The sequence below is a fragment of the Persicimonas caeni genome, from assembly GCF_006517175.1.
Lineage (GTDB): Bacteria > Myxococcota_A > Bradymonadia > Bradymonadales > Bradymonadaceae > Persicimonas > Persicimonas caeni.
Map to the genome: position 1 here is coordinate 5,816,824 of NZ_CP041186.1, position 115,343 is coordinate 5,932,166.

94 protein-coding genes and 1 tRNA gene (2 of these 95 only partly in view) are annotated in these 115,343 nt (G+C 63.4%); 48 read left to right on the plus strand and 47 right to left on the minus strand.

The window, feature by feature from the left end; translation table 11 throughout:
* Positions 1–453, minus strand: partial view of a pentapeptide repeat-containing protein gene (locus tag FIV42_RS21470; protein WP_168210845.1) — the 5' portion only. It extends 177 nt beyond the left edge of the window; 453 of the gene's 630 nt are visible here — the first part of the coding sequence; its start codon is at positions 451–453; its stop codon lies off the left edge, out of view.
* 239 nt (positions 454–692) lie between these two features.
* Here FIV42_RS21470 and FIV42_RS21475 point away from each other — a divergent pair, with 239 nt between their 5' ends.
* The 6 genes from FIV42_RS21475 to FIV42_RS21500 all read left to right on the plus strand — a co-directional run bounded on the left by FIV42_RS21475 (position 693) and on the right by FIV42_RS21500 (position 6,455).
* Complete coding sequence (locus FIV42_RS21475) at positions 693–1,508, plus strand: hypothetical protein (RefSeq protein ID WP_141199684.1); 816 nt, start codon at positions 693–695, stop codon at positions 1,506–1,508.
* A gap of 202 nt (positions 1,509–1,710) precedes the next feature.
* The gene (gene secG / locus FIV42_RS21480; RefSeq protein WP_141199685.1) at positions 1,711–2,205 is read left to right on the plus strand and encodes a preprotein translocase subunit SecG; all 495 of its coding nucleotides are present in this window, start codon (positions 1,711–1,713) and stop codon (positions 2,203–2,205) included.
* Positions 2,206–2,472: 267 nt separating this feature from the next.
* Entirely contained in the window at positions 2,473–3,315 is an 843-nt protein-coding gene (locus FIV42_RS21485) for a 2,3,4,5-tetrahydropyridine-2,6-dicarboxylate N-succinyltransferase (RefSeq protein ID WP_141199686.1), read from the plus strand.
* Positions 3,312–4,478 (plus strand): pyridoxal phosphate-dependent aminotransferase, encoded by a 1,167-nt coding sequence (locus FIV42_RS21490; protein ID WP_141199687.1) that lies wholly within the window; start codon positions 3,312–3,314, stop codon positions 4,476–4,478. The genes FIV42_RS21485 and FIV42_RS21490 overlap by 4 nt, the downstream gene beginning before the upstream one ends.
* The gene (locus FIV42_RS21495; protein ID WP_141199688.1) at positions 4,471–5,457 is read left to right on the plus strand and encodes a hypothetical protein; all 987 of its coding nucleotides are present in this window, start codon (positions 4,471–4,473) and stop codon (positions 5,455–5,457) included. Before FIV42_RS21490 ends, FIV42_RS21495 begins: the two co-directional genes overlap by 8 nt.
* Positions 5,458–5,462: 5 nt before the next feature.
* Positions 5,463–6,455, plus strand: coding sequence for a PrsW family intramembrane metalloprotease (locus FIV42_RS21500; RefSeq protein ID WP_141199689.1), 993 nt, complete (start codon positions 5,463–5,465; stop codon positions 6,453–6,455).
* 38 nt (positions 6,456–6,493) lie between these two features.
* Here the strand turns inward: FIV42_RS21500 and FIV42_RS21505 are convergent, their stop codons facing one another.
* Entirely contained in the window at positions 6,494–7,606 is a 1,113-nt protein-coding gene (locus FIV42_RS21505) for an SO2930 family diheme c-type cytochrome (protein WP_141199690.1), read from the minus strand.
* 7 nt (positions 7,607–7,613) lie between these two features.
* Positions 7,614–8,987, minus strand: coding sequence for a parallel beta-helix domain-containing protein (locus tag FIV42_RS21510; protein WP_141199691.1), 1,374 nt, complete (start codon positions 8,985–8,987; stop codon positions 7,614–7,616).
* Positions 8,988–10,986: 1,999 nt separating this feature from the next.
* Between FIV42_RS21510 and FIV42_RS21515 the strand changes: the two genes are divergently transcribed.
* The 3 genes from FIV42_RS21515 to FIV42_RS21525 all read left to right on the plus strand — a co-directional run bounded on the left by FIV42_RS21515 (position 10,987) and on the right by FIV42_RS21525 (position 13,403).
* Positions 10,987–11,958: a pseudouridine synthase gene (locus FIV42_RS21515; RefSeq protein WP_168210846.1), complete on the plus strand. Its 972-nt coding sequence runs from the start codon at positions 10,987–10,989 to the stop codon at positions 11,956–11,958.
* Between the two features lie 165 nt (positions 11,959–12,123).
* A complete protein-coding gene (yaaA, locus tag FIV42_RS21520; RefSeq protein ID WP_141199693.1) occupies positions 12,124–12,903 on the plus strand; it encodes a peroxide stress protein YaaA in 780 nt (259 codons plus the stop codon).
* A gap of 41 nt (positions 12,904–12,944) precedes the next feature.
* Entirely contained in the window at positions 12,945–13,403 is a 459-nt protein-coding gene (locus FIV42_RS21525; RefSeq protein ID WP_141199694.1) for a hypothetical protein, read from the plus strand.
* A 15-nt stretch (positions 13,404–13,418) separates the two neighbouring features.
* On the opposite strand, the gene FIV42_RS21530 is transcribed toward FIV42_RS21525, so the two are convergent.
* On the minus strand, positions 13,419–13,910 hold the full coding sequence (locus FIV42_RS21530; protein WP_168210847.1) for a SixA phosphatase family protein: 492 nt from the start codon (positions 13,908–13,910) through the stop codon (positions 13,419–13,421).
* Positions 13,911–13,972: 62 nt separating this feature from the next.
* On the opposite strand from FIV42_RS21530, the gene FIV42_RS21535 reads away from it, so the two are divergent.
* A complete protein-coding gene (locus FIV42_RS21535) occupies positions 13,973–14,524 on the plus strand; it encodes a GNAT family N-acetyltransferase (RefSeq protein WP_141199696.1) in 552 nt (183 codons plus the stop codon).
* Here FIV42_RS21535 and FIV42_RS21540 read toward each other — a convergent pair.
* Together FIV42_RS21540 and FIV42_RS21545 are read right to left on the minus strand one after the other, a co-directional pair.
* Complete coding sequence (locus FIV42_RS21540) at positions 14,511–15,644, minus strand: metallophosphoesterase family protein (RefSeq protein ID WP_141199697.1); 1,134 nt, start codon at positions 15,642–15,644, stop codon at positions 14,511–14,513. The two genes, FIV42_RS21535 and FIV42_RS21540, sit on opposite strands and share 14 nt — an antisense overlap.
* Complete coding sequence (locus FIV42_RS21545) at positions 15,644–16,819, minus strand: hypothetical protein (protein ID WP_141199698.1); 1,176 nt, start codon at positions 16,817–16,819, stop codon at positions 15,644–15,646. Before FIV42_RS21545 ends, FIV42_RS21540 begins: the two co-directional genes overlap by 1 nt.
* Before the next feature lie 265 nt (positions 16,820–17,084).
* Between FIV42_RS21545 and FIV42_RS21550 the strand changes: the two genes are divergently transcribed.
* From FIV42_RS21550 to FIV42_RS30765, 4 genes are all read left to right on the plus strand, one after another.
* Positions 17,085–18,320, plus strand: coding sequence for a purple acid phosphatase family protein (locus tag FIV42_RS21550; protein WP_141199699.1), 1,236 nt, complete (start codon positions 17,085–17,087; stop codon positions 18,318–18,320).
* Between the two features lie 455 nt (positions 18,321–18,775).
* Positions 18,776–20,182, plus strand: a complete 1,407-nt coding sequence (locus FIV42_RS21555) for a wax ester/triacylglycerol synthase family O-acyltransferase (RefSeq protein WP_141199700.1) — start codon at positions 18,776–18,778, stop codon at positions 20,180–20,182.
* A gap of 665 nt (positions 20,183–20,847) precedes the next feature.
* Positions 20,848–21,795, plus strand: coding sequence for a group II intron reverse transcriptase/maturase (gene ltrA / locus FIV42_RS21560; protein ID WP_222615285.1), 948 nt, complete (start codon positions 20,848–20,850; stop codon positions 21,793–21,795).
* Between the two features lie 13 nt (positions 21,796–21,808).
* Positions 21,809–22,105, plus strand: coding sequence for a group II intron maturase-specific domain-containing protein (locus FIV42_RS30765; protein ID WP_168210955.1), 297 nt, complete (start codon positions 21,809–21,811; stop codon positions 22,103–22,105).
* 130 nt (positions 22,106–22,235) lie between these two features.
* On the opposite strand, the gene FIV42_RS21565 is transcribed toward FIV42_RS30765, so the two are convergent.
* Entirely contained in the window at positions 22,236–22,604 is a 369-nt protein-coding gene (locus tag FIV42_RS21565) for a phage holin family protein (RefSeq protein WP_141199701.1), read from the minus strand.
* Positions 22,605–22,765: 161 nt separating this feature from the next.
* On the opposite strand from FIV42_RS21565, the gene FIV42_RS21570 reads away from it, so the two are divergent.
* Entirely contained in the window at positions 22,766–23,404 is a 639-nt protein-coding gene (locus FIV42_RS21570) for a hypothetical protein (RefSeq protein ID WP_141199702.1), read from the plus strand.
* A 390-nt stretch (positions 23,405–23,794) separates the two neighbouring features.
* Here FIV42_RS21570 and FIV42_RS31455 read toward each other — a convergent pair whose 3' ends face one another.
* Positions 23,795–24,775, minus strand: a complete 981-nt coding sequence (locus tag FIV42_RS31455) for a pirin family protein (RefSeq protein WP_141201377.1) — start codon at positions 24,773–24,775, stop codon at positions 23,795–23,797.
* Positions 24,776–25,738: 963 nt separating this feature from the next.
* On the opposite strand from FIV42_RS31455, the gene FIV42_RS21580 reads away from it, so the two are divergent.
* Both FIV42_RS21580 and FIV42_RS21585 read left to right on the plus strand, forming a co-directional pair.
* A complete protein-coding gene (locus FIV42_RS21580; protein WP_141199703.1) occupies positions 25,739–28,447 on the plus strand; it encodes a phospholipase C/P1 nuclease family protein in 2,709 nt (902 codons plus the stop codon).
* Positions 28,444–29,679, plus strand: coding sequence for a hypothetical protein (locus tag FIV42_RS21585; RefSeq protein ID WP_141199704.1), 1,236 nt, complete (start codon positions 28,444–28,446; stop codon positions 29,677–29,679). The genes FIV42_RS21580 and FIV42_RS21585 overlap by 4 nt, the downstream gene beginning before the upstream one ends.
* A gap of 1,525 nt (positions 29,680–31,204) precedes the next feature.
* Here FIV42_RS21585 and FIV42_RS21590 read toward each other — a convergent pair.
* The gene (locus FIV42_RS21590; RefSeq protein WP_141199705.1) at positions 31,205–31,981 is read right to left on the minus strand and encodes a hypothetical protein; all 777 of its coding nucleotides are present in this window, start codon (positions 31,979–31,981) and stop codon (positions 31,205–31,207) included.
* Between the two features lie 182 nt (positions 31,982–32,163).
* Between FIV42_RS21590 and FIV42_RS21595 the strand changes: the two genes are divergently transcribed.
* The gene (locus tag FIV42_RS21595; RefSeq protein WP_141199706.1) at positions 32,164–32,394 is read left to right on the plus strand and encodes a hypothetical protein; all 231 of its coding nucleotides are present in this window, start codon (positions 32,164–32,166) and stop codon (positions 32,392–32,394) included.
* Between the two features lie 381 nt (positions 32,395–32,775).
* Here FIV42_RS21595 and FIV42_RS21600 read toward each other — a convergent pair whose 3' ends face one another.
* The 3 genes from FIV42_RS21600 to FIV42_RS21610 form a co-directional block, all read right to left on the minus strand.
* Complete coding sequence (locus FIV42_RS21600) at positions 32,776–33,705, minus strand: hypothetical protein (RefSeq protein ID WP_141199707.1); 930 nt, start codon at positions 33,703–33,705, stop codon at positions 32,776–32,778.
* A 776-nt stretch (positions 33,706–34,481) separates the two neighbouring features.
* Positions 34,482–34,940: a hypothetical protein gene (locus tag FIV42_RS21605; protein WP_141199708.1), complete on the minus strand. Its 459-nt coding sequence runs from the start codon at positions 34,938–34,940 to the stop codon at positions 34,482–34,484.
* A gap of 445 nt (positions 34,941–35,385) precedes the next feature.
* A tRNA-Ala gene (locus FIV42_RS21610) sits at positions 35,386–35,458 on the minus strand.
* Between the two features lie 240 nt (positions 35,459–35,698).
* On the opposite strand from FIV42_RS21610, the gene FIV42_RS30305 reads away from it, so the two are divergent.
* A complete protein-coding gene (locus FIV42_RS30305; RefSeq protein ID WP_168210848.1) occupies positions 35,699–36,649 on the plus strand; it encodes a tetratricopeptide repeat protein in 951 nt (316 codons plus the stop codon).
* A 57-nt stretch (positions 36,650–36,706) separates the two neighbouring features.
* The gene (locus tag FIV42_RS21620; protein ID WP_141199709.1) at positions 36,707–38,161 is read left to right on the plus strand and encodes an RCC1 domain-containing protein; all 1,455 of its coding nucleotides are present in this window, start codon (positions 36,707–36,709) and stop codon (positions 38,159–38,161) included.
* Positions 38,162–38,237: 76 nt separating this feature from the next.
* Here FIV42_RS21620 and FIV42_RS21625 read toward each other — a convergent pair whose 3' ends face one another.
* Positions 38,238–39,284, minus strand: a complete 1,047-nt coding sequence (locus FIV42_RS21625; protein WP_222615287.1) for a Leu/Phe/Val dehydrogenase — start codon at positions 39,282–39,284, stop codon at positions 38,238–38,240.
* Positions 39,285–39,706: 422 nt separating this feature from the next.
* On the opposite strand from FIV42_RS21625, the gene FIV42_RS21630 reads away from it, so the two are divergent.
* Together FIV42_RS21630 and FIV42_RS21635 are read left to right on the plus strand one after the other, a co-directional pair.
* The gene (locus FIV42_RS21630) at positions 39,707–41,383 is read left to right on the plus strand and encodes an SUMF1/EgtB/PvdO family nonheme iron enzyme (protein WP_141199711.1); all 1,677 of its coding nucleotides are present in this window, start codon (positions 39,707–39,709) and stop codon (positions 41,381–41,383) included.
* 544 nt (positions 41,384–41,927) lie between these two features.
* Positions 41,928–44,516, plus strand: coding sequence for a bifunctional aspartate kinase/diaminopimelate decarboxylase (locus FIV42_RS21635; protein WP_141199712.1), 2,589 nt, complete (start codon positions 41,928–41,930; stop codon positions 44,514–44,516).
* Positions 44,517–44,527: 11 nt separating this feature from the next.
* Here the strand turns inward: FIV42_RS21635 and FIV42_RS21640 are convergent, their stop codons facing one another.
* The 3 genes from FIV42_RS21640 to FIV42_RS21650 all read right to left on the minus strand — a co-directional run bounded on the left by FIV42_RS21640 (position 44,528) and on the right by FIV42_RS21650 (position 48,569).
* Positions 44,528–45,592, minus strand: a complete 1,065-nt coding sequence (locus tag FIV42_RS21640) for a cytochrome d ubiquinol oxidase subunit II (RefSeq protein ID WP_141199713.1) — start codon at positions 45,590–45,592, stop codon at positions 44,528–44,530.
* On the minus strand, positions 45,589–46,920 hold the full coding sequence (locus tag FIV42_RS21645; RefSeq protein WP_141199714.1) for a cytochrome ubiquinol oxidase subunit I: 1,332 nt from the start codon (positions 46,918–46,920) through the stop codon (positions 45,589–45,591). Before FIV42_RS21645 ends, FIV42_RS21640 begins: the two co-directional genes overlap by 4 nt.
* 146 nt (positions 46,921–47,066) lie before the next feature.
* Positions 47,067–48,569, minus strand: a complete 1,503-nt coding sequence (locus FIV42_RS21650; RefSeq protein WP_141199715.1) for a hypothetical protein — start codon at positions 48,567–48,569, stop codon at positions 47,067–47,069.
* 109 nt (positions 48,570–48,678) lie between these two features.
* Between FIV42_RS21650 and FIV42_RS21655 the strand changes: the two genes are divergently transcribed.
* From FIV42_RS21655 to FIV42_RS21665, 3 genes are all read left to right on the plus strand, one after another.
* Positions 48,679–49,380 carry a succinate dehydrogenase cytochrome b subunit gene (locus tag FIV42_RS21655; protein WP_168210849.1) on the plus strand — a complete coding sequence of 234 codons (702 nt, stop codon included), beginning with the start codon at positions 48,679–48,681 and terminating at the stop codon, positions 49,378–49,380.
* A gap of 29 nt (positions 49,381–49,409) precedes the next feature.
* A complete protein-coding gene (locus FIV42_RS21660) occupies positions 49,410–51,362 on the plus strand; it encodes a fumarate reductase/succinate dehydrogenase flavoprotein subunit (RefSeq protein WP_141199717.1) in 1,953 nt (650 codons plus the stop codon).
* Positions 51,363–51,432: 70 nt separating this feature from the next.
* Positions 51,433–52,200, plus strand: a complete 768-nt coding sequence (locus FIV42_RS21665) for a succinate dehydrogenase/fumarate reductase iron-sulfur subunit (RefSeq protein WP_141201379.1) — start codon at positions 51,433–51,435, stop codon at positions 52,198–52,200.
* Between the two features lie 79 nt (positions 52,201–52,279).
* Here FIV42_RS21665 and FIV42_RS30310 read toward each other — a convergent pair whose 3' ends face one another.
* On the minus strand, positions 52,280–53,620 hold the full coding sequence (locus tag FIV42_RS30310) for a hypothetical protein (RefSeq protein ID WP_168210850.1): 1,341 nt from the start codon (positions 53,618–53,620) through the stop codon (positions 52,280–52,282).
* A gap of 340 nt (positions 53,621–53,960) precedes the next feature.
* Here FIV42_RS30310 and FIV42_RS21675 point away from each other — a divergent pair, with 340 nt between their 5' ends.
* Positions 53,961–54,443, plus strand: a complete 483-nt coding sequence (locus tag FIV42_RS21675; protein WP_141199718.1) for a hypothetical protein — start codon at positions 53,961–53,963, stop codon at positions 54,441–54,443.
* Between the two features lie 131 nt (positions 54,444–54,574).
* On the opposite strand, the gene FIV42_RS21680 is transcribed toward FIV42_RS21675, so the two are convergent.
* Positions 54,575–56,455: a hypothetical protein gene (locus tag FIV42_RS21680; RefSeq protein ID WP_141199719.1), complete on the minus strand. Its 1,881-nt coding sequence runs from the start codon at positions 56,453–56,455 to the stop codon at positions 54,575–54,577.
* A 201-nt stretch (positions 56,456–56,656) separates the two neighbouring features.
* On the opposite strand from FIV42_RS21680, the gene FIV42_RS21685 reads away from it, so the two are divergent.
* Entirely contained in the window at positions 56,657–57,112 is a 456-nt protein-coding gene (locus FIV42_RS21685; protein WP_141199720.1) for a DUF2267 domain-containing protein, read from the plus strand.
* Positions 57,113–57,138: 26 nt separating this feature from the next.
* Here FIV42_RS21685 and FIV42_RS21690 read toward each other — a convergent pair whose 3' ends face one another.
* The 7 genes from FIV42_RS21690 to fumC all read right to left on the minus strand — a co-directional run bounded on the left by FIV42_RS21690 (position 57,139) and on the right by fumC (position 65,028).
* Positions 57,139–58,833, minus strand: coding sequence for a DUF3943 domain-containing protein (locus FIV42_RS21690; RefSeq protein WP_168210851.1), 1,695 nt, complete (start codon positions 58,831–58,833; stop codon positions 57,139–57,141).
* A gap of 78 nt (positions 58,834–58,911) precedes the next feature.
* On the minus strand, positions 58,912–59,976 hold the full coding sequence (locus FIV42_RS21695; protein WP_141199722.1) for a mevalonate kinase family protein: 1,065 nt from the start codon (positions 59,974–59,976) through the stop codon (positions 58,912–58,914).
* Positions 59,977–59,980: 4 nt separating this feature from the next.
* Positions 59,981–60,970, minus strand: coding sequence for a diphosphomevalonate decarboxylase (gene mvaD / locus FIV42_RS21700; protein ID WP_141199723.1), 990 nt, complete (start codon positions 60,968–60,970; stop codon positions 59,981–59,983).
* A gap of 120 nt (positions 60,971–61,090) precedes the next feature.
* The gene (gene mvk / locus FIV42_RS21705; RefSeq protein ID WP_141199724.1) at positions 61,091–62,026 is read right to left on the minus strand and encodes a mevalonate kinase; all 936 of its coding nucleotides are present in this window, start codon (positions 62,024–62,026) and stop codon (positions 61,091–61,093) included.
* 4 nt (positions 62,027–62,030) lie between these two features.
* Positions 62,031–62,624 carry a macro domain-containing protein gene (locus FIV42_RS21710; protein WP_141199725.1) on the minus strand — a complete coding sequence of 198 codons (594 nt, stop codon included), beginning with the start codon at positions 62,622–62,624 and terminating at the stop codon, positions 62,031–62,033.
* A gap of 67 nt (positions 62,625–62,691) precedes the next feature.
* A complete protein-coding gene (gene aat, locus FIV42_RS21715) occupies positions 62,692–63,285 on the minus strand; it encodes a leucyl/phenylalanyl-tRNA--protein transferase (RefSeq protein WP_141199726.1) in 594 nt (197 codons plus the stop codon).
* Positions 63,286–63,633: 348 nt separating this feature from the next.
* Entirely contained in the window at positions 63,634–65,028 is a 1,395-nt protein-coding gene (fumC, locus tag FIV42_RS21720; protein WP_141199727.1) for a class II fumarate hydratase, read from the minus strand.
* A gap of 273 nt (positions 65,029–65,301) precedes the next feature.
* Here fumC and FIV42_RS21725 point away from each other — a divergent pair, with 273 nt between their 5' ends.
* Together FIV42_RS21725 and FIV42_RS21730 are read left to right on the plus strand one after the other, a co-directional pair.
* Positions 65,302–65,841 (plus strand): DUF4870 domain-containing protein, encoded by a 540-nt coding sequence (locus tag FIV42_RS21725; protein ID WP_141199728.1) that lies wholly within the window; start codon positions 65,302–65,304, stop codon positions 65,839–65,841.
* Between the two features lie 138 nt (positions 65,842–65,979).
* Entirely contained in the window at positions 65,980–66,597 is a 618-nt protein-coding gene (locus tag FIV42_RS21730; RefSeq protein ID WP_141199729.1) for an endonuclease III domain-containing protein, read from the plus strand.
* 114 nt (positions 66,598–66,711) lie between these two features.
* On the opposite strand, the gene clpA is transcribed toward FIV42_RS21730, so the two are convergent.
* The gene (gene clpA, locus FIV42_RS21735) at positions 66,712–69,060 is read right to left on the minus strand and encodes an ATP-dependent Clp protease ATP-binding subunit ClpA (protein WP_141199730.1); all 2,349 of its coding nucleotides are present in this window, start codon (positions 69,058–69,060) and stop codon (positions 66,712–66,714) included.
* A 138-nt stretch (positions 69,061–69,198) separates the two neighbouring features.
* The gene (gene clpS, locus FIV42_RS21740; protein WP_141199731.1) at positions 69,199–69,513 is read right to left on the minus strand and encodes an ATP-dependent Clp protease adapter ClpS; all 315 of its coding nucleotides are present in this window, start codon (positions 69,511–69,513) and stop codon (positions 69,199–69,201) included.
* Positions 69,514–70,098: 585 nt separating this feature from the next.
* On the opposite strand from clpS, the gene pdxH reads away from it, so the two are divergent.
* Together pdxH and FIV42_RS21750 are read left to right on the plus strand one after the other, a co-directional pair.
* Positions 70,099–70,698 carry a pyridoxamine 5'-phosphate oxidase gene (gene pdxH, locus FIV42_RS21745; protein ID WP_187027610.1) on the plus strand — a complete coding sequence of 200 codons (600 nt, stop codon included), beginning with the start codon at positions 70,099–70,101 and terminating at the stop codon, positions 70,696–70,698.
* A 132-nt stretch (positions 70,699–70,830) separates the two neighbouring features.
* On the plus strand, positions 70,831–72,093 hold the full coding sequence (locus tag FIV42_RS21750) for a thiolase C-terminal domain-containing protein (protein WP_141199733.1): 1,263 nt from the start codon (positions 70,831–70,833) through the stop codon (positions 72,091–72,093).
* A gap of 84 nt (positions 72,094–72,177) precedes the next feature.
* On the opposite strand, the gene FIV42_RS21755 is transcribed toward FIV42_RS21750, so the two are convergent.
* Positions 72,178–72,963, minus strand: coding sequence for a phosphocholine cytidylyltransferase family protein (locus tag FIV42_RS21755; protein ID WP_141199734.1), 786 nt, complete (start codon positions 72,961–72,963; stop codon positions 72,178–72,180).
* A gap of 193 nt (positions 72,964–73,156) precedes the next feature.
* Between FIV42_RS21755 and FIV42_RS21760 the strand changes: the two genes are divergently transcribed.
* The 6 genes from FIV42_RS21760 to FIV42_RS21785 all read left to right on the plus strand — a co-directional run bounded on the left by FIV42_RS21760 (position 73,157) and on the right by FIV42_RS21785 (position 81,179).
* Positions 73,157–73,804, plus strand: a complete 648-nt coding sequence (locus FIV42_RS21760) for a hypothetical protein (RefSeq protein ID WP_141199735.1) — start codon at positions 73,157–73,159, stop codon at positions 73,802–73,804.
* 215 nt (positions 73,805–74,019) lie between these two features.
* Positions 74,020–75,429, plus strand: a complete 1,410-nt coding sequence (locus tag FIV42_RS21765) for a response regulator (protein WP_141199736.1) — start codon at positions 74,020–74,022, stop codon at positions 75,427–75,429.
* Positions 75,430–75,534: 105 nt separating this feature from the next.
* A complete protein-coding gene (locus tag FIV42_RS21770; protein WP_141199737.1) occupies positions 75,535–78,255 on the plus strand; it encodes a S8 family serine peptidase in 2,721 nt (906 codons plus the stop codon).
* 173 nt (positions 78,256–78,428) lie between these two features.
* Positions 78,429–78,785 carry a hypothetical protein gene (locus FIV42_RS21775; protein WP_174769519.1) on the plus strand — a complete coding sequence of 119 codons (357 nt, stop codon included), beginning with the start codon at positions 78,429–78,431 and terminating at the stop codon, positions 78,783–78,785.
* Positions 78,786–78,828: 43 nt separating this feature from the next.
* The gene (locus tag FIV42_RS21780; RefSeq protein ID WP_141199738.1) at positions 78,829–79,314 is read left to right on the plus strand and encodes a hypothetical protein; all 486 of its coding nucleotides are present in this window, start codon (positions 78,829–78,831) and stop codon (positions 79,312–79,314) included.
* 47 nt (positions 79,315–79,361) lie between these two features.
* Positions 79,362–81,179, plus strand: a complete 1,818-nt coding sequence (locus FIV42_RS21785) for a TldD/PmbA family protein (protein ID WP_141199739.1) — start codon at positions 79,362–79,364, stop codon at positions 81,177–81,179.
* A gap of 310 nt (positions 81,180–81,489) precedes the next feature.
* Here the strand turns inward: FIV42_RS21785 and FIV42_RS21790 are convergent, their stop codons facing one another.
* On the minus strand, positions 81,490–81,867 hold the full coding sequence (locus FIV42_RS21790) for a cupredoxin domain-containing protein (protein WP_141199740.1): 378 nt from the start codon (positions 81,865–81,867) through the stop codon (positions 81,490–81,492).
* Positions 81,868–82,075: 208 nt separating this feature from the next.
* On the opposite strand from FIV42_RS21790, the gene FIV42_RS21795 reads away from it, so the two are divergent.
* Positions 82,076–84,979, plus strand: a complete 2,904-nt coding sequence (locus FIV42_RS21795) for a bifunctional serine/threonine-protein kinase/formylglycine-generating enzyme family protein (protein ID WP_168210852.1) — start codon at positions 82,076–82,078, stop codon at positions 84,977–84,979.
* Positions 84,980–85,280: 301 nt separating this feature from the next.
* Here FIV42_RS21795 and FIV42_RS21800 read toward each other — a convergent pair whose 3' ends face one another.
* The 3 genes from FIV42_RS21800 to FIV42_RS21810 all read right to left on the minus strand — a co-directional run bounded on the left by FIV42_RS21800 (position 85,281) and on the right by FIV42_RS21810 (position 88,446).
* A complete protein-coding gene (locus FIV42_RS21800) occupies positions 85,281–86,837 on the minus strand; it encodes a YifB family Mg chelatase-like AAA ATPase (protein ID WP_141199742.1) in 1,557 nt (518 codons plus the stop codon).
* A 213-nt stretch (positions 86,838–87,050) separates the two neighbouring features.
* Positions 87,051–87,860 (minus strand): transporter, encoded by an 810-nt coding sequence (locus FIV42_RS21805; protein WP_141199743.1) that lies wholly within the window; start codon positions 87,858–87,860, stop codon positions 87,051–87,053.
* 103 nt (positions 87,861–87,963) lie between these two features.
* Complete coding sequence (locus FIV42_RS21810) at positions 87,964–88,446, minus strand: Lrp/AsnC family transcriptional regulator (RefSeq protein ID WP_141199744.1); 483 nt, start codon at positions 88,444–88,446, stop codon at positions 87,964–87,966.
* Between the two features lie 135 nt (positions 88,447–88,581).
* On the opposite strand from FIV42_RS21810, the gene FIV42_RS21815 reads away from it, so the two are divergent.
* A complete protein-coding gene (locus FIV42_RS21815; protein WP_141199745.1) occupies positions 88,582–89,757 on the plus strand; it encodes a trans-sulfuration enzyme family protein in 1,176 nt (391 codons plus the stop codon).
* Between the two features lie 2 nt (positions 89,758–89,759).
* On the opposite strand, the gene FIV42_RS21820 is transcribed toward FIV42_RS21815, so the two are convergent.
* Positions 89,760–90,653: a universal stress protein gene (locus tag FIV42_RS21820; RefSeq protein ID WP_141199746.1), complete on the minus strand. Its 894-nt coding sequence runs from the start codon at positions 90,651–90,653 to the stop codon at positions 89,760–89,762.
* Positions 90,654–90,829: 176 nt separating this feature from the next.
* Here FIV42_RS21820 and FIV42_RS21825 point away from each other — a divergent pair, with 176 nt between their 5' ends.
* A complete protein-coding gene (locus tag FIV42_RS21825; RefSeq protein WP_141199747.1) occupies positions 90,830–91,507 on the plus strand; it encodes a hypothetical protein in 678 nt (225 codons plus the stop codon).
* A 1-nt stretch (position 91,508) separates the two neighbouring features.
* Here FIV42_RS21825 and FIV42_RS21830 read toward each other — a convergent pair whose 3' ends face one another.
* Complete coding sequence (locus FIV42_RS21830) at positions 91,509–92,816, minus strand: HD domain-containing protein (protein WP_168210853.1); 1,308 nt, start codon at positions 92,814–92,816, stop codon at positions 91,509–91,511.
* A 103-nt stretch (positions 92,817–92,919) separates the two neighbouring features.
* Complete coding sequence (locus tag FIV42_RS21835) at positions 92,920–93,180, minus strand: ComEA family DNA-binding protein (protein WP_141199749.1); 261 nt, start codon at positions 93,178–93,180, stop codon at positions 92,920–92,922.
* A gap of 166 nt (positions 93,181–93,346) precedes the next feature.
* Here FIV42_RS21835 and murA point away from each other — a divergent pair, with 166 nt between their 5' ends.
* On the plus strand, positions 93,347–94,633 hold the full coding sequence (gene murA, locus FIV42_RS21840; protein ID WP_141199750.1) for a UDP-N-acetylglucosamine 1-carboxyvinyltransferase: 1,287 nt from the start codon (positions 93,347–93,349) through the stop codon (positions 94,631–94,633).
* A gap of 192 nt (positions 94,634–94,825) precedes the next feature.
* Here murA and lipB read toward each other — a convergent pair whose 3' ends face one another.
* The 3 genes from lipB to FIV42_RS21855 all read right to left on the minus strand — a co-directional run bounded on the left by lipB (position 94,826) and on the right by FIV42_RS21855 (position 98,011).
* The gene (gene lipB / locus FIV42_RS21845; RefSeq protein ID WP_141199751.1) at positions 94,826–95,551 is read right to left on the minus strand and encodes a lipoyl(octanoyl) transferase LipB; all 726 of its coding nucleotides are present in this window, start codon (positions 95,549–95,551) and stop codon (positions 94,826–94,828) included.
* A complete protein-coding gene (locus FIV42_RS21850; RefSeq protein WP_141199752.1) occupies positions 95,548–97,101 on the minus strand; it encodes an HTH domain-containing protein in 1,554 nt (517 codons plus the stop codon). The genes lipB and FIV42_RS21850 overlap by 4 nt, the downstream gene beginning before the upstream one ends.
* Positions 97,102–97,720: 619 nt before the next feature.
* The gene (locus FIV42_RS21855) at positions 97,721–98,011 is read right to left on the minus strand and encodes a type B 50S ribosomal protein L31 (protein ID WP_141199753.1); all 291 of its coding nucleotides are present in this window, start codon (positions 98,009–98,011) and stop codon (positions 97,721–97,723) included.
* A gap of 201 nt (positions 98,012–98,212) precedes the next feature.
* Here FIV42_RS21855 and FIV42_RS21860 point away from each other — a divergent pair, with 201 nt between their 5' ends.
* The 3 genes from FIV42_RS21860 (at position 98,213) to FIV42_RS21870 (ending at position 101,389) form a co-directional block, all read left to right on the plus strand.
* Entirely contained in the window at positions 98,213–99,175 is a 963-nt protein-coding gene (locus tag FIV42_RS21860; RefSeq protein ID WP_168210854.1) for an HAD family hydrolase, read from the plus strand.
* Between the two features lie 82 nt (positions 99,176–99,257).
* Positions 99,258–100,220 (plus strand): hypothetical protein, encoded by a 963-nt coding sequence (locus FIV42_RS21865; protein WP_141199755.1) that lies wholly within the window; start codon positions 99,258–99,260, stop codon positions 100,218–100,220.
* Between the two features lie 170 nt (positions 100,221–100,390).
* A complete protein-coding gene (locus FIV42_RS21870) occupies positions 100,391–101,389 on the plus strand; it encodes an L-threonylcarbamoyladenylate synthase (RefSeq protein WP_141199756.1) in 999 nt (332 codons plus the stop codon).
* Here the strand turns inward: FIV42_RS21870 and FIV42_RS21875 are convergent.
* The gene (locus FIV42_RS21875) at positions 101,370–102,590 is read right to left on the minus strand and encodes a ferritin-like domain-containing protein (protein WP_222615290.1); all 1,221 of its coding nucleotides are present in this window, start codon (positions 102,588–102,590) and stop codon (positions 101,370–101,372) included. The genes FIV42_RS21870 and FIV42_RS21875 overlap by 20 nt on opposite strands.
* Positions 102,591–102,608: 18 nt before the next feature.
* Complete coding sequence (locus FIV42_RS21880; RefSeq protein WP_141199757.1) at positions 102,609–103,097, minus strand: 2Fe-2S iron-sulfur cluster-binding protein; 489 nt, start codon at positions 103,095–103,097, stop codon at positions 102,609–102,611.
* Positions 103,098–103,298: 201 nt separating this feature from the next.
* Here FIV42_RS21880 and FIV42_RS21885 point away from each other — a divergent pair, with 201 nt between their 5' ends.
* Together FIV42_RS21885 and FIV42_RS21890 are read left to right on the plus strand one after the other, a co-directional pair.
* Positions 103,299–103,964 (plus strand): TetR/AcrR family transcriptional regulator, encoded by a 666-nt coding sequence (locus FIV42_RS21885; protein WP_141199758.1) that lies wholly within the window; start codon positions 103,299–103,301, stop codon positions 103,962–103,964.
* A gap of 139 nt (positions 103,965–104,103) precedes the next feature.
* A complete protein-coding gene (locus FIV42_RS21890; RefSeq protein WP_222615291.1) occupies positions 104,104–105,360 on the plus strand; it encodes an acyl-CoA desaturase in 1,257 nt (418 codons plus the stop codon).
* A 6-nt stretch (positions 105,361–105,366) separates the two neighbouring features.
* Here the strand turns inward: FIV42_RS21890 and FIV42_RS21895 are convergent, their stop codons facing one another.
* The 4 genes from FIV42_RS21895 to FIV42_RS21910 all read right to left on the minus strand — a co-directional run bounded on the left by FIV42_RS21895 (position 105,367) and on the right by FIV42_RS21910 (position 108,842).
* Complete coding sequence (locus FIV42_RS21895; RefSeq protein WP_141199759.1) at positions 105,367–106,290, minus strand: TIGR01777 family oxidoreductase; 924 nt, start codon at positions 106,288–106,290, stop codon at positions 105,367–105,369.
* A 12-nt stretch (positions 106,291–106,302) separates the two neighbouring features.
* Positions 106,303–107,112: a hypothetical protein gene (locus FIV42_RS21900; RefSeq protein ID WP_141199760.1), complete on the minus strand. Its 810-nt coding sequence runs from the start codon at positions 107,110–107,112 to the stop codon at positions 106,303–106,305.
* A gap of 24 nt (positions 107,113–107,136) precedes the next feature.
* Positions 107,137–108,093, minus strand: coding sequence for a MerR family transcriptional regulator (locus FIV42_RS21905; RefSeq protein ID WP_141199761.1), 957 nt, complete (start codon positions 108,091–108,093; stop codon positions 107,137–107,139).
* A 176-nt stretch (positions 108,094–108,269) separates the two neighbouring features.
* Positions 108,270–108,842 carry an RNA polymerase sigma factor gene (locus FIV42_RS21910; RefSeq protein ID WP_141199762.1) on the minus strand — a complete coding sequence of 191 codons (573 nt, stop codon included), beginning with the start codon at positions 108,840–108,842 and terminating at the stop codon, positions 108,270–108,272.
* Positions 108,843–109,060: 218 nt separating this feature from the next.
* On the opposite strand from FIV42_RS21910, the gene FIV42_RS21915 reads away from it, so the two are divergent.
* Positions 109,061–110,023: a glutathione S-transferase family protein gene (locus tag FIV42_RS21915; protein ID WP_141199763.1), complete on the plus strand. Its 963-nt coding sequence runs from the start codon at positions 109,061–109,063 to the stop codon at positions 110,021–110,023.
* A gap of 7 nt (positions 110,024–110,030) precedes the next feature.
* On the opposite strand, the gene FIV42_RS21920 is transcribed toward FIV42_RS21915, so the two are convergent.
* Positions 110,031–110,825, minus strand: a complete 795-nt coding sequence (locus FIV42_RS21920; RefSeq protein WP_141199764.1) for an SAM hydrolase/SAM-dependent halogenase family protein — start codon at positions 110,823–110,825, stop codon at positions 110,031–110,033.
* Between the two features lie 182 nt (positions 110,826–111,007).
* Here FIV42_RS21920 and FIV42_RS21925 point away from each other — a divergent pair, with 182 nt between their 5' ends.
* Positions 111,008–113,095 carry a hypothetical protein gene (locus tag FIV42_RS21925; protein WP_141199765.1) on the plus strand — a complete coding sequence of 696 codons (2,088 nt, stop codon included), beginning with the start codon at positions 111,008–111,010 and terminating at the stop codon, positions 113,093–113,095.
* A gap of 96 nt (positions 113,096–113,191) precedes the next feature.
* Here the strand turns inward: FIV42_RS21925 and FIV42_RS21930 are convergent, their stop codons facing one another.
* Both FIV42_RS21930 and FIV42_RS21935 read right to left on the minus strand, forming a co-directional pair.
* Entirely contained in the window at positions 113,192–114,667 is a 1,476-nt protein-coding gene (locus FIV42_RS21930) for a deoxyribodipyrimidine photo-lyase (protein ID WP_141199766.1), read from the minus strand.
* A gap of 345 nt (positions 114,668–115,012) precedes the next feature.
* Positions 115,013–115,343: the 3' portion of an endonuclease domain-containing protein gene (locus tag FIV42_RS21935; protein WP_168210855.1), read on the minus strand. The gene runs 50 nt beyond the window's last position; the window shows 331 of its 381 coding nt (coding positions 51–381); its start codon lies off the right edge, out of view — the gene reads right to left on this strand; the stop codon is at positions 115,013–115,015.

A 115,343-nucleotide genomic window follows, 5' to 3' on the forward strand; every position in this document is an offset into this window, starting at 1 on the left:
GCTCCAGTGGCCTCCCTTGAAGGTCATGCGCTCGAAGAAGAAGTCGCTGCCCGACAGATTCTTGAGCGTGCAGTCGTTGAGCTGCGAGTCGGTCCACTCTGGCATCTCGAAGCTGCAGTCTTCGAACTCGCACCGGCTCAAGGTGCACGCGTCGATGGCAAAGCCGTTGCCCTTGGCGCCCTCGAAGTGGCAGTTCAGCAGCGTGCAGCTGTGCATGTAGACGCCGTCGAGGGGGCACTCGTCGAAGCGGCACTCCGTGAGTGTGCACTCTTCGAAGGCTACGTTCGACAGGTCGATGCCCGTGAAGTCGAAGCCGGAGAGTTCGACGCCAGAAAAAGAGGCCATCTCCAAAGACGGCAACTCTCCGTGCTCCTCCTCGTGCTGCTGGACGGCGCGGTGGAATTTCTTGACGTTTCCCTTACGGACCAAATTGGTCAGTGCTTTCGAAGACATGGGCTCGCTGTTCCTCAGGTGTGAGACTCGGAAGTGATACGCCGGTGGCATTTTGCGGGTCGGGTACAATTATCATACAATCGCCGACGTACAACAGCGACACGGATTAGCGTATATGACGACCTCTCGTCCAGCCGTGAATCGTTGGCGTTGCTGATTCGTGTCCGTGTCCCGCTCAAGGTAAGCACGATCGGCGCGAAGGTGAATTGGCAGATGTGGAACTTTTCGAGTTGCTCCGAATGACGAATCGAACCCTCCAGAACAGCTTGGCGGCTCTTGTGGCGCTCGTAGGGTGTGTGATCGGCACGAGCGCCTTCGCGCAGGAGTCCGAGGCGGCTTACGCTCGCTACTACGGCGACGGGCTTCGTCATTACGCCGAGGGCAACTTTTCCGCGGCCGTCGAGAATCTGTTTCGAGCCTACGCGGTCGAGCCCGAGGCGAGCACGATGGGGCTGATCGTGGCGTCGTACGACAAGATGGGCTTTTGCGACGCTGCCCTGCGCCAGATCGACGTGCACCGGCTCGTTCACCCCGACACCAAGATTCCGACGCTGCAACGCTGCAAGTCGACGGGCACCGTGACGCTTGCCTGCGAGGGCCCGGAGGCCGCAGTCATCGTCGATCGTCAGTTCGAGGTCGCTTGCGGCCAAGAGGTGACCCTGCCGGTGGGCGAGCACCGCTTGTCGGCCGAGCGCAGCGACGGGCCCAAGAGAGTCGACGTCGAGAAGGGCCGGGCCAAAGAGATCGCCCTGAAGTTTTCGCCGGCGCCCACACGTTGGAAGGCGGCGGTCAACAGCCCGAGCGTCTCGAAACTGTCCGATGGCAGCGCCAAGGTCGCTCGCCTGGAGCGGGCTGGACTCGGCTATACCGTGTTCCTGTCCAACGATGGCTTGTACCGCGTCTACATTCATCCCAGCGCCGGTGACGCCGGTCATGTGTTCTCGCTGCCGATGCGTCCCGACGTGCTTCGGCTGTGCGATTCGGGCGAGCAATTCGACCGCAACGCAAGCGAGTGCGTGCCCATAAGCGGCATGCAGATCCAAAAGATGGAATGACTTCGACGGTTGATGTGCTCTGTAGCTGATGGATGGCACGCACGAGGGTTGCTCCGTCGACGGGGTTGCATCGAGGGTGCCAGTACGCTATAGACATGCGTCTTGCGCCGTCGCCCTGCGCGGGCGCCGGTACCTAACACGTTTAAATTGATCACTGCGGGCCGTCTGTCGGTTCGCGTTACGAGAAGATACAAGCGGACTCATGGAAACCGTTCTTATCGTCATTCACGTCGTCTGTTCGTTCCTCTTGGTCGTCGCCATCCTCTTGCAATCGGGCAAGGGCGGCGGTCTGGCCGCAGGCTTTGGCGGCGCGGGCGCCGGCACGCAGGTATTCGGTGGCGCAGGCGCCGGTGGCTTTTTGAGCAAGGCCACCATCGGTCTGGCCGCGATCTTCATGTCGACCAGCTTGGCGCTGGCCTACATTTCCAGCCAGCCGCGCTCGGCGATGTCGCTCGAGGGCGGCGCCGCGACCGGCAACCAGGAAGAAAAGATCATCGACCAGGGCGGCGCCGGCGGTAACGGCGCTGCTGCTCCGGCTGCAGATGAGGCCGGACAAGACGAAGCTGGACAGGACGAAGCCGCGCCGATCATGGCCCCCACCGGCGATGCTCCGGCTGAGGGCGGCGACGAAGCAGCTGCTCCGGCCGAAGAGCCGGCTGCCGGCGATGAAGCCGCAGGCGAAGAGAACACCGAGTAAGCCACCCTTCAAAGTGTGCTTATCGTAAAGGCTCCGCTCCCGGCGGAGCCTTTTTTTTGGCTGATACTTGGGCGGACGCGCCATTCGAGCAGACGAGCTATTTGAGCAGACAAACTACGATTTGCGGGTCGTGGTATTGCCAAGAGAGGGTTGTTGTCCCGACCCCCAAATTGTAGTTTGTCTGCGCCAATAGACCGACCCCCAAATTGTAGTTTGTCTGCGCCAATAGACCGCCGCTAACCAAAAACGACTGAATCTAGCAAGAATATGACCGATAAACTGCTTCAAGAAATCGATCGCCTGTTCGAACTGCCTGCTGACGAGCTCGGGGACGACGCCCGAGAGGTGTTCGACCAGTTTTTGGACCTGCTCGAAGCCGGCGAGCTGCGCGCGGCCAAGCCGCTGGGCGACGGCGAGTGGGAAGTCCAGCCGTCGGTCAAGCGCGGCATCCTGCTCGGCTTTCGCATGGGCGAGAACCAGCCGCTGGAGAGCGCAGGCCCGCTGCAGTTCAGCGACAAGCACACCTATCCGACCCAGACGCTTCCGACGAGCGAGCGCAATATCCGACTGGTGCCCGGCGGCTCGTCGGTGCGCCGTGGGGCGTACTTGGGCAACAACGTCACGATGATGCCGCCCGCCTACGTCAACGTGGGTGCCTACGTCGACGACGGCACCATGGTCGACTCGCACGCGCTCGTGGGCAGCTGCGCGCAAATTGGTAAAAACGTGCACCTGTCGGCCAGCGCCCAGATTGGCGGAGTGCTCGAGCCGATCGGCCAGACCCCGGTCATCGTCGAGGACGACGTGCTCGTGGGCGGCAACACCGGGCTGTACGAGGGCGTGCATGTGCGCGAGGGCGCCGTCATCGGCGCCGGAAGCGTGCTCACGGCCAGCACCCCCGTATTCGACATGGTCAAAGAAGAGGTCTATCGCGCCACCAAAGACCAGCCGCTGGTGATTCCGCCCGGCGCGGTGGTCATCCCCGGCACGCGCCCGGCGCGCGGCGTTTTCGCCGAACGCCACGGCCTGCACATGGCCGCGCTGCTCATCATCAAGTATCGCGACGAGAAGACCGACGCGAGCACCGCGCTCGAGGAGATGCTTCGGTGAATGGTGTCTCGAAGATAGCGCTGGCCGTCGAGCCCACGCTCATCCGTGAGCTTCGCGACCAGGCGCGCGATACCAGCCTCGACCTCGGCATCGGTCAGCCCGACTTGGCGGTCGCCGAGCCGGTGCGCGAGGCGATTATCGAGCATATCGGCGCGGGCGTGGCTCCTTACAGCCACAACCTGGGTCTGTGGGAGACGCGCGAGGCGATCGCGGCGCATTATGGCGTCGACGCCGACAACGTCATGGTCACCTGCGGCGTCCAGGAGGCGCTGGCGGTGGCCATTCTCGGGATGGTCGAGCAGGGCGACGAGGTGCTCGTGCCCGATCCGGGGTTTCCGGCGTATCCCAACCTGGTGCGCATGGCCGGCGCCACGCCCGTGCCGTATCGGCTCGATCCCGACGCCGACTTTCGGCTCGTCCCCGAGAACGTCGAGGCGGCGCTGACCGACGAGACGACCGCCATCGTCTTGAACTCCCCGTCGAATCCCACCGGCGCCACTCACGCCCGGGAGGACCTCGAAGCGGTGATGGCGCTGCTCGCCGAGCGCGGGGTGCGCTGGATCTCCGACGAGATCTACGAGGATTACGTCTACGACGGCCGCCACACCTCGGTGCTCGACTTCACCGACGGCCTGAGCGGCGGCGTCAAACTCGGCGGGCTCTCCAAGAGCCATCATATGATGGGCTGGCGCCTGGGGTGGATGATCGGGCCGGCCGAACTCGTCGCCGATCTGAAGCCCCTGCATCAGCATCTGGTGACCTGTGCGCCCACGCCGGCACAACACGCCGCCGTCGTCGCGCTCAACCGCCACGACGAGCTGTTCGCCCCGACGCTCGAGACCTTCCGCAACCGTCGCGCGCTGGCGTGTCGTCTCGCCGGCGATTTGCCCGACGTCGGCTTCGTTGCGCCACAGGGGGCGTTCTATTTATTTTTGGATGTACGTGCTTACACTGAGCCCGCCGGTGCGGGACTGCAGACCTCGTTGGCGCTGGCCGAGGCGCTCTTGGACAGCCACGACGTCGTCACGATTCCGGGCTCGGGCTTTGGCGCCGCCGGCGAGGGCTTTTTGCGCATCGCTTATACGGTCAAGGACGCCTTCATTGAAGAAGGCTTCCGGCGCATTGGTGAATTTCTGGAGCAGGCGAAGGTGATTCATGACTGAACAATCGATTGAAGAACTCAAGAATGCTGCCCTCGATACCTCCGAGCGCGCTCAGCCGAGTGTGTGGGAAGAGCGTTTCGAGACGCAGGTCAACACCTTCTTCGACGAGGCCATTGGGCGGGTGCCCGGCTTTGTCGACCGTCACCTGACCAGCTTGCGCCGCGTGATCGCCCGAAGTGTGGGGCCGCGTACTGGTATCGCCGACGTGTTCATCAGCGCGCGCAACATGGCCGCCGGTGTCTCGAAGGCCGTCGGCGGGCCCGACTTCTCGACCTCGACCTACACCGCCGACAAGCTCACCGAGGCGTTCGAGCGCGAGGTTGTCAGCTCCGACGAGCTCGAGAGCCTGCTTCGCCGACTCTTCAAAGAATTCGAAGAGGACCAGTGGCAGCAGGCCTCCGAGCGTATGCCCACTCGCGCCGACGCCAGCGTCGAGGAGGTGCGCGAGCGCCTGCTCGAGAGCATGGAAGAGGAGATCGCCCACGATCCGCTCCTGGCCCAGGCGATTCGCTCCGGGGTCAAGATCGGCCTGCCGGCCACCTTGGGTTACGTCCTCTTCGGTAAATTCTCCTTCTTCGGCGTCGGTTCCGAAGCCGCCGGCGAGATCTATCGCTCGCGGCTCAACTTCTATAACCGCGCGCTCATGAAGCTCGGCCGCTTCCAGGTGCCCGGGTGGGTCGGCGCGGTCGGCCTGGCCGGCGGCGTGCTCGGCTCGTTGGTCATCGGCGGCGTCATGGAGTACGCGCTCAACTCCATTCGCGACGTCAAAGGCGCCTATATTCGCCAACTCAACGCCGCGCGTCACGCGCTCTTGTACGGCGAAAACCCCGAGGTGCCCGAAGGGCAGGGGATTCTGCACGTCGTGCGTGGCCTCGAGCGCCAGTTCGAGCGACTGCCCGAGGCGACCGAAGACCTCATCGAGATGCCCCAACAGGGGATTGGCGACACGCAGAGTGAACAAGAAGACAGAAAAGGGTAGCTGATATGGGCTCTGCCCTGATCGTCGTAGCCGTTTCGATCGCCACGTTCGTCATCTTCGGCTACCTGCTCTTTATCTGGTGGCTCGACCGCTACGAGCGCGAGCCGCTGTGGATCGTCCTCCTCGCCTTTTTGTGGGGGGCGGTGGGCGGCACCTGCCTCGGCTGCCTTCTGAGCGCGCCGTTTGCGTTCATCGCCGGGCTCATCCCCATCGCCGGGGCCCAGGAGGTGATCTCGGCGGTGATCGTGGCGCCGTTCGCCGAGGAGTTTACCAAGGCCCTCGTCTTCATCCCGCTGGTCGCCACCTTCCACTTCGACAATGAGACCGACGGGCTCATCTACGGCGCCGCCGCCGGCCTCGGCTTCGCGGCCGTCGAGAACCTGCTGTACTACTTTTCGGCCCTCGAAGGGGGCACCGGAGCCGTGCTCACGCTGGTGGTGATGCGCACGCTGTTCAGCGCGCTGGTCCACTGCACCTCCAGCGCCATTTTGGGCATGGCGATCGGCTACGCGCGCCACCGATCCGGCCCCGGCCGTTGGCTCAAGTGGCCGCTGGCCGGCTACCTGATCGCCGTGGCGAACCACGCCCTCTGGAACCTCAGCGCCACATTCGCCGGCTTCACCGGCACGCCGGACGTCTTGCGCGGCGGATTGCTGTTGCTGGGCATCCTGCTGGTGATCGGCGCCTCCATCGTGCTCTTCCTCCTCACCCAGATGTCCCTCAAGCGCGAGCACGAGGTCATCCGACGCTATCTGCACCAAGAGGCGGACAAAGGTACGCTCCCGCACGAGCACGCGGACATCATTCCGTTTTGGCGAAAGCGTCGAAAGTCGGGGTGGGCGCCGCAGGGCGTCGATAAAGAGGAGTACATCAAGGCGGCGACGCTACTGGCGTTTCGCCAGCATCAGATGGAGATCGCCGAGGGCGACCGCCTGGAGCGGTATCGCAACGAAATCCAGGGGTTCCGAAAGCAGATTCGGATGATGTTGGGGCGGTGAACTCGGTGCGAGCGCAGGGATGCGCTCGCACCGAAATATTACTGCTGCGCGCAGCTGCCTTCCATATTCGCGACCCACTCGGTCACCAAGTTGACGCCAAACTCGTCGATGGTCCGCAGCGGCAGCTCGGGCATCTTGATCTCCGGGTCGTTCGAGTTCATCCGGTACAGCATGATCGAACGCTCCGGCTCGCCCGGGTAGATGTCGTAGGGGCGCCCGCCCGTGCCGCCGCCGGCGGCGATCGGCGTCTTGCACACGCCCCAGTGGTACGGATCTTCCTCGTCGATATTGAGAAAGAGCGCCGAGTTGCGCGCCGGGCCGCCCGGGCTGTGGCAGTGCGCGCAGTTGCCCTCGAGGTAGGTGCGGGCGCGTAGCTCTAACGGCTGGCTCTCATCCTGGGGATCGATGAGCTTGGGCAGGCTGTCGACCGAGGGCACCTCGCCGTCGAAGAGCCCCTGCTCGTTGAAATAGGCGATCTGGTTGACCGGCCCGTCGCCGTAGTCGTTCTCTCCGTTCAACTGGCGGGTGCGCGGGCCGAGCAGGGTGATCTTGTCGTTGTGGTTGTGACAGCTCTTGCAGTCACTCTTGGCCGGAATCTTGTAGTCGACCGTCTGTGTCTCGCCGTTCTCGTCGATCCACTCGACGTCGACCGTCTGGCCGATCAGATAGTGCTCGGCGTCGGTCTGCTCTTCGTTCCACCGGTAAATCTCGGTGTCCCACTCGTCTTGCTTTTTGACGAGCAGGCGCGTCTCCAAGATCTGGCGGCCGGCCTCGGGCGAGCGGGCGTCGTTGGGGTAGTAGAACGTCTTGACCAGGATGGTGCCGACGGGGAAATCCCACTTGTCGGTCTCGTGGAAGCCGATCTTTTCGCCCTCGGGCAAGACGAAGAAGCGAAGCTTGTCGCTCTTGTCGCTGTAGAGCTTGGTGTTGACCCCGTAGGCGTAGACGCCCTCGGTGGGGTTGTGCTCGGCGAGGTCGCCCTGGAAAAAGCAGTAGTCGGAGAGCTTCTCGAAGGGCTCTCCGTCCTGCGGCATCTTCAACTCGCACGGCGCCGCCTCGCCTCCATCTTCACCTGCATCCTCTCCGCAGGCGGTGAGCGATAAGGCAAGGGCGGCAGCCAACGAGCAATACTTGAGGTGTCGGTACGTCATCGGATGCTTACTCCAGAGTCACGCTGGGGAGCGGATCGTAGGTGCACTGGTAGTGACAGAAGTCGGTCCACTCGGTCGAGCAGTCGGTGATGTCGGCTGGCGCGTCGCTGCTATCGTAGTTGAAGTTCAAGAAGTCGGCGTCGCTGCCGTCTTCGGTGACGTTGGCGTCGAAGCAGTCGCGCACGTCGAGCCAGGTCGTGCCGTCGGGCAACTCGGGGTTGAAGACTCCGTCGACGAGCATCGACGGCACCGGATTGCCGCCGTTGAGCGCCGCGGCGAGCTCGACGGGCTGGTAACCGTTATTCTCGAAGGTGTTGTCGTGGATGAAGTTCGACTCGGAGAACGGATCGTACTCCGGATCTTCGATGTCTTCGCCGGTGATAAAGTAGCTGGCGATGCCCAATCCGATGGACTGGTTGTCTTTAACTTCGTTGTTGTAGATCTCGTTGTTATCGGTGGCCAACAGCAACAAGCCCACGCCCTGCGGCACGAGACTGACGATGGTGCCCGCCTCGGCAAAGTTCACCTGGTTGTTATTCTCGATGAGGTTGTCGCGCACGATATTGTTGCCCCCCTCTTTGACCTGCAGACCGGGCAGGTTGAAGATGAGCAGGCCGCCGGTGTTCTCGTACAGGTGATTGTCGTGGACCTCGGCGTTGGTCGTGTTCTCGATCTCGAGGCCGGCCACGTTGCCGTAGGCGACGTTGTTGCGCGCGATGACCGTGTTCGACTGGCCCACGTAGATGCCCGCGTCGGAGGCGTAGCTGACGTCGCAACCCTCGACGAGCACGTTCTGGTTGAGCACCGGGTAGACGCCGTAGGCGCCGTTGGAGGTGTTCGGCCCGCCGTCCCAGGTCACCGTCAGGTTGACCATCTCGACGCCGTCGCCGTTCTGGATCTTGATGCCGTCGCCGGCGGTATTCTTGATGGTCAGGTCGGCCACTCGGATATCGTCGATCCCGTCGACGAGGATGCCGTTGGCGCCACCGTCCTGGCCGTCGAAGTCGAGGATGGTGCCGTCTTGGCTCTGACCGCGAATCTCGATGTTGGAGACGTTCGAGGCGTTCAGCGTCAGCTGCTCGGTCAGATTGTAGGTGCCGTCGCCCAGGCAGATGACGTCGCCTTCGGACGGCTCGACGAGCGCCGTGGTGATATTCTGGCGGTTCTCCTCGGCCGCCGCGGCCGCGTCCTCGTTCGTCGACGGCACGATCATCGTCGTGCAGTCTTCGCTGAACGGCTCGACGCCGGAATCTGCGTCATCGGTGCCGGCGTCGGTGCCAGCATTGTTGGTCGGGGTATTATTCGACTCGTTGTTATCATCTCCACAGGCAGCGCCGGCGAGAGCGAGGGCGAGTACCGACACGAGTAGTCTCTTCGACATCACGACTCCAGAGTCCGAGGTTGGTAAAGTTGCTCGGGCAAAATTGTTATTTTGTAGTTGATCGACACGATTGTAGCTGAATCGGCAGGTTAGTCAAAGTCTTCGACCGGTCGGTTAAGTAACTGCACGGAGATTGTGCGGGAAAGCTCGGCGAGCAATCGGCGGCAAGCACAAGGAGACAGCCCGCAGGCGATGCCAGCGGCATCGTCGAGGGATGGCGACGCAGTGATTGGCGTCGAGAGCCGCCGAGATGACCGGCAGAATCTTCGTGTAGTTACTTAAGAACGTGCCCCCGGCACGGCCGCCGCGAACGTGCACGTGCACCTGAACGTCTGATCATCCCACACATCTCATTTGCCGATGCGGAGCCGGGGCTTGCCCGCTTGTTTTGCAAAGCAGGGGTTGGTCGGCGTTCAGGAATCGCACGCCCGACCCCAAGGCGAGCCTTGGGGCTGCACCGGCGAGGGCTCCGCGGGCAGCAAGCAGCCGCTCCGCGTGCCGCAACACGGTGCCTGACACCTCGTCGACGCCATCCCGCACATCTTTGTTGATGCGCTGCGTTGACGGTCGGGGCGCGGTCGTCCCCGGCCGCCGGGGTCCGTCTCGGGCCCCGCACGTGTTTGGGCAAGGCGTGTGCCTTGCCTCAGACACGCGACAACACGGCGCCTGACACCGCGTCGACGGCTCCGTGATCGTGATCGTCGTCGTGATCGGCGGTTGTTGTTCGCGGCGAGACAAACGGCCGATCACGATCACGATCACGACGACGACGGCCGCACAACACGGTGCCTGATACCTCACCGTCAACCCACCTCGTGGGCCTCGATGGACTGGTTCGCCGACCACAACACGGTGTCTGGTACCTCGTCGTCGCGGGGTCCGTCTCGGGCCCCGCACGTGTTTGGGCAAGGCGTGTGCCTTGCAAAAGACACGCAAGCTGGGGCGGTGACGCCCCAGGGCGGGCGAGGACGCCGCGCGCCCCGGGCTGGTTGTGCGTGCAGCAAGGTCGGGGCGCGGTCGTCCCCGGCCGCCGGGGTCCGTCTCGGGCCCCGCACGTGTTTGGGCAAGGCGTGTGCCTTGCCTCAGACACGCGACAACACGGCGCCTGACACCGCGTCGACGGCTCCGTGATCGTGATCGTGATCGTCGTCGTGATCGGCGGTTGTTGTTCGCGGCGAGACAAACGGCCGATCACGATCACGATCACGACGACGACGGCCGCATAACACGGTGCCTGATACCTCACCGTCAACCCACCTCGTGGGCCTCGATGGACTGGTTCGCGGACCACAACACGGTGTCTGGTACCTCGTCGTCGCGGGGTCCGTCTCGGGCCCCGCACGTGTTTGGGCAAGGCGTGTGCCTTGCAAAAGACACGCAAGCTGGGGCGGTGACGCCCCAGGGCGGGCGAGGACGCCGCGCGCCCCGGGCTGGTTGTGCGTGCAGCAAGGTCGGGGCGCGGTCGTCCCCGGCCGCCGGGGTCCGTCTCGGGCCCCGCACGTGTTTGGGCAAGGCGTGTGCCTTGCAAAAGACACGCAAGCTGGGGCGGTGACGCCCCAGGGCGGGCGAGGACGCCGCGCGGCCCGGCTGGGGCGGTGACGCCCCAGGGCGGGCGAGGACGCCGCGCGGCCCGGCTGGGGCGGTGACGCCCCAGGGCGGGCGAGGACGCCGCGCGGCCCGGCTGGGGCGGTGACGCCCCAGGGCGGGCGAGGACGCCGCGCGCCCCGACCCGGTTGTTCGCCTCCGCCATTTGTGTTGGATGGTGAGACCTGAACGTGAACGGCAGTTAAAGCTGCAATGAGCTCACCGGAGGCAAAGGGTGTGGGGGAGCGCGTGAGGACAATTCGAGCGGGTGTGGCTTTGTGAGCTCATTGCTGTGGAAAAGACCGTTCAGGTGCACGTGCACGTGCAGGTTCACGGCGCGCCTGCGGCGCGGACGAATGATATGCGTGTGTCGGGCGTTGAGGGGAGTGGACGACGTTGTTATGAAGAAAGGGCCATGAGTGACGAAGTCGACGAGCAGGGGCGGTTGATCACCGAGAACGTGCGCGAGCGCGAATTCGAGGTGGACCATAACTTTCACGGGTGGCGGCTCGACCAGTTTTTGGCGAACCGCATTCCGCGGATCTCGCGCAGCTTTGCCGGCCGCATCGCCAAAGAGGGCGACGTGGAGGTGATTCCGCGGCGGAAGGTCAAGGCGGGCACGAAGCTTCGCGAGGATGACCTGGTCATCTTGCGCGAGGAGCTCGAGCCGGAGCGGGTGCAGGACCACGAGGTCGAGATTCTGTACCGCGACGAGGCGCTCATCGTGGTCGGCAAGCCTGCCGGCATGCTCGTGCACGAGAGCAGCAGCGTTCGGCTCAACACGATCACGAAGTATTTGGAGCGCGCCGGTTTCGATGAGGGTGAGCCGGTGCACCGGCTCGATCGCGAGACGAGCGGAGTGCTCGTGTGCGCGGCCAAGCACAAGTACGTGGCCGAGCTCCGCGGTATGTTCGCGACGACGCACCCCGAGAAGGTCTACCGGGCGCTCGTGCACGACCCCGACGGCCGCTGGCAGGTGGGCGACAAGCGCACGATCACCGACCCCCTCGGCATCGACCCGGACAGCGTGCTCGACATCAAGATGGGCCACGGCGACCTCGACGCGACCACCCACGTCGAGGTGCTCGGCCGCGTCGACCATGCCTTCGGCGCGATGGCCGACCTCAAGGTGACCATCGAGACCGGCCGCCAGCACCAGATCCGCATCCACCTGGCCATGCAGGGCACGCCGATTGCCGGCGACAAGCTCTACAGCTTGGATGATGAGTTCTTCATGGCGATCTGCGCCGCCCCCGACAACGAGGAGCTTTTGGCGAAGCTCCCGTTCGACCGCCACGCCCTGCACGCCTGGCAGATGCGTATGGCCCACCCGACCAGCGGCGAGATGGTCGAGTTCGAGGCGCCCGTGCCGTCGATCTGGCGGTAGGAGGCAGCACTTCCAGCGCTGGTCGAGCGCCCCGGCGCCCGTTTGGCGGCAGCGCCTCCGATGTGAGTCGCCGGGTGTTCCACCCAACTCCCCTTGCGCATCTCATCTGCGTCGTTAATGTCTGTCACAAATAGAAGCGTTCCAAATTTCTGTACGGAGCTAAAGATGCTTGTAGTGCTTTCGCCGTCCAAATCGCTCGATTACGACTCGGCGCCCCAGACCGACAAATTCACCCAGCCCGACTTCCTCGACGAATCGCAGGAGCTCATCGACATCCTGCGCGAGTACGACGTCGACGAGCTGCGCGACCTGATGGATATCAGCGAGAAGCTCGCCGTGCTCAACGTCGAGCGCTACGACAACTTCAAGACGCCGTTCACGCCCGACAACGCCAAGCCGGCGATCACCGCGTTTACCGGCGACGTCTACCGCGACTTTCGCCTCGACGAGTACGACGCCGAGGACTTCGACTTTTTGCAGGAGCACGCGCGCATCCTGAGCGGGCTGTACGGCCTGCTCAAGCCGCTCGACCTGATGCAGCCGTATCGCCTCGAGATGGGCACGCGCCTGGAGAATCCGCGTGGCAAGAAGTTGTACGACTTCTGGGGCAACAAGATCACCGACGCGGTCAACGCCGCGCTCGACGCGCAGGGCGACGACGTGCTGCTCAACCTCGCCTCGAACGAGTATTTCAAGAGCATCGACACCGACAAACTCGCCGGGCGCATCCTGAACGTGAACTTCATGGATCTGCGCGACAACGGCGAGTACAAGACGATCACGTTCTACCTGAAGCGCCTGCGCGGCACGATGACCGACTGGATGGTGCGCAATCGCGTCAGCGCCGCCGAAGACCTCAAGGGCTTCAACGAGCGCAACTACTACTTCAGCGACGAGCACTCGACCGAAGACGAGTACGTCTTTTTGCGTGATGAAAAGCCGTAAGCTACTGTGCTGATTCAACCACTGCAGCCGAGGAGGCGACGATGCGCCCGATGGGAAAGATGTTTCTCGACATTTGTCTCGTGACTTTCGCAGCCGTTGCGCTGCTCGGCTGCCAGACCGGCGGCGAGCCCAAAGAAGATCCGCAGGCTGCTCAGGCGACCAAACAGCAGGAGCCTACAGGTCCGGCGGTGACCGGCAACCTCGCCTCGCCGCCGGTCTCCGGCCTCGGCTTCCAGCGCGCCGTCCTGTCGCTCGAGGTCGCCTCCAGTGGCCAGGTGAGCGGGTCGTTCGAAGGCGGCTACGAGGAGAAGCCCTTCGAGGTGCCCGTGACCGGCGAGGTCGCCGACGGCACGCTCGTCGCCACCGGCAAGTCGCCCGACGGGGCGGTCAGCGTGAGCGGGCCGCTCGAGCCGAGCGGTTTTTCGGGCGAGGTCACCGGCGAGATCTTCACCGAGCAGTTCAGCCTGCCGCTGGCCGCCGAGCCGGCGGCAACCGAATAGCCTATCGTTATCGTACTATAGGTGCTCGGGGCGGATGACTTCGTGGAGTTTCCACTTGTTCTGACGAAGCGCGTCCGCCCACGTTTCTCCCTCTCCCTCCAGCAACACCGCGGTGCCCGGGCTCATGCGCACCGCCGTCCCCGACAGCCAGTGCACCAGGTTCTGCCAGCCCGGGTTATGCCCGAGCACGGCCACCTCGTGGACGTCTTCGGGCAGGGCGAAGAGCGCGTCGCACACCGCGTCGACGCCGGCCAGATAGAGCGAGTCGGTAAACGTGACGTCGACCGACGCCTCGAAGACCTCGTCCAGGTGCTGCCAGGTCTGCCTGGTGCGCGTGGCGTCGCTCGACACCACCGTCTGGGGCGTCCAGCCGAGCTGCTGGATATGCGCGGCCACGCGCAGCGCGTCGCTCTTGCCCTGCACGGTCAGCTCGCGTTGGTGGTCGGTCTGTCCCGACTGTTGATGTTTGGTCTGGGCGTGACGAATCACGAGTAGCTTTCGTTTCACGGTTGGCCTCCTTCGACGTATGATGGCTACCACGTTCTTACAACACGTAGAGGCACAGGGCCATGGAACTCGATTTGGAACGTTGCACGGTGCGCAGTTGGCGGCTCGACGATATGGAGTCGCTCGTCCGCCACGCCAATAACCGCAAGGTCTGGCGAAACCTGCGCGATTCGTTCCCCCACCCCTACACCCTCGAAGACGCCGAAGAGTGGGTGACCATCGCCGGGGCGCAGGACCCGGAGGTCAACTTCGCCATCGCCGTCGACGACGTGGCCGTCGGCGGCATCGGCTTCGAGCTGCAGACCGACGTCTTTCGAAAGAGCGCCGAGATTGGCTACTGGCTCGGCGAGCGCTTCTGGGGGCAGGGCATCATGACCGAGGCGGTGCGCGCGGTGACGAGCTTCGGCTTCGCCACCTTGGGCTTCGAGCGCATCTACGCGGGTGTCTTTAGCTGGAACCCCGGCTCGGCCCGCGTGCTCGAGAAGGTCGGCTACGAGTTCGAGGCGAAGCTTCGAAACGCCATCTACAAGGAGGGCCACCTCCTCGACGAGTACATCTACGCGACGTGGCCGGACCGCTGGCAGCCCGATGAGGTACTGGTCACTCCGCCTTGACCCGCACCACGCCCACGCTCTCGATGCCCTGGTCGGGGTTGTAGTCGACTGTCAGGTAGTGACGGTCGACGCCGTCGAATTTCTCGGGCAGCGCGCCGCCGCCGCCGGAGATATAGACCGGGATGGTGGCGTTCGACTCGGCGTAATACGAGTGGATATGGCCGTAGAAGCCGACGTCGACGTCGTGCTGGGCGAGCATGTTGAGCAGCTTGGCGGCCTCGGCGCGGCTACCGAACGAGCCGTTTCGAATCCCCTTGGGGTCGATGGGCGGGATGTGGGTCAAGAAGACGTGGGTGCTGTCTTGGCCGTTGTCGAGCCACTCCTCGAGCCAATCGTAGGCCATCGGATCGACCGTGGCGTTGGCCGAGTCGATGAACGTGAAGTAGACGTCCCGGAACCGAAACTGGAAGTTCACGCGCCCGTACAACTCGTGGAAGCCCTCGGGGGAGGCCGGCCCGATCTCGTGGTTGCCCACGGTGGTGTAGAACGGGATATCGAGCTCCTCGAGTTGCTCCATGAAGAACTCGAGCTCGTACATCTCGCCGTTTTGGGTGATGTCGCCGGCCGAGACGACGTAGCGCAGCGACTCGTCGCGGTTCATGCGCCGAAAGATGAGGCCGACGTCGTCCATCTCGTCCTGGATATCGCTGAGCACGCCGAAGCGAAACGGCTCGTTGCTGTCGGCGTCGGGCGGGGCGATGCGCAGCCGCGAGGTCTGGCCCGACTGCAGGTCGAGCCTCCAGGTGACCTCGGTCGGGTCGACCTGCTCACGCGAGGAGACCTTGAAGTTGGCCTCGCCGTCGGCCAGCGAGGAGATCTCGGCGCGCGGCATGACGTTTTCGACGGTGAGCTCGAAGGTCTGCGGGGCGTCGGGCCCCGCCTCGAGGATGACGTCGAGCACGGGCGCCTGCGCCCACAACCGGAGACCCTGGTCGTCGAAGGTGCGAATCGCAGCCAGCCCGTCGACCACCTCGACGCGAAGGTCGTTCGCGAAGGCCTTGCCCACCAGCGGGTCGAGGTCGGCCCGGTCTTCAGCCGGCCGCACACACCCCGGAGAGACGAGCACAGGTACGATCATCGTCATCAGTACAAACGCCACACGCCACAGCGACCGAGTCATCAATTACCTCCGTAGCGAAACGTAAGGCCGCCCATCGCCGTATAGGTCGAGCCAGCCTTGAAGTCGGCAAATGCGCCCCAGTTGTCACCCAAATAGAAGAAGCCTTCCGCGCCCACGTGGCCCATGACCCCGTCGACCTGCGAGGCGAGCCCGAGGCCGCGCACGAAGCCGTCGTGGCGGTGGTCGTAGTAGACCTTCGCCTCGCCGTAGCGGTCGGCCGACGGGCCGAAATAGACCCCGAAGGCCGTCTCCATCAAGAGCAGCGCCGATAGGTCCTCGCCCAGCTCGGCGTCGGGGGCGTCGTAGCCGAAGAATTGGCCGCCCAGGCCCAACGACAGCTCGTAGAACGAGCCCTGCAGCACCGGGCTCAACCGGCGCAGGTCGTAGCGGCCGGCCAGGGAACTCTCCACCACCAGTGATTTGAAGCCCTCTTCGAAGCTGTGATAGGTGACCGCGCCCTCGAGGTCCAAAAACGAGCCGTCGGGGCGGGTGGCCCGCTCGCCAGCGCGCGGGCCGAACAGTCGGCCGATGCCCTCGAAGCGCAGCTGCTGGTTGTCGTTGTCGAGCGAGATCCACGCCTTGGGCACAAGGCGCACAGGCTCGAGGCGCACCTCGGCCTCGGCGTAGGTGAAGTGGTCGTAGTCGAAGACCGGATCGTGCACGTACATATAGCCGGCGCGCGCCTCGATGGGCGCCAGCGCCTGGCGCGCGCTGGCGGTGCGTCCGCCGACTGACGAGCCGTAGATGTCGGCGAACCACGGCATCACGAACGCCGACACGCCCACCAAGCCGGGGTAGGCGAAGAGTCCGATGGTGTCCTCGGAGGCGCCGGTCGCGTAGACGCCGACCAGCGACAGGGTCGTGGTGACCAGGCCGATGGCTTGCACTCGCGCCACCTCGTAGGCCGCGTCGTCGGCCCCGGCGAGCCACAGACCGCTGCCGTGGAACAGCACGCCGGGAAAGACGGCGGCCGCCGTGGGCCAGAATCCGGGGTCGAATTCTTCGGGCAGCTCGACCTGCTCGGCGACGGCTTCCTCGTCGCTACGCACCACCGGTGACTCGACCGCGTCGGTCTGTTGGGCAAAAGAGTGGGCCGGTACGATGGCCAAAATCAGCGCGGTGAGCAGGGCGACGGGCACGGTGAGCGCCCGCATTTGCCCGCGCGGGCGAGACATATTGCGACACGTATCCATTGAGCGATGCCCCCAAATAGCCAGATGCAGCAAGCCAGATGCAGCGGGTGTGACTTCAAACCTTGCCACAAACGAAAACGTATCTAGTCCAATGACTTCTGCGACGGTGAAATAATCGCAGTGAGAGTGGAATTGTTTGGTGATAGCGGAATTCAGCTCGGCTGGATCTCGTTTCGAACCCTGTAACCGATTGTGCCTGCAGCAGTATCGCAGCTTCTCAGTAAGCAGTTCCAGACACGGATCGACGATGTATCAACGCAGTATCCTCCTCGCAGCTTTGCTTGCCGTTGCAGTTGCTACCCTCGCCGCGTGCGGCGCGGCCGTAAATACCGACACTTACACCTGGTCGCAGGAGCAAGACGCACCGCCGCATATGCGGGTGGTCTTTTTGGAGAATCCTGCCGAGGAGATGGCCGTTTCGTGGTCGACGCGCGGCGCCGAGACCAACGTGGTCTACTACGACACCGAGCCCCACGACGGGGATCTCGAAAAGTACGCCCACAAGGCCGAGGCGAATCTGTCGGGCACCTACGAAGACCAGAGCGCGTACTACCACCACGCCTATCTGACCAACCTCGAGCCGTCGACGACCTACTATTTCGTGGTCGCCAGCGACGACCGGGTCTCGCGCGAATATCACGTGGTGACCGCGCCGGCCGACGACGAGGAGTTCAAGCTGCTGTACGGCGGCGACTCGCGCTCGGACCGCAAGATGCGCCGCAAGATCAACCGCTCGCTGGCCGATCGTCTCGAAGAAGATCCGTCGATCATCGCGCTCGTCCACGGCGGCGACTACATCTACGACGGCGACGACTTCGAGCTGTGGAACCGTTGGCTGGAGGACTACCAGCTCACGACCACCGAGTCGGGCCGCGTGCTCCCGATCATCCCCACGCGCGGCAACCACGAGGGCGACGGGATGTACTACAACGAGATCTTCGCCTTTCCGGGGGGCACCGAGGGAGACTATTTCCGCACTCAGATCGGCGACCGCGTCTCGTTCATCACGCTCGACACCAACAGCACGATGTCCGGTCGCCAGCGCGACTGGTTGACCGCGCAGTTGGCCGACTCACAAGACTCGCGCTGGCTGATCACCAGCTACCACCGCCCGGCGTTCCCGGCGGTCAAGTCGGCCGGTGAGGCCCGCGACCTGTGGGTCCCCCTGTTCGAGCGCTTCAACGTCGACCTGGCCTGCGAGTCCGACGGACACGCCTACAAGCGCACCGTGCCCATCCGCAACGAGCAACACGACGAGACCGGCGTGGTCTACGTGGGCGAGGGCGGCCTGGGCGTCGGCCAGCGCAGCCCCAAAGACCGCTGGTACCTGCGCTCGCCGGGCGTGGCCGCTAGCCTTCACCACGTCCAGTTGATCACGTTCAACCCCGACGAGCTCAAGTACGAGGCCCTCGACGTCAACGGGCGAGTGTTCGACTCGTGGACGCGCACCCCGCGCAACCGCGGCGCCATGGCGGCGAACTGAGGGAGGGCGTGTCTCGTCAGCGAGGCCCACTCGACGCCGAGTGGGCCGTCGCCGTCGTCCGGGAGGCTCACTCGACGTCGAGCGGGCCGTCGCCGTAGCCCGGGAGGCTCACTCGACGTCGAGCGCGCCGCCCCCAAAGGTCCGGCGGCTCGCCCACTGACTGGCGAGCCGTTGCAGGTGGTTGCAACGGCTCGCCGGCTGCAAAGCGGGCCGACCGCGGCGTCCGGAGAGCCCACTCGACGCCAAGTGGGCCCATTCAGACGTGCGATCGGTTCACTCGACGTCGAGCGGGCCAATGCAACGGCATGCAACGGCTCGCCAGATGTCGGGCGGCCCAATGCAACGGCATGTAACGGCTCGCACGAAGTGAAGTGAGCATTTCGCTCCTTTACCTGGAAAGCATCTCCTGCGATCAATGGGCTACTTCGAACTCATGGGTGCGCAGGAGTGTTGCGATGAAGAAGCTCGATCCATCGATCGTGCAGGCCCAGCCGCTATCGGGAGCCGATCACGCCTGGTTGCGGATGGACGAGCCGACCAACCGGATGATCATCACCGGCATGCTCTCCTTTGACGAGCGCCTCGACGACGAGCGCCTCGCCGCGAAGCTCGCCGAGGATTTGCGCCCGTTCCCGCGGCTTCGCCAACGGCTGGTCACCGACGGGCGCGGCCACCTCGAGCCCGACCCCAACTTCAGCTTCAGCAATCACCTCGAGCGCGTGCGCCTCGACGAGCGCGGCGACGCCGCCCTGCAGGCCTACGTCGGCGAGCTGATGTCGACGCGGCTCGACCCCGCCCACCCGCTGTGGAAGCTATACGTCGTCGAGCAGCCCGACAGCGGCGACACGCTGGTCGCGCGCATCCACCACAGCCTGGCCGACGGGTTCTCGCTCATCTACCTGATGCTGGGGCTCGTCGACCTCGACACCCCCGTCGAGCTCCCCTTCGGCAGCGTCAGCCGCCCGCCGCGCGGCGACGCCCCGCCGCCCATTCGTCGCGACGCGCTCGAGCAGACCCTCGACCTGGCCGGGCACTTGGCCATGAACTCGGTGCGCGCGCTGAGCAACCCGCGAAGGCTCGCGTGCCTGGCCGGCAACTTGATCGGCCTGGGCGGCCGCTCGGTCTCGGCGGTGGCGAATCTCTTGACGATGTCCGACGAGCCCGACACCAGCCTGGTGGGCGAGTTGGGCGTCGAAAAGCGGGTCAGTTGGACGTCTGTCATCCCGCTCGACACGGTCAAGCAGGCGTGCCGCGCGCTCGACTGCACCGTCAACGACGTCTTGCTCACCGCGCTGTCGGGCGCGTTTCGGCGCTACCTCGAGGCGCGCGGCGAGCGCGTCGACGGGCGCGACTTGCGCACGATCGTGCCCATCAACCTGCGCCCCCTCGACGAGCGCACGGTGCAGCTTGGAAACGAGTTCGGCCTGGTCTTTTTGCAGCTGCCCACCGGTCACGCCGAGCCTGCCGACAGGCTGCGCGTGCTCAAAGAGCGCATGGACGCGCTCAAGAGGAGCCCGGAGGCCGGGCTGACCTACCTCACCCTGCAGGCGCTGGGGCACCTGCCTGTGGCCGCCCAGGAGCTCGTCTTGAAGCTCTTTCGCGGCAAGGCGAGCTCGATCATCACCAATATGCCGGGGCCGAAAAACCAGCTTCGGCTGGCCGGTCACCTGGTGCGCGACATGATGTTCTGGGTGCCCCAATCACAGGGCGTGGGCGTGGGAGTGAGCATCTTCAGCTACAACGGCGGGGTGCGCCTGGGCGTGGCGGCCGACGCCGGACTCCTGGCCGAGCCGCGCGCGCTGGTCGATGCCTACGAGGCGGAGATGAGGGCGTTGGCGGGCAGGGTGGAGCTGCCCGCCTGAGCTCTCGCAGACGAGGGCAAGATGCCCACGCACCGAAGTTGACGAGGGCAAGATGCCCACGCACGTGCGCTGGAGAGTTTAGACAGCGCGATGGTGAGAGTCCATCCGGGGCAAGTTCCGCCCCGAAGTTGAAGGTAACTGCGTCGCCGCGAGGCGGGGTGGGAAGCAACCGAGGTAACGAAGAACCAGTCCGTAGCGAAAGCGAACTCGATTCAGCCAAAGGCACTCGGCGAGCCTATGTGCGGCCGGCGAAGCCCGGATGCCGACGAGCGGTAAAACAGATACGGGAGAAGGGCAAAACCCGTACCCCAAAGCCCACGGCCCCGAACAGACACGGCTCGGTTCGAGGGAACGAAACAGGAGCGTACGCTCGAAGGAAGCCACGCGCACCAAGGAACACACGGTGACGCGATGGGAGTGCATGGTGGTTGGAGACAGAATGGTTCTTAGTGGCTGTCTAGATGAATCCAGGAGATCTGCCGACGGGTCAAAAGACGCCGGCAGAAGTCAGAGCATTCGTAGTAGCGAGGAAACCTGGGAAAGCAGGTGGAGCGAAGGGATGCAGGAAAGTGGAATCAGGAAGGAAAAGAGCGATGGAAGACCAATCGACGTCAGTGTCCTGCGGGACTAAACAAGTCGAAGACATCCCGACCCAATGGACGTGGGTGGAACCAGCGATCTGGACCGACCGGATGCTCGAGGCGCTCGAAAGGGGCGTCAAAGGAGGCAAGTGGTTCAGCCTGATTGACAAAGTCTATCGGGAGGCCACGCTGATCCGCGCATGGGATGCAGTCAAAGCCAACGACGGAGCAGCAGGCGTCGACGAGATGACGATCGCCGACTACGAGCGACACATCGAGTCGAACCTGAAGCGCCTGAGCCGCGTGCTCAAAGAGGGGTCCTATGTGCCCCGAGCCGTCAGGCGAACCTGGATACCCAAGCCGGGTCGAGCCGAGAAGCGACCGCTGGGGATTCCGACCGTAGAGGATCGGATCGTCCAGACGGCGCTCAAGATGGTGCTGGAGCCGATTTACGAGCGAGATTTTGTTCGTCATTCCTACGGCTTTCGACCTCAACGGGGAGCCAAAGATGCGCTGCGACGCGTCGACGGGCTTCTCAAGCAAGGTTATCGGTGGGTGGTGGATGCCGACCTGAAGGGGTACTTCGACACGATCGACCATGATTTGCTCATGGCGCGCGTGGAGGAGAAGGTCTCAGACGGACGCATTCTCGAGCTCATCAATGCCTTTCTTACCTGCGAGGTCGTCGACCAAGGGGAAAGCCAAAAGCCCCACAGAGGCACGCCACAGGGCGGTGTGATTAGCCCGCTCCTGGCAAATATCTTTCTCGATCCGCTCGACCACCTGATGGAAGAGCAAGGGTTTGAGATGGTGCGTTACGCCGACGATTTTGTGATTCTATGCCGGGACAAAGAGCAGGCCGACAAGGCGCTCGACGTGGTCAGAAAGTGGGTGCAAGCCAACGAACTGACGCTACATCCGGAGAAGACCCAACTCGTCGACGAGTCCGAGGGAAGTTTCGACTTTCTGGGCTACGCCTTCAAGCGCGGGAACAAGTACCCGAGCAAGAAGGCCAAACGGAGGTTTCTTTGACCGGATTCGGCAATTGACCCCGCGCACCAGTGGCCACAGCTTGGCTACCATCATCGAGGCGATCAATCGCACCGTCCGCGGATGGTACGAATATTTCAAGCACAGTTATTTCAACGTGTTTGACAGCCTCGACGGCAAGATCCGTAGGCGACTGCGCGCCATTCTGCGCAAGCGCTTCAAGATCTCGGGCCACACCAATCACACCGATAATGTGCGATGGCCCAACGCCTATTTTGCCAACCACGGGCTTTTCTTTATGGCCGAAGCCCGACGGCTGGAACTCGAGTCCTTACGAAAAGGAACCCGCTGACTGGAAAGCCGTATGCGGGAAATCCGCACGTACGGTTTGGAGGGAGGGGCGCCCGGTGAACCGGGGGTCCCTACCCCTATCGAAGTTGACGAGGGCAAGATGCCCTGCCTCCAAAGCTTTCGCGGCGGTTTTAGAAGATCAGCGAGCTGACCACCCACTCACCGACCGTGCCGATGAGCGACATCAGCGCGGCGGCGATCAACGCCCAACTGAAGCCCTCGATCTTGAGGCTGTCGGTCATCGCGTCGGTCAGCTTGAGCAAGATCGCGTTGATGATCCAACGCGTGATAAACGCCAACAACCAGGCAAGTCCCAACGTGCCGATGGTGAAGACGGCGAAGAGGAGCCAGCCCAAGAAGAAGTTGAGAATCCCGAACAGCGCCGCCACCCAGATGGCGCTGCCGAAGCTCTTGATGTGCACTTTGGGCAAGATGGCCGCCGTCGCCCAGACGGCGAAGGCCAAGACCAACCACGACAAAAGAAACTCGACGAACCACATAACCTACCTCCACAACTCTAGAAGGGGTCGCGGCGACGTACCGCACCCAAGTGGTCGAATCACCCGCAAAGGTAGGCCGGTTCATCTACGGGTCAACTCGATGGGGCGCCGACCTCCAGCACGATGACGGCTGCGGCGTGTTATGCTAAAAAATTGGCCCCATGGCCAAAGAAAAGACGCAAAAATCGAACGACGCCGCCGACAAGAAGGCAACCGACCAGAAGGTCAGCGAGCTGACGATGATGGGCGTCCAAGAGATGCTGCGTCGCGGCGAGCGCGGCGAGGACAAGCGCCATCGCTGGGGCTGCTGGGCCATCATCCTCGTAGTGCTCCTGCTCGTCGGCTCGCTCGGCTACTACATCCACCAGCGCGTCGACTCGTTGTCGACGGTGCCCGAGGCGGCGATGGACCTGGCCAACGACTGGGTCTTCCATCCCGTCGAAGACGCCACCGCGCCGGACAAGGATCGCTTTTCCATCCGTGGGCTGCAGCTGCTGCTCGAAGGGGCCGGCTGGAAGCCTCAGGACGAGCCCGGGGTGATCGATACCCCGACGACGCGCAAGGTAATGCAGCGCTATCGCCACGAGGAGCATACCGTGGCCGTGACGATCTACGATCTGCAGGAGCGCTCCGAGGTGCGCGACCTCCTCGAGCAAACCGACCCGCCGGCGCGAGCGATGATGTTCGACACCAAGGCCGTCGTCCTCGAGCCGGCCACCGAGGCCGACGCCGAGTACGTCGAGGGGCTGGTCATGCTCCTCGAAGAGTATCGGGCGACGGTGCTCGAAGAGGCAGAGTAGATGCGCCCAAGCTCGTCGGGGGAGGGCACGACGTTTCACGTGGATCTTCCCGTCGAGCTCACTTCGACGAGTCGGGAAGATAGCGTTTGACCACGTTCGACCACGACGACGCGTACGCCACCTCCACCACGGCCGCGTCGATCTGCGCCTCGAAGGGCGCGTTGTGGGGCAGCGCCAGGGCGAAGGGCGGCGAGACGGCATCTTGCCCTCGTCAACTTCGGTGCGAGGGCATCTTGCCCTCGTCAACTTCGGTGCGTGGGCATCTTGCCCTCGTCAACTTCGGTGCGAGGGCATCTTGCCCTCGTTAACTTCGGTGCGAGGGCATCTTGCCGTCGTCTGCGAGAGCTGGAAGCACTCGCACCGAAAGTCGAAACATTTCCGTGTCTGCACTCAAGTCGGCTCTTCAAAACGCCCATCGATGTGGCGCGCAAACCGCCCCTTCGTGCGTTGGTGGACCGGGTCGTTCTCGCCCCACGGCCAGCCGCCGAACTGGGTGCGCTGGTAGTCGAGATACGCCTGGCGAATCTCCTGCTGCGAATTCATCACGAACGGGCCGCGCTTGGCCACCGGCTCGCCGATGGGGCGGCCCTGGAGCAGCAGGATCTCGGTTTGCTGCCCGCCGGCGGCGAGTTCGATGGGGCCGTGGCCGTCGAGCTGGACGCGGCGGGCGTTGGGCACGTCGGTGTCGCCGACTCGGACGCCGGCGCCCTCGTGGACGTACAGGGAGCGCTCGGTCCCCTCGGAGACGGCGGGCATCTGGAACGTCGCGCCCGCCTCCATCTTGATGGACCAGATGGCCACGTCGGCCTCGGCACGTGAAGCCCAGGAGTTCGGCGGCGGCGACGGCGGCGTGTGGTCCCCGTAGCCTCCGGCGGCCAAGGTCAGCTCGACGATCTTGCCGGCGTCGTCCTCCTCGACGACGCGCGGAATCTTCTCGTTCCACAGCATCGTAAAGTGCGGGTCGACGAGCTTGTCGCTGGCCGGCAGGTTGAGCCAGATCTGGAACAGCTCGAGCGGGTTGGGCGAGTCCGAGCGCAACAAGGGGAACATCTCGGCGTGCTGGATGCCCCCGCCGGCGGTCAGCCACTGCACGTCGCCCGCGCCGTAGCGCGCCGCCGCGCCCATCGAGTCGGAGTGGTCGAGCATGCCCGTGCGCACCACGGTCACCGTCTCGAAGCCGCGGTGCGGGTGGCGCGGAAAGCCGGGCACCTCGCGGCCGTGGTACATGCGCCAGTTGTCCTTGCCGGCGAAGTCGCGCCCGAGGTGGCGCCCGGCGAGCGAGGCGTTGGGGCCCATCTCGTCGTTGCCCTCGGGGTACTCGTCGAAGTGGTGGGCGCAGAACAAAAACGGGTCGCTCGTCTCGAAGTGCATGCCACCCAGCGGGGTGACCGCGCGCACGGTAGCCGTGGGCTGCGCCGTCGGTCGAGCCGACGCGGACGTCTTCGCCGACGCCTTGTCGACCCGGGGAGGGCGGTTGTCCCGCTCGACCTTCCGGCACGCCGCCAGCGGAAACACGCTGCTCGCCGCGAGCAACTTGAGCGCCGTGCGCCGGCGAATGGGCTGACTACCCACCCGACCCGGCGAAGGGTCGGTGAGCACGAGCTTGTCGCCCAGGCGCTCGTCGACCAAACCCAGGCGCGTGCCGCAGGCGTCGAGCAGCTCCCACGCCGCGAAGACCAGTTCGACGACACGCTCGGACCGCGCCGCGAGCGCCGCGTCGAGCGCGTCCGGCCCCTCGATGCCGGCGACCTCGGCGAGCAGCGCCTCCAAACGGGCGACGACCCGCGCAGCCTTCGGCGGGTTGGCCACCTTGGCGAGCAGGCGCTCGAGCGTGCCGGGCGCGAGCAACTCGCCCTTCGGCCCGAGGTCGAGCGTCGCATCGGGCGGCTCGGCGAGGGCGTCGAGCACCCACGCCACGCCCCTGCACGCCTCCTCGAAGGCCCAGGTGAACTCGTCGAACGTGATATTCTCGGTCGCCTCGTCGAGGTACGACTTGCCGCGTGTGAGCGCTTCTTCTGGAGTCATGGTTCTTCTCCGCCGGTGCAGTGTGCGCACCTCAGAATAAGCCGTCGCGTGGTGGAGCGAAAGCTGAGGGGGGCATGCTGGCGGGGAGATTGGCGAAACACTCTGTTTCCGGCGAGGCTGCGGGCACGGCAATCATTGTACACTGCGATGAGGAGGGGAGGGGGTTATCCGCGTCTTTTGTGGCTTCTTGTGTTGTTTGGCCTCGACTCTCATTAGAGGCTTTCTCCGGTCATTCGTCCTCTGGGGTGATACTATGGGGCTGTTGCAGATCCTTTTGAGATGCATTAGCATTCCCGATGTCAAACAAAGATGGATAGCCCGCCAGTGGAGGGGGGCCTAGTTGCTGGGTACGATATGAAGTTCAGACTCTCTCATCTGGTTGCGGCTGCTTTCCTGTTGAGTTCTACGTTCGCGTTTTCCCCACAAGCGCTCGCGTGGAACCGAGATTCACACCAGCGAATCACCGAACTCGCCTACGCCTATCTGAAACTCTACAGCATCTGCAAAGATGCTGATCTGACAGAGGGCAAACGAGAGCTATACAACCGAGAGTTCGAGAATTGTGCGGGTGAGCTTCGCCACTCTTCGTCCGAGGGATACACGTGTGAGAGCGTGCAGGGATATTGCGAGGCCAAATGCCGCAACCGAGATAGCTACGAAACGTACCTGTGCGTGAAGGATTGCGTGGATGCCAACCCGGAGGCCGAGGCGGCGGCGCAGGGCGAAGGTTGCGTAGAGCCGTACTATTACGACCCCGAACTAGCCGCAGAGATCGAGAGTGATGTGTGCGCTCCAGTGGCCTACGAACGCACGAGCGTGGTGTGGTCAGATCGCTGCTCGGTGCTGGGGTCGACGATGAAGCGTCTCGGCATCACCCCGGAGGATGCCGCGCGCACTGTCAGCTTCTATCAGAACTTTCAGTCAACCGCGTGTCCCCTGGCGGATTATCCACACAAGGACGAGCCGGGTTGCGCGCGCGAGGATCTCAACAATCCCAACGAGGCTCAGCCGCTCGGGCAGTGGGACAAGGCTGCCTACGAGAATCAGTTTATCGGGCGTGGATTTGTGAACGAGCCGGGGCCAAACCGCCTCTACAAGCCGGCGGTCGGCGAGTTGCTGTCGATCACCAACTGGGTCACCACCGACTCCAGTGACGTCGCGGTCGATCTCACCGGGAGTATTATCGGGTTTCATACTGGCGCGTTGGACAAATTCGCGGACACCTATGGGCTCTTTTTCGCCCTCCCTGTCCTCGAGGAAGCCCTGAAGACGGGCGCCGAGATCGCTGCCGGTGTAGGGGGCGGCGCGCTGGCACTCGCCGCCGCAGTCGGTGGCGCGATCATGTGCGCGGTCACGTGCCCCATTACCGCCTTCTTTGGCAAGTGTGACGATTGCTTCGATAAGACGTGGGACACGACCAAGGATATCTTGGAGGAGACCAAGGATGTCATCGACAGCATCGAGGAGGAAAACCTCTTTGACGTCAGTGATCACAAAACGGAGTTCTTCGGCGGTGAATTGACGAGCATGTATCACTTCATGAATGCCAGCGACGACTATGACGATCGCGACGGATATGGAGTGCCGGGGGCTCTGGGGCCCGGGCTCGATTTGTTGTTCAAGAACCCGCTGATGAATGTGTTTCGGTTCCTCGTGCTCGACTTCAAGATCGATTACTCGATGTCGAAACGACCCCTGGAGAATTACTCCGTTCGCAATTCCGATGACCAGATGCGCGACAGCGCGCACCGCGGAGTGTTTTACTGGAAGCGCCTGGGCATTCAGACCTACACGTTTCCGCCAGTCGACAACCTTGCCTACTACTGGTGGCACAAGTGGTTCGAAGGACGCTTGAATGGGCGAGCCGAGATCGAGCTTGGCGTCGGCGAGTATGGAGTGATGCCGCTGGGGGCAGTGTTGCACGGTGTGCAGGAGTTGACGCAGCCATTCCACGCCTGGGGCATTACTCTGCAAGGCCACCTGCCCTACGAGGACTCGGTGTCCGACAATCTCGACCCGGTCGCCGCCTCCATGCGCAAGGTCAGCAACCCCAAGTTCTTCGTCAATTCTGCCGACCCGGATGGCGAGAAGAGGTTCCTCGATCGGGTGGGAGACTATCTGTTTCTGATCTATTGGAGTGGAATCGGCACGTGTGAAATTGGAACAACTGAGCCGTGCTATAAGGCGTTGAGAGTCCGGCAGTTGATGCATTTTCTGCGCGCCCAGACTTTCGGGGTCGACTCGGAGTGGGACTGGTCCAGTGATAAGCCGTGGACGTCATGGTGGGATTACGAATTATCCCGCGAGTATACCACGAACACGGCGATGCCGTTGGCCGTGGCCTCTTCGATCGCGCTGCTGTACGAGGCCAGCCAGGATCCGTCGCGCTACGGGATGGTCATGGACCTGCAGCTTTCTTCCTTCGAGCACGCCGGCCCGGTTCCCGGCCAGCCGACTCCCAGTTCATTTACCCCCGTCGACTTTCCCGACAACTACGGTGCGGCTGCTCCTTCTTGGGAGTGCGCGACAGCGACGTCGCGTGGCGCAGACGCAGTCGAAAAGTATTTCAATAACGACATGACCGGTACAGAACTCCTCCAGGTCGCCTACGCCGAAAAGATGCGCTGTGAGATCACTGCGGCGGGTTTGCCCGTACCACCCGATTCGGAGCTCGACGCCAATGCCAAGGCCCGCGTCGAGATTCTGCGCTCTTCGCTGGGCTGGCTCGAGCATGGAGACAACGTGCGCCTCGAAGAGGAATTGGCCTGCACCTATGCCGATTGGCCGGCCGAGATGGCCGTGGGGGCGCGCAATCGGTATCAAGAACGATGTGATGGACTCCTCGATTCGGATCACGACGGAGTCTATGACCAGAATGATGAATGTCACACCCCCGAGTCCCTGCTCGCCAAGGGCTACACCGCCGGCTCGAACGGTTGTGTCTTTACTCATGAAGCATTGTCGCCCCCCCCAGTCAATCCGTTCTCGCCGGGCGCGATGCGAAGGACGAAGCCATGAATTATCCGACAAGAGCCGCAATTCTGTTCATCTGCATCGTTAGCCTGGCAGGGTCTTACGGGTGCAGTGAGCCTCCCGCCGAGGAGTCGGTCAGTGAAACCCAGGGGGCGAAGCAGTCCGACTCCGAACCGAAAGAGGGGTCGCTGTGCTTCGACTCGTGCATGTCGGCGCGCATGGAAGAGTTTTCGACCTCTCGATGCTACGACGAATGCGCACACAAGCGCGAGCAACTCGACTTGGACACCAGTGCCTGCGATGAACTGTGTGCAAGTGCAGTTCGGTCGCGCGAGCAACTCGCGGGGCTGAAGTGCAAGTCCGATTGTGTTGACCAGTCCGATGGCGATTCGGTCACCGATAGCTTGGATCGTTGCCCGGACACCCCGGCAGGCGTTCCTGTGACTTGGGACGGGTGTCCCGACGGTGATGGCGACGGTGTGGCTGACAAGCAGGACGCCTGTCCGGGCACTGCATCGGGCACAGACGTGACCGTCGATGGGTGTGATGTCGTGGCGGCGTGCAGCCAGGGCAAGTGTGAGACCGCCCAGCCCACTTGTTCCTCCGAGCAGGCCTGTGACCGGCAACGCGAGATTCCCCTGTTGGAGTCGGCCCCGCTTGCCACGCGTCAGGAATGGATCATGAAGTTCTTGAAGCGACGCCACGCCGATATTGCGTGCCCCGATGACGAAACTGCTCCTCCACAGCCCCAGTTCCTGCAGCCCGAGGCGACCGTCGAGCCCGTTCAGGTCGGTCAGGCTTCGGTGTCGTTTACCAACGGGGCTGTGACTTCTGGCACGGTCGTTCCCCTCGAATTTGTTTGGGAGGAGGTCTCCGACCCTTGTGAGCCGGTGGAGTACAGCATCTACCTGGAGTACTACTACTGCGACACGATCACCGGTGTCGAAGAGCTGCATTCGTACCGCAACCAGGGCTGGTGCCGGTGGATGCCGCTCGAGTACCAAACCGTGCCCACGCTGTCTTATGACTTTCAGTTCGCGTTCGGCGAGCACCTCTACCGAATTCACCAGCCGTTCAGCGACGAGCTTCTTTGGAACCCTCCTTCCGACGGAACGTTCTATATCGGCTATCGCCCGTTCTGGCTGCGCGTGCGACTCATGGCGCATGACGGCAATGCCAACACCAGCGCGTTTGGCGTGCATGAAAGGCATCACTATCTCGTGCTATACCAAAAGGCGGCTCTCAGTACGTTGTCGCAAATCCCTGTCGCGCCCTAGTGGGGTGTCCCGTCCGAAGAGAGAGAGGCTCGCGTGAGCGGTCGAACCAGTCATTACATGGACCATGCACGGTATGTTGGCTTGGGCCCCATCTGGTGGGTCATGCTAGCTTTGTGGGGCGTGTGCTCGAGCGCTTGTGGTGCAGGCGTGGGCGACGACTGCCGAGAGATGTCCGACTGCGCCGATGGGCTGGTGTGTGTGCGGGCCGAAGGCCGCCCGTATACCTGCCAATCCCCCCGCGAAATCGGGGAGGCGTGCGAGTATTTTCGGGAGTGTCGTCCCGGGCTGCTGTGTCAATGCCCTCCCGACACTTGGTCGTCGGGCGGTTGTGTGCAAGCGGCCTGTTTCGCCCCGCGCACCGAGGGGCAGACATGTGTGAGCTACCGCAACTGCGCCGAGGGATTGACGTGCAACTTTGCGACTTCGCCGGCCACCTGCCAGCAGCCGGGCGATGAAGGGGCGTCGTGCGGCGCGCACGACAACGAAGAGCAGCAGATGAAGCAGTGTGCGGGCTCGCTTCGGTGTAATCTCGGATACGGCAGGGGGCAATGTAGCGCGCCTTCGGCCGAAGGCGCGCCCTGTTGGCAGTCCGAAGACTGTGCGAGCGGACTGAACTGCCGCCAGACTTCGAGCCGTTGCAGGACCTGTGTGCCACCACTCGACGACGGGGAGCGCTGCGTCGTAGATGACGACTGCGCCGGTGATCTGGTGTGCAACCACGCGCTCGAGCCCAACCAGTGTACTCCGCCCGTGGCCCAGGGCGCAGCGTGTGTCGATGATTCGGTTTGCGAGCCGGGCTTGATTTGCAACGATGCTCTCGATCCGCCCACCTGCGCCGAGCCGGGCGCGGCCGGAGCCACCTGCGCCGAGCATGGCGATTGTGTCGACGATCTGCGATGCAATGCCTCCACTGAACCAGCGACATGCGCCCATCCGGGCGAAACCGGCCAGCTTTGCTTTGGCGACGCAGAGTGTCCCGATGGGCAAATCTGCCACCATGCCGACGATCCCTTGTGGACTTGCAACGCGCCGAGTTCCCTTGGCGAGACGTGCGGGTGGGACTACGACTGCGCAGGCGAGTTAGTATGCGTGCGTGGCTCCTGCCGGCAGCCCATTGCCGAGGGGGAGGCGTGTGAACATTCCTTCGAATGCGAGAAGACGCCGCTGCGATGCGGCAACTCCGCGGCGTCCGACTGTATTCAACCCCGGTATACTTGCAACGCTCATACCCAGACCTGTTTGCTCCAACAACTCGAAGGCGGCCCGTGCGGAGTAGACTTAGACTGTCGCCATGGCTTGGTCTGCAACACCGGTGTCCAGCCCTCGACGTGCCGGCCACCCGGCGCCGAGGGCGACCCCTGTAACGAGGACAGCGACTGTGGCGAGCGATTGTGGTGCGACTCCGGCGCCTGTATGTACGTCAGGTGTCTGTAAAGCTCGGTTACAACCGGTCACTGTGATAGCGAATGAGCCTCGGAAGCTTCGTTCGCTGTCGCTACGACCGTTCCCCCATCAGACGTGTGCTTTACTGCTCGCAGTCGTCCAGCGCGAAGAGCAGCCCGCAGCTTGCGACAAACCCCACAAAGTCGGAGGTGAGGTGCGCGCACAACCGGCCGACCTCGGCGGCGAGCATCCAGGCGCCGGACTGGTGTTGGGTGGCCGCGGCGTCGATGAGCGCGGGGAGCGCGGCCGACAAGCCGGTCAGCGCCCCGAAGACCACCATGATCGGCAGCCAATGGCGGCGCGAGACCGACAGCGTCCGGCCGATCGCCTCTCGGGCGCTCATGCGGTGAGCGGTGGCGTAGTATTTGGCCGGCTCGAGCAAGAAGGCCAGCGGCAAGACCGCCCACGGAGCGAGCGACGGGTCGACCGAGAAGGCGACCACCACGACCAGCGCCAAGAGCACGCCGATCTTGAGCGACAAGTTGACCAACGTGGGCAATCGAGCGGCGGCCATGCGCAACACCGCGCCCGCTCCCACTCGCTCGCCGTCGTTGACGAGCTTGGCCGGAAGATACAGGCCGGTCTGCACCAATGAGACCACAAGCACGGCCAACGCGATGCCGAGCAGTTGGTGAACGGAGGCGAGCTGGACGTCACCACTGAGCAGGCTGGCGACGCTAGGCATCGCTCGGTCCTGCCAGAATGAGAATGTGTAGATCAACAGGCTCAGTCCGAACCAGCTGGCCAACAACGCCATCGGGATGCGTCTCCAGAAGCTACGCGCGGCGTTTTCAATCTCTTCGAAGGTGATGCGACGGTCTTTGTGACGGGCGGTGTGCGACTCTTCTTGGGGAAACATACTCTGTACTGCTTTTCTCAGAAGTATTGTGAGAACGCGAGTTTAGCAGGACTCTGCGCCGAGGTGTAGTGAGTTTGTGGTGAGTCTTATGCCGACGAAAGGAAGCCCAGATAGTTGCCCACTGCGAGCGCCATCGCTACGCTCTCTTGGTACCCAACCCCACCGCGATCCAGGCGGCGTCGATGCTCTCCATCGACCAACCCGTCAGCCTCGCCCCCTTGGCCCAACTCCCCAAGCTAGAGACGGTCTGGATCGGCGGCGGCGCGGTCGTGGACGTCGAGGCCCTGCTCGATGCCCCCGCGCTCGAGGTCGTAGAACTCGGGCAGTACGTGCGAATCTCCGATGGCGAGCTCGACGACATCAACGAAAAGATTCGAGCCCGTGGCATCGCCACGAGTCAGCGGAAGGGCTGATTGGGATTCCCTGCCGGCTGAAACGTCCGCTGTTCAGGCCGCGGGGAGGTGCCGAGCGCTGTGCGCGAGGCGGAGGGGACCCCGCAAAAAGCAATCGTCGTGCTTGTTCAGTCGGAGTTGCCGGACACACATCGAGAGTCATCCAACCGGCTCTCGAGGCAATGTTCAGCGGGGATGAGGCGCGCTTCGCCGGCCCACCGCAGCGGACCCCAGTCGGTAATACTTCCGCCACAGTCGTTGGCCTCCGTCGCGGGGCTAAACAACAGCCCCGGCGACGTCGTCCAATGCGGGCTGGCATCCCGCGCTCCCGTCAAAACAAAAAAGCCCGGCGAGGGCGCATGGTAACTGCCTGCAACGGCGTGCGCCGGGGTTCGTGCATCTTCACTTCACGGAGATGTCGACTTGCACTTTGTCGAGCTCTTCACTGCCGACCGTATCCGGCTCGGCGCCACCAACGATCGACTCGATCTGCTCGGCCGAAAGTAAGGTTCCGACATTCAGTGTGGCACGGCGCGTGTCGGTCTCGAAGATCGAAAATTCATCGTCGGCTCGCGGCTCACCGAACGCCGACGACAGGATGCGGATCACCGACGCGGCGACCTCACCGAGGAGGTCCGCGTCCCGGGCGGAAACCGTGAAGCCGACGCTTGTTACCTTACCGTCGGTGAGCTTCACGGTTCGGAGCGCACGACCTTCCGGCGAGTCCGCCAGAGTCACCTCGTGGGTGAACGCTGTCGTCGTTCCGTAGGGCCCGGCGATGGACCGATTTTCCCAACCGGGCTCGGAGCTAAAATCGATCGCAGGCTCGAGCCCGAGGCCGAGAGGGGGGGCCGCCGCGAGCTGCGACCAGTCGAGCAGCGTTTCGCAATCCGGCGGCAGCTCCGCCCACGGGGGCGGGGCGAGGGCCGTGTCGTACGGAATCGAACGTGTGAGATACACCCACTCGCCGCCCTGCGATTCGATGCGCGACACGACGATCTCCACCCTCGGGTCTTCCGACTCGGTCCATGTCGCCTCGGTTTCGGTCAGCGAGTCCGCCTCGCCCTGGGCGTCGCGCACCATGGTGATGACGTTCGAGAAGGTGTCACCGAGGTCGGCGGCACGGTTGGACGCCTCGATTTTGATGCTCGTGAGCCGGCCGTACTGGTCGAATTGCAGGAGACGCTTGACGGTGACGTCGCCAACCGACTCCACCTTGAACGGCAGCACCTCATTCACAGCGGCCTCCTGGTCGCCAATCGAGATCTGTCCGAATGGCTTGCCGTCCGCGAACGCGGCCAACTTTCTGATCTCCAAATCGATATCGCCCATTTTCTTCTCCTCACGCATGACCGGGGTGCACGCCCCAGCAGCGACACAGGGCCCGGGCCCCGGTCTGCTGAGACAGGCTGCAAGAAATCGTTGCGGACGATACTGCCACACAGTTCCAGAACGAGTAAACCCGCAGAGGCCGGTGGAACGTCGCTGTGTGTCATCTACGTTGGCCTGGACCTGTCGCAGCTCGCGCGCGGCTTGCAACCATCGGTGGAAGTGGCGGGTAGAGTGTGGCAGACCCATCAGCATGTCTCTCCATATCGCGACACCTTTGAAGGTCTTGCTGGGGTGTCAAGCGCTTCATGTGCAGCCCCGATAAGGCCCACGGCCGTGCTTGCGGGTTGCCCGCTTCTATCGTCACACGAAGACCACCCCAGCTAGCCCGAATGGAGTCATTTTCTCCCGCACGTGGGTAGATCACATGATGGGCGGTCAGCAGACGCGTCGAGGAACTCAGAAGGCCGCTTCCGTATACACGCTGAACGTCATTGGGATCGCAAACCTCTTCGTCCAGGCGCCGGTGGACGCCAACATGAAGATCAAAAGGGCTACTATTCTAGCGTACCTCATCAACTAATCTTCATTGTTGCAATCGTCGCTCTTGTCCAATCGGCGTGGCTGGACACACATCGAGAGTCATCCAACCGGTTGTCGAGACAATGTTCAGTGGGGATGATGCGCTCCAGCCCCCCCCACCTCCCCTCGCGCTGGAAAGCGCGCGGGGGAGGGGATTGCGTCTCTGAACCGCCTGCCTTACCTGCAAGGAACTAGAGCTAGGAGGGGGCGCCCAAAGTCTCGGCCACTCGGACGATTTGTTCATGGACCGACGGATTCAACTCCGGATGGAAGTCTGCAGCGAGAAACTGCATCAAATCGGCGGCAGAGATCACCTCGAACTCCGGCCGCTCAAACGGCTCTTCCATGTGCACCCGAAAGGACATGGGCGTGTGATCGAAGATGCTCGTCGAATCCACCTCTTCGCTCGGATCGCATCCCGCGTTTAGATAGGCGCGCACGACCTGATGGTGGAAGTCGTCGGAGTACTCGAGTTCGTCCATCACTCGCGGTTCGTACAGGCGACCCCAGCGGTTTAGCAGGTAGACCATCAGAAGGTTGCAGCCACTGTCAGCGCGGATACTCCCAAGGTCTTCGCCCTCGATGCGCTCGAGCTTTGCAGCGTCTTCGAAACAGCGGCCGAGTTGTTCGGCACGAAATACATGTTGCAGGCTCATAACTCCCTCGCGATGCCGTATTTATCGACAGCGTGTAGATTCGGGCAATCGAAGCGGCGTAGCAACTAGAAAATCTAGACCCTTATGATCGCTGTGTTTGTCTGGTGAGTTTGACGAACAAGTGTCCTTTCGGTCGCGCTCCGCGATGTGACCGGCACGCTGATATCCCGACCCTGAAGAGGTTGGCCAAGACCCACGATCCCGTCTTCATGATGGGGCTAGGCAATACCGCGCGTATCTGCCGACGAGTTCCGAACGCTCGGGGAGGGGCAGCGTCTCGAGCTCGTCGAGCATGAGGATGAGTCAGAGTGACTCGAGAACGGGCAGCGGCGGGTCGGGCTGGCATCCCGCGCTCCTGTCAAACGCAAAAGAGCCCGGGCGGCCAAACCGCCCGGGCTCTTTTGCTTTTTTGCTCGTTTACTTCTTCGCACTTTCCCTACCGAAATGGAGCTAGGGGGATTCGAACCCCCGGCCTCTAGAGTGCGATTCTAGCGCTCTCCCAGCTGAGCTATAGCCCCGAAGTCGGACGAGAAATAACCATTTCTCGCCCGTTGGTCAAGTCGTTCGTAAGAACCCTGAGAACGCGCCAGGTATTTCGGTGGCGCAAGGCTCGTGCGTCGGTTGCGCGAATTGATGCGGCGATTGGCGGGGATATGTCAAGTTTGCTATAGCTCACTAGTTGTTGGGCTACTAGATGGATGAACGTGTCGATGTGGCGGCCGGGTTCGGTCCCGCATGCTTGGGTCGTTGGGTGTCGGATGGAAACTGGTCTCAGTTGGTTTTGTCGCTGTCTGTTGGTCACGCTTTGCGTGGCTGTCGGCGTGTCGTCGGTCCCCGCGGACGTCTGCGCTCAGGATGGGGGCGACGACGTCGCGGAGTCGGAGGCGCCGATGCCGTCATCGGAGCAGCGCAAGCTCAACGACGAGGCGGTACGCGCCATTGGGGCCAAAGACTACACCAGGGCCATCTCGTACCTCGAGGAGTCGCTGTACCTGGGGGAACTCAATATTACCTACTTGAACTTGGGGCGGGCCTACCAACTGCTGGGTCAGTGCGCCAAGGCCAGGGCGGCCTATGCGAAGGTTGCGGAGGCTCCGGCGGTCAAAAAGCCTCGGGCAGCATTCGTCGAGTCGAAAGCTCAACAGTACCAGGCCGAGCTCGATGAGACTTGCCCCGAGCAGGACGAGGCGCCGGCGGCGGACGAAAGCAGCCAGACGCAAGCAGCGGACGACGTCGAGGCTTCGGAAGCCTCCGAGGTGACGGTCGGCGCGAAAGAAGGCGCGAACGAAAAGCCCCAGCAAGGGGCCGACACGGTCGAGCGGCCTGGCAATGCTGCGCCCCTTGGAGGTGCGGATGCCGGCGGCAATGCAGCCCTCGGCTGGGGGGCGACCGTCGGCGGGCTCGTATTGGTCGGCGGTGGCGTCGGGCTTCACCTTTGGGCGGAGTCGGTTCGTGACGAGGTCAGTGTGGAGCAGGCCCAGTTCGACGGGCAGCGCCGCGTCGTCAATATTTCCCAGTCGCAGGTCTACGAGCATCAGAGCAAGGCGAACACGCTCGACACCGTCGGCCTGTCGATGGGGATCGTCGGCGGGCTGTCGACCGCCGCGGGCATCTACTTGCTGGTGACCGATGACGCCGAGGACGGTGGTGCGGTGAGCGTCGGGCCGAGCAGCGACGGCGCGGGCATTGTGATTAACGGACGTTTTTGACGCCGAAGTCGCTCATCGCAAGAGGAGTGGCGCGTCGTCGAGGTTGAGGAGACGAAATTGAAAGTCGTACGCCTTTGGAGCGCTTCGGTGCTGGTCACGTTAGCCCTGAGCGGGTGCCAGACTGAACTCGAGCTGACCCAGAAGACTTTCGTGTGCCGCAGCAGTGCCGAGTGCACCGACGGCTTCGAGTGCGTCGAATTGCCTGAGGAGCCGGGCACGAAGATATGCGTCGAGTCGGGGACAGTTCTTGACGGCCCCGACGCGCGGGACGCGGATCGAGCCGACGTCAGTGACGACACCGATGTCGGCGGGGGGCCCGACGCCGACGATGGCCGAGACGTGGGGCCCTTGCCTGAAGGCGAGATTGTGGTGACCACGGGCAAAGACTTCTCGTGCGCCTTCATGCCCCAGGGAGATGCGTATTGCTGGGGCAACAACGCGGTCGGGCAGCTCGGAACCGGGACGGCTTCCGCGTCCCTGGTATTCGCGCCGACGCAGGTGGAAGTGCCCGAGGCGAAGTTCATCTCGACGCCGACTACCGTCGGCTCCAACGGCAAATTGACCTGTGCGATCGCCACGGATCGAACCGTGTATTGCTGGGGCGACAATTATTACGGCGGGGTCGACGCTACCTCGGATGCGCTCGAGATCGCCACCCCCACTCAGATCCCTTTCGACGGCGCTTCGCCGGTCTTCGAGCAGGTGTCCGTGGGTCAGACCCATGCATGTGCGTTGACGACTTCGAACGAGCTTTATTGCTGGGGATCGAACGGGAACGGAGAGCTCGGCGTCGGCAGCGTCGGAGACAACCAACCCAAACTCCCTCCCACCCGGGTCGATGACGCTCCGCTCGATGACCAGCGCAATGAGGTTTTCGTCCAGGTCGCCGCCGGCTTGGAGTTTACCTGCGCGCTGAGCTCGGAGAACCGCCTCTATTGCTGGGGGGACAATTTCAAAGGGCAGTTGGCCGACGGAACAAAGACGGGGTCACAGTATGTCCAAGAAGCCGCGCGTGGTGATTGGGTCTACTCCGACAATGTAGTCAGCTTGACGGCGGGAGCCTCGTCGGCCTGCATCGTGGGCGAGTCGGGCGCTGCTTATTGCTGGGGAGAGAATGAAAACGGGCAGCTCGGCGTGGGAGACGTCAAGGCGTCGTACGCCGAGCCGACGGAAGTGGAAGGAGAAGCGCGCTTCGGTGCGCTTTGGGTCGGCGAGAAGCACTCGTGTGGGCTTTCCGGGGAGCAAAAAGCGATCTGTTGGGGCAGGAATTTCGATCTGCAGTTGGGATTTCCCAACTCCGACGCCGACACCACCAATTACGACACGCCCGGGACGTCCGTGGACGAAGGGCTTGGCTTTCGACAACTGGCTCCCGCGATGTTCCATACGTGCGGGGTGAGCATGGATGACGTGGTGTATTGCTGGGGCTCGAACGAAAACGCTCAGCGTGGCAACGGCGTCGGGCCTTCACCGCCGACCGATGTACCTCAACGCGTTGTGTTCGACCCCTGAACAACTCGCCATCAGAGCAAAAAGGCCCGGACGCATGGAGCGTCCGGGCCTTTTTTCGTCACGGGTTTGCTCTCGCTCACTCTCCGTACAACTCTTCTTCGACGATGCGGTCGGCGACCACGCCCGTGGGGAGGTTCTCCTTGTCGGCGCGCTCGTAGATGGCCAGCATCGTGTCGAAGATGGCGCTGGTCTTCTCGCGGGCGGCGTCGGCGTCGTAGCCGGTGTACTCCTCGGCGACGTTGATGAGCCCGCCGGCGTTGATGGCGTAGTCGGGGGCGTACAGGATGCCGCGCTCCAGCAGCATGGCGCCGTGGCGGTCCTCGGCGAGTTGGTTGTTCGAGGCGCCGGCGACGATGTCGCACTTGAGGCGCGGGATGGTCTCGTCGTTGAGGATCGCGCCCAGGGCACACGGCGCGAAGATGTCGGCGTCGACGTCGTAAATCGACTCGGGGGCGACGCGCTCGGCGCCGAACTCGTCCTGGCAGCGCTCGATGGCTTCTTCGTTGACGTCGGTGACCGTCAGTTTGGCGCCGAGCTCGTGGAGCTCTTTGGCCAGATAATAGCCGACGTGGCCCACGCCCTGGACGCTGACGTGCAGGCCGTCGAGGTCGTCACGTCCGTAGCGATGCTTGACGGCGGCTTCGATGCCGCGGCGCACGCCGAACGCGGTGAACGGCGAGGGGTCGCCCGAGCCGCCCTCGGCGGTGCTGGTGCCGAGCACGTGGTCGGTCTGCTCGGCGACGACGTCCATGTCGCTGACGGCCGTGCCGCTGTCCTCGCAGGTGATGTACTTACCGCCAAGGCTGTCGACGAACTCGCCGTAGACGCTGAAGATGCGCTCGCGCTGCTCGTCCGACAGGTTCGGCGGGCGCACGATGACCGCTTTGCCGCCGCCGTGCGGAAGCTTGCTGATCGCCGCCTTGTAGCTCATGCCGCGCGCCAGGCGCATCGCGTCTTGGAGCGCGTCGTCGGTCGAGCCGTACTCGATGAAGCGGCAGCCGCCGATGGCCGGCCCGCGCTTCAAGTTGTGAATCGCGACGATGGCGCGAAGCTCGATTTGTGGGTCGACCTTCAGGTGCAGCTCGCCGTACTTGAGATCACTTGCGTAGTTGAACAGATCCACAGCGTCCTCCAAACGTGGCCGGAACGTCTCCTTTACGAGACGCGCGAGCCTACGACACAAAGGGGTGACTTCTTCAAAGGGCCTCGCCCATCGACGGCACATATAGTGGCGAAAGGGGGGGCGCGCAAGGGGAGAACTTGGCGTTTTACATGACGCTGTGCGTCATATTTTTCATAGGCTTAGAGCGTGTCGCCATCGATGGAATGTAACGGCGTGGCCCCTCTGTTCCAGTTCTCCCCCGATGCATGTGACGGAGTGTGAAATTGTGCTTTTCGTCCTTTGAGGGTGTTGGTTGTTTGTTCTACAAGGAACGTGTTAAACGGGGTGCCAGTTTTCTCAGTTCTGGCTCTTTTCTAGCCCCTCTCGAGCCGCTTACAAGCCGCAAGGCGGGGCGAGTTGCGAAGCATCATACCGAGGCCACTATGGCGACAATCATCTGCTCGAGTTGTGGAACTCGAAACCCTTCCGACAAAGAAGACTGCCGGCGCTGCGGTGAGGCGCTCGGCGACGTGATGCCGTCGACCGGCGGCGAGGTCTCGCCGATCGTCGACGGGCGTTGGGAAGTGGTGAAGCCTCTGCTCGGCACCGACAACCCCTATCTGTACATTGGGCGGGAGATGGAGTCGGGCCGCTCGGTGCTCATCAAGCGTTTGAGCCGCGCGGCGGCCCGAGACCGCACCGTGCGCGGCAAATTTGCCAAAGAGGCCGAGATTTTGGGGGCGCTGGAGCATCCGAACCTGGCGCGCATCGTCGACATGGTCGATGACAGCGACACGCCGGCGATGATCTTGGACGCGCCGGGCGATATCACGCTCGCCAAGCTGCTCGCCCGCAAGGGGCGATTGCCGGTGGGCATCGCCCTCGAGTTCACCCTGCAACTCCTGTCGACCCTCGACTTTCTGCACAAGAACCGGGTCACGCACCGTCAGTTGATGCCGACCAAGATTCTGGTCGGCAGCGACGCCCAGAAGGGCTTTCCGCTGCTGAGCGTAGTCGACTTCGGCCTGGCGCACCTGTCGAAGGTGCAGACCCTCGACGAGCTCGAGTTCGGCCCGAGCACGGTCGTGGGCATGAAGGTGACCGACACGGTCAGCGGCGCGGCGCCGCGCCCCTACCAGGCGCCCGAGCAGCTTCGCGGCGAGTCCCACGAGCAGAGCGATATCTACTCGCTGGGCGTCATCTTCTTCGAGATGCTCACCGGCGACCTGCCGTTGTCGTCGAACCCCGTCGACGAGAGCGGCACCGAACGAAGCATTCGCTCCGAGGAGCCCACGTCGGTGCGCCTGCTTCGCCCGGAGGTCTCCGCCGAACTCGAGGAGGTCATCCTGACCATGCTCTCGAAGGACGCCGAGCGACGCTTCCAAGACATCGACGCTGTCCGAAACGCCCTCGTCATGGCTCCCGAGGCCAAGACCGAGACGATGGTCGCCATCCCCAAGGGCACGTTCGTGCAGGGAAGCGCCGACGACGACGAAGACGGGCGTGACGAGGAGCGACCCCAGCGCGAGGTCTTCCTCGACGCGTTCTTCATCGACCGCACGCCGGTCACCGCTGCCGAGTACAAGGCGTATCTCGACGCCACCGGCACCCAGCCGCCCGAGGAGTGGGCGAAGTTCAACGACCCGCAAGAGAAGCCGGATCGGCCGGCGGTCCTGGTCAACTGGGACGACGCCAACGGCTACGCCGACTGGGCCGGAAAGCGCCTGCCCACCGAAGCCGAGTGGGAGAAGGCCGCTCGCGGTGAGGACGGGCGCATCTACCCTTGGGGCGAAGACGAGCCGAGCCCCAAGCGCGCCTGGTTCGACCAGAAGCACCCCAGCGAAGTCGGCGCGCGTCCCTTCGGCACGAGCCCGTGGGGCGTCCACGAAATGGCCGGCAACGTCTTCGAGTGGGTCGCCGACTGGTACGATCGCGACTATTACGCCGAAGCTCCCGACGAGAACCCGCAGGGCCCCGACTCCGGCACGAAGAAGGTCATCCGCGGCGGCTCGTTCGCCCACGGCGCCTTCGCGCTGCGCTGCGCCACCCGCGGGCGCTACCGCCCCGAGGCTCATCGCGCCAACCACGGTTTTCGGTGCGCGTGGTCGCTCGACGAGTGAGCCTCTCTTCCTGCGGCGAGTCGGGCGGCAGGTCATTCAGCGACTCACCCGATGACCCCCTGGCCGCCGAAGACGAAGATCCAGCGCAGCGCCAGGCCGCCGGCGAGCATCAAAGGGGGGCTGACGCGAATCGTCATCAACCGCTGCCGGCGCATGCGACGTGGGCGAAAAGACGATCCCAGGCTGCACGCTGCGCTGCGTGTCGAGCTCACCGAGGTGCATTCGTGAACGTTGCTCATGCGTAGCGGGGTTGCGCAAAGGCTCCGGGGCCTCCTCTTGGTCGAATGAACGGCGATCGACTGAGCCGGATCGAAATCCTTAGCGTCGATCGCATTCTCCCGCGAGGAGGCCCCCACCGCCTTTGCTGCCTCTTTGCAACTGCCTGCGAGCCGGGCGTTCGGAGGCACGCGCAGCAGCCCTCCGAAGCGTTGAGCACGCCTGCAGGGGCAGGGGATTACCTCACACCTCGATTGAGCCCACCTTGGTTCAGTGGTAAGAAACTGCCCGGCAAACCGCCGCAAGTCCCTGAACGGAGAACTAAAAGATGCCGTCCGCAAGCCAAGAATGGATCGTCCTGAAATTCGGAGGTACCAGCGTCTCGACCCTCGAGCGTTGGAAGACCATTGCGGAGGAGCTTCGAAAACGGATCGCCGAGGGCGCGCGTCCATTCGTGGTCTGTTCGGCGTTGAGCGGGATCTCGAATATGCTCGAGGCGCTCGTCGAAGCGGCGCCGGGCGGGGATTACGAAGCGATCGTGTCCGAGATTGAGGAGCGCCACCGCGCGCTGGCGGCCGACCTCGAGGTCGACGTCGACGAATTGCTCGGCGAGCGCTTCAAAGAGCTCGAGCGACTGGCTCTGGGCGCTTCGCTCATCGGCGAGGCGAGCCCGCGGTTCCACGCACGTGTGCTGGCGATGGGCGAGCTGATGTCGACGTCGCTCGGGGCGGCCTACCTGGAGAGCGTCGGCGTGTCGGCCTCGTGGCGTGACGCGCGCCAGATGCTCTCGGCGGTCCACGAGCCCAATATCAACCTCAACCGGCGCTACCTGTCGGCGGCCTGTGAGTGCTCGCCCGACGCCGGGCTGAAGTCCTCGCTCGCCGAGGGCGACGCCGACGTTTTCGTGACGCAGGGCTTTATCGCCAGCGATGCCGAGGGCGACACCGTCTTGCTGGGACGCGGCGGCTCGGACACCTCGGCGGCGTATTTTGCTGCCAAGCTCGAAGCCGAGCGCCTCGAGATCTGGACCGACGTCCCCGGCATGTTCAGCGCCAACCCGCGCGACATCCCCTCGGCGCGCCTGCTTCGCCAGCTCGACTACGACGAGGCGCAGGAGCTCGCCACGATGGGCGCCAAGGTGCTGCACCCGCGCTGCATCGCGCCGGTGCGCAACGGCCAGATTCCGCTGCATATCCGCTGCACGCAGCGCCCCGAACTCGAGGGCACGGTCATCTCGGGCGAGGTGCCCAATTTCGGCGCACAGGTCAAAGCGATTTCGGCCAAAAACGACGTCACCCTCATCTCGATGGACACCCTGGGGATGTGGCAGCAGGTCGGCTTTTTGGCCGACGCGTTCGGCGCCTTCAAGCAAAACGGCTTGTCGGTCGACCTGGTGACCACCTCCGAGGCGAACGTGACCGTCTCGCTCGATCCGATGGCCAATGCGCTCGAGCCGCAGACGGTCGAGGGGCTTCTGGAGGACCTCAACGCGTTCTGCGACGCGCGCCAGATCGGCCCGTGCGCGGTCGTCAGCCTCATCGGGCGCAATATTCGCTCCATCCTCGACGAGCTCGGCCCGGCCTTCGAGGTCTTCGACGAGCAGCATATCTACCTGTTGTCGCAGGCGGCGAGCGACCTGAACCTGACCTTTGTGGTCGACGAGGACCAGGCCCAAAAGCTGGTGCGCAAGCTGCACGCGCAGCTCTTCAGCGAGCGCATCTCCGACAAGCTCTTCGGCCCGACCTGGCGCGAGCTCTTCGGCGGTGAGATGGCCGAGGTCGCCGAGCGCACGCTGTGGTGGCAAGACCGGCGTGACGATCTCCTCGAGGTCGCCGAAGAGGGCGCAGCCTATGTGTACGACGCGCCGACCTTGCAGCAGAAGGTCGACGACGTGCGCTCCATCGACGCCCTCGACCGCGTCTTCTACGCGATGAAGGCCAACTCGCACCCCGACGTGCTGCGCCTGTTCGAAAAGTCGGGCATCGGCTTCGAGTGCGTCTCGCCGGGCGAGGTCGAGCGCATCGTCGAGCTGTTCCCAGACATCGACCGCGAGCGCATCCTGTTCACGCCGAACTTCGCCCCGCGCGACGAGTACGCCTTTGGCTTCGAACAGGCCGGCTTTTTGACCCTCGACAACCTGCACCCGCTCGAGGCGTGGCCGGAGCTCTTCGCCGACAAAGAGGTCATCGTGCGCCTCGATCCGGGCCGTGGCCGCGGCCACCACAAGTACGTGCGCACCGCCGGCAACCAGTCCAAATTCGGCGTCGCCCCCAACGAGCTCGACCGGCTCTCCGAGCTCGTCGAGGCGGCGGGCGCACGCGTCGTCGGCCTGCACGCCCACGTGGGCAGCGGCATCCGCACGGCGGACACGTGGTCGGAGAACGCGCTCTTTTTGGCCTCGCTGCGCGACCGGTTCCCCGAGCTTCGTCTGCTGAATTTGGGCGGCGGCATGGGTGTGCCCGAGCGTCCGGGCCAACGCGCGCTCGACGTCGCCGAGGTCTCCGAGCGGCTGGCCAAGTTCAAGGCCGCCCAGCCCGACTTCGAGCTGTGGCTCGAGCCGGGCCGCTACCTCGTCGCCCAGGCGGGCGTGTTGCTCGCCCGGGTCACCCAGACGAAGCAAAAGGGCGACATCAACTACGTGGGCCTCGAGACGGGCATGAACTCGCTGATTCGCCCGGCGCTGTACGGCGCCTACCACGAGATCGTCAACCTGAGCCGCCTCGACGAGCCGATGACGATGACCGCCGAGATCGTCGGCCCCATCTGCGAGACCGGCGACGTGCTGGGCCACGCCCGGCGCCTGCCGGCGACCGAGGAGGGCGACGTGATTTTGGTGGGTACGGCCGGCGCCTACGGGCGGGCGATGAGCTCGCAGTACAACCTGCGCCAGCCGGCGCGTGAGGTGTTGTTGAAGTAAGCGCGTTCGAGCTATTCACCCGTCGCCGACGACTCCGTCGGCGGCGAGAAGCCGCCACGGTCGGTGTCCTCGCCGCGCTGCACCTTGAAGACGCGGTACAGGTACCAAAACGAAGGAATCAGAATCACCATCCCAATGCCCAACGCCACGGTCACCGGCAAGAGCACCTCTTCGGGCGCTGCCGAATTGGCGATAGTGATGTCCGGGTAGACCAGGTACGGGAACTGTCCAAAGCCCCAGCCCACCACGATCAGGCCCACCTGGGCCATGGCGGCGAGCCGGGCGAGGCGGTAGCGGCGCTTGAAGAGCGCCCAGATGGCGGTGACGGCGGCGATGCCGGTCGCGGCTTGGAAGGGGATGGCCCACGTCGAGGTGACCAGTTGGTCCCAGATGAGCGGGGCGTCGTCCCTGGCGAGCACGATGGCTGCGAAGGCGCACGCGCCCACGGCCACGGCCGTCCACAGCGCGCGGATGCGAAAGTCGTCTTTGAGGTCGGCGTCGTCGACCTCCACGGTCATGTAGACCGCCGAGATGAAGGCGCAGATGGCCAGGGTGAACGCGCCGATGACGAAGGGGAAGGGGGCCAGCCACTCCGAGATATAGTCGGTCTCGACGCGACCCGGGCCGAGCCAGTGAATTTCGCCGGCGGCGATGGCGCCCGCGGAGATGCCGAGCATGAACGGGGTGAAGAAGCTCGCCGCCGCGAAGACCACCCCCGAGCGTCGCTGCAGCCGGGTCGCCCCCGCCGAGTACGACTGGAAGGCGAACGCCGAGCCGCGCAGCACGATGCCGATGAGCATGAGGGTCAGCGGGATATGCAGCGCGATCATCATCGTGGAGAACGCCCGCGGAAAGCAGACGAACAGCAAGACGACCACCACGATGAGCCAGACGTGGTTCGCCTCCCAGATGGGGGCGATGGCGTCGGACAGCGCGCGGCGCTGCGCCTTTTTGCGTGGGCCGAAGGCGAGCATGTCCCAGATGCCCCCGCCGAAGTCGGCGCCTCCCGACAGCAGGTAGACGACCATGGCGACGACGATGACCCCGGCGATGACGTATTCGAGTGCGAAAGTCATTTGGCCTCCCTCGACATCTCCTCGAGTTCCTCGGCCTCCGGGCTCTGGAAGACGTGGCGTTTGAGCAGGTAAATGACGATGACGAACAAGATCAGGTACAGGATCGTAAAGGCGGTAAACGGCACCACCAGGTTGGGCATCGGCGTGACCGCCTCGGCGGTGCGCATGAACCCCTGGATGATCCACGGCTGACGGCCGACCTCGGTGACCGTCCAGCCCGCCTCGATGGCGATAAAGCCCATCGGCGCGGTGATGACGAGCAGCCACAAATACCACCGGTCGTCGGGCAGTCGTTTGCGCCGCCAGGCCAGAAACGCCCCCAGCACGCTCACAAACAGCATCCACATGCCCAGGGCGACCATGATCTGGAACGCGTAGTGGACGATGGCCACCGGCGGCCAGACGTCACGCGGGAAGTCGTTGAGGCCTTTGACCTCGGCGTCGATGTCGCCGTAGGCCAAGAAGCTGAGCGCGTAGGGAATCTCGATGGCGTGCGTCGTCTCGCCGGCTTCTTCGTCGGGGATGCCGCCGATACGAAGCGGCGCGCCCGTTTCGGTCTCGAATTGACCCTCCATGGCGGCCAGCTTGACCGGCTGGGCCTGGGCGGTGTCTTTGGCGATGACGTCGCCCATGATTGGCTGGGCGATGGAGGTGACCAGGGCGATGGCCAGCGCGATGCTGGCGGCGTGGCGGTGGAACAGGTTGTCTTTGTCGCGCAGCAGCATCGCCCCGTGGATGCCCAACACCACGAAGGCGACGGCCTGGAAGGCGGCGATGACCATGTGGAAGCATTGGCTGAACCACATCGGGTTGAACATCGCCTCGAACCAGTCGATGTTGACGAATTGGCCGTCGACGTAGTCAAAGCCCGCCGGCGCGTTCATCCAGGCGTTGGCCGTGGTCACGAAGATACCCGACAGGGTTCCCGAGATGGCCACCATCAACCCGCAGGCCCAGTGCCATTTGGGCGGGATCTTGTCCCAGCCATACAGCCACAACCCCAAAAAGATGGCCTCGGTGAAGAACGCAAACCCCTCCATCGAGAAGGGCATGCCGATGACCGGGCCGGCGTGCTCCATGAACGTCGGCCATAGAAGGCCGAGCTCGAAGGAGAGCACGGTGCCGGAGACGGCGCCCACCGCGAAGATGATCGCGGTGCCTTTGGCCCAGCGCATGGCCAGCTCTTTGTAGACGGGGTCGCCGGTGCGAATCCATTTGCCCTCGGCGATGATCATAAACAACGGCATCGCCATGCCGACGGCGGCGAAGATGATGTGGAAGGCGAGGGACATCGCCATCTGGGCGCGGGCGGCGAGCAGATCTTCCATGGTGCTTCCAAAAAGCTGTCTGGAACTCCGGAATCTTGCTGACAAACGTGCGCAGCGACGACACGTCGTCAATGTTTAGCTGGCCCGTTGGTTCAGATGGTCTTGAACTTAGAAGGTTTCAAAATTATCTGATTCGTGATTTGGCCTCAGTGGATGCACGTCTGCGGGCACTCACGCTCCAGGTTCTTCTGGAAGCGCAGGTAATCCCCGAAGATCTCGACGCCGAAGACGCCGGCGTCAGCAAACGGGAGCGGCTCGCCGGCGCACAGGTCTTCGATGACGAACTCCCGGCCGCGGAAGGTGCCGCGCAGGTAGAAGGGGCGGACCTCGTCGCGGCACCAGTTGCGGCGCATCTGCCGGAATTGCGGGGGGCTCCACAGTTGCTCGAGCACGATCTGCTCGTATTCGACGATGTGGCCGGGCTCGGCGAAGTAGGTCTCCTCGACCCGGATATAGTCCTCGGTCAGGCGCACGGACTCGGGGAAGACGAGGCTGTTCCAGCAGCCACGGTCGATGCGCAGGTTGCTGACCATGGCGCCGGCGTGTTGGTACTGTACCCCCAAGTACGGCGTGAGCCCGTTGAGCGCGAAGAAGCCGACCACGGCGACGACCGGCCACAAGCGAGTTCGGCGGGGAGGCTTCGGGTGGGGGGCGCGGTCGGGCCTCCACGTCTCTTTTTTCCACAGCGGAAACGCCACTGACAGCGTGAGCAGGAGCCCCCAGAGAAGCCACTCTCGGGGAATCATGGTCCACTCTGGTAGGTTGTTATGGGCGAGCAGGCTCGCCGTCGTCAAAAGCGCGGCGGTCATGCCAAGGATGGGCCAGTGGCGGGCGAGTACCGCCCTGAGCCTGCTCACATCTTCGAGACGTAAAAAGGCAGCATGTCCCACCAGCATCACGAAGACAAAGGCGGGGGCCATGGTCAACGTGAGCGGTATGTGAAACGCGGCCATCAGCGTCCAAGCCACGTGTCGACGTCCCAGGAGGTAGAACAAGGCGATTCCGCCCTCCGCCAGAAGCACCAACCAAGGGGCCAGTTGCATCATAGGCATGGGGAGGACGTCGAGCGGTAAGTTCCAGTAGGTGAACAGCTCGTCGAGGCCGTAAACCGCACAACTATATTGCGGATCGAGAAATTCGCGGTTGATTTTGTGGAGGACTGCGAGCAGATAGGTCACCACGGTCACGCCCCGAAAGACCGACAGGAACGTCCATTCGCCGAGCGCAAGGCGCATGTCGGCCGGATCTTGCCGACCGGATGTGCCACTGTCGGTTGTCGCGGGGGCGGTCTGACGCAGCGCGTCGAAGATGAGCGAGAAGCCGGCGGTCGACGCAAAAAGCAGTAGGATGAGCGACTGGGTGAGCTGGTCGCGATGAAAGAAGAGCGGGATGGCGAGTCCTACGGCGCTCAGAAGCCATCCCACGGCGGCCTTACGCCAGCACAAAAGGGCGAGGCCGACGAGGTAGACGACGTTGGCGAAGAGCCACTCGAGTTGCCAGGCATCGGCCAGCCACAGATGGCAGGCCGAGGCGAAAACGAAGACCCACGTGACGATGCGCCCCACCAAGCTTTGAGGGCCCCACAGGGCGACCTCCAGCGGACGGTCGCGGCGCAGCGCGGCGATGTCGATTTGGGGCTCGTCATCCATTAGTGGTCAATCACTTTTGCATCGGCTCTTTTCGTGCTATGAGTTCCGCCGCAACGGTCCCCCGGACGGGTCAGCAGAGACTGAACCCCCCATTTGCCGGAGTCTTGAGATGTTCTCACTGAAAAAAGCATTGAGATCGGGAGTCGCGCGCAAGCTTATCAACGGTGTGACTGCCCTTGGTTTGGTCGGCTTTATCGTCGTCCACCTTCTAGGAAACCTGGCCATCTTCGCGCCAGACAAGGGCGAGGCGTTCAACGCCTATTCCGCCGCGCTGCACGACTTGGGCATCGGTCTGTATGTCCTCGAAATCGGCCTGCTCGCCTTCTTTGGCTTCCACGCGTTCTACGGCATCAAGCTGTGGTTGCAAAACCGAAAGGCGCGTGACCAGCGCTACGCGGTCAAGCAGAAGTCGAAGCGTGGCCCCAGCAAGTTCAACCTGGCGTCGGTCAACATGGCGCTGTCGGGCTTGATTTTGCTGGTTTTCGTGGTCGTGCACGTCGCCCAGTTCCGCTTCGGGCTGTTCACCGACACCGCACAGTACGAGAATACCGGACCGACCGGCAAGGTCTTTGACCTGTACGGCTTGGTGGTCGACACCTTCGCGCATCCCGGTTGGGTGGCGTTCTACTGCGGTGCGGTGCTCTTCCTGGGCTTCCACCTGCGCCACGGCGCCTGGAGCATGCTGCAGACCCTCGGCGCCATGAACTCGAAGTGGTCCCAGGCCATCTACGGCATCGGCGCGCTGATCGCGGTGCTGCTGGCCGCCGGCTTCTTCGTGCTGCCGCTCTACATCTACTTCTTCATCCACTGAGCCGTCCCATGAATCAAAAGAGTAGTCCCATGAAGACGCTGGATTCGAAGATCCCGGAGGGCCCGCTTCACGAGAAGTGGGACAATCGCAAGGCGGAGTACAACCTCGTTGCTCCGAATAACAAGAAAAAGCACAACATCATCGTTGTCGGCACCGGCCTGGCGGGCGCAGCGAGCGCTGCTTCGCTCGCCGAGTTGGGCTACAACGTCAAGGCGTTCTGCATCTCGGACTCGCCGCGACGCGCCCACTCGATTGCGGCGCAGGGTGGCATCAACGCCACCAAAAACTACCCCAACGACGGCGACAGCATCTGGCGGCTGTTCTACGACACCATCAAAGGTGGCGATTACCGCTCGCGAGAGGCGAACACCTATCGGCTGGCCCAGCTCAGCTCGAATATCATCGACCAGGCGGTCGCCCAGGGCGTGCCGTTTGCGCGTGAGTACGGCGGCGAGCTCGCCACCCGCTCCTTCGGTGGTGCGCAGGTGTCGCGTACGTTCTACGCACGTGGCCAGACCGGCCAGCAGCTCTTGTTGGGCGCCTACGGCGCGCTGATGCGCCAGGTCGACGAGGGCAAGTGTGAGATGTTCACCCACCGTGAGATGCTCGACCTGGTCGTCGTCGACGGCCGGGCCCGCGGCATCATCACGCGCAACCTGTGGACCGGCGAAATCGAGCGCCACAGCGGCGACGCGGTGGTCTTGTGCACCGGCGGCTACGGGCGTGTCTACTTCCTGTCGACCAACGCGTTCAACTCCAACGGCACCGCCGCCTGGCGCTGTCACCGTCGCGGGGCGTTCATGGCGAACCCCTGCTACGTGCAGATCCACCCGACGTGCATCCCCTCGTCGGGTCACTACCAGTCGAAGCGTACCCTCATGAGTGAGAGTCTGCGCAACGACGGTCGTGTGTGGGTGCCCAAGAACAAAGCGGACGTCGACAAGCCTCCGCACCAGATTCCGGAGAAGGACCGCGACTACTACCTGGAGCGCAAGTACCCGGCCTTCGGTAACTTGGTGCCGCGTGACGTCGCGTCGCGTAACGCCAAGTACATGGTCGACGCGGGCTTGGGTGTCGGACCGCAGCACAACGCGGTCTACCTCGACTTCAGCCACGCCATCAAAGAGCAGGGCCGTGATGCCATCAAGGAGAAGTACGGCAACCTGTTTCACATGTACCACAAGATCACCGACGAGAACCCGTACGAGCAGCCGATGCGCATCTTCCCGGCCGTTCACTACGTGATGGGCGGTCTATGGGTCGACTACAACCTGATGAGCAACCTGCCGGGACTCTTCGTCGCCGGTGAGGCCAACTTCTCGGACCACGGCGCCAACCGCCTGGGCGCCAGCGCCCTGATGCAGGGCCTAGCCGACGGCTACTTCATCGTCTCGCGCGCGGTCAGCAACTACCTGGCCGAGAACCGCTTCGAGATCACCGACGTGAGCACCGACCAGGGTGAGTTCAAAGAGGCTGAAAAAGAGGTCCGCACGGGCATCGACAAGCTTCTCGAGCTCAACGAGAAGGCCAAGGCGAAGCCGGCCGACCAGCAGCGCACGGTCATGGACATCTACCGTGACCTGGGCGAAATCATGTGGGACAAGGTTGGCATCGCGCGCACCGGCGAGGGCCTCAAGAAGGCGCTCGAAGAGATTCCGAAGCTTCGCGAGGAGTTCTGGTCGGGCGTAATCATCCCCGGCGATGACGACACGTTCAACAAGTACCTCGAGGTCGCCGGCCGCGTGGCCGACTTCCTCGAGCTCGGTGAGCTGATGGCCCGCGACGCGCTCGAGCGCGACGAATCGGCCGGCTGTCACTTCCGCGAGGAGCACCAGACCGAGAAGGGCGAAGCGCTGCGTGACGACGAAGCCTACGCCTACGTCGCGGCCTGGGAATACCAAGGAATGAACGAAGCGGAGAAGCTGCACAAAGAGCCGCTCGAGTTCGAATTCGTCAAGCTAAAGCAGCGTAGCTATGAGTGATACGAGCGGCAAAGACAGCCTCCAAGTACAGAAGGCTACCGGTCAAGGAGTACGAGCCATGGCTCAAGGAATGACCCTGCATCTGAAAGTTTGGCGCCAAAAAGACGCCAACTCGCCCGGCAGGCTCGAGTCGATCACCGCCGAGGACATCACCGGCGACATGTCGTTTCTCGAGATGATGGACCTGGTCAACGAGCGCCTGGTCCAGGACGGCAAAGAGCCCGTCGAATTCGACAGCGACTGCCGCGAGGGTATCTGCGGCACCTGCGGTCTGACGATCAACGGGCAGGCCCACGGCCCCGAGCGCGGCACCGCGGTGTGCCAGCTGCACATGCGCAGCTTCTCGAACGGCGACACCATCGTCATCGAGCCGTTCCGCGCCCGCGCCTTCCCGGTCGTCAAAGACCTGGTCGTCGATCGCGCAGCGTTCGACCGCATCATCCAGTCGGGCGGCTACACCTCGGTGACCACTGGCCCGCACGCCGACGCCAACACCCACCTGGTGCCCAAGCCCGACGCCGACCGCTCGTTCTTCGCGGCGACCTGCATCGGCTGCGGCGCCTGCGTGGCGGCTTGCCCGAACGCGTCGGCCTCGCTGTTCACCAGCGCCAAGCTCACCCAGTACGCGATGCTCCCGCAAGGCCAGGCCGAGCGCGAGATTCGCACGATCCGCATGATCAACCAGATGGACGAGGAGGGCTTCGGCAACTGCTCGAATATCGGAGAGTGTTCGGCGGTCTGCCCCAAGAATATCGAACTCGAGAATATCTCGCGCATGCGCCGCGAGTACCTGCGCGCCATCTTCAAGATGGGCGGTCAGGCCGAGCACACCGACTGAGCAGTCGTTGTACGAGCACAAAGAAAAACGGCGGCCGGGGCAACCCGGCCGCCGTTTTTTTGTGTCGAGCGCTTAGCGCTTAGTACGCTCCCGGCTCTCTCGGGTACTCGTCGTCATCGTCGTCATCGTCGTCGCCGCTCTCGTCGGCTTCGACTTCGCCTCTGGGAAAGTCGTACTGCTCGGAAGGCGTCTCCCAGTCGAAGTTGATCGGCTCTTCGACGACCGGCTCGTAGCTGTCGTCGTCATCGTCGTCGTCGTCGCCGGGCATCGGCGTTTCGCCGTCGTCGTCATCGTCGTCGTCGCCGGGCATCGGCGTTTCGCCGTCGTCGTCATCATCGTCGTCGTCGCCGGGCATCGGCGTTTCGCCGTCGTCGTCATCGTCGTCGTCGCCGGGCATCGGCGTTTCACCGTCGTCGTCATCGTCGTCGCCCGGGGTCGGCGTTTCGCCGCCGTCTTCGTCGGCCACGCAGATGGCGGTGGTGCAGGCGGTGCAACCGGCGTCTTCAGCGGTCACCGGCTCGGTCGGGCACGTCTGGGAGTTGTCACCAGTGACGATGTCGCCGCCCAAATTGTCGATCTCGGCCACGAGCTCGTCGACGGTGCACTGAGCGAGCTCGAAGTTATGGATGGCGATGAAGTCGCCGTTGACCCACTCGAGGCACGACATGTCCAGGTGTGACAGCTGCGGGTTGCGCTCCAAGACCACGTCGCCCCACACGGTGGTGAGCACCGGCGCTGCCAGGCTCTTCAGGCCACCGTTGAAGTGGACTTTGAAGTCACCGTTGACCACGACCAGGCTCGGCAGGCAAAGGCATTCGAGGCCGTCGCTGTGCTCGAAGATGAACGTGCCCATCACGCAGGTCAGCTTGGGCAGCTCGAGGTTGGTCAGCGCGTCGTTGCCCGCGAAGATGAGGTCGTCGCCCACGCCGAACAGGCTCTCGAAGCTCGCCGACTGGAGCGCCGGGTTGCCGAAGACGTGCAGGTAGCCCGAGACCTCGCGAAGCGTGTCGAACGAGATGCTGGTCAGCGCCGAGTTGCCCTCGACGACCAGGCCTTCGCCGGTCTCCTCGAGGTTGGGCAGGCTGATATCTTGCAGCGCGGTGTTGTCGGCGATGCCGATAAAGCCGCCGGTGCTTCGCAGCCCGCTCAGCGCGCTCAAGTCGGTGATGTCGTCGGTGTCTTGAACAAACAGGTGATTCTCGACGGTAAAGCAACTCAGCCCGTCGAACTGGGCCAGATCGGACTGCTGGCTGATGTTGACCGTGCCCGCAATCACTTGGCAACCATCTTGGCCGTCGTCGCTGCCGGTCTGCGCCGCCGACTGCGACGCGCTGGGCGCCGGCGTCGGATTGGGCGAGGTGTCGGCCTCACCGCAGGCGCTCGCGCCGGCGGTCACCAGCGACAAGACAGCCAAATACACTAAGCTTCTCAAACTCGCGTTCCTCATGTCATCCCCCTTAGAGGAAGGTAATGCGACATCATCTGTGTCGTTGACCCGCCACGCGGAGCCGGCCTGGCTCCGGCGGTAGATGTGCCGGGGTGTCGTCGTTTAGGCGACACCCTACTACATGTCATCGTTCACCAATGAACTTAAGGCGACTGCAGAGTCTGGAAACCCCCGTGGACGCCGATAGCCTCGAAGTGCGCCGCGCAGCGCGCCTCAGCCTCCGTTTTGGTTGCTCGTGCTTGACGCGGGCCCGCCAAGTTCCTTAAAAATGTGCAGATTTTGGAACAACTACCCGATGTCTCGAGGAGACGTAATGAAAGGAAGTCAGGTCAAGTTTGTCATCGCTCTGCTCGCGCTGAGCGTCTTTGGGGTCACCTTCGGCTCGGGATGTGCGGCCATGCGCGCCTCGGCCGCTCGCCAGGCCCACATCAACAAGATGACCAAGCAGCACGTGTACTCGATGCCCTGCGAGCAGGTCTGGCCGACCGCGCGGCAGTTGCTGTTCACCAACGGCTTCTCGGTCAAAGACACCGGCGAGGGCACGACCATGACCCTCGAGACGGAGTGGGCCTACCAGGGCCAGAGCTCGTCGCGCTACCTCGTGCAGGGCATCGAGCCGACCGAGAGTCAGTGCAAGGTCAACTTCACCAAGAACACCCGCTCGCAGAACAACCACACGAGCACGAACCGTGACCTCGACATCGAGTGGCAGCTTCTGCAGAAGGTCGACCAGGAGAGCGCCCAGAAGATCCTTCAAGAGGCGGAAGTCAAGGCCAACGCCGCTTCGGCTAGCTGATTGGAAGCAGGACCGAGCACCACAGCTGAGCAAGCAGCAAAAAGCCCCCGTCGGCGAGTCCGGCGGGGGCTTTTTGCGCGTTGGGCTTGTGTGGGGGGCGTATGTACGAGACGAGGCTTCGAATGTGGGGATTATTCGGGACTGCCGAAGACATAGAAGCGGGCGCGCAGCACGAGTCGCTCTCCGTCGTCGTGCGGCTCGATGACGAACTCGGCGGGGACGAGCGGGCGGTCGAGATCGAGCATCTGGGTGACGAAACCGAGCAGATCGGCCGGTTTGGCCGCTGCTTCGAGTCCGTAGAGCTTCGGCGCCACGCTCTTCCACCCCTGGGCGGCGACAGGTCGCTGACGCAGCTCGGTGATGTCGGTGGCGAAGCCCGAGGCGGTCTCGGCGAGGTCCTCGAGCACCTCGCCAATCTGGGCGCGGCGCGGGATGACGCGCCCGACTTCTTTGTATGACTCGGAGGTGACCAGCTGGTTCTCCAGGTTGTAGAGGTCTTGGCGAAACCCGTACTGGTCTCGGCGCACCGCGAGCACGAACTGGCGGCCGTCGTCGAAGCGCGGCAACTCGACATCCACCGCCATGGGTGTGTGCAGGCCCTCGGCGGTGGCCGTAGCCGTGCCGGACCAGACCGTGGTCTCTTTCGACGTGCTGCGCTTCTCGTCGAGCGTAGCCGAGCCCATGCAGCGCGCGAAGGCTTGCTGGACGCCGTCGATGGTGGCCTCGTCCGCAGACGCCAACGTCCAGTCGGTGCGACCGTCGCCCAAGATGCGCACTCTCTCGATGTCGAGCGCATCGACGTCTCCGTCGACCGGCCCGCGGAAGGTGAGCATGGCAGTTTGCAGCGGGCGGGTCTGGTCGTCGGGGGCCGCCTCGAGGGGCTGGGTGTAGGCCCGGGTCAAGCAAAGGGAGGCGCGCAGGGCGCGGGCGTTGCGTTCGCGCAGCGTGTCGGCCAACACCATGCGATCGTAGCGGCCGGCTATTTCGTAGTAGAGAGTGCGGATTCGCTCGTAACGGTACCAAGACATGTTCGCCAGCAGTGAGCGCGACACGCCCTCGGGGAGACCGTCTTTCTCTTCCCACGTGATCAGCCCCGACTCATCGGGGGCCTCTCCCAAGCCGACGAGTTCGGCCCGCGCAGACTCGGCGAGCTTGGCCAGCCATGTGGCCGCGTCGAACTCTTCGGAGAGCTCGAGCTGGTAGAAGTCGACGATGAGTTGCTCGCCGCCCACGCGTGCGGAGAGCCCGTGATAGTCGGCGACCTGGCGCATGACGTAATTCAAGTCTGCGCCGTCGGCCAGCGTGGCGCGCAGGGTGGTGCGCTGCCAGTCGCCCACTCGAGACGCGCCCAGCGCTTCAAATTGGGTCGCGTTCGTCTCGCTCTGGGCCTGGGGCGACGAATCACCGCCGAAGCTGCACAAGCTGTCGGCATATTCGTCGAGGGGGCGCGCCTTTTTGGCCGGAAAGAGCTCGGGGCCGAAGTCGACGCCGCGCAACGGGGAGGCGAGTGCCTCGGTGGGCTCGAGTCGAAAAGTGATCGCGTCGTCTTCGTCCTTGCTGGCCTCGGCCACGCCGAAGTCGATGCGCGAGGCATCGCTCACGCGGGCGAGAAACTCGGCGAGGTCACGCCAACTTTGCGCGCGCCCAGCGATGCGCAGCCCCTCAACGTCCGCGCTGACCTCGAGCCCCTCGATACTCGTCGACTCCCAGCTATCGCGCCAGCCATGCCGCCGGTGCAATCGTTGGTCGGCCTGGCTCGACTTGGCCACCTCGATGGCTCGGATGACGCGGTCGAATTGGTGCAGCTGACCCTGAGCGCGGTCGAATCGCGCGCGCTGGATGGCACAGGCATTGATGCGCTTGGCGAGCTTCGTTCGCCGTGCCTGCTCGGCCACACCGTCTTGGTCATCGCCGCCGTCGCCTCCCGTCGACGCGCAGCCGGCACAAAAAAGCACCGCGGCGCATAGCCAGGTCAGGCGAGACGAGAGCTTGTGGTCGGAGTCGCTTGGCATCGGTGATCGCCGGGTCGCATGAACGCTGGTAAATCCTTGCCCAAAGCGTACTGGGCCAGTCTCGACAGGGCAAGCAGATCCCACTGCTGCGACCGGGCCTTGCATGCGCCGCAGCCTCCCTTGCGGGCCATGCCATGGTGGTTACCCCTTGATCGATACGGAGGTCGAAAATCACCGAAATCCGGACACCAGGAGGAGACGATGAGTCCAACGGGAATCAAATCGATGGACCGTGAGGTCAACGTCGCGATGGAGTGGATCATCGACGCCGAGAACGAGTTCGGCTGGGATGATCGTCAGAAGACCTTCCAGGCTGTGCGAAGCACGCTACACGCCCTGCGCGACCGGCTGACCCTCGAAGAGGCCGCCGACCTGGGAGCGCAGTTGCCGACCTTTTTGCGAGGTGTCTACTTCGAGGGCTTCCAGCCCCAGAAGCTACCGGTCAAGGACCGCGACGTGGAAGACTTCTTGGGCCACATTCGCCAAGAATTCAAGCAGATGCCGGTCGTCGACGCCGAGTTGATCGCCAAGAAGGTCTTCAAGGTGTTGTGCGACCACGTCTCCAAAGGGGAGATGGAAGACGTCATCGGCATGTTGCCCCACGACTTCGACTACTTGTGGGAGGAAGGCCAGGTGAAGAGGCCCAGCTCGACCTGACCGATGGGAGCGTCTTGGGCGCAGGCTCAGAATAGATACTGAACCCGCGCGCCTAGTTCTTGGTACCCGTTCCACTCTTCGAATTGGTCGACGCTGCTCAGCCGCGAGTTGGTGTCGTAGGTCAGACGCACGTCGAGCACGTCGACCGGCGTGGGCACGTCGAGCCACAGCTGCAGCCGGGCCAGGTGGTCGTCCAGGTCGAGGATGTCGGTGACCTGCTCCTGGCGTCGGTCGCGCCCCGTGATGCCCCAGTAGCGTCCCCACTGGAACTCCCCGCCGAGACCCAGTCGGCCCCAATAAAACTGCAGCCGTGGCCGAATCGTCGCACCGTAGCCGAAGTAGTACCCTTTGTTCGACAGATCCGAGCGCAAGCCCTCGGTGCCGAAGCGGGCGGCGAACTCGGGGAAGGCTTGCGACCGAATGGCGACGAAGTCCCCGTAGCCGGCCAGCTCGAAGCGCGCCTCGAGGTCACCTGCGAACATCGTAAAGTCGAGCGCCGGGCCCAAAATATGGACCAGTCCGCGTTGGTCTTCGAGCAGCGGGGCGTCGAAGTTTTCGACCTGATAGGCCGTCGCGCCGCCGATCGCGAGGCTGTAGCCGCGGCGCTCTCCCTCTTCGACTTGGATGTCCTGCTTGTAGAACCCGAACAGGATGGCTTGGGCGAAGAGGGCCATCTCGGTCACGCCGTCGTCGCCCACGCTCATCTCGAGGTCGAGGCGTGTGAAGTTGCCCTCGCCAAAGTAGTGGTCGAATTGACCGGGCCGTCGGTAGCCCGGCATGGCCACAAGCTCGGTCGAGAGGCCGAAATTGGCGTCGACGTTGCCGGACACCGTCGGAGACTCGCCGCGCGAGACGGCGCCGGCGAAGAGGCGAAAGTCGGGCCAGTACACCCGCTCGTTGGGCGTGGGGATCAACTCGCCGTCTTTGCGATCGTAGTAGTTGTGCACCCAGCGTGGTGCACCGAAGATTCCGGTCAAGATGCGCTGGTCGAGCTCGCCGGCCGAGTAGGGGCTGTTGAAGTACTCGCCCAGGTGATAGCCCACCTCGCCCAGCGCCATGCCGGCGACCGATGTGGTGATCTGGTCGTTGATGCTCACCTGCTCGGGCAGCTCGAGCACGTACTCCCACAGCGTCGAGCTCATCAGCCCGATCATATACGAGGGCGCCACTCCGAAGTCGTTGGTTCGCGCGAAGATGTAGTACCCCATGCCCGCCAACGGGTGCCACATCTGGTTGAACAAAAACGTGTTGTCGTCGAAGCGAATCAGCTCGGTCGTCGAGAACTTGCGCTCGACGCCGTCGAGCGAGATCTCGAAGAACCAGTCCTGCTGGTTGAAGTCCTTCTGGGCGATGTACCAGACCCCGCCGAGGAGCAATTCGGTCATCACCTCGACGATCATGCGCCCGAAGTTGCGGTTGGGGTCACGGCCCAGAAAGACGTCGTACTCGTCCTCGAAGTTGATCCAGCGCCCGTCCGTGCTCAGGTACATCTCGCCCTTGAGCGGCGGCTCGCGTTCGACCTCGAGCGTGGCCACCTGACAGACGGGGAGGGTGATTTCGGTCAGCGTGGCGGCTCCGGCGGCGCTGATGGCGCGGCACTCGGTGAGTCGGTCACTTCCTTCGGGTGGGGTCGGCCATTCGGACGGCGGGTTCGCTCCATACGCGCTCGGCGCCCAGAGCAGCGCCGTGAGCGCCAGACAAACCATTACGACATGATACAAACGATACTGCATAGCGGGGCCAATATGTGACCGATGGGGTCATCTTCAACCAAGAAGGCGTCGGAGTGGAGCAAGAGCCTACCGTCGGGGCTCGCGCCGAACGCCTTGGGCGCCCAACTCCAACGGGATGTGGCGTACTCCGGGGGGAAGGTTCTGCAAGAAGGATTCCCACGCGGCATCGACGGGGCCGAAAGCCAGGGAAAAGTCGCCGCCGCCGGCTCCCGACGGCTTGACCGCGATGGATGCAGCTCGGGCGGGCTTGCGAAGCGCGCGGTGGGCGTCGATGACGATGGGCGCGCCGATTTGCTCTCCGAGTTTGGTGAGCGCTTCGTCGGCGGTGGCCGCGAGCTCGACAATCTCGGCCGTCCGCCCTCGGGCGAATGCTTCCAGCGCCTCCTCGGCGATGGCTGAAGTTCGGCACAGCGCGCGTTGCGTTGGGCTTGGCGCCTCTTGGAGGGCCTCTTCGCAGCAGCGCACGAAGCTCGTCGAGCGCGCAGGGCTTTCGAGCCAGAGCGCTTCGATGCGCAGGTCGTCGGGGAAGGAGAGGGCGCTCGAGACTTGGGCGTCGTCGGTGGTGACGTCGGCTGCGATGTCCTGGGGCACTTCGCACGCCGAGAACGGCGCGACGGGCTCGACGAGGCGGTAGGCGATGACGCCGCCGAAGGTCGACGAGGCGATGTCTGCGCCGCTCCCGCGGCCGCCCTGCAGGCTCCGGTGCGCGCGGAAAGCGTGCTCGAAGATGGCGGCGCGAGTTTTCGGGGCAATCCTTTCGTCGATAGGTTCGTCGCTCGAATCGAGCATGCACGCGGCGGTCAACGCGACGGTCGACGCAGCCGACGAGCCGAGTCCGAGCTTCTCGCCGGTCACATCGTCGAAGACGCTGCGCACGTCGGCGCTCAGCTGCGCCAACTGATATTGGCTGTGTCCGTGGGCGTCGAGTTCGGCGAGCACCTCACGCGGAAGCACGCCGGCGTCGTCCATCTGGGCGCCGACGACCTCGTAGCCGCTCGCTTCGGCTTGTCGATGGGCGAGCACGCGCCGGTCGGCGGCGGCCACGATGGACCAGCCGCCGGCGAGCACCCCGTACTCTCCGAACAAGAAGAGCTTTCCGGGCGCCGAAGTCGTCAAACTGCTCGAATGCATGGGCTCAGTCGGTCTCTTCGATGAGTCGTGCGCCTTCGCCGGGGTGGGTCACCAGCACGTCGCGCACGCCGTCGGTGTCGCGGAGCAGCAGCTCGCAATCGGTCTGGGACTCGGCGGGGCAGAAGACTTTGACCTGCGGGCCGGCGTCGATCGTAAAGAAGACCGGCAGGCCCTCTTTGCGCGCCTTGCGCACCCGGTGGATGAGGTCGACGGTGGTGCCGTTCCAGTAGATGATGCCCGGCTCGGCAGCCATCGCCGAGGCGTGCATGCGCAGGCAACTCGCCTCGGCGATACGCGCGAGCTCGTCGAAGTCGCGCTGCTCGATCGCCGCGCGTGCCCACTCGACGTCGAGCGAGACCGAGTCGACCCACTGGTCGTAATACGGCGAGGTCTGGTGCGTGCGCGTCATCCCCTCGGTCGAGCTGATATCCTTCTCGCCATGCGCGGTGACCGCGATGACGCAGCGAAGATCCCAGTGGTCGGCGCCGCAAATCGGCTCGGCGTAGGCGTCTTGGCCATCCTCACGGGTCCCTGCACGCATTTCGGCGAAGCCGCCGAAGATGCTACGCGCCGCGGAGCCCGAGCCACGCCGCGCGAGCGCCGAAAGCTCCGAGTCGGACAGGTCGAGTCCCGCCGCGTGCGTCGCCGCCACGGCGAGCGCGGCAAAACCCGACGCCGACGAGGCGAGGCCTGCGCCCGTGGGAAAATCGTTGTGGGAGACGACGCGCGCGTGCTCTCGGATGCCGGCCCGGTTGCGCACCAGGTCGAGGAAATGAGCGACGCGGTCGTATTTAGGCCCCTGATCGACGAGGTTGTCGTTCAACTCGACTACGTCGGCGTCGATGCCCCCGTCGAAGCTCACTGTCGTGCGCGTCTCGAGCCCGCCCAGGGTCAACGACACGCTGCCGGCTGCGGGCAGGTTGTACTCGATATTTCGCTTTCCCCAGTACTTGACCAGGGCAATATTCGGATGCGCAATCGCCGTCGCTTTCATATGCCTACCAATCTCAATGGTGCTAGGGGCTCCTCCCCGCGGCGTCCAGCCGGGGGGAGGTGTCGCGCGTTCGAGCGCGACGGAGGGGCCGCGTCAACAATCAAGGGACTCCAACCCTCATCACCCACCAATCGTTACTTCAAAACCTTCCCAACCCGCTTTTTTCCACGCCGCGAGTACTTCGTCGGCGCCGTCGGGGGTGAGCGCGAACACGCATCCGCCGCCGCCGGCGCCGGTGAGCTTGGCGCCCAAGGCGCCCGCCTGGCGGGCGGTGTGGCAGGCCGCGTCGATGGCGGCGGTGCTCACGCCCAGCGCGCACAGCGCGCCGTGGTTGATCTCCATCAACTCGCCCACCCGCGACCAGTCGCCTTCGCGCAGGGCCTCGGTGGCCGTGCGCGCGGTGTCGCCGACGAGCATGTTCAGGTAGTCGACCAGTTGGCCTTCGCGCCTCTTGCGCGCGGCGACCTTGCCGACCATCTCGGCGGTCGAGGCGGCGGGGCCGGCCTGACATACCGCCAGCGTCAAGGGCGGCGCCTCGACGGGCGCGGCCTCGATGCGCTCGCCGCGCGAAAAGAAGATCAAGCCGCCTTCGGTGGCCGCCAACTGGTCTATCCCCGACGGATTTCCGTGGAAGACCTCTTCGCTGGCGCGAACGGCGTCGTCGACGCGATCGGGCTCGCCAAAAAGCTCGCCCACAGCGCGCGCGGTGGCGACCGCCATGGCCGCCGAGCTTCCCAGGCCGACGCCCACCGGCACCTCGAGGGTGACGTCGAGATCGACCGGCGCACGGGCGTCGAATTGTTGCAAGATGGCGTGAAATGAGGCGGCGAGGGGTTCGCCGTTGGGGTCCGAGACGACGCGGTCGGCCATGACCTCGTCGTCGGCGCTTCGCAACGTGATCGTGCTCGTGTCGGCGCCGGCTGTGCGTGCGACCGAGCGGGCGCCGCGCGGCAGACCGGCCACCACGGCGGGTTTGCCGTAGACCACGGCGTGCTCGCCGAAGAGGATCAGCTTGGCACGACCGCTGCCGCGCGCCTCGGACACGGAGTTCGACATAGGCTTACAGCATTCCCGGGACGATGCCGCCGGGGCGGATGTCGACGTGGATCTCGTCGTCCAGCTCGTCGAGGCGCTCTTCGAGGAAATCGCAGGTGCGCTCGAAGTCGTCCTGGTCGGAGATGCACAGCAGCACGTGCTGCAGGTGCTCGGAGCGCGGCAACTCTTCGTTGGTGATGCGCCAGAACAGGTCGAGGAAGTCGTCGATCGGAAAGCCGGCCGTCTCGGTGCCCAGCGGCGGAAAGGCCAGGCTGTCGAGCTCGATGTCCTCGGCCAGGTCGTAGGCGTTGAGGATGCAATTCGAGATCAGGCGCTTGTTGATGCGCTTGGCGCCCAGAATCGACACGTGAATCAGCGTCTTGACCGGCAACTGACCGGCCTCGGTGTCGATCGCCTGACCCGGCTCGAGCCGGTTGTTGCGCAGTCGGCTGCGCCGCATGTGCAGCGTCTGCTGGATGAACGGCCCGGCGCGCCGCGAGATCTGTTGGCTCACCCCGCGGTTGAGAATCATGCCGGTATTCGACGGATTGACGATTCCGCCGCCTTGCAGCGGTAGCAGGGTGATGTCGCCCTGAGTAATGGTCAGTGTCTTGGCCATGAATGGCTCTCCGTAAGTGTAAAGATGACCTAACGGTGGGGTTTATAGGTGAAACCCGTAGATAGTGCTAGTCAAACTCCACCTCGAGCTCCAGCGCGTCGGCCAGCCGACGTTCGTACTCGTCGCGCGTGATCTCGACGGCGCCGAATTGCTCGAGGTGCTCGTTGACGAACTGGATGTCGAGCAGCGTAAAGCCGCGCTCGGCGAGGCGCTCGACCAGGTGGACCAGGCAAATCTTGGAGGCGTCGGTCTCCCGAAAGAACATCGACTCGCCGGCAAAGAGCCCGCCGACGCTCACCCCGTAGAGCCCGCCGACGAGTCGGTCGTCGAGCCACGCCTCCACCGAGTGCGCAAAGCCGAGTTCGTGCAGCTCGCTATACGCCTCGATGAGGCCTTCCGAGATCCAGGTCGACTTCTGAATTTTACGCGGCGCCGCACACTCCTCCATGACCCGCCGAAACGCGGTGTTGTAGCGAATCTCGTACGGCTCTTGGCGCACCGTCTGCGCCAGTCGACTCGGGCAGTGAAAATCCTCGATGGGCAAGATGCCGCGCGGGTCGGGGGCGTACCAGTAAATGGCGCCGTCCTCCTCCGGGTGAGCCATCGGGAAGATGCCCTGCATGTAGGCGGAAAGCAGGATGTGTGGGTTGGGTTTCTTCATGCTTTCGTAACGGGTTCGAAGGGGCAACAATTTCCTCGCCGCCCTCAGCAAGAAGGTAGGCACAGAGATGCAACATCATCCTCTCCACCCGTAGCAAGAACGTAGGCGCAGAGACGCAACATCTTCCTCTCCACCCGTAGCGAAGCGGAGGGAGGGAGAGGACCGAGGAGAGGCATCCCTTTCCACCCGTAGCGAAGCGAAGGGAAGGAGAGGGACCGAGGGAGAGGCCTTCTTGCCGACGCGTACTGTCCTCCTCCTGAATCCTCCTCCACTTCGCTTCGCTACGTGGAAGAGGCCACCCCTCCTCGGTCCTCCCCGCTTCTGAAACTGCAAAGCGGGGAGGATGCTTCACTCCTCACCCGGCGTAACCATCTTCGCCGGATCGACCACCTCGTCGAACTCCTCGGGGCTCATGTAGCCGAGCTCGTCGATGGCCTGGCGCAGCGACTTGTCCTCTTTGAACGCCTTTTTGGCGACCTTGGCAGCCTTGTCGTAGCCGATGTGGTTGTTCAGCGCGGTCACCAGCATCAGCGAGCGCTCGAGGTAGTCCTCGATCTTCTCGCGGTTGGGGGCCAGGCCCACGATGCAGTTGTCGGTGAACGAGTTGCACGCGTCGGTCAACAGACGCGCCGACTCGAGCACGTTGTGGGCGAGCATCGGCTTGTAGACGTTGAGCTCGAAGTTGCCGCCGGCGGCTGCGAAGGTGACCGCGGCGTTGTTGCCGAAGACCTGCGCGCACACCATGACCATCGCCTCGCCCTGGGTCGGGTTGACCTTGCCGGGCATGATCGACGAGCCGGGCTCGTTGGCCGGGATGGTGATCTCGCCGATGCCGCAGCGCGGCCCGCTCGACATCCAGCGCACGTCGTTGGCGATCTTGTTGAGCGCGGTCGCCAGGGTGTTGAGCGCGCCGTGGGCCTCGGCCAGGCCCTCTTTGCCCGCCAGGATGGCGAACTTGTTGGGCGCCGGGGCGAACGGGTAGCCGGTCTTCTGACCGAGCGCCTCGCAGACCTTCTCGTCGAAGCCGATCTTGGTGTTCAGGCCGGTGCCGACGGCGGTGCCGCCGATGGGCACTTCGTACAACAGGTGCAGCGCGTCGCTGACGGCGCGCAGCGAGTTGTCCAGCTGGGCCGCCCAGCCCGACAGCTCCTGGCCGAGCGTGATCGGGGTGGCGTCCATCAGGTGGGTGCGCCCGGTCTTGATGATGTCGTTGAACGCTTCGGCCTTGTCGTTGATGGCGTCGCGAAGCTTCTCGACGGCCGGGATGAGCTCCGAGTGGAAGTAGTCCACCGCGGCCACGTGCGTGGCGGTCGGGAAGCTGTCGTTGGTCGACTGGCTCTTGTTGACGTCGTCGTTCGGGTGGACCGGCTCTTTGGTTCCGATCTGGCCGCCGGCCATCTCGATGGCGCGGTTCGCGATGACCTCGTTGGTGTTCATGTTGGTCTGCGTGCCGCTACCCGTCTGCCAGACCACCAGCGGGAACTGGTCGTCGAGCTTGCCCTCGATGACCTCCTGAGCAGCGTTCTGGATGAGATCTTTCTTCTCGTCGGGCAGGTCGCCGAGTTCGCAGTTCGCCTGCGCGCAGGCCCACTTGACCAGGCCGAGCGCCTTGATCATCGGGCGCGGCATCGTGTGGCCGCCGATCTTGAAGTTTTGGAGCGAGCGCTGCGTCTGCGCGCCCCAGTACTTGTCCTCGGGCACTTCCACCGGTCCCATGCTGTCGTGTTCGGTGCGCGTTGCCATCTGTTCCTCGTCGGTTCGGGTTATGAGTCGATTCGGATGAGCGTTAGGTCCTCGTAGCGGGCACATTCCTAATGTCCAAGCTCCAACTTGGCAACCATATCCACCCCCGTAGCCTCGCGCGGGGGTGGCGGCGCGGAGGCGCCGGGGGGCAGCGCCACGGCGCCTGAATGACTCACAACCCTGCATCACTCACGACAAGGAACAATTGGCAGCCACCGAGACATTTATTACAAAGAAGTAGTCGCGCTGCTCTCCGACCTACGAGAACGCACTGTGAGCTCCAACGACTGGAATAACGCCAATCCCCCGCCAGACGCAGACGGATGGGTGGCGCCTTCCAAACGGCGCACCGACGAGCGTTCGCCGCGCCGCGCCGACTTCGCCGAGCCGCGTCCTCCCGACATCGATCTGGCTCCGCCCGAGAACTTCCCCCTGCAGCGCACCGGGCGCTCCGAGCAGCCCGTGGGCACCCGCGCCGAGACGGCCGAAAACGGCCAGGCGATGGCGATCTTCGCCCACCTGAGCATTCTGTTCGGCCTGCCCGTCTTTTTGGTGCCCCTGCTGCAGCGCAACAACGCCTTTGCGCTGCACCACGCCAAGGCCGCGGCCACCATCTACGGGCTCTTCTTGCTGTGCGCGCTCGCCTCGCTGATCACCTGCGGGCTGGGCGTGCCCCTGGCGCTCCTGTGCTACGTGCCCGCTGTCGTCGCCATCGTGCGCGCGGCGAACCTTCAGGAGGCCGGCCCCTGGGGCTTGGGCGACATGGGCGAGCGCATCTTCTCGGGCCTTGAGGTCAAACCGGACAACGACTAATGCTGTACGCGGAGCGGGGGCTTGCCCCCAGCGGAGCACGGTCAACCCGCATAAACGCATCGCCCGTACAGCCCCGAGGCTCGCCTCGGGGGATACGTGCCGATCCATCAAACGCGACCACACAAGCAGTCCCACCCCATGACAAACGAAGAAAAAGCCCAAAAAATCGGCCAAATCCTCGACGACCTCTACCCCGAGCCCCCCATCCCGCTCGACCACACCGACGGCTTTACGCTGACGATCGCGGTCTTGCTGTCGGCGCAGTGCACCGACAAGCGGGTCAATATGGTCACGCCCGGCCTCTTCGAGCTCGCCGACAACCCCTTCGACATGGCCGAGCTCTCCGAAGAGGAGATCCTCGGGGCCATCAAATCGTGCGGGCTGGCGCCGACGAAGGCCAAGCGCATCAAGAAGCTCAGCGAGATGCTCGTCGAAGAGGGCGGTGCACTCCCCAGCACCCTCACCGGTCTACAAAAACTCCCGGGCGTGGGTCGAAAGACCGCCCAGGTTGTGCTCGCCCAATGGTTCGACGTGCCGTCATTTCCGGTAGACACCCACATCCATCGCCTCGCCGAGCGCTGGGGCCTCTCCAGCGGCAAGAACGTGCGCCAGACCGAGAAGGACCTGCGCAAGGTCTTCCCCAAGGAGACTTGGAACCGGCGTCACCTGCAGATCATCTACTTCGGCCGCGAATATTGCCCCGCCCGAGGGCACGAGCCGGAGGAGTGCCCGATCTGCAAGTGGGCGGCCGAATAGTTAGTCAATACGCACAAAAAAAGAGGGCGCCTCGCATCCGCAAGGCGCCCTCTCTAGCTTTTTAGCTCCTTAGCTCTTTTGCTAATTCGCTAATTCACTCTTTCGCTCCCACCTCTACTCGTCGGTCACCATGCCCGGATCGACGTCCTGTTCCAAGGTCGTCTCGGTCGGCGATTCCTCCTCGGCAGGCGGCTCGTTCGGCTCGTAGGAGAAGGTGAGCTCGTCGTTCTCGTCGAGATCGATGATGGCCGTGCCGCCGTGCTGCAACTCGCCGAAGAGAATCTCTTCCGCCATGGGGCGTTTGATCTTCTCCTGGATGACGCGAGCCAAGGGGCGAGCGCCCAGAAGCTCGTCGTAACCTTCGTCGGCGATCCAGCGTCGGGCGGCCTCGGACAGCTCGATTTTGACGTCGCGATCCGACAGCTGGAACTCGAGTTCGCGCACGAACTTGTCGACGATCTTGACGACAACGGTCGTGGGGAGCGGCTCGAAGACCACGATTTCGTCGAGGCGGTTCCTGAATTCGGGCGGGAACCGGTTCTCGATGGCCTTCATCGACTTGCTCACGTCGACACCCTTGCCGAAGCCGACCGTCTTTTGCTGCATGTCGGCGGCGCCGGCGTTGGTCGTCATGATGACGGTGACGTTGCGGAAGTCGGCCTCACGCCCGTTGTTGTCGGTCAGACGCGCGGTATCCATCACCTGCAGCAGGATATTGAAGATATCCGGGTGCGCCTTTTCGATCTCGTCCATCAAGAGGACGCAGTGCGGGTTGTTGCGGATCTTTTCGACCAGCAAGCCGCCCTGATCGTAGCCGACGTAGCCGGGAGGCGCACCGATCAAGCGACTGACGGCGTGGCGCTCCATATACTCGGACATGTCGAATTGGACGAACTCGACGCCCAGGCCGGCGGCCAACTGACGGGCCACCTCGGTCTTACCGACACCGGTGGGTCCTGCGAACAGGAAGCTTCCGACCGGCTTTTCGGGGCGGGTCAAGCCCGCGCGGTTCATCTTGACGGCGTTGACCACCGCCTCGATGGCCTGGTCTTGGCCGTAGACGTTGTCCTTGAGCGTGGTTTCGAGTTCGCCGAGGCGCTGCTTCTCGCTGCCCTGGACTTTGATGTCCGGGATGCGTGCGATCTTGGCGACCACCTGCTCGATGGCCTCCACGTCGATGACGTTGCCGTCATACATTTCGGGATGCACGCGCCGGCGAGAGCCGACCTCGTCGATGACGTCGATGGCGGTGTCCGGAAGCGCGCGCTCCCGGATATGCTTCTGGGCCAGATGCACCGCCGTCTCGATGGCCTCGTCGGTGTACTCGACGTCGTGGTACTCCTCGTAATACTTCTTCAAGCCGCGCAAGATCTCGACGGCCTCGTCTTTGGTCGGCTCGACGATGTCGATCTTCTGGAAGCGGCGAGCCAGAGCGCGGTCGCGCTCGAAGCTCTTGCGGTACTCGTCCTGAGTGGTCGAGCCGATGCACTTGAGGCTGCCCTCGGCCAGCGCCGGCTTGAGGATATTGGACGCGTCCATGGTGCCACCGCTGGTGGCCCCGGCGCCCACGATGGTGTGGATTTCGTCGATGAACAGGATGGCGCCCTTTTTCTTCTTGAGGGCGTTCATCACCGCCTTGAGGCGCTGCTCGAACTGGCCGCGGAACTTGGTGCCGGCCAACAGCCCGCCCATGTCGAGCGAGTAGATCGTCGCCTCGCTCAACACCTCGGGGACCTCCCCGTTGGCGATTTTTCGGGCTAGGCCCTCGGCGATGGCGGTCTTACCCACGCCGGGCTCGCCCACGAAGATCGGGTTGTTTTTGCGCCGGCGGCACAGCACCTGAATGGTGCGCTCGATCTCTTCGCTGCGCCCGATCAACGGGTCGATGCGCCCTTGTTTGGCCCGCTCGACGAGGTTGGAGCAGTAGGCCTCCAGGGGCTTTTGCAGGGCTTCGGCTTCCTGGTCGTCGCCGGGAAATCCGCCGCCCCAGGAGCTGTCGGGCTCGTCGCCCTCGTCGTCGTCGCTGTCGTCGATCTTGGAGATGCCGTGCGACAGGTAGCTGACGATGTCCAGGCGGCTGACGCCCTGGTCTTGCAGAAAATAAACCGCGTGCGAGTCGGGCTCGCTGAACACGCTCACGAGCACGTTGCCCCCGTCGACTTCATCCTTGCCGGATGAGCGCACGTGCATGATGGCGCGCTGCATGACGCGCTGAAAGGCAATGGTTTGGACCGGCTCGACGGCCACGTCCTCCGGCACCGAGTCGACGTTGTTGTCCAGAAAGTCCTCCAAGTCGGCCTTGAGCTTGGCAAGATTGCAGCCGACATTCTTGAGGATCTTTCGGGTCGTCTCGTCAAAGCACAGGACGTACAACAGGTGCTCGAGGGTCAAATACTCGTGTCGGCGCTGCCGTGCTTCGCGGACAGCTGCGGACAATGCTATTTCCAAATCGCGCTGGATCATGACTCTATATCTCGGTGAGGGAGTCCGCTGTCGTCTTATCGAGCTTTGGCGAAGTTACGGCACTAAATACGTCTCGACCGTTATGCTTCGGCAGGGCTTTCCGCTGCACCTCCAGGCAGGGCGCCCATTGCTACTTTTTCACTCGGGCTCCATGGTGACCATCAGCGGATGGCCTTCCTGGCGTGCCCATTCTTTGGTCTGGTGAACCTTGGTCTCGGCCACCTCCCGGGAGTAAACCCCGGCCACACCCTGTCCCCGCTTGTGGATACGCAGCATAATCTGCGTGGCCTCTGCGGGCGACTTGTTGAAAATTACTTCGAGTGCGCGCACGACGAACTCCATGGTTGTGTAGTCGTCGTTGTGGAAGATGACTTTGAATAACCTCGGCTTTTGAGCCTTGGTCTTCGACTTCTTCTGTGTGGCGACATCACCTTGCTGGTCGTTCTGACTCACTTCCTACCAACTCCTCGAAAGCCGGATGCGTGGATGGACGCTTTCACTTCTGTACCGCCGGCGACCGGATAGGCCCTCGGAGCTTAACCCCGACCGAGAGCCTGGAGTTGTGGGGCACCGACCCTGGGGTCGATGCCGGTTCCTTCTTCAGAAACACACAAGGTGCGCCACATATTCGTCGCTTCGGCGCCTGCCACTCCCACCAGACCGTTGTCGGGGGTGAGCGGCCAGCTACGGTCGCTTCCGCGGTCTTCCCTCAATTCTATCTGTATAGAATTTCACGGGACGTTTTTCCAGCGTCCCTCCATCTCTGAGGATAAGCGCATTTTACAAAGGCCCAAACTCGTTGGGAGCAGATTGTCTCCTGTCACACCATCTTCTGTGGTGACCTGTGCGGCGGCCCGGCGACCACTGGCCGTGCCTGGACGTCCGGCCATAGGCCGGACGCGCTGCACCACAAGCCGGGCGCAGTGCATCTTCAGCTGGGGCCGGGGTTCGCCACGCTGGCCAATTGGTCGCCGCGGCTGAATCTGTTACATGAGATTCATCCTGGGGCCCATCCGTAACACAGGGAGACAAACTGTTATGCCAGAAACATTGTACGACGACCCCTTCGATTGGTTCGAGCATTGGTTCGACGAGGCCTGCCAGACGGTGTCGGCCAACGCCAACGCCATGAGCCTGGGCACCGTGTCGGCCGAGGGCCACCCCTCCATCCGCCAGGTGCTGCTCAAGGGCTTCGATGCCCGCGGCTTTATGTTCTACACCAACTATCGCTCCCAGAAGGCGCGCGAGCTCGACGAAAATCCGGCCTGCGCGCTCAACTTCTACTGGCGTGGCCTCGAGCGCCAGATCCGCATCGAGGGACTCGCCCACCGGCTGAGCCCCGAGGAGTCGGACGCCTACTTCGCCACCCGCCCTCGCGGCAGCCAGGTCGGCGCCTGGGCCTCCCTGCAGTCTCGCCCCCTGGCCAACCGGCAAGTGCTGGCCGCGCGGGTCGAGGAGTTCGAAGAGAGATTCCACGACCAGCCCGTGCCGCGCCCCGAACACTGGGGCGGCTATCTGGTGGTGCCGCTTCGCTTCGAGTTCTGGGAGGCCGAGGCGTATCGGCTGCATGACCGGTGGGAGTTTGTCCGGTCGTCGGTCGATGCGGAGGAGTGGCAGGTGGAGATGTTGTATCCCTGAACTCCCGAATACCGAACGACCTTCGATCGTTGTAAGGGCGCAAAGAATCCGGTATGCCAATTCTCAGGGAGAAGAGAAGTTAGCAGCCACTTACTACTTCGCTAAACGGACCGAAGTACAAGGAGACTGACAATGAAATTTCGTCGCAAGATTTATGTGGTCGGAGGCGATCTGACGACCTTCATCGGCAAGCATCACCCCGACTTCATCTGGAAGAAGCACCCCGACTTCGGCAAGAAGGAAAACCCGACGCTCGAAGAGCTGCTGACGCAGGCTATCAACGGGGCCTTCGAGAAGACCGGCGTCGATCCGGAGGCGATCGAGCGCGGCTTCATCGGCAACTTCGCCGGCGAGCTCTTCTCCAACCAGGGTCATATGGGCGCTTTGGCCGTGCGCGCCAACGAGAAGCTGCACGGCAAGCCGTTCACCCGCCTCGAAGGCGCGTGCGCCTCGGGTGGCCTGGCCGTGGCAGCCGGCATCGACGCGCTCAACGCCGGCCACGACGTGGTCATGGCCGCGGGCTCCGAGGTCCAGACCACCTGCAGCGCCCGCGAAGGCGCCGGCTACCTCGCCCGCGCCTCCCACTGGGAGACCGAGCGTGACATCGACGACTTCACCTTCCCGGCGATGTTCGCCCGCCGCGCCAAGCACTACAAAGAGAAGTACGGCGTGACCGACGAAGACATCGCTCACGTGACGGTCAAGGCGTACAAAAACGCCAACAAGAACCCGTACGCTCACATGCGCTCCATCGAGATGGACCTGGAGAGCGCCGCCAACGCCGGCGACCGCAACCCCCAGTTCCTGCGCAACGAAGAGCTCAAGCCGCACCTGAAAGTGAGCGACTGCTCGCAGGTCAGCGATGGCGCGGCCGCCATCATCCTGGCGACCGAAGAGGGCCTCGAGAAGCTGGGCATCGACAAGAGCGACACCATCGAGGTGCTCGCCTACGCTCAGGCGACCAGCCCGCTGGGCGACGTCGACGACTACACCGTGCTGAACAACACGATGCAGGCCGCCCAGCAGGTCTACGAGGAAGCCGGCCTCAAGCCGAGCGACATCAACGTGGCCGAAGTCCACGATTGCTTCGCGGTCACCGAGCTGCTGATGTACGAAGCGCTCGGCTTTGCCGACCCGGGCAAGGGCGCCGAGCTGGCTCGCGAAGGCGAGACCGGCATCGAGGGAAGCATCCCGGTCAACACCGGCGGTGGTCTTTTGGCCTTCGGTCACCCCGTGGGCGCCACCGGCGTCAAGCAGGTGCTCGAGATCTATCGTCAGATGAAAGGTCAGTGCGGCGACTACCAGATTCCGGAGACGCCCAAGTACGGCCTGACCGCCAACATGGGCGGCGACGACCGCACCACGGTGGCGATGGCGTTCGAGAACGTCGAGTAAGCAAAGCCTAGCTTTTCGGCGCCCCCCATCCGGCTCGCGCTGTACGACGCGCGAGGCGGATGGGGGGCCTCGCACTGCTACGCCTCACTCCCCTGAACTCCACCCAACCACCAACCTCTCCGCATGCGCCCGCGCTTCGGGCGTGTCGACGTCCTGCCACAGATGCGGCCCCACGTCCCAGAAGCAAAACGCATCCGCCGCGCACAACCTGCGCACTGCATCGGAGGTGTTGCAATCACCCCGTTCGGCCTTCTCGGCACGTAAGGCCTCGACGAAGCCGCCGCCGCACCAGAACAGCCCCACGTCGATCAGGTTGAAGACCTCGAGCTCCTTGCCGATGTCCTGGAACTCGCCGTTCGACACGGCGATTTTGTTGGCGTCGGGCATGTCGAAGATCGTGTCGAGCTTGTGGTCGACGCCGAGCATTCCTTCGATCGTGCCCGGCTCGACGGGCAAAAAGTCGCGCTCGATGCGCTCCATGAGCGCCGGGTCGAAGATGTGGTCGCTCATCGTCAACCAGAAGGGCAGGGCGCTATCGGCGCCCAGCGCCTCGACGGCCGCGTCGACCCCGGCGAGCACCGAGATGCCGTTGGAAGATTCGAAGTCGGCATTGTACGCCGCCCGAAGTTGCATCCCCTGGGGGAGGCTTCGGCTCTCGAGTGCTTCGGTCAACGCCTCGTTTTTGTAGCCGGTGACCACCGTCAGGTGCTCGACGCCAAGCCGGGCGAAATTGTCCAGGTGGTAGTCGAGCAGGCTTCGGCCACCGATCTTGGCCAAGATTTTGTGGCCCTCTTCGGGGGCCAGACGGCTTCCGAATCCGGCGGCCAAAATGACGGCGTGGGTGGTCTCGGTTTGGGCAACTGTGCTCATACTCGGCTCGGCTCGGCAATGATCTCAACCAGTGATCTCAATGGGATATATGCTGGGCGTCACCATCGCAAATGTCAGCAGTGCGGTCCAGCCCGACGACGCGCAATGAAGGGAATACAAGCGGGCAATTTGTGCGTTGGACATCACGTGGTTATACTGAAGGCAGAGGCTCCTCGCACCCAAAGGTACCGCCATGTATCAAAAGACGCCGGTGAAAGGCTTTCTCAAGGAAAGCGCTCTTTGGACTCTCTCCAATGCGCTCGGCGTAGGCGTGCCTGTGGCCGCCGTCTATATCGGCCTGCACGTGTTGATGGGCTCGCCGATGACGCGTGTGTCGATGGCGATGGCGGCGACGGCCTTGCTGACCTTGACCTGGGGAAGCTGGTCGTCGTTGGTGTGGGCCAAGAACCGCATGCTGCGCGCCTCGATGCAGATGATGACGGTGATCCCCGGCATCCTTCTGCTGCTCTTGGCCGGCTTGGGCTTCTATATCGGTCGCGGCTCGTTGCTCTTCTGGATTGCGCTTTTGGCCAACGGAGCCGGCACCATCGCCGCTTCGTTCATGCTGGCGCGCACTGTCGGAGCCACTGCCGCGAGCGACTCTCCCACCGGATACCTGACCGGTTTCGGCGTCTTCCCGCTGGTTGCCACCGGCGCTGCCGGCGGCGTGGGATACCTGTGGTACCTCTTCGTCAGCAATCCGCTGGCGACGGACTGGCGCTCGCTCTTCAGCTTCTCGTTCTTCTTCGTGACCACGTTGGCGATCGTCTTGATCTCTACGGTGGTTCCGGCCGTCACCACAGTTATCTGCCGTCAGCTGGCGGCACCCAAACAACGGTGACGACCACGCTCGCCTTTTCCACTGGAGGGGTGGCGAGCGCTGGGTTTGTTCATTAATATCAGGTGGATATTGCGAACGCGTCTGGTTGGGGCGCGTCACCGATATCATCACTCCCTAAAAAGTTTCCTTTTTCCTTTGCGAAGGGCGTTGCTCGTGTGTAGCTTGGGAAAGCTGCGCACGGTCGCTCGCGTCGAGGTTTCTGAGCGACACGTAGCATGACGACTCAAACAACCAATAGAGAGCAGGAAGTGCTCGACCACCCCTCCGACAATGCTGAGGGAGAATCTGGAGCCACGCTGACATTGGATACGGACTACGAATTGCCAGTGGTGCTCGTCGTCGATGACGAGCCTCAGATCCTCAAAGCACTGCGACGATTGCTCGCCGGGGTCGACTGTGAGGTGCGCACAGCCAGCAACGGGACCGAGGCGATCGAGGTTCTCGACTCGGAGACCGTGGCGGTGCTCATCTCTGATCAGCGTATGCCCGGGTTGAGCGGCGTGGCGCTGCTCAACTATGCGATGAAGAACCACCCCAACACCGTGCGCATCATGCTGACGGGGAACGGGGACTGGGAGACGGCGATGGAGGCGATCAACCTGGGCCAGGTGTTTCGCTTCGTGGCCAAGCCTTGGGATCACGACCAGTTCGTGCGCATCATCGAAGATGCGATCGGCCAAAACGAGTTGCTCCACTCCAAAAAGCGTTACGAGAAGCATATTCGTCAGCAGAACGCGCAGCTGCGCGAGCTCAACGACGAACTCGAAGCGCGAGTCCAACAGCGAACCCGCGAGGTGACCCAGCGCAACGAGGAGATCAGCCGGCTGTACGAGGAGCTCGAGGGCAGCTTCAACTCGACCATTCGCGCGATGCTGTCGATCATGGAGATCGGCGACATTCACATCGTCGGCCACTGTCGCAGCACCGCCGAGCGGGTGCGCAAGTTCGGCAAGCACCTGGAGCTCGACGACGAGCGTTTGCGCCATCTCGAGCGCGCCGCGCTGCTGCATTGGGTTGGCTTGATCAATGCCCCTCCGGCGATGTTCCGAAAACCGGTCAGCGACTACGATGCCGAAGAGTTGGCGACTTGGGAGTTCCACCCCACGCTAGGCCAGCAGGCCGTCGCGCGAGTTCCCGCACTCGACCCGGCCGGCAAGATCATCGTGAATTATCTACGCCGCTACGACGATCCCGCCTTCAAAGCCGATGACGGCAATTTCGATGCCGAGTTGATCGAATCTTGCTACTTCTTGAATCTCTGCAGCACCTTCGAGCGCACCCGTCGCCTCGAGCAGGAGGTCGAAGGCTTGAGCCGTGGCGCTGCCGCCGAGTGCGGACTCGCCCGGCTCCAGGCCGGCAAGGGCACCGAATTTGCGCCGAGTTTGGTCGACAAGTTCTGCTCGATGATTGCAGTGGAGTCCGGTTCCATCGAGCTGGAGCGGCAGGTGCAGCTCGACGAGCTCGAGGAGGGCATGGTCTTGTCTCGCCCCATCGAAACTGCCCAGGGCGTGCCGGTCGCACCACGCGATGTGGTGGTGACTCCCGAACTCGTCGATCGCCTCGAGCGTTTCTGCGATTCGAAGGGACTCGGCCCCATCTTCGTGCGCTCGGTGTCACGCGGCTGACATCGCGGCGTCGCCCCACCGACACCTTCATCTTCGCTCGCACCTCGTGTAAACTGGCGTCGTCTTCGACACACCACCTAACTCGAGGCGCAAACGAGGTGTTCGATGTGTACGCTGGGGCGCAGGGCAGTCCTGTTGCTGACAGGGGCGACATTGATCTGGACCCATCAGGGTCTGGCGCAAACCTCTGTCGGGACGCCGACAACGCTTCCGCCCTCGGCTGAGCGCACCGCCACCTTCGACAAACCTGTCGGCCCCAACATCGATCCCATGCTGGCGCTGCTCGAGCGCGTCTCTCGAAGAGATGTCTCCGAGCATTCGCTGTTTGCCTCCCGGACGAGCTTTGACGAGCAGGGCGTGGCCGTCTCGCTGCGCTTCGCCAGCCCTCCCTCACAAGCCGAGCTCGACCGCCTCGAGCGACTGGGCGTGCAGATCCAGCGAAACCCTAAAGGAGGGGCGTGTCGACTGGCCACGATTTGTCGGGCGTGGAGCCCGTGGCGAGCGCTGCGCGCGCTGTCGGGTGAGCAAAATATCCGGCGCGTCGAGGCGCTGTGGCAGCCGATGTTACAGTCGCCGCTGGAGGTCACCTCCGAGCTCGTCGGCGCTCGATACGCTCACTTTTCTCCCCAATTCCAAGCAGATGGCGCCAGTACCACGATTGCGCTTATCGACACCGGCGTTGATGTGCTCCATCCGGCCTTTTTTCGTGCCGATGGTGGCCTTTATGCGTGGATCGACACCAATCAAAACGGAGCGTTCGACCCGGGCGTCGACGCGGTGGACCTCGACGGTGACGGCGAGGCTTCTTTCAACGAGAAGCTTCGCGTGCTCGACGCGACCACCGTGGTCGATTTCTCGGCCTCCGAGTTCGAGAACGATGATGGGGTGCTCCAGCCGGCGCGCGATTGGCTGTACGCCGACATGAACGGTGACCGCGTGCGCAACGTGGGCTTCGACGCGGGGTTCAATGAGGAGACGCCGGCATACGGCGAGGCGATCTTCGTCGCCGATGACGCCAACCGCGACGGCGTGCTCTCACCGGACGAAAAGCTCGTGCGCCTCGCATCGTCGAAGATCGCCAAGCTCGTGACCGAAGATGGCGTGTACCTTCGCGGTCAGAACCTCATCGAGGCGGGCTCGGCGCGCGCGAGCACGTTTTTCCACGGCAGCGGATCGGCGGGCATCTTGGTAGGTGGGCAGTTGGGTTACCACGACCGCGTCGGTGTGGCGCCGCGAGCCGACTTGCACGTGTATGGGCTGGGGGCGACGCTGGTGGACGATTCGGCGCTGCCGCTGGCCTATCTCGAGGCGGCGGTCGAGGACGGCGCCGACGTGATCTTGCACGAGTGGACGAACGCGTTCACCCAGCCGTTAGACGGGTCGACGAACTTCGAGGCGGCCATGGGCCGAGCTCGAGAGGCGTCGGTCGTCCAGGTCACGCCGGCGGGCAACCTCAACCTATCGGGCAAGCACGCGCAGCGGTCGGTCGATCCCGGTGATTCGTTGGTGCTCGATTTTTTGGTCGACGAAGGATTCGAGGCTGACGGTGAAGTGCTTCCGTACAACAGCATCTTCGGGAGCATTCAGTGGCGCGGCGAGCACGAGTTGTCGTTGACCGTGGTGTCCCCTTCGGCCGGCCGGGCCGAACTCGGCACGGACGTCGACGCGGCGACGATTGGCTCGGCGCGCATCGACGTCGTCCGCCAGAGGACCACGCGTGGGACCAGCGTGGTGCAATTCTTCCTCGAGAGCACGGACGTTCAGACCCCCTTGGAGACAGGCGCGTGGAGCTTCGAGTTGGCGGGCGCCACCCAGAGCGACACCATTTACGGCCGCATTACGGACGAATACTCGAACTGGCGCCCGGGCGTGGTCTGGAAGACGCCCTCGCCGGATACCTCCACTTTGGCGTTCCCTGCGACCGCAGACGCCGCGTTGGCCGTGGCGGCGTTCGCCGGGCGTCGCGCGACGCCGATGGAGGGAGGCGCTCAGGTCGGAGAATTGCGCGACTTTTCGGGGCGCGGACCCCGGATCGACGGCAAGCAAGCCATCGACATCAGCGCGCCCGATGATCCGTTCGTGCCACTGGGCGCCACCAACGCGGTGCTCGAAGCCGGCTGGGGGCGAAGTTGGTTTACGCCTTTCGGTGGGACCAGCGGGGCCTCGCCACACGTCGCCGCCAGCGTCGCGCTGCTTCGACAGCAGCACCCCGACTGGAACGCCGGCCAGCTCGAGGAGCGCCTCTTGGTCACCGCGCAAACCGACGGTCTGCAGCCGTCGGTCGATTCCCTTCCCGACCCGGGATGGGGACACGGAAAGCTCGATCTGTACCGTGCGTTGTTCGGTGAAGCTCCTGCTGCCAACGTGGCGCCGGAGGCCGTCTTGGAGGGCGTCGAGCGTGGCAACTACGTCAAGTGGGATGCCTCACAAAGCCGCGACCCCGATGGAGACCGCCTCGAGTATCGCTTCGACGTCGACTACGACGGCATCTGGGAGACGGATTGGACCACACAGGCGACGTACCGAGCCGACGGCTCGCCGGATATTCCTCTCTGGGCCCGCGTCGAGGTGCGCGACGTCCACGGTGCGCGCCGCGGAGCCACTCGGCAGCTCGAAGGTAGCACCGGAGGTGGTGGCAGCGGTGCCGAAAGCACCGACGCGGCCGCCGTGCCCGATGCCGGAGACGTCGCCGATGCCGGCCTCGAAAACCCCTCCGACTCGTGTTGTACCGCCGCCCCCGGCTCACGCCTTCCGGCGCCCATCCATCTTCTGGTCGGCCTCGGCCTGGTGGTCGCCTGGCGCCGACGTGCTCGCCAGACGAAATGAGTTGACGTTCAGTGTCGTTTCAGATGTGGGCCGCCGACGTGCGGTGCAAATGACGCCTGCGAATCGTCCGGGGACTTTGATAGACTGCGCACGACGCAATGAGTCGCCTGCATCACCCGAACATGGACGTTCCAACACCGATGGATTTGACGCACAAAATTGTTCGACGTCTTTTGCGAGACGACGAAGTCGGCTTCAGCCGCAACCAGAACTTCGAGGCCTACGAAGACCCTCGAGTCAAGCGCGCGGTGCGCATTTTTAGGCACCTGCGAAGTGTCGAGGAAGATCTGTTGGAGGTCGAACCGGGCGGCGCCGTCGAACTCGACACCATCGAGCGTGACGAGGGTCGCGTGGTCGTGCGTTTGGTCTTCGGTGACGGCGGCGGACATCGCGTCAGCTTCTTGACGCCGTCTGAGTGGGAGCTGTTGCTCGAAAATGATCGCGTCACCGATATCTTGCGCGGTTTGCTCGACCGCGCTACCAAAGAGGCACGCGAAACCATCGAGTCGATGATGCCACCTGCCAATTAGTGGATACCCAAGTCAATTCGTGGACACCCAAGTGAGGATGATGATGGCTTTTGATTTGCTGTCGAGACGCTTCCTGCTCACCGCCCTGTTGGTGACCCTCTGCAGCGTGGGCTTGGTCGCCTGTGCGGGGCAGCAGAAGGTTCCCAAGGCTCAACCAATGCCCGCCGGCAAGAACTTCACCGGCGTGTGGTACTCCCCCCAATTCGAGCACATGCACCTTCGCCAAACCGGCGATAAGGTCAGCGGAATCTTCACTTACGAAGAGGGCGGCACCATCGAAGGCGAGGTCGATGGGAACCTGCTCGTGTTCAAGTGGATCGAGCCGGGCAGCAAGGAGAAGGCCAAGCGCACCATGAAAGGGCGCGGGTATCTGCAGCTCGTCCAAGACGGCGAGATGACCAAGCTCAAAGGCGAATGGGGTTATAACGAGCAGGCCACTGGTGGTGGCCCGTGGACGGCCGAATGGGTCCGCGAGCTCGAGCCCGAAGACCCGCTGACGCTCGAAGATTTGGAAGCGCAGCGCGATTAGACGCGGCTTCGACCAAGCTGCCCAACACCCCTAGAGGACTCCGACATATGAAGAAGTTTTCGCGAAGCTGGCGCGACCTGCGAATCGTTGTCTTGGCGCTGGCTGTCACGGTTGGCTGTGCTGCCACGCCCACGCGCGCCGATGGAGGCGCGGATGGGGCCGATTCTTCCCAGGGGCCGCAGCAACGTGCGGTCATCGTCGACGCGATGAAGGCCGAATTGGAGCGCTCCTCCAAGAAGCTGAAGCTCGACGACTACGAAGCGCCGTATTTCATCGCCTACAAAGTCGAGGACTCCGAGTCGAAGTCGGTGGGGGGCAAGTTCGGCGCGATCGTGACTGACGACGATTCGCGTAGCCGCACCGCCTACGTGGAGGTGCGCGTCGGTGATTACCAATTCGACAACTACGCTAACGTCGCCACCGAGAACTATCGCTTCTCGGAGTACGCCGCCGACCGCACGCTTCCCCTGGAGGCCGACCCCACTGCCATTCGGGGCGCGCTGTGGCTGCTGACCGATGAAACCTACAAAAAGGCGCTGAGCAGCTACTTGTCCAAAAAGGGCGGGGCGGTCTTCGAGACCAAAGAGAAGATGGAGACGCCCAGCTTCTCCAAAGAAGAGCCGTCGACCTACAAGGGCGACATCGCCGCGTTGGAGTTCGACGAGGCGAAGTGGCGAAAGGCGATCAAGAGCGTCACCAAGTCGATCCTCGACGCCGACGGATTGCTCGACGCCGACATGAGCGTGAGCGCCCGGCGCACCGTCACCTACTTCGTCAACACGGAGGGCTCGACGGTCGTGCAAGACAGCGTCATTTACTCCATCCAACTGCAGAGTTGGGCCCGCGCCGACGACGGAATGATGCTCGAGAATGCGCGCTCGTTCTACGCGCGCACTCCCGACAAACTGCCCGAGATTTCCACGGTTCGTGCCGAAGCCAAGGAGATGGTCGCCGAGCTCGAGCAGCTGCGAAAGGCGCCTGCGCTCGATCCGTACACCGGTCCGGCGATCTTGTTGCCCGAGGCCAGCGGCGTGCTCTTCCACGAGGCGATCGGCCACCGCCTCGAAGGTGAGCGTCAGCGCGACCAGGAAGAGGGCCGTACCTTCAAGGGGCGCGTGGGCGAGGAAGTCATCCCGACTTTCCTGTCGGTCTATGACGACCCGACCCTGTCGAATTGGAATGACACTCAGCTCAACGGCTACTACAAATTCGACGACGAGGGGATCCCGGCCGAGCGTGTCGAGCTGGTCGAAGATGGCGTCTTGCGAAGCTTCCTCAAGAGTCGCACGCCCATCGAAGGCTCGCTCGAGTCGAACGGCCACGGACGCGCTCAGGGCATTCAAAAGCCGATGGCGCGCATGGGCAACCTCATCGTCAAAGCCGACCCGAAGAAGGCCGTGTCGTACGACGAGCTCAAAAAGCGGCTGTTGGCCGAGGTCAAAAAGCAGAAGAAGCCCTTTGGGCTGATCATCCGCGATATCTCGGGTGGATCGACCAACACGTCGGGCTACGGCTACCAGGCCTTCAAGGGGTCGACCCGCCTCGTCTACAAGGTCGACCCGGAGACCGGCAAGGAGACGCTGGTTCGTGGCGTCGAGGTGGTGGGTACGCCTCTGACGGCGATCAACAAGATCGTCGCTGCCAGCAAGGATACCGGTGTGTTCAACGGTTATTGCGGCGCCGAGAGCGGGTATGTGCCGGTGTCGGCGGTGGCGCCGGCGCTTTTGACCACCGAGGTCGAGTTGCAGCGCACTCAGCAGTCTAAAGAGCGCTCTCCGCTGTTGCCGGCGCCGTGGAAGGCGGGCGAGGAGGAGGCAAAGAGTGACGGAGTGAAAGAGAAAGAGAGTGAAGCAGTGAAAGAGTAAAGGAGTGAAGAAGTAAAGGGGTGAAGATGTAAAGGGGTGAAGAAGTAAAGGGGTGAAGAAGTAAAGGGGTGAAGAAGTAAAGGGGTGAAGAAGTAAAAGAGTGAAGAAGTAAAAGAGTGAAGAAGTAAAGGGGTGAAGAAGTAAAGGAGTGAAAAAGTAAAAGAGAGAAGAAGTAAGAGAGTGAAGAAGTAAGAGAGTGAAGAAGTAAAGGAGTGAAGAAGTAAAAGAGTGAAGAAGTGGAAGAGTAGAAACGTAAGAAAGCCCGGCAGGCGGTCGCCTGCCGGGCTTTCTGCGTCGAACGAGTGTGAGCTTACTCGACGACGATCGTCATCTTCATCGGACGGCTGGCGAAGCGGTTGCTCACGGCAAACTCGCCGGTGGTCTCGAAGGTGTGCGAGAAGCTCTCACCGGCAGCCAGGTTCTGGTCGATGTTGAGCTGCGGGATGTTGACGTTGTGGCGATCCGGGTCCTTGTTGGTGAACTGAACCGTGGTGCCCGTCGGGATCGTCAGGGTGTTGGGGTTGAAGCGGTACTGGTAGAGCACGACTTCTTTGGCCTCGGCCTCAGCCGGTTTTTCCTTGGCGGCCTCGTCTTCCTTCTTGGCTTCCTCTCCACCACCGCAGGCGGTGAGACCGAGCGTCAGGAAGGCGGCGAGCAGGCTGAAAATCAACATCTTGGTAGTGCGCATTTACAATCCTCCAGTAGTCATTCAGTCACTAGGTCCCGCGTGCTTCTCACGAATGGGGGTGTAGCGGGCTCAGATGGTACGGCGTATACTTCGTTGCCGCTAGCCTAGACGACAAGATGCGCCTTGTAAAAGCGTCTGCGCAAAATGATTGGTCGGTTGGCTGCGAGTTGGTATGCTGGAGCAAAGCGAGTCGCTCAGGAGTCAACCGTTGGACGAGTCCCTGCACCAAAAAGTCGGTGAAGCCGCGCACGAACTCGGGTTTATCAGTCGCCATACGTTGAGCGAAGCCATGCTCGCCATCGGCAAGATCGAGGCGACGACCGGTGAGGTCGGGCTGCGGGTGTGGGCGCGGCAGGGCTGGCTCGACGAGGCGCAACTCGCCGAAGTGGTCAGCCATCTGGGGCTTCCGGTGGCAGACGGCTCTCAGGGTGCCTCGGGGATCATGAAGTTCGACGAGCTCGAGGAGTTCGTGCGCGCCGAGACGGCGTTTCTGCAAGCCGACAGCCAAGCACGTGCGGCGCACGCCTTTGTCCACGGCGACACCGAAGTGGCGCGCGCTCCGCAACAGCGAGCGGCCCAGCAGCCGGTCGAGGATCCGCCGACGATCCCGTTCAACCCCGACGACATGACCTTCGCCGAGGAGAGCGAGGCGGACAGCGACTTCGACTCGCAGATGAAGACGCTGGTCCACTCGCGCATGGCCGGGCGTGGTAGCGCCGCCGATGCGACGAGCGACGACGAGTTCGACTTGGCCTTGGCCGACACGGGACAACACCAGGTCGAGACGCCTGTCGACCTGCTCGACCCGGGCGATCGTTTTGTTCTCGGCGATGAACTCGGTCGCGGCGGCGGTGGGCGGGTGCTGCGCGTGTTCGACCGGGTGCTCGGGCGTACCGTGGCCATGAAGACGCTGCCGCCGGAGTTGCAGGCCGACCAAACGGTGCTCGCCCGGTTCATCGCCGAGGCGCAGGCAACCGGGCAGCTCGAACACCCCAATATCGTACCCATCTACGATTTCGGCGTGCTCCCCTCGGGCGAGTTTTACTACACGATGCGCGAAGTGGGGCGCCACTCGCTTCGGGAAGTACTCCAGGGCCAGAAGCTCCAGCAAGAGCGCGACGATGAGGAGTATTCGCTCGTCAAGCTGTTGTCGATTCTCGGCCAGGTCGGCCAGGCGGTGCACTACGCGCACACTCGCGGGGTGATTCACCGCGATCTGAAGCCCGACAACATCATGCTCGGTGAGTACGGAGAAGTGCTCGTCATGGACTGGGGCTTGGCTCGGGTGCTCGACCGGGAGGTGCGAACTGACTTGAGCCGTCGTGGCGGCGAGAAGCTCGACGACGGCGAAACCCTGGGGACCCCGGCATATATGCCTCCGGAGCAGGCCCGCGGCGAACACGACGAGGTCGACGAGCAGAGCGACGTCTATAGTTTGGGCGCGATTCTGTACGAAATCCTGACGCTCGAGCCGCCGTTTGTGGGGGGCGACCCCCACGAAATCATGACCAAGGTGGTCGATGGCCAGATCGTCCCGCCTTCGAAGCGCGCGCCGGCCGGCCGTGTGGTGCCCGACGAACTCGAGCGTCTCTGCATCGAGGCGATGGCGCTCGACAAGACCGAGCGCCTCGCCTCGGCCAAAGAGCTGAGCGAGCGCCTCGAGGAGTGGCTCGAGGGCATCCAGCCGCGCGAGGCACGCCGGTGCATCAAACGCGGCGACGCCGCGGCCGAGCGCTATCAAGATCTGCTGGCCGAGGGCGAAGACTACGAGCAGCGGGTTCGAGAGCTCTCCACCCAGATCGACCCGTTCGAGTCGATCACCCGAAAGCGTGCGCTGTGGCGGCTCGAAGATCACCGCGACGAGCTTCGTACCGAGGCGGTGCGTGCCTTCGGAGAGGCGGTCAACGGCTACACCCAGGCGCTGGCTCACGAGCCCGACAACGAGCGTGCCCGCCGGGGGCTGGCAGACCTCTATTACTCGCGCCTCGAGAAGGCGGAGGCGAATCGAGACGAGCTCGACACGATCTACTTTCGCACCCTCGTGCGCCAATACGATGCGGGGCGCTACGCGTCTGCCCTCGAGGCGAAGGCAAGCCTCATCGTGGGGGCCGAGCCCGACGGCGCGCAGGCCACGCTATTTCGCTACGCCGAGATCGATCGTCGGCTGATGGCCAGCGACGAAATCGAGCTGGGGGAGACGCCTGTGGAGGTCGACGAGCTGGCCGTGGGCAGTTATCTGTTGCTGCTCGAGCATCCCGAACGCGCTGCCTGTCAGGTGCCCTTGCACCTCGAGCGCGGCCGTCACGAGCACGTGCATGTGCGTCTGCCTCGCGACGAGGAGATCGAGGAGGGATTCGTGTACGTGCCCGGCGGTACGTGCACCGTCGGCGGTGATCCCAACTCGTTCGACCCGCGCGCAGCCCAAAGCGTTCACGTCGACTCGTTCTTCTGCTCCCGATTTCCAGTCACCTTCCGCGACTACCTCGAGTGGTTCAACGAGCTGTACCGCAAGGTCGGTGATGCGGCCTTGAAGCACGCCCCACAGACGCGTGACGCCGACGGCATGTTTGTGCGCTTCGATGAAAACCGCGAGCTGTGGGTGCCCGACGAAATCCTCATCGAAGGCGCCGCCCGCAAGCTCTACCCGATCGGCAAGGGCCACGAGTACGACCTGCCGGTGGTCGGAATCCGCGCCGCCGACGCCGAAGCCTATTGTGCCTGGCGCGCCAAGAGAGACGGCCGCCCCTTCCGACTGCCCACACGCGCCGAGCTCGAAAAGGCCGGCCGCGGCGTCGACGCGCGTTTTTTCCCGTGGGGCGATCGTTTCGACGCCACCTTCTGCAAAATGCGCTTCTCACGGCCCGAGGTCTCCCAACTCGAGCCCGTCGGCACCTTCGTCGACGACACGTCTCCGTACGGCGTTCGCGACCTGGCCGGAGGCGCACGCGACTGGTGCCAACCCGAAAACGACGGCGACGAAGAACGCCCCGTCTTCGGCGGCGCCTGGCTGGCCGACGAGCAAGGCTCACGCATGGCCAGCCGCCTGACCATCCTCGCCGAAGGCCGCACGGCGGGCATTGGCTTTCGGATGGTTTATTCGGCGGACGGCTGACTTCTGAGAAATCCTTTGCTTAGTTAGACGTCCCTTCCGGGGGCTTTCGCTTCGTGTGGCGTACTGGCATCCCTTGCTTCTCGCAGGGTCCCCTTCGCCTCGCAAACGACGCTCGGCACTTCCCCACGCGCTGAAAGACGCGCTGGGGAAGGGGATTGCAGGGAAGGAAAGCGTTTCAGAGGTGCAATCCCCCTCCCCAGCGCGCAGTGCAGCGCAAGGGGAGGTGGGGGCGAAGCGTAGCTGAGCCCCCGGAGGGGACCTCTCAGCAAGCAAGGGATTTCAGCGAAGGTAGCCTCTGCCTTCAAGCCGCCACGCGATCGAGATCGCGGTCGAGCGAGCGGTATTGAACCGCCTCGGCGATATGTGACGCTTCGATGGTGTCGGAGCCGTCGAGGTCGGCGATGGTGCGGGCGACCTTCAGGATGCGATCGTAGGCGCGTGCGCTCATGCCCAGGCGGTCGACGACCATCTCCATGAGGTCGTGGCCGTCGTCGTCGATCTGGCAGTGCTCGCGGAGCTCGGAGGGGCGCATCTGGGCGTTGGCGTGGACGTCGGTGCCGGCAAACCGGCTTCGTTGTACGTTGCGGGCGGCTTGCACGCGTTGCTGGACCTGGCGCGACGATTCGCCGCGGCGCTCGCCTTTGAGCTTGCGGTAGGGAACGGCGGGCACTTCGACGTGGATGTCGATGCGATCGAGCAGCGGACCGGAGATGCGCGTGCGGTAGTCGCGCACGCGGTCGTGGGCGCACGAGCAGCGCTTCTGGTCGGAGCCGAAGTAGCCGCACGGGCATGGGTTCATGGCGGCGATGAGCATGATGTTGGCGGGGTAGGTCAGCGTCATCAGGCTCCGGCTGATCGTCACGCAGCCGTCCTCGAGTGGTTGGCGCATGACCTCCAAGACGTTGCGGCGAAACTCGGGTAACTCGTCCAAGAAGAGCACGCCGTTGTGGGCCAGGCTGACCTCGCCGGGGCGAGGCACGCCGCTGCCGCCGCCGACGATGCCGACGTCGCTGATGGTGTGGTGGGGGCTTCGAAACGGCCGGCGCCGGATCAGCCCCTCCTTGGAACCCAGCTGGCCGGTGATGCTGTAGACCTTGGTCGTCTCGAGCGACTCCTCGAAGGTCATCTCCGGCAGGATGGTCGGGATGCGCTTGGCGAGCATCGACTTGCCCGAGCCGGGCGGGCCGATGAGCAGCACGTTGTGGCCGCCGGCGGCGGCGACCTCCAGCGCGCGCTTGACCGACTCCTGGCCGGCGACCTCGTTGAAGTTGACCGAGTAGCCCAGCCGGTACTCGCGCGCGGCCATCGGCTCGGCGGCGATCGGGTCGATGGGCGTGTGGCCGCGCACGTGGGCGGTGACGTCGCTCAGGTGGCGCACCGGGATGACCTCGATGTCGGAGACGACGGCCGCTTCGGGGGCGTTCTCTTCGGGCAGTACGATGCCGCGAAGCCCGTTGTCACGCGCCATGACCGCCAGGGGCAGGGCGCCCCGAATCGAGCGCACCTCCCCGTTGAGGTTGAGCTCGCCGACGAACAGGTAATCCTCCAGGGCAAACCCCTTGCGCGCGGTGGGAATCGCGCCGTAGGCCGCCAGGATGCCCACCGCCATCGGCAGGTCGAAGGCGGTGCCGTCTTTGCGGATATCGGCCGGCGCCAGGTTGATGGTGATCTTCTTTTGGGGCATCTCGTAGCCGGCGTTGTCGAGGGCCGAGGGGATGCGAAGGCGTGCCTCGCGCACCGCACCGTCGGGCAAACCAACAATGCGAAAGGCGGTCATCCCGTACGAGATGTCGACCTCGACTTCGACCATGTAGGCTTCGATTCCGAGTACGGCTCCTGCAATGATGCGTGCGAGCATGATTTTCTCCCGTTTATGTCTTCGCCCGGGCCGCTCGAGGCGCGCGGGCGTTCCTAGTGAAGTCTCACTATGGTTTTCGACAAAACGGGGCGATTCGTTGCGTCTTCGGCCCAAGAAAAGCATGAAGGTGCAGACGAAAAAAGGCCGCTCACCCCGACTCTGTGCGGGGGAGCGGCGTTTGGAAGGCTAGCCCGATCGAGCGGCGTTCTCTGTTTAGAACAATACCGAGATGCCCGTGCCCGCAAAGATCTCTTCGGCGTCGGGCACCTGCGTGCCCAGGTAGGCGTCGAGTTGGACGTAGTGGGCGACCAAATAGGTGAAGCCGGTGTCCACGAACAGGTTGAAGTCCCCGTCGGGAATCAAGGCGTAGGTTTCGATGAAGGCGCTCAGGTCGTCGGACAGACCGATGCCCAATGCTGCCGAGCCTCGCCATTCCCACTGGCGCTCGTCGAGTCCGTCCTCGAAGGTGGTCACACCGGCGTTCACCCCGAGGCCGACGTTCGCGGTGAGGTCAACCGCCGCCGCGGCGATGAATCCCCCGCCGACGTCACCTGTCTCGGTGCCGACGTCCACAAAGGGGATGACCCCAACATTGAGCTTGTCGGACAACGAGGTTGCGAACTTCGCGCCTAACGAGACTTCGCCAAAGATGATGTTGTCGTCCGCGCCGGTGATGCTCTCGTAGCTGATATCGGGCACCCCCAAGCGCAATTCAGCCCAGTCACTGACACCAAACCGAAGCAGCAGGCTAGGAGCGCTGACACTGTTGGCGTCGTAGTTTCCCGTGTGCCCGGCTGGTGCGGCCTCATCGAGCAGGTCTTGGTGGGTGTATTGAATGCCGGCTTCGAGTTGCAGGCGTAGTGCCGGCACCGTCGACGCGCTCTCGGTGAAGTCGGGGCGGTCGGTAATCAGTTCGTCGGGCCGCTTTGTCGACGCCTCAGAGCCGTCTCGAGCATGAGAGACGGCCGGGCAGAGGAGGAAGGTAAAGCTCCAGACAAATAGCAGAATCAGTGGTCTACCCATGGAGTGGCTCAATTTAGGAAGGTTGTTAGTTGCTGTTTAAGATAATAATTAGCCTTGCCTAACTATAGCCGGAGCGGCTGCAGAATCAACCGTAAACTTCGACCTACTCGTCGTCACGCTCGACCAAGTTCGGAAGCTGCCAGGTTCGTGCATGCTCGAAGATAAGGGAGGTCTCGAGCTGATCCACCTCCGGTCGCGTGGTGAATCGATCCAGGGCCAAATCGCGCAGGTGCTCCGCGTCGCGCACGGCCACGTGGATCAGAAAGTCGTGCTCCCCGGTGACATGGAACGTCGACAGGACTTCGGGCAGCGAGAGCACGTAGCTTCGAAATTCGCCCACCAAGTCCCGCGAGTGTTTCTGCAGACGCACCGCGATCATCGCCTGAAGGCGAATACCGAGCGCCTTAGGGTTGACCTGGGCGTGGTAGCCCTCCAGCACTCCTTCGTCGTGCAGCTTTCGCACACGCTCCAAGCAGGTCGACGGTGCCAGGTCCACACGGGCCGCCAATTCCTTGTTGGACAACCGCCCCTCCTCTTGGAGCGCGGCGAGGATCTCGAAGTCGATTCGGTCGAGGTTCGTTGCCATAGTTCGTTTCCGAATAAAATTCGGTAAAAGAGTGATATCGTAAAATTCTATTTCGCTGACAGCTTGGTGCTCCTAATTATATACTGATTAAGCATCATCGAAAGGAATATAATTCGGTCAACAAGCGAGGTAGGTATGGCTTCTTTCGACACACGCACCGTTCACGCCGGACGCCAAGATTTGCGCAAGCTCGGCGTGCACGCGCCGCCCATCGACCTGTCGACCACGTATCCAATCACGGGTCTCGAGGAGGCGCGCGCGAGCATCGACCGGATGATGGAGGGGGCCGAGCCGGATGAAAACCCGATCTATTCGCGGCTGCACAATCCCACCGTGGCGCGCTTCGAGGCGGGGATCGCCCAGCTCGAAGAGGCCGAGGCGGCGGTCGGGTTCGCATCGGGCATGGCTGCGATGACGGCGTGCTTGCTCGCGGCGCGACAGCGGGGTGAGCGGGTCGTCGCCGTGCGCCCGATGTACGGTGGTACGGACGGATTGCTGTCCAGCGGTCTCCTAGGCGTCGAGGTCGACTGGGCCGACGCCGAGTCCGTGGGGGCGGCGATCGGGCCGCAGACGTCTCTGGTCATCGTCGAGACACCTGCCAACCCGACCCTCCAGCTCGTCGACATCGAGCATGTCGTCGCGCAGGCCGGCGACGTGCCGGTGCTCGTCGACTCGACTTTTGCCACGCCCGTATTGCAGCAGCCGCTGCGCCACGGCGCGGCGATGGTGTTGCACAGCGGCACCAAGTTCATCGGCGGCCACGGCGACGTCATCGCCGGGGTGGTCGCCACGAGCGAAGCCTTTGCGCGTGAGCTTCGGGTGGTGCGCTCGCTTACCGGCGGTATCCTCCACCCGCGCGCGGCCTATGACCTGCACCGGGGGCTGCAAACCTTGTCGCTACGCGTGCACAAAGCTCAAGAGGGCGCACGACTGCTCGCAGGTCGCCTCCACGAGCATCGTGCCGTGGGGAGTGTGCACTATCCGGGATTTCAGGCGTGTGATCCGAAGGGACTGGTGGGCCGTCAGATGGCGGGGCCTGGCAGCATGCTCGCCTTCGAGTTGGTCGGAGGATTCGACGCGGCGCTGCGGGTCATGGAGGCGGTCGAGTTGATCACTCCGGCGGTCAGCCTCGGTTCGACCGATACGCTCATTCAGCATCCCGCCGGGTTGACCCACCGCAAAGTCGACGCCGAAGTGCGCGCATCGCATGGGATCACCGACGGGTTTTTGAGGCTGTCGGTGGGCGTCGAGGATGCCGAAGACCTGTGGCAGGAGCTTGGCGGCATCCTCGACGGTTTGTCTCGAGCGTAGTCTTAGCCTTCGTCGCTGTCAGTCGGCACCACGATAGTGGTCGCTGGGGCCGACTGCAGCACTTTCAGAAGCACGCTGCCCATGACACTGCTCACGAACGGTGAGTGCCCCGAGCGGCCGACCACGATCAGGTCCGGGTCTTCTTTGGTCACGTAATCGAGCATGCCGCGTGTCGGGTAGTCTTGGATGACCACTGTCTCGCTGTCGAGCCCCTCCAGCTCGTCCTGGTGGTCGGCGAGCATCGCCTCCATCTCCTCTTTGGCCCATTCATAGTGGCCGTCTTGGACGTACTCCTTGGGCAGGTCTTCCTCGTCGACCACCGCGATCGACGGCGCGGTGTCGGCGTGAACGACCTTGAGCTGGCCATTGGCCGTCTTGGCGAGGCGCGCCGCGAAGCTGAGCGCCTTGGCCGAGTTTTCCGAGAAGTCGACGCCCACTACGATGGTGCTCGGGTCTTCGAGCTTGCTGTGCTGGGGCTTGACGACGACCAGCGGGCAGGGCGGGTCGTTGGCCAGCGACTGGGCGACCGAGCCCAAAAAGATCTTTTTGAGGGAGCCCTTGCCCGAGGCTGAGGTGACGAGCATCGAGGCGTCGTATTCGTCGACCGTATCGGACAGTTGGACGGCCGCATGTCCGACGAGCACCTTGACCTCATCGGGCTGCGCCCCGGTGGCCTCTTCGTACCAATCGGAGACGTGCTTGCGCGCCTTTTCCATCAAGGTGGCGTCTTCGAGCACGTCGTACGCGCCCTTTGCCCAGTGCGACACGCTGATGGTGACCACGTGGGTGGCGACCACGTTCAAGCCGTGCTTTTCAGCGAACGAATGCGTCCACTCGGCCGCGCACTTTGCGTTGTCGGAGAGGTCAGTTGCCAGAACGATGCTCGAGCCCTTCATAATGCGTCCTTGGTATAATAATTCGTGCCGTGCACTGAATTTTTACTTCAGCCTACTCCAAACGTCAAAGTGTGCGCCCAACTTCGTGAGGCACGTTCGTGCGTAAAAACTGGCTGCGGGGGCTAAACTGTGGTAGTTGCTCAGAAAACGCTCTTTCTTCGATGAGTGCCGTCTTCATGCGTTTTCCCGTTGCCTTCGCCCTGATCGTCAGTTGTCTCGCCGCGGTCGTCTCGACTGGGTGCACGCTCGGCTACCGCTATCATCATCTCGACTCCGAGATCGCCAACGCGGCCGGGGCGAACGCCCAGGTCGAAGGCAGCGGACACATGGTCGAGCTCGGGATCGTTCTCGACTTTCGGTACTTCCGCGTGGGGAACCCCTATGTGGGCGCCTCGTACGAAATGGACGTCACCGATGCCGCCGGAGGCGGCGCCTACCAGTCATCGACGATCGAAACCCAGCCGTTTCGCCTCGACGTGCCCGTGGTGAGCCTGTGGAGCGAAGATGGCGGTCTGGGCTACCCGGGCACGATGGTCCACCGAAAGAGCGTCGAGTTGTGGTTGAGCGGCACGCTGCGACCGACCACGCTCCCAATGTGGTGGGCCGATGCCAGCCTCGTCTACTACCACCACGATCTGGTCGCCGTGCGCGCCTTCGGAGGCTGGGGGGCGGTGCCCTTCGAGGGGCAGACCACCCAGTTCAGCACCGAAGGCACCACCTACGAATTCTGGGAAACCACGGCCGGCGGCTACTCCGCGGGCGTCGAGTTGACGCTTGGCGCCGGCGAGCAGGCCCTCGACTTCATCAAGTACTTTATTCGCAACCAGAAAGAGGCGGGAAAGCCGCGCAAATGATTTAGGTCATTTGTTCTTTTCGCAGCAGTTCACGCAACTCGGTGGGCACGCACAGACGCAGGATTTTGTAGGAGTCGCGGCCCAGCAGGTGGACCATGTCGCTGTGATCTTCGATGGGCGCGACCTGACCATCGGAGCCGATGATCGGGATGTGGGCGCCGATGTCGCCGTGTTCGGGGTCGTAGGGCGTATAGGGCGTGTCGTAGGCGCGGTCGGTGAGCACGGCGTAGTCGGGGTCGAGGCCCATGTCGCGCGCCAGTGCGTTGGCCCGGTCGATGGTCCGAGCGATGTCGACAGCGTCTTCGACCTGCAGGTCGATCGTCTTGTAGAGGTCGCGGTCGAGCAGGCCGCCGGCGATGCGCGACAGAATCGGGTCGGGGTCGCTTCGCCACTGCTTGAGCGAGATCCACACGTCGGTGTCGTCCAAGGAGACGAACTCCTCGGTCGACAGCCGCTCACCTGCCAACAATTTGCTCAGTCGCGGGCTGGGCACGGCGCCGAACTCGTGGCCGTCGCGCTGCAGTTGTTCGGCGCGCGAGAGCACAGCCTCGAGCATCTTTTCGGCTGCGCGCACCGCTTTGTGCAGGTAGACCTGCTTGAACATGTGGAAGCGGGCCAGCAGGTAGCCTTCGACCGCTTCGCGGGCGCGGTAGCTAACGGCCAAGCGTCGGCTGACTTGGCCTTTACTCGACGTGCCCTCGTAGGTCTCGAGCATCGTCAAGATACGCTCGAAGTCGTACACCCCGATTTTGACGCCGGTGGCGAGTCCATCGCGCAGGATATAGTCGAGGCGGTCGGCGTCGAGTTGGCTCGAGACGATGTCGAGAAGGACGTGCTTTTCGGTGGGGAACTCGCGTCGAGGCCCAAAATACGCGGCCACGCGGTCCGGTAGTGAGGGGTCGATCTCACTCAGCACCGCGTGCACTTCGCTTTCGGGGTCGCTTACTAGTTGAGCGCTGTACTCCTCGTGGTGGACACGGGTGACTTTTTCGATGGCGTGGCTGAACGGGCCGTGGCCGATATCGTGCAAGAGCGCAGCGCACATCACCTCGAGGCGCTCGTCGGCGCTAAAGCCGCAATCGAGCGCGGCGAGCATGCGTCGCGCCACGTGCGCCACGCCCAAGCTGTGCACAAAGCGGGAGTGTTCGGCGCCGTGATAGACCAGGTTGGCGAAGCCGAGCTGGCGGATGCGGCGCAACCGCTGGAAGGTGCTCGTCTTCAAGAGCCGGAAAATCACCCGCTCGACTTCGTCGCTCTGGTCGAAGGCGATGATGTTGTGGACCGGGTCGCGGAACAGCTTCGGTTTCATGGGCGCGGGCTCGAACATTGAGGAGCGCAAAGAGGATGCTTGCCACCTCCAGAGGTATACCAGCCGTGCCCTCGACACAACCCGGCTCACGGTCGGCCCGGGTTCAACTGATGCCGATGCTGAAGTGACGCTCGAGCAGCTCGATCTTCTCGGAGGTGACCGTCGGGATATTGGTCAGCTCGTCGAAGGAGCGAAACGGCCCGATATCCTGGCGGTAGTCGAGAAGACGCTCGGCGGTCGCCTCGCCGATGCCCTCGATGGCCAGAAGGTCGTCGCGGGTGGCGTCGTTGAGGTTCATCTTTTCGAAGCCCGCCGGGAGGCCGGTCTCTTCGGAGCCGCGTCGGGGTTCTTGAGAGGAGGTCATGGTGGTCTCCAGTCTGGGATATGCTAACTGCCGGTGTTCTCTGAATAAGTAAGCAGTTTGGGGTGGGCTGCAAGGGGGGCGGCTAATAGCCTGTTCACACCACCGCGCACATGCTAAAACCAACGCGTTCTAAAACGTCGACAATTTCTCGAATACAAAGCAGTCCATGGAAAAGTTTGTCATTGAAGGCGGTCATCAGCTCAGCGGTTCGGTCACTCCCGGTGGCAGCAAAAACGAGGCTCTGCCGTGCTTGGCCGCCAGTTTGCTGACCGACGAAGAGGTCACGTTCAAAAATATCCCGCGGATCAACGACGTCGAGGTCATGCTCCAGGTCATCGAAGACCTGGGCGGCTGGTACGAGTGGGTCGGCGACGACGTGGTCAAGGTGCGCACCGAGAACGTCGAGAAATCGGCGCTCGACACCGAGCTGTGCAAAAAGATTCGCGCCTCGATTTTGTTCGCCGGAGCGATGCTCGGCCGGCGCGGCCGCTGTGAGCTCCCGCCTCCCGGCGGTGACGTCATCGGCCGGCGCCGCCTCGACTCGCACTTCTTGGCGCTCGAGTCACTCGGCGCCAGCATTGACGTGGGCGCCGACGCCTACGTCTTCGAGACCAACGGCCTCGAGGGCACCGAGATCTTTTTGGACGAAGCCTCGGTCACCGGCACCGAAAACGCCATCATGGCCGCGGTCGCCGCCAAGGGGAAGACGACCATCCGCAACGCTGCGTGCGAGCCGCACGTCCAGGGGTTGTGCCGCATGCTGGTGAGCATGGGCGCGCGCATCCAGGGCATCGGCACCAACATCTTGCACATCGAAGGCGCCAAGAGCCTGTGGGGTTGTGAGCACACCATCGGCCCCGACTACCTCGAGATCGGCAGCTTTGCGGGCCTGGCGGCGGTGACCAACAGCGTGTTGACCATCAAGGACGTGGTGCCCGAGGACCTGCGCATGATCCGTCTGGTCTTCGAGAAGCTCGGAGTCCAGACCGATCTGAAGGGCCGCGACCTCATCGTCCACGGCGACCGCGAACTCAAGGTGCAGCGCGACCTGCACGGCGCCATCCCCAAGATCGACGACGCCCCGTGGCCGGCCTTCCCGACCGACCTGATGTCGATCGCCATCACCGTGGCGACTCAGTGCGACGGCACCATCCTCTTCTTCGAGAAGATGTTCGAAGGGCGCATGTTCTTCGTCGATAGTCTCATCGGCATGGGCGCCCAGATCGTATTCTGCGACCCGCACCGCGTGGTCGTCGTCGGCCCGAGCCAGTTGTACGGCGCGACGTTGGAGTCGCCCGACATTCGCGCCGGTATGGCGCTGCTGTTGGCCGCGCTGGCCGCCAAGGGCGAGTCGACCATCTACAACGTGCGCCAGATCGACCGCGGGTACGCCAATATCGACGAGAAGCTCACCGCCATCGGTGCGCAGTTCGAGCGTTTGCCTGTGGAGTGACGCGTGACGCGTAGCTTGGCGGGGCCCCCCATCCGTCTGGCGCTATAAAACGCGCCAGACACCTTCCCCCGGGGGAAGGGCTGTCCTAGCGCTTCGCAATCACGTAGCTTTCCGCAACAGCATCCCTTCCCCACGGGGAAGGTGGCCGTAGCGAAGCGAAGGGCGGATGGGGGGGGCCTCGAAAAGCTACGCCTACAACCAATCACGCGTCGGCTTCACCCACTCGTCCTCCGCCGGCATCTCCATCTCGTGCGCGACAAGCTCCACGCCTAAGAAGTCGGCAAAATTCTGCAAGAACGCCTCGCGGAACTCGGCGAAGTCGCAGCCCTCTGCGCAGTAGTCGGTCAGCCGCGCCATCGGCGCGTTGGGCATGCCGCACGGCACGATCATCGAAAACCCGATCATCTCGTTGACCAGGTTCATGGCCGCCCCGTGGGTGGTCACGCCCGATTGGACGCGCATGCCGACGCTGGCGATCTTGCGGCTCGGTTCTTCGTGGGTGGTCCAGAGACCGGGGTGGTCGAGGTCATAGGCGGCCTCGACACCGTAGGGAGAGCAGGTTTGAGCCAGGCAGTTGGCCATGCCGCGGATCACGTCGACGACGCCCATGCCGAGCGCCTTGAGACGGATGACCGGGTAGACGACCAGCTGGCCTGGCTCGTGGTAGGTCGCCTCTCCGCCTCGGTCGATGCGGTAGACCTCGACGCCCTTGTCGGCCAACCACGCATGGTTGACCAAGTCGTCGAAGCTGCCGCGCTTTCCGAGGGTGACCGTCGGCGGGTGCTCGAGCGCGAGCACGTAGCCGATGAATTCGTCGTCCTCGCGGTTCTTGAGGCGCTCGCGCAACTGGAACTGGAACGCGAGCGCCTGCCCGTAGGGAACCTTGCCGAGGCGGAGCAGGGCGAGTTTCTTGGTCATGACTTCAGCGTTTCGATAAAGGCCGTGTCGACCATCAGGATCGGGGTGGTGTAGGCCTGCACGCCGATGCCGTGCTTGATGAGCAGCTCGACGAAGGTCGTGCGATCGATGAGCGTAATCGGAGCTTTGTCTTCCTGACGACTCTCGACCACGGCGTCTTTGCCGATATCACCCAGGTGGATGATCACACCTTCGGCGGCCGAGTAGTGGTGCAGCGTATCGCGAAGAGCGCTGACCGCGTCGGCCTCGAGCTCGTCTTCGGCCTCCAGGGTCACCTGGATGCACACGCGCACATCGGCCAGTCCTTGGCGCCAGTCGGCGGTGAAGTAGACGTCACCGTCCGAGGAGCGCTTCGAGACCTTGATGTTCTGGTAGCCGAGGCGCTCGAGCAGTGTCAGTGCGATATGCTCGAGGGCTTCGTCTTTGACGTCGATGAGTGCTTCGCCCAGATGGCCCAGGGTCTCCTGGCGAATCTCCTCGGAGAGGCTCAGGATGGTCTGTTCCTTGGCGATGGCGTCGCCCGGCAGGCCCCACTCGGTCAAGCCCCAGCGTTGCTGGTCGTACTGGGTGAACAGCGGGCGATGGCCGCGCTGGCGACGAATCTGATTGTCGTTAGCCAGAGCCGCCTGCACGGTGGCCGCCGGGTCGTGAGTGTGGAACTTGACGAGCTTGCGCTCGAAGATCTCGTCGGCGAGCTTCTCGATATCGACCGGCTTGCTCTTGCCATCCTGCAGCACGGTATAGGCCGCATGCGCGATGCCATCGAGGCGCACCGGGCCCTCTTCGAGGTGCTTGGTCAGATTGGCAACCGTGGTGGTCGCGCCGTTGCTCTGCTGCTGCTGCTGCTGACGGCCGTTGCGCGAGCGGCCGCGGTTTTTGGTGCGGCTACGCCGACGCTTGCTGCTCCGGCTGCTTTTGTTGCTCTGGCTGCTTTTGTTGCTCTGGCTGCTCTTGCTGCCTCGTGAGCTGCGCGACTTCTTCGTGCTTTCGTCGCTCTTCGAGCTTTTCGAGCTTCTGGAGCGCTTCGAGCCGCGGGAGCGTCGCGAACCTCGTGCACGCTTGCGACCGTTGGTCTTGTTCTGCGAGCTTTTCGAGCTTCGGCTCTTCTTTCCTTTGGAGCTTTTGCCCTTGGAGCCTTTACCCTTGGAGCGGCGCGAGCGACGACGGCTTCGGCGACGCTTGGGCTCTTCGGTCTCTTCTTCTTTCTGTTCGGCGGACTCTTCGGCCTCGACCTCCGACTCCTCTTCGCCCTGGCTGCGGCGCAGGCGACGACGGCGGGCCTCTTCGCGGCGTTCGCGTTTCTCTGCCTCTTCGTTGAGCTTGTCTACGGCCGTCTCGCGGATGGTGTAGACGCCGGGGCGCGTCTCGACGATGACCGATTCGCCGTGGCGGCGCACTTCCTGGGTCAACCTCGTCGACATGGTCTCGTCCGGCGACTTGCCCACGTGGGAGAGCAACTCGTCGCGCACGGCCATTTCAGTGATTTTTTTGTAATGGAGCGGACGGCCGGTACGGCGCAGCACTTCAACGGCGGCTTCAAAAAACGTCATCTTTTAGGCTCCTCGCGGTGGCGAGGACCTGTCAGCTCCGCAACCGGACCCATGTGTCCAGATTGCGCCGCACGCCCCGGGCTAGGTGCAAACGCACCTCGCCGGACACACAATCCCCTTCTGGGGGGATGTGCAACGGGGAACCCGTGTGGGAAGCTCTCTGGATCATGGGCAGTAGGAGGTCGTCTCTCGCCAGCGTCGCCGGCGTATCGCGCACGCCGCAGCGCAAATGCACCGCAGGCGTCGACTCACTGCCTCCAGTCAGAGCCGACCGGCAAAACCGGGCGACTCGCTAAGTGGCAGCGCGGAACTGAAAGTCCTCAGTGAAATCGTTTGCTCGAGCGCAACGCCCATTAGAGGCGCGGCGCCCGCATGATAAATTCTTTCTTCACGTTCACGTTCACGGTGGTGAACTCGCCGTGCGACGCGTTGATGGACGGGCGCACGGGTCGTCTTAGACCGTCTGATCGTGGAGACGCCCCATCAAGGGACGTCCTCTCGGGTACTTCACCTGAGAAACTCCACAGCCAGGCGATCCATTCCTTCCGAAAACGTAGGACTGGTATATCATTTGGCGGCCGGCCTTTCAATCTAAGGCCGGCCGGCGCAGTCCCGGCGCTTACTCGTCGGCGCCTTCTTCGCCTTTCGCACCAGCTGCTTCTTTCTCTTCTTGGGTGCTCAGGTTGTAGCGCTTCATGAAGCGATCGACGCGGCCTTCGGTGTCGACCAGCTTCTGCTTGCCGGTGTAGAACGGGTGGGAGAACGCGCTGATTTCGACGGGGATGACGTAGTGCTCGACGCCGTCGACTTCGCGGGTGTTCTTGGAGGTCATCGTCGAGCGGGTCACGATTTCGTGCTCGCCGTCTTTGAAAATGACCGGGTGGTAATCGGGATGCGTTTCGTTTTTCATGGTTATTACCTCAAATCTATGGTCGAAACCTTTGGTGGTCGTATAAACCTTTCCGTTTTCAAGGCGACGTTAGATAACGGACCAGCGTCTGAATTTCAAGGGCACAAAGCTGTTCTTTATTTCCATGTGGTTGACGCAGCCGCAAATCGCGTGGGAGATAGCCCGCGGCGAGGACGTCAGGGAGAAGTAATGGAGATGACAGTGCCACAGATCGAACAACTCAATTGGTCCGACGCGGTTTACACTCGGCTTTGTGACGCGGTCGACCGGGCCGTGGGCGGCACCGAGCGTCCGGTAGCGGTGTTCGACTTCGACAATACCTGCATCTTTCGCGATATCGGCGAGCTCTTCTCGCACTATCTGATCGATGAGATCGGCTACCGCTACGAACTCGACGCGTTCTGGCAGCTTATCGACCCTCGCGACGGCCGCGAGCATATCCGCGAGTTGACCGAGACATTGCTTGCGATGCCCGTCGACGAGCGGCGGACCTCCGACGTCTACGAGCAGTACCTCGCCGAGATGGGCGCGATCTACGCCCGCAAATACGTCCGCGAGGGCGCCGCGCCGTGTTACGAGTGGGCGGTGCGCCTGCACGTGGGGATGACCCCCGACGAGATCCGCCGGCAGACCGTGCGCGCCATGGAGCGCGAAATTGGCGGCGACATCGAGTGCGAGGTGCGGCGCACCCGACGTGGAGAAGACGTGCGCATCAACCACGGCATTCGCATCCACGAGGAGTTTCGTCGACTGATGCCGGCCCTCGAGGCGCTGGGGTTCGACGTGTGGGTCGTCTCGGCGACCAACCAGTGGACCGTCGAGACGTTTGCCGAACGCGCCTTCGACGTGCCGCGCGAGCGCGTGCTCGGCAACCGCGTATGCATGGGCGACGACGGCGTGCTCGGAGACGAGACGTGCCAGCCGGTGCTCTATCGGCAGGGCAAAGTCGACATCATCGCCCAGGAGATCGGCGCACAGCCGGCGCTCGTCTTTGGCGACTCGTTCACCGACTTCGAGATGATGTGCCACGCCTCCGAGCTCGCCGTGCTCATTGACCGGGGCAACGACGAGCTTCGCAGGGAGGCCATCGAGCGCAGTTTTGCAATTCAACCGCAAGAACGGCTAACCTGCTCGAGTGAGTGGGGCGGCGCTTCTTTCCAGTAGCTACCTCGCGTTTCTCTTCGTTTTAGATGCTGGGGAAGGTCCGTATATGCACGCACGCACTGTCGTTCTGCTCTCGAGTTTCATGGCCGCTGGTTGTCTCTCCATAAGTTGTTCGGACGACGACGCCGACAGTCGCTGGGATTTGCGCTGTGAGACGCAAGCCGATTGTCGAGACGGCGATTTGTGCCTCGAGGGCACCTGCACACCGGGCGGCGCCGACGTCGACGGAGGACCATCCGACGAAGACGGTAGTGACTCCGGGTTTGTCGACCCGTACGACTGCCAAGCACACGGGACATGTTGCGGCTCGACCCTCCAAGATATGGTGATGGATCCCGGCGTCGGAGATGCGCCCGTGGGCACCAGGGCGATCACTTGGCAAGTACATAACGGCGTCGATCTCGAACTCGATACGTCTCACCTCGGCACATGGCTCGGCACGCGTATGCTCGACGAGCCGATGGCGGTGGAGTGTCCGAGCAATGCCGACCAACTCGGCCTTCCTTGCCAAATTGACCGGGTGGTGCAGTTTCGGCACAAGGACGGGCGGCTCGTCGAGTTTCGCGTCGGCCTGCCGGCAGAAGCGCTCGAAGCCATCCCGTCGGACATCACCGTTGAAATCGACCATCTTCAGGACATCTTCGATGGTGTGACCTACCGCGTGGCCGTGCGCCGCAAGCCCAGTGACGAAGTCCTGTTGGTAATCGACGGCTACAGTGGCAGCGGCGACGAACTGCGACTCGACTACCCTACGTTCTCCGTCTATCTGCAGGGTGAGCTCGGCGACTACGGATCGGCGCACTGTATGGTGCCCGCGGATCGTTGCCAGCGAGTCTTGCGAGTCGATGATCTGCATATCGACGCCGACGCCACGCACGCACTCCCGCCGGGGCACACGAGAGACTTCTCCGCAGGGGGCGCCAGTTATCGCGCGTGGCATGTCGTCTCGACCCGGCGAGTCTACGGAGAGTGGGGAGGATGTACCGATCTGACGCCTCCCCATGCATCATTCGCCATCGTCGCCACTGACACGGCTCAACCTTGAAGCGACGCACGAGGTCCCGTAGTTAGGATGCGATAGATTCGACGCCGGAAGCGCGGCCCCCCGGAGACGGGACGGCACGGAGACGCACAATGTCGAAGGCGCCGTCGCGTTTAGTGTGTCCGAACTTCAGCGCCTCACATTCTCAGAGTTCAGCGAGCCGCAGTAGCACGATGACCATCCGACCCAATATTATCCGCGTCGACGCCGACCAACCGGACAAGGCTAAGCTCGAACCGGCCGCCGAAGCGCTGCGCGCCGGCGAGCTCGTAGCCATGCCCACCGAGACGGTCTACGGCCTGGGCGCCAACGCCCTCGACGAGGACGCCGTGGCCAAGATCTTTGCGGCCAAAGAGCGCCCGCCGACCAACCCGCTTATCGTGCACGTGGCCGCCATCGACGACGTCCACGCCATCGTGGCCGAGTGGCCGAACGAAGCTCAGTTGCTCGCCAAGACCTTCTGGCCCGGTCCGCTGACGCTGGTGCTCCCCAAGAAAAACACGGTCCCTGACACCGTGACCGCCGGCCTCGACACGGTCGGGGTGCGTATGCCGGCGCATCCGGTCGCCCGCGAGCTCATTCGACTCGCCGGCGTGCCCGTGGCCGCGCCCAGCGCCAATCGCTACACGGAAGTGTCGCCGACGCGTGCCGAGCATGTCGTCCAGAGTTTGGGCGAGGCGGTCGACGTGGTCGTCGACGGAGGGCCGACGCAGGTGGGCGTGGAGTCGACGGTCTTGTCGCTGGTAGGAGGGCGCGCCGAGATTTTGCGCCCGGGCATGGTCACCGGCGAGCAGATCGCGGTGGTTGTGCCTGACGTGGTCTATGCGAGCGACGCGCCGGTCGACGAACAGCTCAGCCGCCCGTCACCCGGCCTGGCGCGCAAGCACTATTCGCCGAATGCTCAGCTTCGCGTCGTCGACGACGTCGACACGCTGCTCGCGCTCTCCGGCGCCGATGAGGGCGCAGCCTGGCTGGTGCTCGAGGCCCCCGCCGCCCAGCCGCGCGGTCCGGTGGTCATCATGGGCCGCGAGCCGAGCGCCTACGCCGAAAAGCTCTACGCCGTGCTGCGCGATCTCGACCGACAGGGCGTCGACACGATTGTCGTCGAGCGTCCGCCCGAAGGCGACGCCTGGCGCGCCATCCACGACCGTCTCACACGAGCTGCTCAGTAAGCTCGTCGGCGTGGTCGTCGTCGAGCGCGTCCAAAAACTCTTGCTCGGTCATCTCGAGCGCGCTGGCGCCGCTGGCATATTTGAGCAAGCCGGCCTCGTCGTAGTGCTCGAGCATCCGCTCGCTCAGCAAGCCGATCTGGCGCAGGTTCGGGATCAGCCTCGAGAACATCACCTGGCGAAACTCGCGCATGCCCGGCATCTCGTTGACGCACTCTCGCCATTGTTTGCGCGTGAGTTTGTGGGCGAACCACTCCTCGTAGACCTCCCAAAACATGAAGCGCTCGCGCATCAGCAGGGCGATCTCGAAGACCCAGTCCTCCCGCTCTCGTCGCTCTTTTTCAGACAGTCGTTGGGTGATGTGGTCGCCCAGGGCGAGCACGCCGTAGTGGACGTGGCGCGCCTCGTCGAGGATGACGTAGCGCAGCATCTCCTTGAGCAGCGGCTCTTCGGTGAACCGGTAGATGACCCCGAAGGCACCGAGGGCGAGCCCCTCGACCATGATCTGCATGCCCAGAAATTTCATGTCCCAACGCGAGTCGGTCATCAGGGCGTCGATGATGGTGAACAGGTTGTCGTTGATGACGTAGAGCTTCTCGAGCTTCTGGTCGATGTAGCGGTGGAAGCTCTCGACGTGGCGGCCCTCGTCCATGACCTGGGTGGCACCGTACAGCTTGCCGTCGACCCACTCGACCGACTCGGTGACCTGAGCGGCGGCGTATAGTGCTCCCTGTTCGCCGTGCAGGAATTGCGACAAGATCCAGGAGGCGACGTCTTTTTTGAACCGGCGCGATTCGGTGGCCGACAATTTGACGCCGTAGTTTTCAGCGACCGACAGGTCGAGAAACTCGTCGGGCAGAAGCGGCACCTCCGGGTTGAGCGGGTCGACGTCGACGCTCCAGTCGACGTCGACCTCGGAGTCCCACTGGTTTTGTTTGGCGCGACGGTACAGCTCGCGCATCTCGGGAAAATCCGACGAGTAGTCCCAGTCGAAGCGCGCCGAGTGGCTCGCCGGCATATGGGTCGCCTCGTCCCTTCGTCCCAACTGCAGGACAAACCCTCGGCCGAACGACGGCAGCAGGTTCCCCAACACGCTCGGGTTTTTGACCTCCTGCAGGATACTCAGGGCTTCCAAGAGCGGTTCGACCTTCTGGCGAATTTTGACCGGCATCAAGCCTGTCATTCGCTCGACATGATCCAGCATGATTGCCTCCAATCAGAGTTAGAGCGACGCGACGATGATTTTGCCGTTGGGCCTGCCCACGCATGCTAGGCACATGCCGCTTTGGCGCTCGGCGTCGCTCAGGCAGTTGGGCCCGTCGTAGAGCACCTCGCCTTCGACGAGTTGCAGAGCGCAGGCGGCGCAACCACCCAAGGTGCAGCTAAAGTCGAGATCGAGACCGGCCTCCAGCCCGGCGTCCAAAATGGTCTGGCCGGGCTCGACGGCGATCTCGGCGCCGTGATCGGCAAAGATCACCACCCCCTCGGTGGTCGTCGTGGGCGGGGTGAGTTCGCCAGGCTCGGCCGGGCAGGGCGCTTCGAAAGGAGTTGGCCCGCCTACTTTGGCGTAGACGTTCGGATCCGTCAGTGCGCCTTCCCGAGCGACCGGTCGCCGACGGGTCGTCAGCGCTGTGGTCACGTCGGCGGCGTCTTGGCGCAATCGCCGCAGTCGACGCTGTACCCCTCGTGGAAGAAGTTGCGTCAGGCCCATGGGGCCTCCTTACCGGTGTCAGCCGGCCTTCGAGTGGAACCGTTTGACTTATTTCAACACATGTTGGAACAATAATCCAACAGCTGTGGGAATCAAGTGCTCGAGGTTCGTCGCTGCGCGACCGGAGGGGCGGGCTGTTTACATCTGACCGAACGGTCCGTACATCTTAAAGAGACGTCGAATCTCGAAGCATAGGAAGTGATGGCCAAGTCGAAACGAAAGAGAGCAACCCGCGCCAACGGGCGTGCCACGCGTGAGCGCATCATCGAGGAGGCCACCCGCCTCTTCGCCGACACGGGCTACGAAGCGACCTCGCTTCGCCAAATCGCCCAGGCCGCCGATATTGACTCGGCGACGCTCAAGTATCATTTTGGAGATAAGCCCAATTTGTTCGCCGAGGTGTACCGGCTGGGTCACCAGGAGTTTTTGGACGCGCTCGACCCGCTGCTCACCAGATTGCACAGCGTCGAGCGCCGCCAGGAGCTTCGCGACGTCCTCGATGATTTTGTCGTCGATATGCACGACTTCATCGAGGAGAACCTGCCGTTCGTCCGGTTGACGTTGTATCGGATGCTCGAGGACTCCGAGGACGTCATTGCGCTCGAAGAGGAGCTGCAGACGGTCGCCATTGCCACCCTCGAGCAGACCTTCAACGGGCTGATCGACCGAGGCATCATCCGCAGCGACGTCGATGCGCGCGCGTTCGTGGTCTTTATCGTCTCGTCGTTCAGCACCTGGCACGTCACCGGTCGAGTCAAGTCGCGCTGGCTGGGAGATCCGCCCCTCGACAGCCTCGACGGCCGCGCGCGCTCGGAGGCTTTTTTCATCGACCTGGTGGAGACCTACCTGCTCGGTGACAAGAATTGAGGTCGCGATGATAAAAACCGAGGTCTCGGTGATCAGAATTGAAGTCGAGGCATAGACCGAGCGGCTCGCTCGTTCACCTAAACGTCAAGCAGTAAATCGCTCGCACCATTCATTTGGACCCAATTGCACAAGGGTAATGATGTCTGCCAAATCTGCTTCCACCGATGGTGGGGAGTCGTTGTTTAAGAAGTCGATGTATATGGCGCGTTTTGCTGTGATTCACCTGGTCTGTCTAGCGGCGATCTGGACCGGGGTGAGCTGGGAGGCCCTGGCTATCTGTGGCGCGCTCTACGCGCTGCGTATGTTCGCCGTCACCGGTGGCTACCACCGCTATTTTGCCCATCGCACCTACAAAATGGGCCGGGTCATGCAGTTTATCATGGCCTTCTTGGCTGAAACTTCCGGCCAGAAGGGCGTGCTTTGGTGGGCTGCGCACCACCGCCATCACCACAAGTATTCGGACCAGCCCGAGGATGTGCACTCGGCCAAGCAGGAAGGCTTTTGGTATGCCCACGTCGGCTGGATCTTCTCGGAGCGCTGGGAGGGCACCGACGAAAGTCGCGTCAAAGACCTGATGCGCTATCCGGAGATCGTCTGGATCGACAAGTACCACTGGGTTCCGCCGACGCTGCTGGGCGTGGCCACCTATTACTTCGGCGAATGGATCGGCATCGGCGGCTGGCAGGCGGTGGTGGTCGGATTCTTCTGGAGCACCGTGCTCAGCCTGCACGCCACGTTCACCATCAACTCCTTGGCGCACCTGATCGGCAACCGGCGCTACGACACGACCGACGACAGCCGAAACCACTGGTTCCTGGCCCTGATCACCTTCGGCGAGGGCTGGCACAACAACCACCACCACTATCAAGCCTCGGTTAACCAGGGCTGGAAGTGGTGGGAGTACGACATCACCTACTACATTCTCAAGGTGATGAGCTGGGTCGGGTTGGTCCACGACCTGCGCACCCCGCCGGAGCACGTCGTCGAGGATCGGCCCCACCCGAAAGCGTTGGCGCGTCAGAAGGCTCGCCGGGAGCGGGAGCAGGCAAAGGCGACCGCGTCGAGCGCGATCGAAAAAGCCAAAGAAGACGCCTCGCGCTGGCTCGACGAGATCAGTGAGTATGCTCACTGCCGCGCGGTGGAAATGAGCGAGGTCGCCTCGCAGAAGGCCGAGGCCATCCGCACGAGCGCGCGTCAGGCCAAAGAGGATGCCTCGCGCCGGTTCGACGAGCTGAGCGAAGCGGCGCACTGCCGTGTGGTCGAGATGAGCGACAGCGCCACGACCAAAGTCGAAGAGATCAAGTTGAGCGCCGAGAACGCCCAGAAGGTCGCCGCTCAAAAGGTCGACGAGTTCGCCCGGTCGTTCCAGACCGAGCCGAAGCCCGAGTTGGGCTGAGAAGAACTACGACAACTCGTGACGAAGCGCGGCTTCGAGTTCCGGATAGGCGAACTCGAAGCCGCTTTCGTTTAGGCGGGTGGGCACGGCGCGCTGGCCGTTCAGAAGCATCTCTTGGCCCATCTCGCCCCCGCCGAGTTTCACGATCGCCTTGGGCAACGGAAAGATCGTGGGCCGGTGGAGCACGTCACCCAACGTGTCGGTAAACTCTTTGTTCGTGACGGGGTGGGGCGCGGTGACGTTGACCGGCCCGGTGAGTTCATCGTTGTCGACCAGAAAGGCGATGGCGCGCACCACGTCGTCGAGGGCGATCCAACTCATGTACTGGTCGCCGCTGCCGATGCGACCGCCCAAACCGAGCTTGAACGGCGTGAGCATTTTTTGCAGTGCACCGTCCTCGGTCGACAGGACGACGCCCAGGCGCGGGTTGACCGTGCGGATGCCGGCGTCGACCGCCGGCCGGCTCGCCGCCTCCCACTCCTCGCACACTTCCGCCAAGAACGTGTGGCCCGGCGCAGACGACTCGTCGACCACTTCAGGGCCGGTGTCGCCGTAATAGCCCACCGCCGAGGCCGACACGAATACATCAGGTGGGTTGTCGAGCCCGGCGAGGGTCTCTGCGACCAACCGCGTGCCCTGCCGCCGGCTCTCCATGATCGATTCTTTCTTTGCGTCGGTCCATCGCCCGAACAGGTTCTCGCCGGCCAAGTGGACGACCACGTCGACGCCTTCGAGCTTGTCGGCCTCGATTTCGCCCCCGCGCGGCTGCCAGTAGATATTCTGCGGGTTATCGGGCTGGCTGCGCCTCACCCGATGGATCGTGTAGCCGGCGTCGCCGAAGTAACTTCGTAGCGCCTGGCCGATCAGCCCGGACGAGCCGGTGATGGCGATTCGCTTGGCGGCAGGTTCATTCGGTGCGTCGTTGGCCATCACTCATTCTCCTCAAAAGAGTCGTGCTCGACGTTTGACGATTGTCTGGCAGTCGGTGCCGTTTGTGACGCGGCGCATCTCGAAGTGGTTCTTCTTGCTGTCGGGGTGGGCGCGGCTCTCGGGGGGATCGCCCAAAAAGATGCTCGTCGAGTCGACGACCACCTGTTCGAGGTTCCATTGTACGGCGCCCTCGATGTGATCCAGCCCCGAAAGTTTGCCTCGCAGCCGATCCCAGCCGCGGTGAATGATGTAGAGACTGCCATCGATGAGCCCGCTGACTCGTACCGTCATGCCCGGATGGCCGTCTCCATCTTGATCGAACACGCGCGGGTCATCGGCTTCGGTGGGCAGGTTCTCGCTGTTGGGCGCACGCAGCCGGACGCCCAAGACCTCGAACTTCCGAGGCACGTGCAGGTGGTATGCCCCATCTTTTTCGACGAGCCTTGCCGGGCGCTTGACCACGCCCATCGCAGCGACAAAGCGTTTGGGGATATGCGTCTCGACCACGTCGACCGAGCTGTGCACCTTGATGGCGCAGACCTCGGTTTGCATCTCGAGCTTCTCGCCTGTCTGAGAGATGTCGACTTTTTGAAGGGAGATGGTGCGGGTGACCACTTCGCCGACGATAGGCACCTCCGAGACGGCCGTGGTGACCACCTGCTGAGCCCAAGTGCCGCCCAAGTTGGGGGGCTGGTTGGCGGTGTCATCGGCAGACGCCTCCGCCTCGGTCTTGGCGGCTGCCACCGACGTACTCTCCTGAGCGGCGGCGGTGACCGGCACCATCAACAGACACAACACCATCGAGCTCAAAATCCGACGCATGCAACCTCCCTCGTGTATCACCAATCAATCTTTAGCGCGGCGAGCCAATTGCCGAGCCCATTCATACAATTCGTCCCAGCTGTTCAAGTGAATCTCTTGGCCTTCGGCGTGGGGACGTCCGGCGCCACCGACCACGAGTAAGACGTCGCGCGTCATTGCTGCGCTCAAAGCGGTGAGCATTCCACGCGCCTTTTGTTGATCATAGGCACGCGACACACTGATGATTACCGCTGCACTGCTCTGATGGTTGGCTGCGTCCGATATATCCTGCAGCGGTGTATCGGCTCCCAAGAAGACAACCTGGCAGCCAGCCAGAGCTACGACCACGGCGGCCATGTGCAGACCGAGGCAATGGAACTCGCCCGGTAGCGTCGTCATCACGATCTTGGGGCCGTCGGTGCGGTCGCTGAGCGGGCGCCATTGCCGGGTCAAAAAGTCTCGCAATCGCTCGCTCACAAAGTGCTCGTGAGACACGTGCAGCCGACCGTTGGCCCACTCTTCGCCGACGGCGTGCAGAAAAGGGCCGATGCGCTGGTCGAGGAAGCGAATGCCACCAAACTTGTTCCAGGAGCGGTAAAAGTGGTCCTCGACGGCGCTGCCATCCAACTCGCAGGTAGCTTCGAGCCACGGCTCGAGCCACTCTTCACGCATCAGCTCTTCAGAACTCTCGATCTCCGGCGGCGGTGCCGGCGGCTCCACATCGACCCGCGCGCCGCGACTGGTCAGCAGCAACTCACGCAGCGTCTCGATATCCTCGTCGACCACTTGACTGGGGCGGTGCCCGGCGTCGAGCGCTTCGGAGACGAGTCTCAGCCGAGCGACCGTGTCGACGTCGTAGACGCGGTGGCCTGCCTCGTTGCGATCCGGATTCGGAAAGCCGTAGCGGCGCTCCCAGGTGCGTATCGTCTCTTTTGGGATTCCCGTCGCTTGAGATAGCGCACCAATGCTCAAGGTCGGTTTGTCGGCGGAATTGCCGTTCATTCGTTCTCCAGGACAATGTCATGATCGACGACGCCGGCCGACAAACAGCCGACGCCCGCACCCACTCGGGTGTCCCCGGTTAGATGCAGGGCGCTCGATAAATGGTACATCGCGGTTGGCGTCGGTGTCGATGAGTACCTTTTGAACAGGGGTTGTTCAAGCGCTGTTCAGCAACTTCAAGCGCTCGCCAGCAAATAGCCGCTCTCGAGCTTCTCGCGCAGACCCACGCGCAGCCGGTGCAGACGGGTTTTGACCGCCGCCTCGGTGAGATCGAGTTTCTCGGCGACCTCCTCCTTGTCGACCCCGTTCCATTCCATGTCGACGTAGACCACGGTGTTCTTCTCGTTGCACTCCTCGAGGTACTCCATGATCTCGGCCAAGATCTGCTTGCCGGCCAAGTGCTCATCGGGGCGCTCGTCGAAGTCGCCTTCGTCCTCGCGGTGGCGCAGCGCGTGGAGGGTGTCGTCCTCCAGGGGCACCGGGTGGCGCTTGTACTTGCGCGTCTTCATGCGCGCTTCGTTGACCGCGATGCGGTACATCCAACTCCACAGCGCGCTGTTTTGTCGGAAAGTGTCGATCTTCTCGCACACCTTGAACAGCACGTCTTGAGTGACCTCTTCTGCGTCCCACTCGTCTTTGACCAAGGGAAGGACCACCGCGAAGATGCGACCGCGGTACGTCTCGCACAGGTGTTGAATGGCGTCGGTCTCGCCGGCGATGAGTCGGTTGATGAGCTGTTGTTCGTTCATTGTTCATTCTCCCTGGGGTTCTACCTTGCCAAGGTCTGAACTGATTATGAACAATGGTTGAACAGGGTCAAGTGTGAATGAACAGGTTTTGGCCCTGTTCAGTTCTTTTTCATGTAAACGGACTGTTTCCGCAGGTGAACTTGACGGGGCGGTCGATGGGGGCCATTGCTCTAGGGAGCGTAAATTATGAACACCCCCTACATATCGAGGCACCCCCTATGGGCAAGATGATCGACGGAGAGTGGACCACGGAGTGGTACGGCAGTGATGAAGAGGGGCATTTCCAGCGCGAGGACACAGTCTTCCACGGCCGGGTCGACGCCCAGCCCGAAAGTGAACACCCCGTCGAGTCGGGGCGCTATCACCTGTACGTCTCCTGGGCGTGCCCCTGGGCGCACCGGACGCTCATCGCGCGCACCCTCCTGGGGCTCGACGAGCATATCTCCATCACGGCGGTCCACTGGTTCATGGGCGACGAAGGCTGGGAGTTTCGCCCCGACGAAGATCCGGACGCCCACGCCGACGCGATCAATGGCAAAGAGTTCCTGCGCCAGATCTACAAGCAGGCTGACGACCACTACACCGGCCGCGTGACCGTGCCCGTGCTATGGGACAAGGAGAAGGGCACGATCGTGAACAACGAGTCGCGCGAGATCTTGCGCATGTTCTCCACCCAGTTTGGCGAGTTGGCCAACGGTGAGATCGATCTTTGCCCCGACGAACTGCGCGAGGAGGTCGATCGCGTCATCGACGAGATCTACGAGCCGGTCAACAACGGCGTCTACAGCGCCGGGTTCGCCGACTCCCAAAAGGCCTACGACGAGGCGGTCGACACGCTGTTCGACGCGCTCGCCCACTGGAACGAGGTGCTCGGCGAGCAGCGCTACCTGTGCGGGGACCAGTTCACCGAGGCGGATATCTGCATGTTCACCACGCTGGTGCGCTTCGACCCCGTCTACGCCACCCACTTCAAGTGCAACCGCCACCGGCTCCTCGAGTTCGACAACCTGTGGAACTACACCAAAGAGATCTACCAGATGCCGGGCGTCGCCGAGACGTGCAATCTGCGCCACATCAAGAACCACTACTACCAGAGCCACCCCACGGTGAACCCCAAGCGTATCGTCGCTCAGGGCTTCGAGGTCGACTACGACGCTCCGCACGATCGAGATCGGTTTTGATTTCTATCTACTCCTTCTCCACCCCCACTGTCTGTCCCTGCGCCGCCCCGAAATGACGGGCGGCGCTGCCGTCGCGCACCGCGATCTCGAGCTGGCCCGAGCTGCCGAAATAGGCCAGGGGCCTGCGCTTGGGCACGCTCGCGAAGGTCTTCATCAACGGGACCCGCTCGCCGTCGAGGTCGATGCGCGGGCGGGCGCCGTCGAGCCAGTCGGTCAACTCCCTGTCGGACAAGTTGGTGATGAGGTTGCCGAAGCGGTCGACGTGGATGACGTGACACTCGATGCGCTCGTTGTGCAGAAACGGCGCGCTCGGGGGAAGACGCACGAGGTCGGCCGGGTCGAGGTGCGTGCCCAGCGTTTCGAGGTTGGCTCCTGCTGCCAGGTGCCCGCTGACCGGCGCGAAGATGTCGCGGCCGTGAAAGGTCGCGCTGACTTTGGGTAGGTGGAACTCCGGGTTATCCAGCACCACGACCCGATTGGGCGAGTACTTCTTGAGGACCATGTCGAAGAGCCCGTTGTCGGGCCCTACGCATACAAACGACCCGGTGTCGATCGCCACGCTTCGGCGAGTGCTGCCCACCCCCGGGTCGACCACACCCATCAGGATGGTCCCCTCCTTCAGATACGGGGCCGCGCTCGACAGCAAGTAAGCTCCCGAGAGCAAATTCTGTGGGGGCACCTCGTGACACAGATCGACGAGCTGCACGCCGGGGCAGATGCCGTCGATGACGGCCTTCATGATGCCGACGTAGTTGTCTTTGAGGCCGAAGTCGGTCAGCAGGGCGACGGTCGGAGTGTTCATGGAGCTGAGGGGTTGAGGGTCGAGAGGTTTCGGGGCTCGGAACCGTAAAGGTAGGTACAGGGAGCCGCCTCGCCACTGTCAGTCACGGGGTCTGCTGACCGATCGTTTAACTTCGCTGCGTTTTCTGGCATGCTCGGCGCGTTGTCATACAGCTGTCACGTACTCTTTGTTGAGGTAATGTCATGGATTGCAGTGCATGTGTGCGCTCGCCGCGTAGACGTTGGCTCCTCGCGCTCGGTTTCGCCACGATGGTGGCTGCCGCGGGGTGTTCGGATGATGGAGATAATAACCAGACGGGCGGCAATAACCTGTCCGATGCGGGCACCGACGTACTCGCCGATGTGGACGCCAGCACCGACGTGGCCCCCGACGGGTCGACCGTCGACGAGCAGCCCAGCTGCGACCCCCTGCAGCCGGAGTACTGCGCGCTGCCGTGGCCTTCGAGCCTCTTTTTGAAGGCCGACGACACCCGCGCGACCGGCTACACGCTCAACTTCGGTGAGGAGACGCTTCCGATCGCCGAGGCCGGCCCCAACGAGGGCACGAAGACCAACCCCGAGCCGTACCGCCGCCTCGACGGCTACACGCCCGGCCAGCCGCTGATCACGCTGTTCCCCAACGTGGACACCTCCGCGATGGCCGGCGAGGAGAGCATCGAGAAGTCGGTGGAGACCGACTCGCCCATCGTGTGGCTCGAGGTCGACAACAGCGGCAACGTCGTGCGGCGCATCCCTCACTTCGCCGAGCTCGACAAGCGCGCCGACGACCCCAGCGAGCAAGTCTTGTTCGTGCGCCCGGCGGTCATCCTCGACGAGGCGATGCGCTACGTCGTCGCCTTCCGCAACCTGCAGGACACCTCCGGCACCGCCATCGAGCCGAGCGAGGCGTTCCAGAAGCTTCGCGACGGCGACACCGACGGCGACGCGCTTTTGGCCGCCCGTCAGGCGCGCTTCGACGAGATCTTCAGCATCTTGGAAGGGGAGGGCATCCAGAAGAGCGAGCTGACCCTGGCGTGGGACTTCGTGACCGCCAGCAGCGACTCGCTGCACGGCCCGATGCTCCACATGCGTGACAAAGGCTTCGAGATCTCAGGCGAGCAGGGTCCCGAGATCGAGTTCACCAAGGTCGAAGAGCACACCGAGGCGGAGCATGACTGGTGGTGGCTCGAGATCGAGGGCACCTTCGAGTCGCCCAGCTTCATGACCGAGAAAGAGATCGAAGGCCAACCCGGCCCGGTGATCAACTGGGGCGACGACGGCAAGCCTGCCCAGGACGGCACCCACGTGCAGAAATTCTGGCTGTACGTGCCCCACAGCGCCCGCGACGGCAGCGACCACGGCCTCATCCAGTACGGCCACGGCCTGCTCGGCGCCGGCTCGCAGACCGGCGGAAGCTTCAACGGCAAGATCGCCAACGACCACAAGTTCATCTTCTTCGGCACCAGCCTCGCCGGCATGAGCGACGAGGACGTGCCCAACGCGGTGTTCGCGCTGGGTAACCTGAGCGGCTTCCCGTTTATGGCCGACCGCCTGCACCAGGGCATGCTCGAGTACCTGCTGCTGGCTCGCTCGATGCGCGAGCGCCTGCCGACCCACGCCGAGATCACCGACCGCAGCATCAGCGTCAACAGCGACGAGCTCTTCTACTCGGGCATCTCGCAGGGCGGCATCTTCGGCGGCACTTACATGGCCCTGTCCACCGACGTGATCTATGGCCACCTGGGCGTGCCGGGCAACAACTACTCGACGCTACTGCACCGCTCGGTCGACTTCGACCCGTACTTCACGATCATGAACCGCTCGTACACCAGCCCGATTACCCAGGCGCTGGCCCTGTCGACCATCCAGCTTCTGTGGGCCCAGACCGAGCCGGTCAGCTACCTTCGCCACATCACCGCCGAGCCCTTCCCGGGCAACGACCCGCACTATGCGATCTTCGCGCCCGCCAAGGGCGACTACCAGGTCTCGGTGATGACCAACGAGATCGCCGCGCGCAGCGACATCGACATCAAGCTGATGGCCAACTACGGCAAGGACGTCGCCCTGGTCGACGAAGAGCCGTACCCGTACACCGGCTCGGGCGTCGTGCTCTACGACTTCGGCAACCCCTGGCCCGAAGCCGGCAACAGGCCGCCGGCCGAAGACGACCTCGGCGACCCGCACGGCAAGCCGCGCCGCCAAGACCACCACAACGAGCAGATGATCCACTTCTTCCGCAACGGCGGTGAGATCATCGACGTGTGCGGCGGCGATCCGTGTACGCCTGAATAAGGTTACTAAAGGGAACTTAGGGTAACTAAGGGAAACTTAGGGTAACTAAAGGGAACTCAGTAACCCTTAGTAACCCTTAGTAACCCTTAGTAACCCTTAGTAACCCTTACCAACCCACTTCTCGATGTAGCGCCCGACGCTGTACTTGCGTCGGGTGCTCTTCGAGGTCATGTACCGCACCTTCCCGAAGATCTCCCGCTCCGGCCCCCACGGCCGGTCGTAGCGCCCCAGCGTCCAAAAAATCCCGCTATATGAGTTCGGGTCGCGCCCATCGAGGGCGTACTTGTTGTTGAGCTCGATCATGATCGCGAGCGCCTCCTGGGGTGACGCGCTCCAGTGCAGGATCTTCTTTCCCCACAACATCCGCAGGTAGTTGTGGATGCGCCCGTCTTTGACGAGTTGCATCTGCGAGGCGTTCCACAGTTCGTCGTGGGTCTGCGCCTTCTCGAACTCATCGAGGGTGTAGACGTGCTCACGCGGGTCGTCGGCGTGCTCCTCGAGGGTCGCGATGGCCCAGTCGGGCAGCGACTCCCATGCGTCGTAATTCTCGACGTAATGGCAGGTGTTGTAGCTGACTTCACGCCAGGTGATGAGCTCTTCGAGGAACGACTCGGCGTCCTCGCTCAAACCCCACCACCCCTCGCGCTTGCCCTTGGCGTTGTCGGCGAGGTCGTCGAACCCCCAGCGCTCCTGCTCGAGCACCGCGCCCACGATCTCGTGGGTCGAAATGTGGCCGAAGTGAAGGTACGGCGACAGCCGACTGGTGTGGTCGTCCTCTGGATAGTTGCGTCGGTTGCCGTAGCCCTCGAGGCGCTCGGTCAAAAACGTCTGGAAGCGCTCGCGCGCCGCCTCCTCGCCGCCGGGATGGGCGGCGACGGGTTGAACGTCGTGGTCGATGGGCAGCGTGGTCACAAACGCGGGGTCGGCGAGCTCGTCGAGCGTCGCCGCCGGCCACCGGTCGGTGATCTCGGCCGGCAGCCGGTCGAGCTGCGGCAACTGCTTGCCTACGAGCGGATGGCGGCGCGGAAACGTGTCGAGATGCTCGCGCCCGTGCTTCTGGAACCAACGCCGAAAGTCGTACGCCCGCTTGTAGGCCTTGCCCGGCGCACGAAGCGGCACGATCCCGTTCGAGTCGACCTTCTCCAGGCGCACGTCGAGCTGTGCGGCCGCCGCCGCGGTCATCCGGGGCAAGAAGAACGCCGGAAACTCGTCGGTCACCACCGCCACCGCCCGCTCGCCGAGCGCCGCGAGCAAGCCCTTGCCCGCGTCGTGCTCGCGCTCCAGGTACGGAAAATACGTCACGTTTGCATCGGCGAGCCGGCGCGCCTTGTCGGCCATCCCGTCGATCACGAACTGGTGCAGCCGCTCACTCGCCCACGGATACTCGCTTCGCAGCGGCTCGAAGATCACCAGCGGCACCTGGTGAGTTTGGGCGAGCTCGACGGCATGCTCGAGCGCATAGTTGTAGCTCAGCCGCCGCTGGGCGGTCATCCAATAGACGACGAAGTCGCGCTCGGGGCGGATGGGGGCGTCGTTGCAGGCGTTGATGCGGAGTTTGGGGATGGTCGACATAGGGTTCCTTGGGGAAACTTCGTTTGGAGGTGGGATGCAAGTGGGCCGGGGGGCGTTGCATGGGATGGTGATTATGAAGGTCTGGCAGGTGTTGGGGCTTCGAGGATTGGAGGCCTTGCCGGTTCGCAACCTCAACCCCCCGGCGCTTTGCGCCTGCCCCCCTTCGGCCGGCGACTGCGGCCGTAGGGGGCGAATGGTCGGCTTGTTGGGGCGTTCGAGGTTATTGGAGCAACCATTTCCTCCCCAACGGCGCAGTCAGCCGTTAGGGGAGGTGCCCGAAGGGCGGAGGGGTTGAGGTTCCGAGATCTGCAAGACCCTCAAAGGACGACCCCAACCCCGCAACGCTTACTCTTCCCCATCCCTCTCCGCACAAGCACATTCGATCTCCTCAAGCACCTCCTCGATGCGCTGGTAGATATCTTGGACTGAGAAGCGAAGCATCTTCACGCCGTATTGCTCTTCTAGCGTCTCGGTGCGGGCTTCGTCCTTTTCTGCGAGATCCTCTCGACTATGGACTGGCCCGTCGACCTCGACTGCGACCTTCCGCTTGAGGCAGTAGAAGTCGATGATGAACGGCTCCAGAACGTACTGACGTCGAAACTTGTATCCGCCGACTTGGCGGCGGCGTAGGCGTGCCCAGAGTCGCTTTTCAGGCCACGTCTGGTTCTTACGCAGC

Coding starts and splice junctions, on each gene's coding strand:
- FIV42_RS21525 (WP_141199694.1), top strand. CDS start 12,945: ATGCGCCCGATGGGAAAGATGTTTCTCGACATTTGTCTCGTGACTTTC.
- FIV42_RS21505 (WP_141199690.1), bottom strand. CDS start 7,606: ATGACGTACCGACACCTCAAGTATTGCTCGTTGGCTGCCGCCCTTGCC.
- FIV42_RS21585 (WP_141199704.1), top strand. CDS start 28,444: ATGAATTATCCGACAAGAGCCGCAATTCTGTTCATCTGCATCGTTAGC.
- FIV42_RS21770 (WP_141199737.1), top strand. CDS start 75,535: ATGTGTACGCTGGGGCGCAGGGCAGTCCTGTTGCTGACAGGGGCGACA.
- FIV42_RS21640 (WP_141199713.1), bottom strand. CDS start 45,592: ATGACTTTCGCACTCGAATACGTCATCGCCGGGGTCATCGTCGTCGCC.
- FIV42_RS21665 (WP_141201379.1), top strand. CDS start 51,433: ATGACCCTGCATCTGAAAGTTTGGCGCCAAAAAGACGCCAACTCGCCC.
- FIV42_RS21820 (WP_141199746.1), bottom strand. CDS start 90,653: ATGAAGGGCTCGAGCATCGTTCTGGCAACTGACCTCTCCGACAACGCA.
- FIV42_RS21810 (WP_141199744.1), bottom strand. CDS start 88,446: ATGGCAACGAACCTCGACCGAATCGACTTCGAGATCCTCGCCGCGCTC.
- FIV42_RS21815 (WP_141199745.1), top strand. CDS start 88,582: ATGGCTTCTTTCGACACACGCACCGTTCACGCCGGACGCCAAGATTTG.
- FIV42_RS21855 (WP_141199753.1), bottom strand. CDS start 98,011: ATGAAAAACGAAACGCATCCCGATTACCACCCGGTCATTTTCAAAGAC.
- murA (WP_141199750.1), top strand. CDS start 93,347: ATGGAAAAGTTTGTCATTGAAGGCGGTCATCAGCTCAGCGGTTCGGTC.
- FIV42_RS21555 (WP_141199700.1), top strand. CDS start 18,776: ATGAAGAAGCTCGATCCATCGATCGTGCAGGCCCAGCCGCTATCGGGA.
- FIV42_RS21630 (WP_141199711.1), top strand. CDS start 39,707: ATGGCGACAATCATCTGCTCGAGTTGTGGAACTCGAAACCCTTCCGAC.
- FIV42_RS21805 (WP_141199743.1), bottom strand. CDS start 87,860: ATGGGTAGACCACTGATTCTGCTATTTGTCTGGAGCTTTACCTTCCTC.
- FIV42_RS21785 (WP_141199739.1), top strand. CDS start 79,362: ATGAAGAAGTTTTCGCGAAGCTGGCGCGACCTGCGAATCGTTGTCTTG.
- FIV42_RS21900 (WP_141199760.1), bottom strand. CDS start 107,112: ATGCGTCGGATTTTGAGCTCGATGGTGTTGTGTCTGTTGATGGTGCCG.
- FIV42_RS21540 (WP_141199697.1), bottom strand. CDS start 15,644: ATGACTCGGTCGCTGTGGCGTGTGGCGTTTGTACTGATGACGATGATC.
- FIV42_RS21580 (WP_141199703.1), top strand. CDS start 25,739: ATGGATAGCCCGCCAGTGGAGGGGGGCCTAGTTGCTGGGTACGATATG.
- FIV42_RS21870 (WP_141199756.1), top strand. CDS start 100,391: ATGACCATCCGACCCAATATTATCCGCGTCGACGCCGACCAACCGGAC.
- FIV42_RS31455 (WP_141201377.1), bottom strand. CDS start 24,775: ATGCACTTCGAGACGAGCGACCCGTTTTTGTTCTGCGCCCACCACTTC.
- FIV42_RS21685 (WP_141199720.1), top strand. CDS start 56,657: ATGAGTCCAACGGGAATCAAATCGATGGACCGTGAGGTCAACGTCGCG.
- FIV42_RS21835 (WP_141199749.1), bottom strand. CDS start 93,180: ATGACCTCCTCTCAAGAACCCCGACGCGGCTCCGAAGAGACCGGCCTC.
- FIV42_RS21710 (WP_141199725.1), bottom strand. CDS start 62,624: ATGGCCAAGACACTGACCATTACTCAGGGCGACATCACCCTGCTACCG.
- FIV42_RS21755 (WP_141199734.1), bottom strand. CDS start 72,963: ATGAGCACAGTTGCCCAAACCGAGACCACCCACGCCGTCATTTTGGCC.
- FIV42_RS21595 (WP_141199706.1), top strand. CDS start 32,164: ATGCTCTCCATCGACCAACCCGTCAGCCTCGCCCCCTTGGCCCAACTC.
- FIV42_RS21650 (WP_141199715.1), bottom strand. CDS start 48,569: ATGGATGACGAGCCCCAAATCGACATCGCCGCGCTGCGCCGCGACCGT.
- FIV42_RS21890 (WP_222615291.1), top strand. CDS start 104,104: ATGTCTGCCAAATCTGCTTCCACCGATGGTGGGGAGTCGTTGTTTAAG.
- clpA (WP_141199730.1), bottom strand. CDS start 69,060: ATGATCCAGCGCGATTTGGAAATAGCATTGTCCGCAGCTGTCCGCGAA.
- FIV42_RS21920 (WP_141199764.1), bottom strand. CDS start 110,825: ATGAACACTCCGACCGTCGCCCTGCTGACCGACTTCGGCCTCAAAGAC.
- FIV42_RS21510 (WP_141199691.1), bottom strand. CDS start 8,987: ATGTCGAAGAGACTACTCGTGTCGGTACTCGCCCTCGCTCTCGCCGGC.
- FIV42_RS21660 (WP_141199717.1), top strand. CDS start 49,410: ATGAAGACGCTGGATTCGAAGATCCCGGAGGGCCCGCTTCACGAGAAG.
- FIV42_RS21730 (WP_141199729.1), top strand. CDS start 65,980: ATGACAAACGAAGAAAAAGCCCAAAAAATCGGCCAAATCCTCGACGAC.
- FIV42_RS21830 (WP_168210853.1), bottom strand. CDS start 92,816: ATGAAACCGAAGCTGTTCCGCGACCCGGTCCACAACATCATCGCCTTC.
- FIV42_RS21750 (WP_141199733.1), top strand. CDS start 70,831: ATGAAATTTCGTCGCAAGATTTATGTGGTCGGAGGCGATCTGACGACC.
- FIV42_RS21800 (WP_141199742.1), bottom strand. CDS start 86,837: ATGCTCGCACGCATCATTGCAGGAGCCGTACTCGGAATCGAAGCCTAC.
- FIV42_RS21790 (WP_141199740.1), bottom strand. CDS start 81,867: ATGCGCACTACCAAGATGTTGATTTTCAGCCTGCTCGCCGCCTTCCTG.
- FIV42_RS21495 (WP_141199688.1), top strand. CDS start 4,471: ATGACTGAACAATCGATTGAAGAACTCAAGAATGCTGCCCTCGATACC.
- FIV42_RS21875 (WP_222615290.1), bottom strand. CDS start 102,590: ATGCTGGATCATGTCGAGCGAATGACAGGCTTGATGCCGGTCAAAATT.
- FIV42_RS21930 (WP_141199766.1), bottom strand. CDS start 114,667: ATGTCGACCATCCCCAAACTCCGCATCAACGCCTGCAACGACGCCCCC.
- FIV42_RS21635 (WP_141199712.1), top strand. CDS start 41,928: ATGCCGTCCGCAAGCCAAGAATGGATCGTCCTGAAATTCGGAGGTACC.
- FIV42_RS21590 (WP_141199705.1), bottom strand. CDS start 31,981: ATGTTTCCCCAAGAAGAGTCGCACACCGCCCGTCACAAAGACCGTCGC.
- FIV42_RS21865 (WP_141199755.1), top strand. CDS start 99,258: ATGGCCGCTGGTTGTCTCTCCATAAGTTGTTCGGACGACGACGCCGAC.
- yaaA (WP_141199693.1), top strand. CDS start 12,124: ATGCTTGTAGTGCTTTCGCCGTCCAAATCGCTCGATTACGACTCGGCG.
- FIV42_RS21885 (WP_141199758.1), top strand. CDS start 103,299: ATGGCCAAGTCGAAACGAAAGAGAGCAACCCGCGCCAACGGGCGTGCC.
- FIV42_RS21675 (WP_141199718.1), top strand. CDS start 53,961: ATGAAAGGAAGTCAGGTCAAGTTTGTCATCGCTCTGCTCGCGCTGAGC.
- FIV42_RS21780 (WP_141199738.1), top strand. CDS start 78,829: ATGGCTTTTGATTTGCTGTCGAGACGCTTCCTGCTCACCGCCCTGTTG.
- FIV42_RS21880 (WP_141199757.1), bottom strand. CDS start 103,097: ATGGGCCTGACGCAACTTCTTCCACGAGGGGTACAGCGTCGACTGCGG.
- FIV42_RS21570 (WP_141199702.1), top strand. CDS start 22,766: ATGGCCAAAGAAAAGACGCAAAAATCGAACGACGCCGCCGACAAGAAG.
- secG (WP_141199685.1), top strand. CDS start 1,711: ATGGAAACCGTTCTTATCGTCATTCACGTCGTCTGTTCGTTCCTCTTG.
- FIV42_RS21500 (WP_141199689.1), top strand. CDS start 5,463: ATGGGCTCTGCCCTGATCGTCGTAGCCGTTTCGATCGCCACGTTCGTC.
- mvk (WP_141199724.1), bottom strand. CDS start 62,026: ATGTCGAACTCCGTGTCCGAGGCGCGCGGCAGCGGTCGTGCCAAGCTG.
- pdxH (WP_187027610.1), top strand. CDS start 70,099: ATGCCAGAAACATTGTACGACGACCCCTTCGATTGGTTCGAGCATTGG.
- FIV42_RS21895 (WP_141199759.1), bottom strand. CDS start 106,290: ATGGCCAACGACGCACCGAATGAACCTGCCGCCAAGCGAATCGCCATC.
- mvaD (WP_141199723.1), bottom strand. CDS start 60,970: ATGAAAGCGACGGCGATTGCGCATCCGAATATTGCCCTGGTCAAGTAC.
- FIV42_RS21925 (WP_141199765.1), top strand. CDS start 111,008: ATGGATTGCAGTGCATGTGTGCGCTCGCCGCGTAGACGTTGGCTCCTC.
- FIV42_RS21545 (WP_141199698.1), bottom strand. CDS start 16,819: ATGTCTCGCCCGCGCGGGCAAATGCGGGCGCTCACCGTGCCCGTCGCC.
- FIV42_RS21550 (WP_141199699.1), top strand. CDS start 17,085: ATGTATCAACGCAGTATCCTCCTCGCAGCTTTGCTTGCCGTTGCAGTT.
- FIV42_RS21485 (WP_141199686.1), top strand. CDS start 2,473: ATGACCGATAAACTGCTTCAAGAAATCGATCGCCTGTTCGAACTGCCT.
- FIV42_RS21760 (WP_141199735.1), top strand. CDS start 73,157: ATGTATCAAAAGACGCCGGTGAAAGGCTTTCTCAAGGAAAGCGCTCTT.
- FIV42_RS21475 (WP_141199684.1), top strand. CDS start 693: ATGACGAATCGAACCCTCCAGAACAGCTTGGCGGCTCTTGTGGCGCTC.
- fumC (WP_141199727.1), bottom strand. CDS start 65,028: ATGGCAACGCGCACCGAACACGACAGCATGGGACCGGTGGAAGTGCCC.
- FIV42_RS21605 (WP_141199708.1), bottom strand. CDS start 34,940: ATGAGCCTGCAACATGTATTTCGTGCCGAACAACTCGGCCGCTGTTTC.
- FIV42_RS21905 (WP_141199761.1), bottom strand. CDS start 108,093: ATGAACGGCAATTCCGCCGACAAACCGACCTTGAGCATTGGTGCGCTA.
- FIV42_RS21565 (WP_141199701.1), bottom strand. CDS start 22,604: ATGTGGTTCGTCGAGTTTCTTTTGTCGTGGTTGGTCTTGGCCTTCGCC.
- FIV42_RS21535 (WP_141199696.1), top strand. CDS start 13,973: ATGGAACTCGATTTGGAACGTTGCACGGTGCGCAGTTGGCGGCTCGAC.
- FIV42_RS21695 (WP_141199722.1), bottom strand. CDS start 59,976: ATGCATTCGAGCAGTTTGACGACTTCGGCGCCCGGAAAGCTCTTCTTG.
- lipB (WP_141199751.1), bottom strand. CDS start 95,551: ATGACCAAGAAACTCGCCCTGCTCCGCCTCGGCAAGGTTCCCTACGGG.
- FIV42_RS21655 (WP_168210849.1), top strand. CDS start 48,679: ATGTTCTCACTGAAAAAAGCATTGAGATCGGGAGTCGCGCGCAAGCTT.
- FIV42_RS21515 (WP_168210846.1), top strand. CDS start 10,987: ATGAGTGACGAAGTCGACGAGCAGGGGCGGTTGATCACCGAGAACGTG.
- FIV42_RS21910 (WP_141199762.1), bottom strand. CDS start 108,842: ATGAACGAACAACAGCTCATCAACCGACTCATCGCCGGCGAGACCGAC.
- FIV42_RS21850 (WP_141199752.1), bottom strand. CDS start 97,101: ATGACGTTTTTTGAAGCCGCCGTTGAAGTGCTGCGCCGTACCGGCCGT.
- FIV42_RS21680 (WP_141199719.1), bottom strand. CDS start 56,455: ATGCCAAGCGACTCCGACCACAAGCTCTCGTCTCGCCTGACCTGGCTA.
- FIV42_RS21825 (WP_141199747.1), top strand. CDS start 90,830: ATGCGTTTTCCCGTTGCCTTCGCCCTGATCGTCAGTTGTCTCGCCGCG.
- FIV42_RS21645 (WP_141199714.1), bottom strand. CDS start 46,920: ATGGAAGATCTGCTCGCCGCCCGCGCCCAGATGGCGATGTCCCTCGCC.
- FIV42_RS21600 (WP_141199707.1), bottom strand. CDS start 33,705: ATGGGCGATATCGATTTGGAGATCAGAAAGTTGGCCGCGTTCGCGGAC.
- aat (WP_141199726.1), bottom strand. CDS start 63,285: ATGAAGAAACCCAACCCACACATCCTGCTTTCCGCCTACATGCAGGGC.
- FIV42_RS21915 (WP_141199763.1), top strand. CDS start 109,061: ATGGGCAAGATGATCGACGGAGAGTGGACCACGGAGTGGTACGGCAGT.
- FIV42_RS30305 (WP_168210848.1), top strand. CDS start 35,699: ATGGAAACTGGTCTCAGTTGGTTTTGTCGCTGTCTGTTGGTCACGCTT.
- FIV42_RS21765 (WP_141199736.1), top strand. CDS start 74,020: ATGACGACTCAAACAACCAATAGAGAGCAGGAAGTGCTCGACCACCCC.